Genomic DNA, 115,343 nt, shown 5'->3' with positions numbered 1-115,343 from the left:
ATAAATCGCAAATAAATGCCCTTTCACTACGCTACCATTAACAAACTCCAATAGAATGGTCGTCATCTCGACCGGAGCAACGCGAAGTGGAGAGATCTTTGTACTATTTATTGAAATCAAATTTAAAAGATTTTGCTTCGCAGAGCCTTCGGGTTCTCCAATACGGTTGAAACGATACTTCGAGACCATTCACCTTTTTATCCATCTGTCCATTCATCTTGATTTTTATACAATCCCTCACGGCGACATCTTTTTACGATTTATCCCTTACTTATTTACATTGACCTGGTAGCCTGCCTTGCAAAACTGAAACCCATATAGTTAGCCATAAATGATCTTTTTATGCTGACTTAAAATGGCTAAAACATTTTCCAAAAAATTAATGTTTATCTGCAAATAGTTCCTTTGGAGGAAATGTAATCACTATTATAACGCACAGATTGAAAAAAATAATCAACAAACCTGCAGAAGGAAAGCTTATTTATCGCATTTTGCTGATCCTTGCATTAGGCGTACTGCTTTTGGCCGAAGGCTTTTTCGGTTTCAGGCTGCATGAATTATCGGAAAAACAGGAACAGATTAAACATGATTATTCCAGGGTAAATAACATTACCTATGGGCTGTTTTCTGTACAACAGTGGAAAGATAAGGTAGCAGACATTGTTCACCACCAGGTTTCCGGGCTAAAAATAACCAGCAAACAAAAAAAGATACTACAGAGTGAAGTTGAGCAGGTATTGCTGGCACTTATTGATAAGGCTGAAACCCTGGTAAACAAACCAAAAAAAACCATCAGTGGCAAGATCCAAAAATTTGCCATCAAAAATTTTGTCAATTCTGATAGTATCCGCGCGCAGGTACCTGCCTTTGCCAGAAAAATCATTGCAGAAATAGATAATCCAAAAAATAAAAAGCAACTGGGCCGAATGGCTTTGGGTGAGTTTAATGAAATAGCCAAAGAGGAAAGCCAGGATACGGCATTTGTTGCTAACAATGCCATAATGAAAAAAATTTATCACCGTTATAACGTATCTTCTAATCAACAGCTAAACCAAAAGCTTAGCAGTACATTAAGCAACATTCGACAACAAACCTATTACTATTGTTTTGGCATGTTAAGCTGCGTAATTGTAGTACTTGCATTCTGGTGGCTGCTACGCAAACGCACAGATTTGCACACCACGCTCTTTATTATGTCGTTATTATTCGCTTTCATCCTTTTAGCTGTAGGCCTAACTGCATCTATGATTGAAGTTGATGCCAGGATCCGCTCTTTGGATTTTGTTTTACTAGGAGAACACGTAGTTTTTAGCGACCAGGTACTCTTTTTCCAGAGCAAGAGTATTATGGATGTCGTTCGGGTATTGATCAGCCAATCCGCAATAGATTCCGTTCTGGTTGGTGTATTAATCCTGGCTTTCAGTATCCTGTTCCCGGTAGTTAAACTAACTTCGACAGGTGTGCACCTGCTGGGTGGCAAGAGGTGGGCAGAAAACGGGATCATCCGGTATTTTGCCTTTCAATCAGGAAAATGGAGCATGGCAGATGTAATCGTAATTGCTATTTTAATGGCATATATTGGCCTTAACGGACTGCTTGAAAACCAGCTGCGGGCATTAAACATTAATAATGATTCGCTGACTATCCTTACGACCAATAACACTGCCCTGCAACCGGGCTACATTATTTTTATCTGTTTTGTACTTTATGGATTGATCCTTTCGACAATTCTTAAATCTATTACTCCGCACGACGTGCATTAAATCCGAAAATGAATGAGCGAATTGCAAAAAGATAACACCAGCAGTCATAACCAGGTTAAGCCAGGTCGATCAAGATCAGCATCTTTTATCCTGATTGCAGCGCTTTCGCTGTTATTAGTGGTTGCAGCATACTGCGGATACCGTTTCAGGACACTTGCCTATGAGCAGAAGCACATTAAAGAAGATTATAGTCTTTCGAACAACATCACTTTTGGTATATTTTCGGTTGACCGTTGGGGAGATAAAATATCAGCAGTGGTTGATCGCCGGGTAAAGGGCTTTAACCTCACTAAAAGCCAGAAAGCTGATATGCAGCAGGAGGTTGAAAAACAGTTGCACGGTATGGTTAATAAAGCTGTGGCAGAATTTACCAGGCCTCAGAAAGGGCTTGGAGCGAAACTCAAAAAACTTGCTTTCAATACATTTGTCGATGTAAAAGAGATCCATGCACTGGTTCCATCTTTCTCCCGTACCATCGTTACCAAAGTAACCAGCCCTAAAAGCCTGAAAAAGTTAAAATCTGTAGCGGTGGGTAAACTTGATGAACTGGAAGCACAGACTTACGACTTAAGCGATCAAACCATCTCATCCGTAGAGCATAGCATTTATCAAAAATATAAAGTAAACAATGCAACTGCATTTGACAAAGTTGTAAATTCAAAACTTAAGCAGATTAAAGGGTTAAGCTATCAATATGCAATAGGTATGACCGCTTGCATTGTTATCGCCCTACTGCTCTGGCTGATATTGCGCAAGCGGGTAGATAGTGAGGTTGCCCTTTTTGTTATCTCATTGCTTTTTGCATTTATTTTACTTGCAGTAGGTGTATCTTCCCCTATTATTGAAGTAGATGCCAGAATTAGTACTCTTGAATTTGCATTGCTTGGAGAAAAACTTGTTTTCACCAATCAGGTGCTCTTTTTCCAAAGTCAGAGTATACTGGGTATTATTGGTACATTGGTAGAACAGCCTAAACCAGATGCGGTATTGGTTGGCATACTGCTTATGCTCTTTGTGGTGATATTGCCGCTGTTACGTCTGATTGCCCGCGGGCTGCAGGTATCTTGCACTAAGATACTGGGCGACTCTAAATTCATCCGTTTTCTGGCATTCGACCTTGGCAAATGGGATATGGCAGACGTTATGGTAGTGGGGATAGCAATGACTTACATTGGCCTTAACGGGATATTAAAAAGCCAGTTATCAGGGCTTAATATCGATACTGAGGCCTTAAAAGTGGTTACCGTAAACAACTCAGCACTACAGCTGGGCTTCTTTATCTTTGTTGCTTATGTAGCTTATAATATCATATTATCTTCCATTCTCAAACGCATAGATGAACAAAATGGCCCCTGCAATTAGCAGAGATTTTAAGTTAAAATGGATAGGCATCATTGCTAACTAACCATTCGGAATGCCCTTTATTATTCACTTAAAGTTAAAAAAATCAAGTTAAGGTTTTTAATCTTGTGACTCCGGTAAATTATCAAAATTATTACTTTTGTATTTAAAGGGATATATCAATGCGAACGAGTACCAACACTTCCAGTTTTATAGCACTTGCACCAATACCGATCTTTATCATTGATCCCTATTCACTGAAACTGGAATATGCAAATGCCCGATTTTTAGATTTAGTGAATGGAAGTCTTCAGGAAATTGAGGGACTGATTATTAATGACATCCTTGGTCAGGATTTATCCTTAGCGATCTCTGCCTTCTTTTTGCAGTTGGAAAATGCTTCAAACAATACTTCGATTCCCGTACAGATTCCTGATATAGAGAGCAATATAACGCCATTTTCAAGCTACAGTTATTTTGCTAGTACATTTGAAGAAGCACACGGCACCAAACTGAAGATTGCCGTTTGGTTAATTGCTAAAACTAAAGTTACAACGGAGCCCGATATATCCATCACGAGTGATCAAACCCTTGTAAAACAGGAATCTGGTAAAGAAGTCCTGTCAGATATGAAACCGACAGAAAAACGCCCAAACATTGAATATGTACAAGCGGTTGGGGAAAGCCAGCAAATAGAAACTGACAATTTATTGATTTCTAATGGCGATATTAAAAAAAGTGAATCGGCGGAGGCGCAGCAAGCTTTATCAGAAACCTGGATAGAACTGGAAACCAGCCGGGAATGGTTTAAAAATATGGTTCACTCCTCTCCTGTTGCGATGTTGATTACCAAGGGTGAAGACATGGTTTTTGATGTGATTAATAATGCCATGCTAAATTTGATTGGCAGGGATTCCTCTGTTTTAGGAAAACCCTGGTTTGAGGCTATCCCCGAATTGGTTGGACAACCGGTTGTAGATGAACTTTTTTACGCGTACCGCACGGGGCTCGCCCATCATTTACCAGGTGTTGGCATATCACTAATAAAAAATGGTGAATCTACATTGGGTTATTATGATCTGACTTATACACCTCTGAAAGAAAATGGGAAAGTAATCGGGCTGATGCAGACGGCCACCGACATCACCGAATATGTTACTTCAAAAGATAAACTTCAAAAGGCATACGAACAAATCAGGTTATCTAAAGAGGCAGCGCAATTAGGCACTTTCGATATGGACATGGTTACTGGCCGATTGCAATGGGACGACCGTTGCCGGCTTTTATTCGGGATAAGCCATTCCGATGAAGTAGATTTTGAGCGGGATTTTTTAAATAACCTTCATCCGGAAGATGTAGAAAGGATAAATTCGATTTTAACCCACGTTTTTGACAAACAGGCCAGTAATGGTATTTACGATGTAAAATATCGCACCATTGGATATGAAGATAAACGCCTTAGGTGGATTAGAGCCAAAGGACAGGTTTATTTCGATGCAAACGATAAACCATTGAGGTTTATAGGTTCGGTGCTGGATATTACAGAGCAAAAAGAAGATGAGCAGCGCAAGAATGATTTTATTGGCATGGCGAGCCACGAGCTCAAGACACCGCTTACTTCGATAAACGGTTACCTTCAGTTATTGCAATATCATGCCCGTCTGCAGAGTGAAAACAGGATGCTTTCTACGATTGACAAATCCCTAAACCAGGTTAAGCGGATGACCCGTATGATCGATGGCTTTTTAAATGTATCGAGACTGGAATCAGGAAAGATAGCGATTGATAAGCAACAATTTGAAATTACAAACTTATTGAAGGAAGTTTGCGAGGAAACCATGACTTTGACAAAAGGTCATCGTGTAAACCTGCACCTCAACAATGAGATTATGGTTAATGCAGACCAGAACAAATTAAGCCAGGTGCTTCAAAACCTGATTGGTAACGCCATTAAGTATTCTGATCTGGGAAGCGAGGTCAACATAAAATACGCTATTGATAATGACCATATTATCATCAGTATTATTGATAAAGGCATCGGGATTAAGCCAGAACATCAACAAAAACTTTTTGATCGATATTACAGGGTTGAAAATGACAGCACCATAGCAGGGTTCGGGATAGGGCTGTATTTGTGCGCAGAAATTGTAACCCGTCATCATGGAAAAATATGGGTGGAGAGTGAATTTGGGAAAGGCAGTACGTTTTCTTTCAGTATTCCACTGAGCACTTCGAGCTAAATACCAGAACTCATCTGGTTCAAAAACGACCAACCGGAATGGCAAAATTTTATGATTATCCGGGTAATAGTATTTGATAAAATAGTTATCGAACATATAACTGAGCGCAGATTGATACAAAGAGCAGCATTTATTAAAAATTTTAGAAATGAGCAGTTCAACTCCTGTGGCAGACTACAGTCCTGCTATCTCTTCAAATCCTCGCTGCGCTGTGGGCTTTTCGTTCTATCGGGTTTATGATTAACGGGAGGTACAGCTAAGCACCATGCAAGCCCAAATAGCAGCACAAACCCAACTAACTAAACGGGATTGAAGTGGTAGCTCCCGATTTTTCATCGGGACTATAACGGAAAGCCCGAATAACATTAAAAAAGCTACAAATGCTGCTTTCCAAAAAACAGACAGCAAATATACAGCTGAAAATAGATTGGTACGGAGAGCAGCATCGATTAAAGATTTTGGAAACGAACATTTCTGCTCCAATGTTGGACTTTAATCCCGCTATCTCTTCAAGTCCTCGCTCATTCCTCGTTCCATGAAATGGACAAGTTTTGCAGTTACGGTTATTTCATTCCTTCTTTCATCCCCTTTTCAAGATACTCCATTGCATTTGCCACATATACCAATGGGGCATTCCAATTGATGGCAATTTCATTACTTGCATAAGAGTTGGCATCATCCAGGTATGATAATTCTGGTTCGGGATCATATTTCAATCCATCTTGTTTTTCCCGGTTAGGCCCTCCAACCAGCAACCCTGGAACAGGTTCAGCAATACCATCTGCAAAAGACAGGCGATGATGCGGGTGCATAGGTGATTTATAACCAATACCGGTTACAAATGAATAACCCGTGGCATTTTTACCCAAAACGTAATCCAGATTACTAACCGCAGCATCGAGATAAACATCCTTTTTGGAAAATAAATAACTATTAATCAGTAATATGCTTTGATTCATAGCTGAAGAATTACTTCCCCAGGCAAAGTCGTAAAGCGAGGCGCCGATTACGGTATGATATGGGCCTGTTTTAAAAGCAGCCAAGTAGCGATCAGCAAGTGTGAGTATTTTCTTCTTCAAAATACTGGTTACACTCTTGTAACGCTCAGGTAACTGCCCCTCGCATCTAATCAACGTGTAATATCCCAGTATGCCTACATTACTCCAACTGGGTAGGCTTACCGGATCATTTAAACGGGCAAAAAAAGCATCAAAATACGCTTGCTCTCCGGTTGAGGCCAATAGTTCTGCAGAGGCCCAGGTCCATTCATCTTCTAAGTTCTTATCGCCATAAGTGCCCGTGGTTACTTTAAGGTCTGACGTTTTGTTGAGCAGATCCTGATCGTAAATAACGCTTGGATTATTTAGCGACCAACGCCAGGCATTCCTGGATGCTAACAGGCAACTATCTGCCAGTCCGGGATATTGCTCAGGAAAATGTTTAAAAATACGATAAGCCTGTGCGGCAACAGCGGCTAAATTAAGTGTAGCTGCAGTACCTTTCGCCACTACATAACGTTTTGATAAGGCCTTATCTGGCATCACCATGTCGTCGAAATCCAGGTTGGTACATTTATGATAAACTCCGCCATCAGCAGGGTCCTGCATTTTGAGCATCCATCGCAAATTGTAAACAGCCTCTGTTAAAACATCTGGAACTTTGTTTTTTGCATGCGGAATATGCACCTCCTGATCCAGGAAATATTCAGAAAAATCTTCATAAGCTGAAAGTAAGGTTGAGGTAGAGATCCCACTGTTAACAACATATTTATTGTAATCTCCGGCATCATACCATCCACCAGCAACATTAATTTTACTATCGGCCTTCCGGTTTTTAGAAGCGGCCGATGGATGAATATAGACTGAAGTATCCGGATGCCCGGCAACACGATTCCATTTCCCTGCATAGTTTACATCCAGTGCAGATGAGGCACGCTGATAATAGAATGCTTTTAATGCAGCTACTGCAAGATCGTGGTGCACCCCCTCTGCAATCCTAAAAACAGGAGAGTCAGAAACTCCGGGAATACGGATTATGTATTGGCCAGGTTGATTGAAGGCACTAAAATCTGCTATCCTGGTTTTAATTTTCGAGTAGCCGGTAACCTTTGGTTCAGATAATACACCCGTGTACACTGGTTTTCGGTCTGGCATAGATAACAACTCGAAACCATTAGCTGAAACTGCCTGGAGTACAACCGCACTTTTTTCCAGCTTTGGATAATAACCTGACTGGTCCAGAACAATCTCCGGGGGCTATTTGTTGAGCAGTAGCCGCAGTTGTAACCAGCGATAACAATATTAAAAACCACCTATATACAATGCTATTCATTATAACTACAAATATTTTTCAAACTCAGATTGCGTAATCACTTTCAGACTTACATCATCTATAAACATGGTGCCAGTAACATAACCGAGCGCGAACAACAATTTTATTTGCGTAACACCTGGCGGAATAATATATGCTTTTTCGTATAACTTCCAATCTTCGTCTCCTGTAACTGAAGCAATGTTGATTCCTTCGCCTATTTTAGTACCTTGTTTGTTAAGGGTTTCGAAAAGAAATAATGCCCCATTCCATGATTTTGTTCCGGTACTCACTGCATCTGCTTTAATCTTCGCACTCATGAGTATATACTGGGTATTTTTAGGCAAAAAAACGACCTGATGCATACCGGTCCATTTAGAAGAATCTGAAGAAAATATAGCGCTACTCATTTTCCCGGAGCTATACATGTAAGGCGTTGCCTTTGCTGAATAATCAACCCACCCATCCAACTCATTTTCAAAGCCACCATTAACCACCAGGTTTTTTTGTGCAAATACGGTAGAACTAGTTACCAGCATGACGATGCCAACTAGCATATATTGTATTAATTTCATTGATTAATTATTTAAAATTATAAATCCAAAGGTTGTATCTACTACCATTGATAGATTTCGAATAAAAAGGATCGTCATCCCGATCCGATAGCAATCGGATGTACCGCAGCGAAATGGAGAGATCTTTTGAGACAGATTTCTCGACTGCGTTGCACTACGCTCGAAATGACGATAACTCTAGGAAGCTACCTCATTAAGCTAAAAGATCTCCTTAAACTAGTACACTCCAATATCATCCAGGTAAATGGTTTCCGGTGCGTTGCCACTCAATTCCTGAAACCCGATCCAACTTAGACTTGCAGGTTTGCCCGGATGACTCGCATTCTGGAAACGATCCAAAGGAACTACATAATTAGTCCACTTGCCGGCATGCAGTACAACACTTACATTACGGTTGTCAAAATCATCTAATGCAACCTTTACCACTTTACCTTCAGTACCCGCTGTGCCATAAATAGAAAACTTAACATAGGTTTTGTCACTTAGATCAACAGCGTTATTACTGCCTACTGCATATCCTGCATAACTTCCGGTATAGGTAAGTTTGATTGAATGGGTACCGCGTTTTACCATCTCGGTACTATTTACGTCAGCGTTAGCACCTCCAAAATTGAAATCGTAACCAGCTGTTATTTCATCATCATAAAATAAATGGCTGAATCCAAATGGCAGTAATATTGGAACCACAACACCATCGTAAGATACATACGGACCAGTACCCGTGCCACCTGGAGTAGTAACACTTACTGCACCAAGCGCACCTGTTGGAACAGTTACCTTAAGTTCAGTACTGGTTGAAGAAATTACCCTGGCTTCTGTTGTACCGAATTTAACACTTGATACCTGATCAAAACGCAGGCCGGTAATGGTAATTACATCACCTGGATTACCGGCAAATTGACTCAAATCACTAATCGCCGGAGCAGGTTGTTTAATACTAAAATTAAAGGAAGTAGTACCAGATGAATTGGTCAGTGTTAATTTCCCTGTTTGATTGATCCAGGTGGCGGTTGTTGGGATCATCACCACAATGCTGTTATCACTAAAAAGAGCAGTATTAAGATAGGCTGATGCCCCATTAAATTCGACTTTGTTGGTCGATTTCAAATTTACCCCTTCTATAACATAAGTAACGCCAACATCGCCGGAAGTAACTGTTGAATCCAACGGGGTAAGGTTACTATCTCCTGGCCTTACTAAAGTACGAATCCTAGTAATGCTAGGTGCGCCCTGTCCTTCTTTGTCTTTTTTGCAGGAAGTGGCAAAGATCAGCATGCAAAAGATGCCAATCAGATAAAGGGCTATAGTATTTTTATATAACGTTTTCATAATAGCTTATTTAAAATTGTAAGGCACCGGAGCCAATAGTAATTTAGGATTTAGAATGGTTTCTGTTGTAGGATAAGGCAAACGGAAATTGACATCGGTTGGGGTATACTTTTGTCCCCAGATTACAACAGGTGTAGTGTTGCTGTAAATTCCTCTTTCCTGGTTAGAGATAATGGCAATTGCTTTAGGATGCGAGGTCACATTAAAACCATCTAACCTACCCAGATCAAACCAATAATCAGCCTCGAAAACGAACTCCATGCGACGTTCCTGATAAATATCCTGGATGGTAATCGAAGTTTTAGGGATTAAGCCGGCCCTTCTTCTGATTTTGTTAAAAGGTATCAACGCCGCATCATCAGAAGTACGATCGGCACCAGCAAGCACAGCTTCTGCTTCAATTAACAATACATCGGCATAACGCATTAGATAAGTATTATTACCTGCAGAAAATGCTGCGCCTTTACCGCCATTATCTGCAGGTGTACCCACTACATATTTTTTAATAAATGCCGGCATCCCTTGGGCAACGGCTCCGGCAGGTAAAGTGTAACCACCTTTAGCCTGGTTAATTTCAGGGTAAACATCGCCCTGCATCATCACTGTTGGCTTTCTCCTTAGATCGCCAGGCTCGAAAGCAGTAAGCAAATCTATAGAGGGCGTAACACTTCCGTAACCATCTCCCGTACCCGTAATTTCAGAGTTAAAGGCAAGGAAAGATTGTAAAGCATTACCATGACCATACGAAGATCCACCAAGCCATTGAATAGCCGCAACACTTTCTTCGTTGTTATTATTGGCCGTTTTAAATAAATCAGCATAGGTTTTGCCCGAAATATCTATTCCATACAATTTAAATTCGCCACTATTGATTACCTGCTCGGCTTTTAACCGAGCATTCGAATAATCGCGCATGTACAAATAAACTTTAGCCAATAATGCAGATGCTGATCCACTGGATACTTTACCCTGAGAAACAGAACCCGTTCTGATCATTTTATCACAATTATCTTCCGCAAATTTGAGGTCGTTGATGATAAACTTGTAAACATCAGTTACCGGGTTGGTATTAATCTGGTAATTGTTCACATAATCCAGGCTATTTTCGATAATTGGCACATTTCCCCATGTTCTTACTAAATAAAAATAAGCCATAGCCCGCATAAATCTCGCTTCGCCAATGGCATTATTAACGATTGGTGCAGGCACGCTGGCTGGCACTTTCGCCTTCAGGTTATTAATCAACGCATTAGATTGTGCAATTACACTATATAGCGAATTCCAGGCTGATGCCAATTGGGTATTATCTCCTGTTACAGAAAAATTCCCAAAATTGATCACATCCGGAGAATACGTGTGTGCGTTGCCACTTAGCAATTCTGAAATACACCAGGACGCTTTGGCATTCCAATCGAACCATGGCGAATTATATAAAGCAATTGTACTGGCCTGAACCTGCTCGGTATTTTGGTAAAAATTATCAGCACTGAGCGAATCCTGTGGAGGAATATTAAAAAATTCTTTTTTACAGCCCGCGCTAACAATGGCTATAAAAATAAAGCTGTATATTAAATATGATTTCATTTTGTTCAATAATTGTAGGTCACTAAAATTGTGCATTTATCCCAAAAGTGATGGTCCTGGCAATTGGATATCTTCCCAGGTCGATATTATTTAAAATGGCACTCTGGTTCATCGCCCCGATTTCCGGATCATAACCCTTATATTTTGTAAAGGTGTAAAGGTTTTGTACGCTTGAGTACACTTTTAAATTGGAGAATTTAAATTTCCTGATCCATGAAGCAGGTACCCTGTAACCCAAACTAACATTCTGGATGCGCAAGAAAGATCCACTTTCTACATAACGGTCTGATACAAACAGATTGGGGTTATCAATACCGATTTTAGGTGCAGGAATGTTGGAATCAGGATTTTGTGGTGACCAGAAATTACTATATGCCGCATATTGATTCTGATATACTGCAGCCAGGTTGCCCATGGTATTGTTTAACAGGTTCATAATTTTGGAGCCGTAAGATCCGTTCAGGAACAAGGTAAAATCAAAAGCTTTATAACTAAAAGTATTGGTAATACCATACGTAAATTTAGGATTTGGATTTCCGATTGCTGTACGGTCTTTTTCGTTTATTACCCCATCACCATTAACGTCTTCATATTGCACATCGCCCAACCAGGTACTACTGCTATTGTTGGCAATGCCACGGCCAAACTGAACTGGAGCAGATTGAAGCTGCGCTTGCGTTTTAAATATTCCCTTTACTTTATAACCATAAAATTCACCTACTGATCTGCCTACCACAGTACGGGTAACCGGAGTTTGAAGGTAAGCATTGGTTACTGTGCCAAAAAGTTCGGTTAGGCCGTTACCAAGTTCTTTGACTTCGTTGTTATAATGTGATAGCACAACACTTGTATTCCATTTGAAATCGCCTTTTTCAAAATTGCGCGAGTTAATATTCAAATCAAAACCTACGTTATCAATTTTTCCAAGATTTACATACGGAGGATTAATACCGCCCAAATAATCAGGACCACCCACTAAATAGGCTGGAAGCGTAAGCTGGAATAAGAAGTCTTTTGAAGTTTTTTTGTAAACATCTATACTTGTGCTAATCCTACCGTTTAAAAAGCTCATATCAACACCACCATTGTATTGGATAGAGGTTTGCCATTTTAGTGATTTATTATCGATCCGTCCGGCAAGAAAACCAGTTCCCAAACCCGTTTGTGAAGATCTTAACAAAGAGCTGTATAAATAATTGGGAACATCCTGGTTACCCACCTCTCCGTAACCCAAACGGATCTTAAGCCCGTTTACAACCTTATTGATCCCTTTCATAAATGGTTCTTCAGATAATTTCCAGGAGGCCGCAAATGATGGGAAATAACCAGATTGAGACCCTTCAGCGAACTTAGAAGTCTTGTCTTTTCTGATTGTTGAAGTAAGGCTATATTTAGAATTATAGGTATAAATGGCACGTGCGTAAACCGACTCCTGGCGTTGCGTACCAATATATTCATCATTGGTAGCTGTTACAGCCTGACCTAAATTCAGTGATTGTACATCGTTACTGTAAAATCCCTGGCGTGTTCCTTCAATCCCTCTCCAGTTTGACTGCTGCACCTCGTAACCTAAAATGGCACTAAGGTTATGCTTTTGACCAAAAGTCTGGTTGTAATTAAGATATTCTTTCCAGATTAAAAATGTACTTTGCTGGAATCTTTCCTTTAACGACGCGGTAGGATTGGTAAAACGGCCCCAAGAATAACTCGGCGTAAATACATTATTATCTGAGAAATTAAAATCACCTCCAAGTTCCGATCTTAGCGACAATGGCTTAAGAAACTTAATTTCGTTATAAATATTGGTGTTGATATTCGTCCTGTTCAGCTTATTTTTAATTTGCTGCGCCTGGGCCACCGGATTTAATGCAGCAGCGGCAGCAAGTGGATCAGATAAAGGAGGACCAGTATACGAACCATCAAGGTTAGTTACAGCTAAATCAGGAGCCTGCAATAAAGCATTGTAAATGATCCCGTTATTATCACTGGTCACTACATTTTCTGCAGACCGGCTTCCGGTTAAGGTAATTCCAAGTTTAAACCATTCCTTTACCTGGGCATCAGCATTTACCCGAAGACTATAGCGGCGAAAATCTGAACCGATAACTGTACCATCCTGCCCGAGGTATCCACCAGAAATGTAATAGTTTAGTCCCTCTTTACCCCCGGAAACAGCTACCTGATGACTCTGCTGTGGTGCAGTTGTAAATATTTCCTTTTGCCAGTTGGTACCCTCTCCCAATACTGAAGGATCTGCAAATTCGACCCTTCTTCCGGTACCGTAAATATCACCCAGTGAATTTTGAAGTGCTGCATACTGGCGAAGATTCATTACATCCATATACCTTGCCACACGCTGGAAACCGTAATAACCATCATAATTTATCGAAGAATTACCGCTCCTACCCCTTTTGGTAGTGATGATAATTACCCCATTTGAAGCCCGGTTTCCGTATATTGCTGTTGCAGATGCATCTTTTAGTACATCAATCGACTCAATGTCATTTGGATTGATCAAAGATAACGGACTTACGGTAGTCTGCGAATTGGCATTAGAAGATGAAGCCTGTAAAGGAGATCTTCCGCTGGTACTCTGATTGCCCGCATCGCCTGAAATCGGCACACCATCTATCACATATAAAGGCTCATTACTACCGCTTAAAGAGGTTACGCCACGTACACGTACAGATGTATTGCTACCGGGTGCACCAGAATTTTGCGAAATCGTAAGTCCTGAAGCTCTGCCCTGCAGCATTTGATCGATACTGGTTTGAGGCACATTGGCAATATCGGAAGCTTTTACAGACGAAATAGATCCATTAAGATCTGTACGTTTTTGAGTTCCGTAACCAATCACCACCACATCAGAAAGTGATGTAGTCTGTGCCTTAAGTACCACATTCAGTACGCGATTATTGCCCGGACTAATCTCCTGGGGTTCCATCCCAACAAAAGAAAATACGAGGGTCGTCGATCCGGCAGGCAGCGAAATCTTGTACTTTCCATTGATATCTGTGATGGTTGATTGTTTAGTCCCCTTCACATTAACGGCTACCCCGGGAAGCGTTACCCCTTTTTCATCACTCACCGTACCAGAAATCTCTATATCCCGAACGGAGATAGATGTAAATGGCGAATAGGTATTCTTTTTAAGAATAATTGTTTTTTTGATGATTTTGAAATCGAGATTGGTATTTTTTAAAACCACGCCCATTACCTGCTCAATAGGCATGTCGGTTACGTTAAGGTTTACTTTATATTTATCGTCAATATCAGCACGTCTGAAAAGCAAGTGGTAACCACTCTGTTTTTCTATTTGCTTTAAGATGGAAATAATGTCAGAATTATTCTGTTTAAGCGTTAGATTCTGACTGAAGCTGCTAGCGCTAACCTGCATAAGGGTAAGCGTAAAGAAAAGCACTACGAGTCTCATTGTTAACAGGATTTGATAAGAATCACGGCGCAATACCTGCCTGATCCTAAAAAATAAATTCATATCTTTATGGAGTTTTGGTTAAATTATAATGTTGTCTAAATCGGATTGTAAGTAACCTTTACAATAACCGGATGTGGTGCAAACACTATCCGGTTTTTTCTTAAAAAGCATAGTTACGCCTTCACATTATACAGTATTGTAGTAGTTTCTCATGTTTGAATATTTATTTGGTTAAAATTTATTTTTTACCGATTACGTCTCTTTAATCGATTATAGTTAGCACATGTCCGTTCAATTCATATTTTAATCCTGTAAATTGAAGCATACTTAACAACTCTGAGAGTTCTACATCTTTAGATATTGTTCCTGTATAAGATATTTTAGAAGGCGTTCCTTTAAATACAACCTGAATATCATACCATCGGACTAACTGCCTGGCAATTGCTTTGATCTCCATATCCTTAAAGATGAAAAGGTCGTTTCTCCAGGCCATTACAGTTTCCAAATCGCAATTATTATTCACGTTTATGCCAAACGGATCTACCAGGGCTTGTTGTCCGGGTTTCAATAGCTGTGAAAATTTACCAGATGATAAATGGATACTGCCTTCAATTAACGTTGTTTTCTGCTCGGCCTCATCGTCATAAGCCATTACGTTAAAATGCGTACCCAGTACCCTAATTTCCGTTCCACCCGATTGTACCTTAAAGGGCTGATTAGGATTCTTGGCCACTTCGAAATATACTTCGCCTGTCATCTGCACAACTCTTTCAGCGCCCTTAAAAGCAGTTGGAAACCGCAAGCTTGATTTCGCATTTAACCAGGCTTTACTTCCATCAGGCAAAACAACGCTGTATTTCCCACCAAGCGGCGTGGTAATCTTATTAAAGCTTATTTTTGAAGATGCAGATCCGGTATGCATTTTATAGCTGAGTTCGCCTTCAGCTGTTTTTACAACACTAACGTTTTGCTGGTCGGCCAGTGCACCTATTTTAGCTTCGGTTAATACAACTGCAGATCCATCGTCTAATGTCAAAACCGCCCTGTTACCACCCGGTTTTATATGAATCGATTGATGTAATTTTGTATTTTGATTTTGCAGGTGTAGTTGCGAACTATATCTCCAGGTCAGCACCGCGCCCAGAACCACAACGAGTGATGCTGCTGCCCATAACATGGTACTTATACGTATTGATTTTTTAGGAACTGATATTATCTTTTGCTGACCTTTAGTTTGGATATTGAGCAGAATGCGTTCAAAAATTTTATCTTCCACGAGTTTGCGCTGGTCATCAGAAAGACCGGCAAGATCTTCAGGTACCTCATCCATACTATCAAACCATTGATCTACTTCTTTTATTTCACTAACAGTACAATCCCCGGAAAGATATTTTTTAAGTAGGGAAACGGCTATTGATCTGCCCATGTTGATATGTAGTTATATTTGGTTCGTTAATAGTATAGTCGGATAGCCTGCCACTTCCCCCCAAAAAAAATAAAAAAAATTTAAAATGCATCCCGGATGTGTGGGCGAATTTATTTAACGGAGTAACCAGGCAAAACCAGAAGCAATCAAAATCACCTTATAATGCACCCTAAAGTGCTTTAAGGCATTGGTAATATGGTTTTCAACAGTCTTTTCAGACAGTCCCAGTAATTCGGCAATTTCCTTATTAGATTTGTGCTCTTTCCTGCTGAGTTCAAATACCCTTCTGCATTTGGCGGGTAACTTCGAAATCACTCCGTTGATTCCGTTTTCCAACTCTTTTATAAATATGGTTTCTTCAGTGGTATTTGTAGCCTCCTGATAACTAAATGAAAGCAGTTCGAGGTAATTGTTCCGGGTAGCCTCCTTAGCCAGATAATCAATAATAGAATAGCGGATAGCAGAATGGAGATAAGCCTTTAAAGACCCTGTGATATTTATTTTCTCCCGATTGATCCAGAATGTTGTGAAGAAATTCTGGATAATCTCTTCTGCGGCTTCTTTAGATCTTAATCTTTTATTGGTAATCAGATATAAATCATACCAATACCTGGTATAAATTCCCTTGAAAGCAACCACTTCGTTCTCCCTCAACATTACGATCAGTTCTTCATCAGTATGATTATGTTGGTTGCTCATAGCCAGTAAAATTATAAAAAAATTGAATCCAAAACTACGAACATAATGCCAGACCTGACGATATATTAAAATGCTGATATTTATGGCATTTCGCTTTGATGATTCTAAAAATCTAACCTATAATCCTGATTCAACCACAATAAAATTTCAACTACTTTCTGATGCTGATTTAGCAGTGAGGAAGGTGATTATGCCAACGTTCGCATGTAATTAACAGCGTCGATAGGATAGATATTCTTTTCTAAAAAATGGAGGCTGTGTTTTAAATATAGAATTGTCATCCAGAGAACCATGATTGCTCAGCAAATCTGTCCGGATAGATCTCTCCATTTCGCTACACTACATCCGATCGCTATCGGATCGAGATGACGATCATTCTATTAGACTGGATGGAACTCCAGACTCTGTCAATTATAGCCAGTGTCAGATGTTTCCATCTGACACTGGCTATAATTAAAATTCAGGATCAAAATTAAAGTAGATCGGATTAGATAGCGCCACCATTTTTTCGCTTAACCCGGCAGACTTTGGCACCTGAGGGTAATCAGTATTTTTACCTTCAACCGTAACACGGTAATAGGCGCGGCCCTTTAAATCTGGTGTATCGGTAAACTGAAAAGCAGGAACTTCACCGCTAACCTGAAAACTGTTCAGCTTTGCTCCATTCTTGATTACTGTAACAGTATATTGCTCTTTAGGTAATTTATTGCCAATCAATTGCACCTGAAACTTTATAGGTTTACCCTTTGAAACCGCATTATCACCCATCATCATTTCAAACTTACCATTGCCTCCATAATCAGCATAAAACTCAACTCTTGGCGCGAAAGGATTGGAACTTACAGCAGTTTTTCCATGATCTAAAGCATCTATAATCGCAGTAAGGCTACGTTGTTTGGCAAAAACCCATGTTGTTGGTGTACCTACATAATTAAATTCTGCCTGATATGTATTTGCACTTGGTTTTTCAGCTGCAGTAGGCACACCATGATGGGTATCGCTTCCACCTCTGCCTGTCATCATCCTGCCCGAAGAAAGCATGTCATCCCAAATCATTATTGCGTTGGCATTCTTCGGCCAAACAGCCGAATTCCAGACCTCTATAGACTGAACCAAATCGTACGAAAAGCCAAAATTATCTTTTCCGCTGGGATGATTTGCCGATAAATGGATACCTAAAGATTTTTTAACTTTCCCAATGTTGACGTCACGGGCATCTCTGATATCATAAAGACGTTGATGGTTGTATGGCTTATCAGAAAATACATTTCCATGTCCCCTGGTTGTTGTCCATTCGGCACCATAAAGCAAAAGCAATGAATCAGATTTAAATTCCGGATCCGCCCAGGTATGGTGAGCAACATCGCCATTAACATGATTATCATGGTCGGTTATGGCCAGATAATCCATACCAACTGACTTTGAAAAATTAATAATTTTCGCAATCGAATTATTAGATGATTCTATACTATGTCTTGAGTGTACATGTAAATCACCCTTTAGCCAAATTCCGTATGTATTTATTATTGCCGGAGGATTTACGGTTTCCTGTGCCTGGAGATAGCCAGCATTGAGCATTAAAATAAGGCAAATTAAAAAACGAAAATATTTTGATTGAATAGCCATAATCTGGTTTAAAGATAGAATTAAAAAAGAAGCTGTATCAAAAATCAACTTGTTTTGAGTTTTGTTACGTTGAGCTTAGCCTGTGCTGAGTTTGCCGAAGCATAGAAACGCTTTAAATATTTTTTTAAAGTCCTTCGACAGGCTCAGGATGACATTTTGCATTTATGATACAGCCTCCTGATTATTTGTTTGCTGCGTAATTAAGATTAAACTTTTACTAAAAATGCTTCAGGCATTTCTGCAGCTTTGAGCATGAAATTATGCAGCTCGTAATTTTTAACAAAAGGTTTTAAATTTTCAGATCCCGGACCAAACATCGTTAACTCAACATAATCTCCGGTATGGTTCATACCCGCCCATTGTACATCAGTATATTTACCCAAAATTTTGCCATACTCGTAAAATGGCAGGTTTGATTCATTATAAAGCTGCCCTGGAACAATATCCTTAAAGTGAACCAATAAAGATTTTACATCTTCTGATTTCATTTCAAAACCTTGATTTTCTTTGATCAAATCAATTATTTTCTGTTCGCTAAATGATTGATTAAGCTGAGCCAAAAGCCAGGTATTACTGTGTTTGAAGTTTTGAAGGCTATCGAACTTTTTGTTGGCTTCATCAGCATAAAACAAACCAGGGTTCGAATTACCATGATCTGTAGTGATGATCACTAAGGTTTCTCCATCTTTTTCAGCAAATTCTATTACTTTTCCAACAGCTTCATCAAAAGCAAGCTGATCGAAAATTAAACCGCTCAAATCATTTGAATGCGCAGCCCAATCCACTTTACCACCTTCAACCTGTAATGCAAAACCATCTTTATGATCTTTCATTAGTTCGATTGCTTTCATGGTCATCTCTGCCAGTGTTGGCGTCGATTTGATGAGTTCCTGGTCGTGTAGACGGTCGATCTCGTAAGGCATGCCATCTTCTGCAAACAAACCTAAAACAGGCTTTGATTGATCTAAGGCTAAAATTTCGGCCCTGTTTTCTGCAACTTTATAACCCTGAATTAAATATTTCGGAATGAGATTCCCACCTTCCCTTTTCTCACCGAAATATTTATGCCCGCCACCCATCATCACATCGAATTTCAGACCCAGATACATTTCTGCAATAATATCCTGACCGCCGCGGTTATCAATATTGATGCAAAAACCTGCCGGCGTTGCATGCGTAATGGGCACAGTGGTTACACAACCTACCTTTTTACCTTTTTCTTTAAACTTTTGAAGAATCGGTTGAGGCTTTTCTCCTTTCATGCCAACGTTTAGTGATCCGTTTCTAACGCGCATGCCTCCACCCCAGGATGAACTTGCCGCAGCAGAATCAGTAACCAAAGAACTCGCCGAAGCGGTATCCATCAGCGCTCTTACTGCTTTGTTATCTCTGTAAAGCCCCAACCATTTACTGCTTTTGCCAAATATGCGATTGGAATAGATATCTGCCATATTCAACGTTCCGATACTCATCCCATCACTTACCATCATGATGATGTTTTTCGCCTTTTTACTCCCAACTACTGGAGAAGCGATTACATCTTTCATACCCACAAAAGGCAAACCTAAACCGGCTAAAAAGCCTCCTTTTAATAACGATCTTCTGTTCATATCTAACTTACTTTTTAAATAAAGGGTTCGCTCTAAAGTATTTTCCATCAGCAAAACTGATGGCATAATCTGATTTAAAGTGCGTACTTTTTTTGTAGTAATCTGTTGTAATAATCTGGGCGCCCGATTTACAGGCGGCTTCGAAATCACTCCAGTCGTTATTTCTGGCTTGCTTCGTATCCGCATCGGCCCTGGTCCTGATGATGTAACCTTTCTTCACCAATTCAGGAATTTGCTCATCCTTCGGATTATTTCGAATCATTAAACCTGCTTCAGGCGTTCCCGGGTCTGCATTGGCAAATAGTACGCGACCCTTAAGTGAAGGATGCCCCTGAATATAGGTGGAGCGCTTTCTGTCTTTAGCGTCCAAAACGAAAAGGAATTTACCTTTGGCCTGACTAAGTTTCGGCCAGTTCTTGGCCAGCACAGCCTCTTCCAAAGTTTTATATTTGCCTCTCACCTCATCCGGACTTAAAATATGCTCTTTCCCTAAATTTTGAATAATCACAGCATCCAGTTCATCAAAAGTTTTACTTGTAAAGGGCTCAGGCTGCGTAAATCCTTTACGCTTTATCGAGTCATCTTTAGCTTCTAAAGTGATAAAAACTGGTGTGTGGTCCGGATTAGCATCTGACCATTTCTTTAATTGCTGTAATGCAATCACAAAAGTTAGTGCCGACGACCTGAAATCTAAATCCGGAACATGAAATACCTTGAATCCGGGTTTATTCATTTCACCGTCTTTATCGAATGCAGGTTGCCCCTTTACCTGTTCTAAACCTCTGGGATGGGCATATTTACCACCCTTCTCATCAGCATAAACATCGATTTCGAGATTTCTTAAACCCATATCCAATTGCTCGGGCATCGGAATATGTTCATAATCCAGACTGTTGGCGGCTACCGAATCCTGTGATTTAATAACATTGAACAGCGCAGGATTAATGGCTTGCTTATAACTGTTGTGCGAGCCGATAACCTGTATTTGATTGATTGGCAAATCGTCTTTTTTAGTAATTAAGGCAATTGCAGGTACAACCAGCAATAAACCAAAGCAGGTAATCAGTCTCATATTTTTAATTTTAGTAGCCTGGGTTCTGTTTTAAATTTGCATTCAGTTTCAGCTCATTTGCAGGAATTGGATAAATCCTCCTGGTGATGTCTTTATTCATAAAAAGCACATCATTCGGGAGTGGATATTCAGTTTCAAATTGCCCGAAACGGATTAAATCATTTCTTCTCCAGGCCTCCCAGCTAAATTCACGCGCTCTTTCATCAAGCAAAGTACTCAAAGTAACCGTTGTTGCGCTTTCAGCGCCGGCACGGCTTCTTATTTTATTAACTAAAACCAAAGGCGTTTGTAACTCACTGTTAACGGTTGTTGCTGTTGCACCTCTTAATATGGCTTCGGCTTTCATTAACATGACATCGGCAAGACGTAAAACCGGCATATCGTTTCCGTTTAACCTGGTTGCCTGGATGGCATTTGGATCTGGCCAGTATTTTACTGAGCGGACACCTTTTGCCTGATCAGCAACTGTATTACCTAAATCCATCGGTTTACCTGGTTTTAAAATAAGGTCAGGGGTAATCTCAATTTGAGTTGTTGTTCCTGCAACATAAACAGGTTTGGTTAAATCAGGTTTACGGTTTGCATCCGGCGCATATTGCTTACCAACCAGCCAGAAAGTTGTACGAATATCATTACTTAAGTTGAAACGGTTGAAATATTCAGGCGTGGTACTCATCGAAATACTAAAACCCACGTTTATTCCATAGGCTGGCGCCAGCGCAGGATAAAAGCCAAATCTGGTGATTTGATTTCCTGGAATCTGCTGATCATAAGGAATTGCAAAAATGGTTTCGTTAATCTGCGGACCGTTGTTTACATCGAAAATATCGCTATATTTTGCATCCAGACTATAATTGCTGTTTTTCAAAATGTTATCGGCCATGGTAACGGCGTCTGTATATCTTGGTTTGCCGGTATAAACTTCTGCGTTTAAATACATTTTCTCCAGCAAAGCATAAACCATTGCCTGTGTTGGTCTGCCGTAAACCAAAATCCGGTTGGTGTTATCCTTTACCGGTAATTGAGCAACAATAGCTAAAAGCTCCTTTTCTATAAATTCGAATACTTTTTCGCGGGTTTGATTTCCAGGAGGCGTACTCACCGGAAAGGCATCTATAATGGGTACGTTTCCATACAAATCCATCATAAAGTAATAATACAATGCCCTCATTGCTCTTATTTCAGCTATACTTTTAGCTTTTGAAGCATCAGATGCTACTGATTCAGTTGTAAGATTTATTAAGCGGTTGCAATTGTTAATACCGCCGAAACCCCACTGCCAGATATCTCTAACATTTGGATGATCAATGGTCCAGGTATGGTAATGCAACTGGCGGTACTGGCCACCATCATCAAAATTTCCATCACGGGCGGGCAGGATAGCCGCATCGGTAGAAAGTTCCTGCATTCTCCAGTAAGGCACGCCGTACTGTGATGATAAGTTAGAATACATGGTGCCAAAAAGTGCTGTATAATCTGCAGGGGTATAGGGAAAATTTTCTTTAACGTATTGCGATTCTACATCGACATCTAGCTTGCTGCACGACTCCATTACCATCAAACAGGCAAGAATATTAAACAGGATGATAAACTTTTTCATTTTCTTATTTTTTTAGAATGATGCACTTACACCAAAACTATAGGTTCTTGTTTTTGGATAATAATTGTTATTGTCTATACCTGGCGTTACACCACCCATATTAATCTCAGGATCAATACCGCTGTAGTTTGTAATCACGAAAAGATTATTTGCTGTAACGTAAAGTCTGATCGCTTTAATTGATTGTGCTTTTGGCTTAATGGTGTAACCGATTGTAGCATTGTCTAAGCGCAGGTAAGAACCACTTTCCACAAAACGATCAGAAATCAGGTATGCATTTGTATCGTTGAAAGATTCGCCTAAAGTAAATCTGGGGATATTTTGCAGCTTGGCATCAGCCGGATTGTTTAATGATGCCATTGTTGCATTTAGGATTTTATTACCTAATACCCCACGAACAAGGAAATTCAAATCCCAGTTTTTATAGTTGAAGGTATTTGCCCATCCGTAAATTAATTTTGGTTGTGCATCGCCTGCAATTTTAGCATCAGTGGTTAAGGGTTGTGTAGCGATGGTTTGTCCGGCAGCATTAACATAAGTACTTACGCCAGCCGCATTTTTACCCGCATAGTTCCATAAATTGAAGGTACCCAGGGCATAACCTGGCTGAATTAACTGACTGAAATTTCCTGACTGGCCTTTACCACCCAACTGAGCCGTTTGAATGAATGAGATTTTATAGAAATCATCAGATAAGGTTTCTACAACGTTTTTATTGTGTGCTATGTTTGGAGAGGTTGTCCATTTGAAATTGTCAGTTTTAACTGCAATAGCGTTTAAAGAGAACTCCACACCTTTATTTTTGATTTTACCTACGTTGGCTGTTATGTTTGGCAGGAAAAACTGCGTGGTAGATACTTCATAACGATCGTAAATTAAATCAGAAGTTTTCTTCACATAAAAATCAACTGAACCTGTAATTCTGTCTTTAAATAAGCCAAAATCTAAACCAATGTTGGTGGTTGCCGTACTTTCCCATTTCAAATCCGGATTCGGATTTCTTACCGGCCCAATTGCATTGCTGATATTGCCATTATTTAAAAACTTACTATTTCCGGCAGGCGTACCGTAAATCAGTAGTGCAGAAAAGGCATCAAAACCTAAACTGTTGCCTGAAACACCATAACCTGCACGTAGTTTTAAATCACTCACTACCGGAACAGTTTTCATAAAATCCTCGCCAATAATTCTCCATCCGGCAGATACAGCAGGGAATAAACCCCAACGGTTATTTCTTCCGAAAGCAGATGAACCATCATTTCGTAACGAGGCCTGAAATAAATATTTCTCGTTGTAATTATATTGAACCCTTCCGTAGTAGGAAATTAATCTTAAGGTAGATATCGGGGCGTTATTGAATGCGATTTGCGAAAGCAACGTCGGGTTTGAAAGGAAAAGGTTGTTGTAACCTAAATTATCATTTGAGAAATTCTGTGTGGTAACGCCAAAACCATCATTGGTTCTGTCTTCCTGCCATGAATAACCTGCAAGTAATTTCAAACCGTGTTTCCCGAAAGTTTTATCATAGTTAAAATAACCCTCAAGTACCTGACTTTTATTTAAAACATCAAATTTTTGCGCCTGTCCGTTAACACCCCTTGCTAATCCCGATTGGCTGTTCAGGTAAGTGCTGTAATTATTCTGATCCCTTTGCGAAGAAACACTGGCTGTGAACTTCAGGCCATCAAGGATATTCACCTGCGCCATTCCATTAATCAGTGTTTTATTGTTCAGGTTATTGATGACATTATTATCTACAATTGATAAAGGATTTCTCGTTCCGCTTCCGGTACGGTTATAGTTTTCTTTGTAAGTACCATCAGTGTTGAATGGACTTACCGTTGGTAAATAGAACAGCATATTTGGTAAAGCCTGCGTTTGATAAATATCCGAGCTTTTTGAATTGCTGTTGGTAACCGTTAAGCCAAGTTTTAACCTGTCGTTAAAAAATTTCTGATTGATATATGCCCTTACAATAGTTCTTTTTAAAGAAGTATTTTTTAGTATTCCTTTGTTATCCAGGTAATTTACACTAGCGCCATAATCGGATGCCTGACCAGAACCACCGAAAGAAACATTATGATTCTGTGAAAAACCTGTTCTTTCCAATAACGATTGCCAGTTGGTATCAGAACCATCGTCATCGATCGGGTTTAAAGTCTGTTTATTATCTGCAAGGTACTGCCTTAACTCTGGCGCAGATAGCATATCATATTTCTTGGAAACCTTTTCTACCGCAGCATAACCATTGTATGAAAGGCGTGCCTGTCCATTTTTAGATCTTTTTGTGGTCACCATAATTACCCCATTTGCAGCGCGTGAACCATAAATTGCCGTTGAGGATGCATCCTTTAAGATATCTATACTTTCAATATCGGCAGGGGCCAATAAATCAATTGATGCTCCCGGAACACCATCGATAACATAAAAAGGCTCTTGTGCTGCACCTTCTCTGAATGATGAAGGCCCGCGAAGTGTAATTGATGGCTTAGCATTTGGATCGCCACTTTTGGTTACATTTAAACCGGCAACCTTTCCTTGAAGTAACTGGGCGGGATTTACCATTACACCCTGATTAAATTCTTCAGACTTAATGGAGGTTACTGAACCCGTTACATCTTTTTTATTCGCTGTACCATAACCGATTACCACAACGTCCTTCAATGTCTGATTGTCTGGCATGAGCGTTACATTAATTCGCGTTTGATTACCAACAGGCACTTCCTTTGAGATGCTACTCAGCATGGAAAAAACTAAAACGTTTGATGATTTTACCGATAGGGTGTAGTTTCCATCAGGATTTGTAGAAGTTCCGCCTGTCGAACCTTTTATTCTTATCGTTACGCCAGGAATTGGCTGGTTGGTTTCATCAACAACCTTACCGCTGATGTTCCGGGTATTTTGTGCCATTACATTTATGGAGAAAAGCATTAGCATAATCAATACACCCTGCAGCCTGCGTACCTCAGTAAAGTAAATCAGTTTGTAAATTTTTTTCATGAATGAATAATTTATAGTTTGTTTGCATTAGCCAGAACGGCACCTCATTTGGCCAAAACCCAATGACTAATTTGCTACAAAGATGAGCCCGGTTGGTTAGGAATTTATGATGTAAAAAATACTGAATTGTTAAATTAGGGAAGGAAAAGCATTGGAATGTTAAGAAAACAGCCATTAAACGTCAGGTTAGATTTTTTAATTTAACATGACGTTTAACAATCATTTGCAAATCAAAATATTGAGGTCATTTGAGATTATTCATGGTGTCAGATATTTCCATTTGATTTGTGGATCTCTTTGAGAAATCAGCATTGCGAAAAGGCTATTCGCTGCTATTAAGACCCTGAAATAAATTACCTTCTGTGAGTTCGCTTAAAGCTTGGTTTACTCCATAGCTTTCCGCTTCGCTACAGCTACAATTGACGTTATTTAACAAATCGTTATTAATCAGAATTTTAATTGCTTTCGCATTTCCACCCAGCTAGGCCATAGCACGGTATCCCCGTTCTACTTAAATCCGGCCTAACAAATTTTTCGGGCTGCACTGTTTTAGCCGTACAACTGGCTTCAAAAGAAAAATTTTCAGCCGGCATTTTTTGTTACTTTTTGATGCCAAAAGAAAGAGCCCTTCGGCGGCGGCGAGCCGAGGCAAGACCGCGCCTTAGGGCAAAAGAAATCAATTAAACGTCACTCATATTGATTTTTATAAAATAAGTTACCCCTCAGAACAACGATCGCATTTTAAACCGGTGAGGATAATCAAATGAATTAAATTTAATTCGCTTTTCATATCCTCTTCAGATCACAAGCGTAGTTTTGAATCATAAAATTATTGATAATCAAAAAAAGAGAATATGAAAAGTCAAATCAAAAAAACAGCAATAACTGCTTGTTTCGCGCTGATGAGCATAGTAACACTAGCGCAGGTACGTCCAAATGATAACCCTCCGGCACCACCTATAGGGCCTGGAGAAATGCTTCCTCATCCTGGGCGAAACAGAGGCGGTTTGGAAGGCGGTGCTTTAAAAGTTTTAACGTCACTAAACGGAAAGGTTATTGCCTACCAAACGAATGACAGGTATATTTATAATAGTTTCACCTTGCAAAATGGCAGTCAGGCGATCACAGTCAGGTTTCCGGAACAACTAGGTAAACAATTAATGAGTGCAGCAGCTAAGGGTAAATCGGTAACTGTAAAAGGCTTTACAGATAATGGACCAGATGGTGTAAATGTATTCCAAATGGCGAGTTTGCTGGTTGATGGAACGCAAATAGCAGATAGCCCGCCAACCGTACCTATTGCACCAGTTAATGCACAGTCTGGAACCTTTACAGGAAAAATCAGTGATTTTAAGCGTGACCAGGGAGGTGCAATCCGCGGGCTTAGCCTCGACAATAAGGTACAGATAGATTTGCCTCCACCTGCAATTGAACAGTTACAATCTTTATTAAAAGCTGGTGATAAAGTAAAGGTAACCGGAATTAAAGACACACCACCATCAGGTGTAGCATTGGAAACTGGTGCCCCAACCATCATTCACCCGGAAACCATAGAGATTAATGGACAGACTTATTTGTTGAGATAATCTGGTTAGATCCTTTCGTGTGGACACATCTTTTGGTTTGGGTTTTTTATACGTTTTGCTAGCTTGCTTTAATAAATTTACAGGTTTTACCGAAGAACGCCGTCAATCCCAAGGGCCAGGAGAATCAAAAAAACAGGAGTAGTTCATTACAATTGGCACAAACAAACCTGAAACGCAGTGGTTTTGTGTTCGTAATCACTGAATTAAAGCTCAAAATAGCATTGAACACAAAACAAAGTGCCGCTGTTTTTTTGATGTGCGTGAGATTGTGTAAAGAGCCCATTGCTGGATTGACAAAGCGCTTTGGGTACTTTGGCGCTCCAAAGTACCATGCCACCGCGGCATAGAGCGGAAAAAATCAACATTTATTTCCAAAGTATAGTTTTTAAGATATCAAAGCTTGCTATTAGCAGGAAAGATGCTGAAATAAATTCAGCATGACGATCGACCTAGGCAACGACGCTAAAAAAAATGTAAACTAAAAGGGATGTACGATAGGGTTAGATTGGGAGAGCGAGATAGCTCTCCCAATCTTAAATTAATTGTTGACGCGTATGAACTAATTGGCTGCTTCGCTGTTAACTGATAAAATATACAGATATTTTGCAGATTGTATGAAAATGGAGCAAGATAATGACGTAGAGCCATTAAAGATGAAAAATTACCGCCCCCTGCTGGTCGTGATCATCATTTTACTATTGGTTATTATCTGGTTATTAATAAAACCTCCTGTGCCTTTATTACCGAAAGCACCGGCACACCATAACAGGCCACAGGTTGAACGACCGCATAAACAACGGATAATTACCGGAATCGTTACCAGGTATAAAAACAACCCTCATTTAGATATCAATTCACTGGAACTGAAAACCGAAAAGGCTGGTTCAATCACTATTGATTTTAGGCCACATACTGCATCATGGGTAACCAGGATTGGTGCCATAGGAGAATCGGTTACAGTAACTTATGGTTTAAACCCGAGCGATGAAGTAGTTGGTTACCAATTAATAGCCATTAAGAATAATAGAATGGGCATTAGCCAAACCCTTGATGATTTGCCCCCGCCTCCGGATGTTCCAAACCATCAGACAGAAAATTTTAAACTGGAGAAGCCTGTTTTGATCACAGATCAATACGGCGGTATTGTGGCGTTGAGAAAAAATAACCTTTTATTTCACTTTAAGCCAGGGCTGGTAGATGATATCGCACACCTCATCAAAGAAAGCGACACATTTCATCTTGTAGCGGTGAGGCGTCAGGATGACCAGGGCTTTATTAATATAAATCATGACAAAGTATATATTGTGCTTAGCATTACTATAGATAACAAAACATTCCTGGTAAGATGAAAATATTATTAATAGAAGACGAGATAAAGTTAGCAGGATTTATTGCTGACGGCCTTACGCAGGCGGGTCACATCTGTGATCAGGTTGCCGATGGTAATAAGGGGCTGGAAACGGCTATGGTTGGTAATTATGATCTTATACTATTGGATATGATGTTGCCCACACTTAACGGGTTGGAAGTTTTAAAAAACCTGCGCAGCTTTAACAACCAAACGCAGGTGATTATAATAAGTGCATTGAACGATACAGAACACGTGATAAACGGGCTCGACCATGGTGCTATTGATTACCTTAAAAAGCCATTTGAGCTTGATGAGCTGTTAGCCAGGGTACGTTCTGTACAACGCCGGTCTTTAGCACAGGGTTCACTCAAATTACAGGTTTCGGATCTCAAGGTAGACCTGCTGACAAGAGAAGTTAGCCGGGCCGGTAAGCCAGTAATATTAAGTAATCGTGAATTTGCCTTGCTGGAGTTCCTGCTCGCCAATCAAAACAACGTAGTAACAAAATCACAGATTCTCGAAAAAGTATGGGACATCCACTTCGATCCTGGTAGCAATGTAATAGAAGTACACCTTTACCAGCTTCGGAAAAAAATGGATAGAGGTTATGATGAAGAGTTGATCCACACGGTTGTTGGGCGGGGTTATGTACTGAAAGGCGACGTAAAACAAGGTTAAATGATAACAGGAAAGCGTCAGTTCGGTATCAAGTTAAAAATAACAGCAGCCTTTAGTCTGATCTTTATTTTATTGAGTTTCTCCTTCAACCTCTACTGTTACCGGAAGATCAGGATACTGATGATATCCGATAATGATGCCTATTTAATGGCCAGGGCCCAAACACTTTTGGATAAAACCGAAGTATTACCGGCAATTATTCCTTTGCCTGATAACAATACTTCCATCAGGGTATTATACCATTCAGCAGGAAAGCCCATAACAGTTTTTCAGTCACCCGGGATCATTAAAAATATCTGCACACCTACAAAAACGGGCGTAACCGATACCCTGGGAATGAGGGTTGCCTATGTAATCAGCAGTAATGAAGATAACCCCGCCGAATTGATGCTTGTACGCAGTGCAGACCAATTAAATAATAATTTACGATACTTGCTGCTACTTCTTTTTGCCTGTAGCCTGTTGAGTGTTTTGCTTGCAGGTTTGATTGCCTATATTTTATCGTTTTATTTATTACAGCCGGTGCAGCGTATCATTAAAGCGGCCAAACTCATCAATGCGCATCAACTCAGGGATGTAATTCCGGTTAAGAAAACGAATGATGAATTGCAGGAATTAACGGAAACCATAAATATGATGTTAGTGAGGATCGATGAATCGTTACAACAACAACAAAACTTTTTTGCCTCTGCCTCACATGAATTAAAGACACCGCTAGCCATTATGCGAGCCGAAATAGAAGTCCACCTATCTAAACCGGTATTGGCGCCGGAGTTATCAAACCTGATGGAAAGTCAGCTTGCTGAAATTAACAGGCTGCAACAGGTGGTACAGGAATTTTTGTTGGTAAGTCAGTTAAAAAGTAGCGGCATTACCTTACATAAGCAGCAAATGGATCTTTCATTGGTTATACTTCGGTTATTTCACAGGTTTCAACCGTTCCTGCAACAAAAAGGATTAAAACCGAAGATTAATTTTGATAAAGATGCAGAGACATTTTTAATAATTGCCGATGATGATAAACTGAATATCTTACTGATGAACCTCGTCGAAAATGCAGTTAAATATGCTACTCCAGGCACCACTATCGGCTGTTCTGTCCAGCAATCTACGTTGAAGGATCATATCGCCATACGCTTTAAAAATACGATTAACGAAGAAAGTTTCCCGACTGAAAATCTTCAAAATGCCTTCCATAGAGAGGCTATAGACTCAAATGGCGCTGGCATTGGTCTCTGGCTTGTTAAAGAGATCACGCACTTACATGATGGAAATTTCCGCATGGAAAGCAGCAATTTTTCATTTGAAGCCATTGTAGACTTGCCAATCAGTGCATAGGGCTCAGTACTGATTTAACACGTTATCTCGCGGCACTTATTAATATGAAGAAAAATTAATCCCATCAAACAATAACACAATATTCTGATTTACAGCAAATTAACATCAATCATTCCTATTAAGGGTTTAAACATAATGATGCTCAAGATGTTAAGGAAATCGTATGAGCAAACAAGTAGCAACAATCGTAACAGATAAGAGGGTAATCTGGCCATTACAATCTCTTAATTTTTTTATGGCTGATCTCCAGGCTGGAATCGGGCCATTTTTAGGAATATTCCTTTTAGCGCATGGCTGGAAAGCGGACTGATTGGCTCAGTCATGACCATTGGCGGAGTTGCCGGAATGATTATGACTATCCCAGCGGGTGCATTAATCGATGCCACCAAAAGGAAGCGGTTTTATGTAGTTGTATCAGCGATCTTCACCATATTGGCATCAGCGATAATCTTATTCACCCAGGAGTTTTGGCTGGTTAGCATTTCGCAGGTGGCAACAGCTATTGCCGGATCGGCTATAGGTCCGGCTATAATAGGAATCACGCTTGGAATAGTGAAGCAAAAAGGGTTTAATAAACAAAACGGTTACAACCAGGCATTTAATCATGCAGGCAATGTGGTAGGTTCTGCGCTTTCAGGTTACTTGGGTTATAAATTCGGCATAACAGCAATATTTATTCTGGCTGCTTTTTTTGGTGTACTATCCATTATTTCAGTTTTGTTGATTCCGGCCAATTCCATTGATGATAACGTAGCTAGAGGCATGAAAGAGGGGGATAAAGATGAGAAAGCGAGTGGATTTAAAGTATTATTGCAGTGTAAATCATTATTAGTCCTTGCAGGCGCATTAGCATTTTTTCATTTAGGAAACGGCGCTATGCTGCCACTCTATGGCCTCGCCGCTGCCGCTAATGGCCAGGGTAACGCTTCCATGTTTGTGGCCATGACTATTATTATCGCACAACTGGTTATGATCGGCACATCACTACTAGCCATGAAGATGGCAGACAAAAAAGGCTACTGGCTGGTCTTATTCATTTCTTTCCTTTCGTTGCCAATACGTGGTTTATTTGCCGCCTATATGCACAGTCATATAGGTATTTACCCTGTACAAATTTTAGACGGGATTGGAGCCGGTCTGCAAAGTGTTGCAGTTCCCGGATTGGTTGCTCATATATTGAATGGCACGGGACGCGTAAATATCGGACAAGGTGCAGTAATGACCGTACAGGGGCTGGGTGCTTCATTTAGTCCGGCAATTGGAGGCTGGATAGCGCAGGGAATAGGTTATAATACTACTTTTATGATCCTTGGTGCGTTTGCTATCGGTTCTATCCTATTGTGGATCATATTTGCAAAAACAATTAAGGATGCTTGCTAACCCCTATTAATTCTTATATGATAGCATGGTAGTAAATAAACGCTGTTGTAAGAGGTTAAAAAAATACATCAAACGATAACAAAAGAGAAACAAGATTCTACAGGATCTTTTAAAAACACTTCGCGAATACAAAAAAATAAATCTATGAGTCCAGCCCCACTAGTCTTCGCTCATTTAGGAGATCTGCATATTACTAAAGCCAAAGAACAGAATTACCTAGATCTGCTATCGATTATAGCTCAAATTGAAACAGAACTAAACAACCAGCTTGATTTTGTCCTGTTACCCGGCGACAATGCCGATAACGGTTTGCCTGAACAATATAAGTTAGTGGCTACTGCCCTTAAAATGTTAAGCATACCGGTTTATATCCTGGCGGGTGATCATGATATGGAACAAGGCAGCCTCGATAATATGTATAAAATGCCTCAAACCCAAAAACTACCGCTATCCGTTTTACATAAGAATAACAGGTGCCTGTTTATAGACGTTTGCGGATTTGGAAATGGCGGACCAGATTTTAGATTAGGTATTAAACAATTAGAATGGTTGGAAAAAGAAATGGCTGCGGCTAAGGAAAGAAGAGAAACAATCCTACTGTTTATGCATGTTTTTCCTGCTGATTTGAAAGCACCGGATGAGCGGCAATCCATCAATGAGATGCTGGAAAAATACGATGTAGTGCTGGTGGATATGGGACACACGCATTACAACGAGATCGCCAATAACGGTCAAACCATTTTTGCAGCAACCAGATCGACCGGGCAGATTGAAGAGGGTCCGGTTGGTTATTCAATCATTTCTGTTCATAAATCTGCTGTTACCTGGCGTTTTAAACAACTAGCAGAACCTTTTCCATTTGTAATGACTACCTGGCCGGCTGATTACCATTTATTGAACAGAGACAACCAAAGGGTTGAAGGAGAATATGAAGCTTCTGTTTTAGTATTGGGTCCTCGGAAAATCTCGTCTGTAGTATGCAAATCTGGTTTATCGGATTGGCAAGATATGACCTTTGAAGAGAAAGATCGATTATGGAAGGTCAGAGTCGAAGTTTTGGAACAACCTTTGAATAATCTGACCATCAAAGCCACAGATGTTGCAGGCCGTCCCGGTATCTGGACCATACAGCCTGCTACAGATAAATACATTTCACCTCAAAATATTAAAGATGGCAGCGATGCAGATACTATTGGCACCTGGCCGGAAAACGGGATCATGGGTACACAGCTTGGCCCTAACCGAAATGGAAAACCGATATCTTAGCGCTATAAAAAAATATGAATAACATCCTAATCTGGATCATTTCCTTCCTGGCAATAGCAGGTGTGATCATCAGGCCTTTTAAAGTTACAGAAGCAGTATACGCCATAATTGGGGCTACCTTATTGTTATTATTCCATCTGATTACCGTTTCTGATGCCTTTTCCGGGATAGCAAAAGGTTTAGATGTTTATTTATTCCTCACGGGCATGATGTTACTGGCCGAAACAGCCAGGGAGGAAAAACTGTTCGATTGGCTGGCTGCCCATGCCACTTTAAGGGCCAGGGGATCTTCCGGGAAATTGTTTTTGCTGATCTATCTTGTTGGTGTTATTGTAACCACATTTCTTTCCAATGATGCCACAGCTGTTGTACTAACGCCAGCCGTGGCCGCTGCAGTTAAAGCAGCTAAAGTAGAAAAACCACTGCCATATTTATTGATCTGTGCTTTCATTGCTAATGCAGCTTCTTTTATGCTGCCCATCTCAAACCCTGCAAATCTGGTCATTTATGGCACACACATGCCTTCCTTAATGCATTGGCTAAGCTTGTACCTGATACCCTCTATATGTGCCATTACCGTTACTTATTTTATGCTCCGGTTCTCTCAGCGCGACTGTTTTAAACAGAAAATCAGAACTGACATTAGTTTGCCTGAATTAAGTCCGGGCGGTAAGACAGCTTTAATTGGGATTTGTGGAACTGCTGCTGTTTTACTGGCTGCTTCAGCCTGGAATATTCAACTTGGATTGCCCACGTTAATTACCGGTGTCACCACCAGCGCAATTGTATTGGCCAGGGCAAGAAAAAACCCGGTCAATATTATTAAAGGGATATCCTGGGCAGTACTTCCGTTAGTGGCAGGTTTATTTGTAGTGGTAGAAGCTTTAAATAAAACCGGGATGACACAGCAGTTAAGTAGATGGTTAAATGATGCGATAGCACAATCTGAGACGGGGGCCGTGTGGCTTAGTGGTGCTCTGATCGCAGTAGCCTGCAATTTAATGAATAATTTGCCGGCCGGATTAATAGCAGGAAGTGTGTTGCAAAATACACATACTCCCGAAATGGTTAAAAGCGCGGTGCTTATTGGCGTAGATCTTGGTCCCAACCTCTCTATAACAGGTTCATTGGCTACGATACTATGGCTGGTAGCTTTAAGACGGGAGGGGCAAGAAGTTAGTGCCTGGAAATTTTTAAAATTAGGAAGTGTAATTATGACTGCGGCTTTGATAATTGCAATACTATCCTTATGGATTTGATCTGTTAGGTATCCTGACACTACATGACTTTAATCCAGTTGTCAATTGATAGAACAATAGTAAATGATACAAAAAATGCAGGCGACATCCATCAACCTGCATTCGTCATCATTAACTAATAAAATTTTTACTACTTAGACTTATTTTCATAAATCTCTTTTATTTTAGCTTCCAGTGCAGGGCCGCGAAGTTCTTTGGCAATAATTTTTCCACTTGGATCGATTAAAAAATTCATAGGGATAGCTTTAACATCATATTTAGCCGCCGCCTCGTTTTCCCAGCCTTTTAAATCGCCAACCTGTTTCCAGGTCAATTTATCATCAGCGATGGCTTTAAGCCATTTTGCTTTATCAGCAGCCTTATCAAGAGATACGCCTAAAATTTCAAACCCTTTTGATTTATATTGTTCATAAACCTTAACAAGATTTGGATTTTCTCTCCGGCATGGTGCACACCATGATGCCCAGAAGTCGATCAGCACATATTTTCCTTTGTAATCAGAAAGCTTAACCATTTTACCGTCTACATCTGGCTGGGCAAAATCCTGTGCCTCTACACCTTCCTGTGTTTTTTTGAAGTTAGCAATACGCTCAGCAACCTGTTTTCCGAAAAAGAGTTTCTGAGTTCCGGAGAAATATTTGCAAAGATTTTTTCCATTTCTATGGCATCGAAACCCGGGCCTAAAGTCGAATTAAGTGCCATTAAGGCCATGTATTTCGAAGGATTTTGTTTAACATAATTAATTTTTGCATCAAAAATCTCTTTCTCTATCACCTTTGCTCTTTTTTCCAGGTCCATGATATAGGTTTTATCCTGTTTTTTAGCTTCTGGCTGATCAGCAAATTCTTTTTCCAGCGCTTTCAGTTTTCCATAAACAGGAGCTAAAAGGGCATCAACTTTTTTACTTTCATCGGTTAAAGTAGAACCTTTGATAACAGCTGTCTTAATGGAATCTTTTCCGGTAATGGTGATGTTCTCATTTCCTAAAATGATAGCCATGCCATCAATTTTAATCCGTCGTCCCGGTGTATCGATTGATTTGTCGTGTTTAAGGCGAAGCGTAGCTTCCATTGGTGAAGGTACCGAACCTTTAAATGTGAAAGCCCCGTTAACCAGTTCTGCCGAATCTAATTTTTGGGCCCCTTCTAATTTGATTAAGAGAAAGGCTTTTGCCGGTTTTCCCAATTTGCCAATCTGGCCATTTATTACATATCCTGTTTGTGCAGAGGCAACAAAAGCACTAATCACCAATGTTGCTGCCAATAATGTTTTTTTCATGATTTATAAATTATTTTTTTGTGGTTTTGGATGGAGATGATGTATTCTGTAAAGATTTAGCTTCGAGGAACTGATTATAAATCTTTTGATTATTTAAAATATTAAGCGCCGTACTAAATGCATTACTGGCCTCATTTCGAACGCGAAGTGCATAACCTTTACCTAGATAGAGCATATCGGCCATCTCTGCCTTTAATTCTACCGCAATGGTTTTTCTGGCTACCTTATCCGTTACGGGTGGTAATTTAAGCCCTTGCTTAATTGCGCTGGTCATAATCTGATCAACCATTTGCTCATCTATGTTGAAGGAATGATCAAAAGCATCAAAATCCGTATATTTATCAGTTAAGCTTTTTCGGTTTTGTTGTACATAATTGAAAGCCGCCTGGGTTACCCGCCCACTGTTCATCAATTTATTCAACCATGCGCTGTACAGTGCCGTATCGATTGGTATGAACTTATCAGGCATAATCCCGCCACCACCATAAACCGTTCTTTTATTCAGGAGGGTCGTGTGTTTTAGAGAATCCGGAAAGTTCACATGTCCGCCCTCAGTAAGTTCACCAGAAGCCATACGCCTGTTAAAATCTTCAAAGTAATCTGTTTTGCCTTTAGCATAAGATTTTTGAATCGATCTGCCTGATGGTGTATAATAACGTGCTGCTGTCAATTTGATTACTGAACCATCGCTCAATTCAAGGCCTTTTTGCATAATGCCTTTACCAAAGCTTCTTCTGCCAATTACCACAGCCCTGTCCCAATCCTGTAAAGCACCTGTTAATATTTCGCTTGATGATGCGGTAGATTCATCAATTAAAACCACCAGATCGCCTGTCATAAACTGGCCAAATCCACCAGTCATATAATTATCTTTTACACCGGAGTTGGTTACTGAATAGAAAACCAGTTTATCCTTGGCCAGGAATTCATCTGCTACACCGATAGCAGCTTCAACAAGTCCGCCACCATTAGATTGTAAATCCAGGATTAATTTGGTCATGCCTAAAGCCTTTAATTTCTTTAATGCCGCATCCATTTCCCTTCTGGTTGACTGGCTAAAAATAGCCAGCGAAATGTAGCCTACATTTTTGCTTACCATGTAACTGGTATTGATAGAAAGTTCAGCAATCTGTTCCCTCATCACATTAAATTCGAGCGGTGTGGTTTGCGACTTGCGAATAACGCCTAACTTAACAGCCTTCCCTTTTTCGCCCCGCAGCATCCGCATCACATCCTGGTTTTTAAACCTTTACCGAAAATAGAGGCACCATCAACCATATTAATCCGGTCTCCTACCTGCAAACCTGCCCTTGCTGCCGGGCCCTCAGGATTAATACCAGTTATAAAGGTGCTATCAGCCACCATTGCAAATGAGATACCGATACCGGCAAAACTGCCAGTCATTTGCTCGTTCATGGCTTCTATTTCTTCGCGGCTAATGTAACTGGAATGCGGATCGAGGCTGCTTAACATCGCTTTGATAGCCGCATCAACAACCTGCTCATCATTTACCGGATCTACATAATTATCCTGAATGAGTTTAAGTGCATCCTGCAGCTTAATCTTCGGATTCATCTGTGCCTGAACAGAAAGCCCAATCCAAAAGGAAAAAAAGGCTGTAATTATCGTTTTTCTTATCATTATTTCTCTGCTCTTAAAATCTCAATCGCGGTAGATAATTCATCGCGTAACTGGCTAGGACTACCGGAATATCCTTCTGAACTGTAGCGTACTACACCGTTTTTTACGATGATTTTGCGTGGGATAGAGGACTGTTTAAACAATGGCAAAAGGCTCTTAAATACTTGATCCTGCGACCCTGTTTGACTAATAGCATCATGCAAAAGATTGAAACGAAAGCCCTGACTTTTTACATAATTTACAGATTTGGCTTTATAATCGCCAAACTGCATGGTACCGATCATATATACAGCAACCTTGGGATCTTTTGCGTATTGGTCTATCAGAAGCTGCATACCCGGGAAAGCTTCAATGCATGGTCTGCACCATGTTGCCCAAAAGTCGATGACCACAATCTGGTTTGCCCAATCTTTTGAATTGACCATTTTACCATCGGCATTTTCTAAACTAAATGGAGCGAGCTGGTAGTTGACCATATTTGCCATTACATGTGCCCTCATTTCATTTTTCTTGTCCGATGGCGTTAAACCAACAAGGTATTGCTCATAGCCATCTTCTTTCCCGCCATGCTCGCTTTTATATAGTTCTTTAAGTTTGGTAAACATAACCGGCGTTACTGCATTCGCAGCTACACTGGATTCCAATAAGGCTTTAATGGCTTTGGTATCGTTCAGTTTTTCCAAAACATTAACATGCATTGCATTTAAATCCGCATTTCCGAAAGTCCCTTTTTTTGATAAATATTTGAAGTACTGGTTTGCCCCGGCATAATCACCCTGGGCATTTGCGAGGGCGATGTGGGTAAATAAGCGATCATCCATTTGATTATCTGCATTTTCCTGTGCTTTTTCCGCATCATCGAAATCGCCTGAATAGGATTTGTCCTTTTGTCTTTCCAGCAGATAAGGAATAATTATGCGGCTATCGTTATAAAGTAATTTCTGATCGCTTTTTCCCGCCATTTGATTTCGGCTTATATTCCAGCGGTAGATTTCATTGGCAGTTTTAAAATCAATATCCTTAAAGAGCTCTAAAAATTTATCATTTTGCCCGCCGTCAAAGTATTGTGTTGCCAGGTTTCTGAATATCGTGTAGTAAATATATGCCTGGTTGTCTGGTGATTTCTTCCATTCCAAATATGGAAAAGCCTTAAGAAAATCTTCAGCACCTGTTTCGAAATCCTTTCCGTATTTTCCCTCCGTATATTTTCTGAAGGATAAAAACCTGGCTGTGCTGCTTTTAGGGTAATCTTTAAAAATAAGTGATTCTACTGCTGCTGAACCATTTTTATCTTTTAATCTATCGTAATAGCGTTGTGCCTGTGCTAAAAACTGTTCGTTAAGATTTCCGTTTTTTAGTTCGCTTTTTAAAAGGTTATCAGCCAATACGCTGAATTCAGAAGCGGGCATGGTGAGTTGCTTTAAATCGAGATAATTGAACAGAAGTGACGTTGGTATACGTTTAGAAAGCTTTTTTCCTGTTGGAGCAAAGAGTCAATCATTTTTTTATCCATAGATGGAATAATGAAGCTACTCAGCATCCCATTCCCCGTTGTCCCTGCTTTGAAAGCGGCTTCTGACAGATAGGAACCCGGGATTACCTGCCCCTTTGTATTTTTAACAAGGTGATAATAACCTTTACCATTTTGATTGTCAATTGCTTCAGGTTGCTGAAGGTCACCCTGATAAAATTTTAAGGCGATTAACACCGCGTGTTCCGGAAGTTGATAACTTCCAGTCCATACGTCGTTCTTTTTCTCTAACTGCACCGGGACAGTGTTCCATTTGCTACCGCTGTATACTCCTGCGAGTGCTTTTGGCCCGTCACTAAATTCAAGATCGCCACCTTTCGGTTGGTATTGAAAGCTGATTTTCTGGTTTTGTTTTAGTATTTCGGGCTGCCAGGTTACCGTTTGTGCAGCTAACTGCTGCCCAAAAAATGGGCAAAGCAGTAGCATACATTTTCTAAAAAAATGTTTTTTCATGGATTGATTTTCTATCTAGGGTTTTGTTGCAATTCCGGGTTCAGAAGAATGTATTTATCTCCGATAGGATATAAGTAAAGGTTGCTATTGGGTTGTAAAGTATAATTAACACCCTTGAAACTACGATTTTTTGTTATGGCGAAATCGTTATCAAAAGTCAGACGCTTCTGGTCAAACCAACGCGTACCTGTTCCAAAAAATTCCCTTCTTTTCTCTTCAACAACTATACGAAGTGCTTCACTGGCACTTGCTGCTGTTAACGGAACATAATTGGCCGTTGTAAAGCGTTTGATTCTTAAATTGTTTACGATTTGAATAGCATCGTCAGTTTTTCCAGCCCTGGCTAAACACTCCGCTTTAATCAGCATCATTTCAGGAACAGTTGGACCATTGTTAATTACAAATTCATTAATCAGGTATTTGGTGGATGCCCTTCCGGTGAAGGAAGAGCTAAACTGGCCCCTAAACCGACTCCCCATATCTGTAAAAAGCTTGTAACGTAAGTCTGTTGTTCCCAAAGAAGTAAGTAAATCATTGCTTAGCGAAGTAGCCTGATAGACTACATTTGAAGTCTTCGAAAATATGATTTCAGGATTTAACAATCTTACGGGAATGGTTCCAGGCGTATTTTCGTAGGTTTTCAAGTCGAGTAAGCCACTTTGCAAGGCCAGGGCGCTATCCGCATATAGAGCTGCGTTGCCAAAATCGCGCATATTTAAATACGTTTTAGCAAATATGGCATAGCTTGATACTTTCGCCGGGCGTACATTATACTCCGCAAGCGCAGGCAAACGACTTATTGATGTTCTTAAATCATTTAAGATCTGCTTATATACATCGGCAACAGGGGCTCTGTTGAGTTTAGTAAATAAATTTGGTGTCGTAAGCAGTGGAACGCCCAGGTCAGTTGATGCGGTAGCTGCGTTATACTGTTTGCCATACATATTCACCAATACCAGATAGGTATAAGCCCGGTGTACAAGAGCCTCTGCATAAATCCGCTTCTTTTCCGCTTCCGTTCCACCCTGAGAAGTCAAAACGCCGTCCAACACCTGATTGCATACATAAATGGTTTTATACAGCTTATCCCAATCGGCATCGCTCTGGCTATCGGACGTATATTTCGGCGCCCAGCTGTATACATTACCTAAAATGTCCCCTAGGGAGTTCTGCCTTGTTGCATCTGTAATTTCTATATCATCACCCGAAAGAATCGGATAAGAATAGTTCCCTTCCAGAACACCATTATTGTTCATGGTATTCCTGAAATCGGAAGTATATTTTAGTGTTCTGACTGAAAGCTGATCAATCTCCACATATTTTCTGCAGCTTGCCAAAGTAATTGCTAAGGCAAACAATATAATTGAATATCTATTTTTCATGTTGATTATAGCGTTGCATTAATTCCAAAAACATAACTTGGCGTAGGTGTTACGCTACCAAAATTTCCTGTGTTGATAAATTCAGGATCGATACCATCTTTGTTGGCGCGCCAGACAATTCCAAGGTTTCGCACATTGGCCGATAGCGACAAAGATTTCACAAAGTTGCGGGGCAGGAAGCGCTGTGGAACGATGTAAGCAAGAGAAATCTGTTGTAAACGGATATTATCTGCATTTCGGACTAAAGCATCTGAAAAGCGGTAACGGTTAATGCTGTTAAAGTTCACGTCTGTCAAGCCCGGAATAACATCGGGATTGGCTTCATCACCTGGTTTTCTCCAGCGATTATCCAGTTCTCCCTGACGACCAAGCACGCCTGAATATGTGCCTGCAAAATTTGGATAATTGGTCACGGCATTTTTAAGAAAATATGTCCAAAATAACCTACAAATCTTACTCCTAACTCCAACTGACCATAGCTGAAGTTGTGGTTGAAACCAGCTGTATAAGGCGCATAGCGTCTACCCACATAAACTAAATCATCTTTGGTAAATGCATTAGTCAGGTTGGTTGTGTTATTGATAATTTTGTTGTTGCGATCATAAATCTGCGATTGACCTTTATTATCAAGTCCTGCCCAGCGATAAACGTAGGTAGCCCCTAATGGCATGCCCTCAATTGTCGCCGCTGTCCCTGCGATACTACTGGCGTTATTGGCATATCGCTGATCAGTAACCTTATTGGTGTTATAGCCAAAATTCAATATGGATTTCCAGCTGAATTTTCCAGCCCTGATGATTTCACCGTTTAAAGTAAATTCATAACCATTACCACTTAACGTTCCACTATTAAAATTAAGGTTCGACCATCCGTATGTCGGGTTGAAGGCAAAGTTTCCTAAAATGCCTGTTGTTCTTTTGAAATATACATCAAAGCTTCCATTTAATCTACCCTTAAATAATCCAAAATCAATTCCCAGGTTGGCCATTTTTGTAGTTTCCCAACCCAGATCAGAATTGGCAGGTAAATCGATATTGGCTACTGGCTGGTTAGTTCGTGGATCGGTACCTGTTATCGCTAATATAGGCACATTTGTGCCAGTCAGTGGTGCTACACCTGCCGTTCCTAAAGTTGCACGAACGCTAAGTGCATTCAGCCATTCTGTATTCTGTAAAAATTCTTCTTTGTTCGCATTCCACCTCAAACCAACCGACCAAAATGGCACGGCTCTTTTACGCCTTTCAACTCCCAGCAGGGTGGCATCGTCAAACCGCACACTACCTGTAACAAAATATTTTTCCTGATAACTGTATGATGCATTTCCATAATAGGATAAATACCTCTTACGGTAAGCAATTAGACTACTTAAATTAGAACCTAAAGACTGGCCATAACCATAAATATCTGGATATATTTGCGTAGGATTAACTGTTGCGGTCGTACGTGTATCTGCATTAAATCCGTACCTGGTTTCAGATGTATTATCAGAATTGGTTTCTCTGATTTCGGCACCAGCAATTGCATTGAACTGGTGTTTACCACCTATATTAAAGTCAGAGTTCAGCTGACCTCTTAGCGATGTTTCTGATGATGTGTTCCCATAGGTAGTGTAGCGTCCACCCGCAAAAGATGGTGGAACTGCCCGACCATTAACAAGCGGGGTAAAGTTATTTGTAAGCAATCTGCCTGCATAACTATTTGCATCATCCAGCGTATAAGAGCTACCAAACTGCCGCTGATTAGATATGGAAACATCAGCATTTAGCCATTTCGCAATTTTACCATTTAAACCTGCACTCATTCTGAGTACATTATTTTTAGCGATAGAATTTGAATAATTTAACTCATCTAATGTATTGTAAGTAAATGGCAAATAACCCTGGTTTACCAATTTGTTCGCGTAAGTATCGGTAATGATAATATTTCTGCCGATACTATTACCATTTGCATCCTGCAATAAATCATAAGGACGTAATGCTGTAGTGCTTATTGATAGCGCATTTGTTGCTGCTGCATTGTATTGCGACCTGGAGTATTGATAATTAAATAATGCCCTCAGTGTTACTTTTTTATTAAAAAAATCGGTTGATGTATTCGCGTTTACAAAGGCGTTTTCAGCAAAATTGCTTTTAAAAACCGGTATATCTTTAGTGTAATTTCCGGATATGTAATAGGTACTGCTTTCAGAACCGCCTGAATAAGAAAGGTTATACTGGTGATTTACGGCATTTTGCAATAATTTATCTTCAATCTGTTTCATTCCATCTCTCGATGCAATTTCAGCCAATGCGGCGTCTCGCTGTGCCACTGTCGCAGTACCGCGTTTAACCCTGAACATCCATTCCGTTGCTTCACTGTTGTTGGGCGTATATATGGCATTGCTCGGATCTGTTAAAGCAGCTGCAACCGGGTCTACAAGTATCCCTTTATCCACCATCTCCTGCTCTAAATTGATGTATTGAGCACTGGTCATCCAATGCAAATCGGCAATAGATGGATTTTTTGAAATGCCGAAAATATAACCAACGTTCAAGGAAGGTGCAATTTTTTTCCTTTCTTAGTTTCTATAACAATTACGCCATTTGCGGCTCTTGAGCCCCATATAGAAGTTGCCGAAGCGTCTTTCAGGAAAGTAATCTGCTCAATATCTGCCATATTGATATTACTGATCACTGAATTGCCAAAGGTATTTCCCGCAACCTGTTTGGTGAGGGTTGCTGCGTCACTTGAATTCATTAAAGGAAACCCATCAAGAACAATTAAAGGAATTCCATTGCCTGCTCCATAATTATTTACCCCTCTAATTTGTACGCTATTGCCTTTGATATCAAACTTCACGCCCGCTACCTGTCCTTCCAGGCGTTCCATAATATTTATGGCGGGGTTAGCTGCCAGTTCCTTACCGGTGATAACAGTATAAGCGCCTGCAGCACGCTCCTTGCTTATTTTTTGATATCCGTTTGAAACCACTGACACTTCCTCCAACGCAGCTGAAGACTGCCGGAGTGTGATATAATAAGTGATCGTTTTCCGGTCAACGAAAATCTCCTCACCCCTAAAGCCCAGATAACTGATTTGCAGAACATAACCATTGGCAGGCACATCATTAATCACTAAGTCCCCGTTTTTGTCGGTGGTGTACATCTTATTGATTGTTTTGTTGTAAACATTGGCTCCCGGGAGTGGCCTGCCTGAGGAATCCCTAACCGAAACCTTTACATCAACGGCCTTAATAATATCAACCAGTTTATCCGTCACGCTCTTTTCTTTAATTACAATGGTTTTACCATCCAGCGAAAAAGTAAGGGCCTGGTTATTTAGTGATTTTTGAATAGCCTCGAATACACTAACCTGATTTACATTAATGGAAACAGGTTTAGCATCCAGAATAATATTGAGGTCATAAATAATGTCGTAACCGCTCTGTTTACGTATCTCTTTAAGCACGCGTTCCAGTGATGCATTTTTTTCAACAATGGAAACTTTTTGTGCCATTGTTGATGCACTGATTTGCATAAACGTTAAAAGAAGAATCGCAGCAGTTAGTCGCATAACGAGTAGCAGTTTTCGGAACTGCCGGTTAAGCAATCCGAGTGAAGTAAAATTTTTATACATTTGTTTGTTTGGTTATTGCATTCGGCCCGGGCTTCGAAATCAGGACCTTATGCGATTATTAGTTGATTAATTATTGTCGACTACCAATTATCCAGAGGTGCCGCCAAGCACTTCTGGTTTTTTTGGAATCGTTTTTAATTTATTTAGAAACGATTACCCTCCTTCCTTCAAGTTTAAAATGTACTTTTCCTGTTAACTGAATATGGTTGAGCACTTCTGAAATATTTGTGCCTCTCGACATCCAACCTCCCAGCATTAAATTTTCTGGTGCAGTTTCTTCATAAACTATTTCTACATCATACCATCGGGCTACCTTTCTCATCGCGCTACGTAAATCTTCTCTAAATACAAACGCTCCATTTTTCCAGGCAACTGCCATTTCCGTATCTGCCTCTTGTACCTGTATGTTTTGATTACTCAGCTTTGCCAGCTGACCTGGTTTAAGCAATGTTGTTTTATTATCATTTAAAGCAACACTTACGCTTCCTTTAAGTAAAGTAGTTTTAATAAAAGGCTCATCGGCATAGGCATTGATATTGAAATGCGTTCCCAGTACCTGTACCTTTTCAGACTGGGCATTATTTTTAATCACTGATACGGAGAAAGGCACTCTCCCTTTAGCTCCCGCTATATGCGCAACTTCAAAATATCCTTCACCAGTTAAAAATACATGTCTTCCACTTGCCGCAAAAGCTGTCGGATATTTTAAAGACGACCCTGAATTTAGCCAAACTTTGGACCCATCAGGCAGGATAATAGTATATTGTCCACCAATAGGTGTAGTAATGGTATTAAACCCTACACTTTTACCTTTTGTATTTGATGCCTTATAAACCAAAGTTCCCTCTGAAGATTTTGTAATTTCTATTCCAGCTTCGGTTGCAATTTTTCCAACAGCATCCTTATTCAAATCAATTACTCTACCATCAGATAGAGTTAATATTGCCTTATCAGTACCAGCAGGCAGGTCGTATTTTTTTGCAATGACAAACTGATCATGAGTAGTACTGTTATTCTTAAGCATCAGGTAGCCTATTCCTGCGATCAATAATATGCTTGCAGCAATTCCTATTGAAATTGCTTTTTTATATGAACGGTTTAACTTTTGAACTTTAGATAATTCCGGTGCTGTTTGTGAAACATCGGAAAGAATTTTAGTCCAAATTTTGACTCCCAACTTTTCATATTCTATCGGCGGATCAACTGATTCATTTTCTTCAGCTTTTAACAAATACCAGGTTTCGAGCCGGGCATTTTGTTTTGCAGTAAGTTTATTATCAAGATAGTCTTTGATAAATCCACTTATAGTTTGTTTGTTCATGTTTATTATAGGTAGTATAATAGTATGACAGCCAGCTCAAGGCAATGTTGTATCCAATATTAAAAAAAAGTTACTTTTTTATTAATTTATTGAAAAGAGCACTATAATGAGATGAAAAAGGAAGGCAAATGATTACCAAATTTGGTTCGCAGCGTAGAGATGGCTTTGTTCATCTGCGTTTTAACAGTAAGCTCAGAAATATCCATAATACCCGCAATTTCTCTGTAGGAAAGATTTTGTTTTCGTTTTAGCTCGAAAACCTCACGCATCCTAGGAGGTAGTTTTTCAATTTCCTCTTCAATTAGTTTGCTTAAAATGCGTTCTCTAATGAGATGATCGGTGATTTCCTGTGCCTGATCCAAAAATTGACCAAGATCGGTTAAATAAGCATGATGCACTTGATTTTTACTAAAAAAATTCAAAATTGCATTTCTTGTGGAAACATAAAGATATGCTCCAATTGAAGTATCAGATGGCAATTGAGGTGCTTTCTGCCACAACTTGGTAAATACCTCCTGAACTACATCCTCGCTCTCATCCTCTTCTTTGAGCATCCGTAGCGCGTGTTTGTAGAGCAATGGCCAGTATCTGCTATAAATTTCTGAAAAAGCCCTGTTATCCCGATCTATTAATAGCGAAAGTAACTTGTCGTCATGATATGTAGCATAATCCTGATCCATTGATGAGTAAAAATAGAACTTATTTATTGTAAATAGAAATGGGTAAAAGCACACCATTAACAATATGATAATGATCGGGATATAATCTTGTTTCTTAATTAAATGTTATTCAGAATAAATAACCCCTATTTGCTCAATGTTAAGTATCCGCCTTTATCCGTTGAAATATTTAATATTAGATGAGCGTGGATCTTTTAATCTGGAAATAAATAATGTTATGGAGGAATACAGGAAAGAAATCCTCTTTTCATCCTATGAGTTTAAAGATTTCTTACATTTAGTGCATTTATGCGAACCGGCAATCAATTTTGTTTAGGGTTTATTTGGTAATAGAGAACTGTTATGCAAACATACTATCTATAGGACAGTAAAATAAGAATATAGATATACTATTGATATAAGTAGCTTAACAAATGAAAATTATTGTTAATGTTAAATCATTGTAAAGCCATTCATCATTTAATATTAAAATGTATGATAACCTGCTTTCTATAAATAATAACGACGTTTTTATATCAATTACGTTTCAATTGACGTTAATGGGTTATGAAACTTCAAAAATTTTTACTCGTTACCTTACTCATCATTGGCAGCGAACGCCTGTTTGCACAATCAACTTCTACATCTTATACCATGAATCCATTGGAAAGTAATAGAAAGAAAATAGATTCCTTAGATCAGCAACTCATTGAATTATTAGGGCAGCGCGAACTTGTAGTGAAAGAAATAGGGATTTATAAAGCAAAAGAACCACATTCCACCCCTACAGGCCGCACGTTTTCAGCAGGTGCTGGATAAAAATATAGCAGCGGGTAAAAAGCATAATTTATCGCCGGATTTTGTAACTGAAGTTTTCAATGCCATTCACAAAGAAAGTTTAAGAAAAGAAGAGGAAATAAAATCAGGCCATTCCGCACAATAAGCTCATTCAGCTTCATGATTTTATTGAATATCATAGTTTGGCTCCTGGAACTAAACTTAGCAATGCTCAAAAGAGGCTAATATCCAGATTGTGCCAGTCATCAACTGAATTATAGCGCACATGGCCTTGGCAAAGAAATTCCGAAGATTGATTGAAAATAAAGCAGGAAATGAATTGTCTCCTCTGTTTCGGGCCAACAGGCCACCAATTCGATTACTGGATAATGCGGACCTAAGTTCATTTCCATCGGTAATTTTCATTTCTAATCCATCCAACTGCCGGATTTATCTTCAATTCAGACACTACCGCATAATCGCTTAAAGTTTACAAATAGAAAATTGATGTATCGGAAACCGCTGTGTTAAGGCTTGGCAACACTAACGAAGCACACAATATCCTGGATCGACGAACGGAACTTCTTTCAGACGTTAAGTACATTTACAATAAATCGGACACTTTGGAAAAAAGAGAGTTTATAGATATGGTGTTCGACTCAAATCTCCACTATGAAAATGGTATTTATCAAACACCTACGACACAAGATTTTTTAATCCATTAACCAATTGAAATGAGATGTTTAAATTAAAAAAAGACAAAAAAAGGGAGAATTTTTCAATTCTCCCTTTTAGTGCACATCTGGGGACGCCACTTGAACAAATAATTCCATTACTAACACTGTTTGATAATGTGGAACGTAGGCAAAAATAGCCTATTTATGGTAGCGAGAAGGCTGTTTCTAAATTTCTTCCCTTGAACCTAAAAAATGGAAAGTTATATTTTTAACCAAATAAACACCTAAAAAAACGTCCAAAAAAAACGAAAAAATGCATTTTAGGGATCAGAATCGAACCCCATTTAAACAACAATAAAGCATGTTTTTGAACCACTCTGCAATTCAGTATGCAGATTTTTCAAAAATGTCCAAAATTGGGTGTGGGCCCGTTTTTTCTGAGACTCTAAATAAAACGATGTTGAAAATGCTTCAGAAGATAAACTTCTTACCAATGGAAATAATAATCTCTTGTTGCAATCACCAAAAAATATTTTCCTTATTTTTTATTTTATCTATCTACGCAAATACACTGCGCAGTAACTTTATTTCTTTGTCATTAGCAATTAGTGCCGGTTAAGCTGCTATAAAAATTATAACAATATGGATGCAAACGACTCTTCAAACAACTTTGATTACGACAGCTTTATGACCAGGGAATTCCCATATCCTGAAGGTAAATTTCCCGAAATAACAAGACTGCTTGGACATTTTAATAAAATCACCAAGCTACTTCTGGAATGCGCTATACAAAGCCTCAGGGTTGCTAAAAATCATCAAGGAGAAGCAGCCTTTCGAGCCAACACCCGTTACACAATAGTTTGTAACTTCCGTTTGCGAACTATTAATCTAATCAAAATTTTCAGTGACCTGGTGGATCTAAAAGGTGGGGAGATTTTTGATGAGGGTACAGCTAATATCATTGTACGAAGTTTACTGGAGAGTTATTTGGTATATTTTAGGCTTTACAATGGCTGTAAGGGGGATAAAGAAACCCAAACCCTTTACTTCAATATGTATGATCTTTCTTCTGTATTGCATTTCCTGAAATATGGAAAATCATTACAAAATAAAAGGCCCAGTAAGTTTGAAGAAGGAAATGTCAAAACACGCATCAAGAAGCTCATAAACAAAATCAAAAGCAGCGATAACTTTGGAACATTGCCCCTAAGAATACGCAATGCTATTCTGAAAATCGAAACCGGAGACCTAGATTATCTGAATTTTATCAACTTTAATAAACTGATCAAAGATAGCCCATTGCCAACAGAGTTTGTAACCTCATACTATTCTTACGCTTCCTCTTTCGCACATTCTGAAGGGTTTAGTTCTAACCTATCACAAGTCTATTTCCAATCCAGAAAAAAATGGAGAGAACTAAATGAAATGTTCAAATTTAGATTGATTTACATGTGCCTTGCTGTTTCCTCCCAGTTTTATATATCTTTTATTGAATATGATAAAACACAATTGGGAGATGAAAAAGAGCAGGATGTCTGGGAAACACTTTCCCTTTGCAACTACTACCTCACGGCCATAAAAACTAACAAGTAAGCTCAGTGACCGATATTGCAAACCTCGCTTGTCCCGAAATAGTGGGTAAATGGCCATCTGTCGCCAAAATTTAAACATTAGCTTATTCGATTAGGTACCTGTGCGGTCCTGAATTTACTTCATATCCGTTTTTCATCAAATCAATCAGCTATTTTGTATTTGGCGAATGAGGAAGGATTAGCGCCATATTTTTTCTCAAACTCTTGACTTAAGTATTTTTTGTTATTAAAACCAGTCATGAAAGTGATTTCGTTAATGTTGAAGATGTTTCTGCAAGCAATTGGGCTGCCCTTTTCAATCTCACTTCTTTGATTAAATCTGCTACAGCATAATTGGTGAGCTGTTGTACTTTTTTATAAAGTACAGATCTGCTCATCCCCATTTCGTCCGCCAGGTGTTGTTGTGTATTTCGGTGAAAGTGACCCCTCTGTTTCGGGCCAAACTGGCCACCAAATTGATTACCGGATGATGCACATCTAAGTTCCTTTCCCTCCGAACAAATATACACTTCGGATCCAAATCCATTTTCCTCAGGACTTTTCGGTTTAATCCATCTTACTGCCGGATTTATCCTCAATTCAGACCTTTCTAGCGATCAAAATCCATTCGCAGGTACTGGAACGCGTAAAAAAACGCCATACCCCCTTCAAAACAGCGAAGTGACCGTAGTCATCCCGAATAGTAGATATGCTCCCAGGAGCCTTTATTTTATGCAGAAATTGAAAAATTATTCCCGAAAGCCAGTTGCGAAAAAAGCTGATCGAAAGATCAGAACGGCCAGTTTGCCCCGAAACAGGTGGTCACTTTAAAGCGAAATGGGGTGACAGTTTAAATGCGGAACGGCTGGCCATTTTTGCCGAAATGCCCATACACAAAAAATGACGTTTTTTCACCCAAAATCGTTTATTCATAAACGTTTTCCTCCATCCTTTTTGGCCTGCTTTTGCGCATCGATTCACCGATTGCTTCTATGCGATGAGCATTGTGTACTATCCTATCCAGGATCGCGTCAGCTATTGTTTTGTCACCGATCATTTCAAACCATGCACTCACCGGTAATTGCGAGGTAATTACTATGGAATTTTTTCATGCCTGTCTTCTACGATTTCCATCAGCATCGCCCTCGACTGTGCATCCAGCGGATGAAGCCCAAAGTCATCAAGGATCAGCATTTCCGAACGCTCGATCTTCATCATCTCTTTTACATAACTGTTGTCTGCTTTTGCCTGTTTTAGCCTGGTGAACAATTTAGGAGTGCTCCAGTACAGAACCTTATATTCCAGTGCACAGGCCTGGTAACCCAATGCTGATGCAAGGTAACTCTTACCGATACCCGTTGGCCCTGTTATAAGAACATTTTCATGTTTATCAACAAAACCACATTCGGCGAGCCGCATGATCTGCGTCCGGTCAATACTTCTGTCGCGGTGAAAATTAATCTGTTCAACCGATGCTTTATAACGGAATTTAGCCGCATCTATCAGGCGGTTGATCTTCCGGTTCATCCTATCCTCATGCTCGGCTTCCACAAGCTCTGCCAATAACTGATCAGCGGTAAAGCCATCCGTTTTCCCCATTTCTAGGTTTGTTTTAAAGGCATGGAACATGCCGAAAAGTTTCAATTGTCTTAACTTATCTAAGGTTTCAGAATTATTCATGTTTAACTGTGTATATGCTTATTTATAGTATTTTTCGCCTCTGATATTATCATGGCTTGGGGCAGGCCGCTCATTTGCAAACATATTTTCCCTGTGGCTGTCCATATTCTTCTCCAGTATGGATTGTATCGATTTGAATCTGGTATGTACACCGAAATCCATAGCCCTCCTGCATGCACCTGCCAAACGTTCATGTCCAAACTTTTTCGCAAGGCTTAAAACCCCTTCACAAGATCTTGTAATCTGATCCTCATGCCTCCCGCTCTGCAAAATGGCTTCGATTACCAGCCGTACATTTTCATGGATGTCTGTAGCACGCTGTAGAAAAACTGCAGGTGAACGTTCCGAAGAATAACGGTGCAGGTTATTGAGGTGACCGGAATTCGTAGTATAGGCATGGCGTGCCCGATCACGTTTGTGCACCGCAATACGCTCGGCCTTATGGAAAATTTCAACGGTAGATGCGGAAAAAAGAATTTTGACCCTGCAGTTCAAAAACGGACAGGCACACTGTAATAGTGTTTATCCGGTCCGAGGCAAACATGGCCATCAGAAATCCTTTTCATGACAAGCAACCTCGCCAAGACTACCAATAAAATTGACGGACAGCAGTCGGGACTGAGAAATATTAAAGCCAGGCTGGAACATGCCTACCCAAAAAACTATGAATTTAATTATGGCCTGAACGAAAATCATTTTCAGGCGCAGCTTAAGATTACCTATATCTGATCGTGACGAACATTGTTCACCATCCGTGCTCAGTAACCTATCCAAAGCAGGCTCAAAATAAAGACATAAAGAATTAAAAGAAAATTAATGTGACAGGCAATTCAAATACTATAGTTATAAAATCAGGTAATATTCCTAAATTACCATACAAATACCAATAATGAGCGAACCGGTTAGCCAACATATCGTGCCCAAATGTTACCTGCAAAATTTTGCTTTGGAAAAACGTAAAGACGGGTTTTACGTAGATGTGTTATTCAACCAGAATGATGATCGCAAAATCCACAGGCTAAATGTAAAAAACATCTGTAAGATTAGAGATTATTATACTTTCGACGATCTGCCTGAAAATGAAAAACGGTGGCTGGAAAGATATTATTCTAAACATATTGAAAGTATATACCATGATATTTACCAAGCGTTGACCGATCCTGATACCGAGGTTATCGCCCACGAATTGAAGATAAAAATATTGGTTTATATTATAGCACAGGAACTCCGAACACCTAAACTTGCAGAGGCATTAAACTCACTTTCCAATAAAACAATTGAATATGCGTTTTTAGCTCACGAGCAGTTGGGTACGGAAAAGAAAATTTACTCAAAAGACGATAACGAAATATTAAACCTTGAGGGTAAAACGCTGGAAGAAGCTATAAAGGAAAGTAACAATTCAAATAGACAGTCAGCCAACCTGGAAAGTGTCCGAAGGCTTAAACGTCTAGCCGAACTAAAGATGGATTATCACATTGTGGTAACCAGGTACAAAGGGGATTTAGGTTTGATCTCCAGCGACAGGCCGGTACACACTGAGTGGCCGCTCTATTCCCCGGACTGTAAATTTAACCTTCCAATCGACCGAATGCACATGATCAGTCTTTATCCATTTGACAGAGAACTTGCCCCAAATCCTTTGCAAATTTTAAGGTTAAATCATGATCCAATACAATCAGCTTTTTTTGTATCGGTTTATAACATGCACCAAGTTGAAAAAGCAGACCGTTATTTATACGGAGAAAATAGTGATATTCTAAAAGCACTAGATCAGTATGACGAATTAAAAGCTCGAAATAGCATAGAATAAACTATTTTTGGACTGGTAATTAAAAAATCAGGCATACTTGCCAAATATGGATTACTTTCCACGGGACAGCTCTAAAAAATAAGAGCAAATAAAATTCCTTATTCGGCTTGACTATATTCTCTGATATCCTTGAGGTCTGGCATTACCTGAAAGATAGTATTATTAGTTACTCCTTTTGATCATTCCGTTTCTTTCCAATCTTTTGTGAAAATTTCGTTTAATTTATCTCGATATCCAGGTTCCTCTCTGAGCAATTTGTCCATGTTGTGATTAAGCTTCACAATCACCTCAGCAAAATATTTCAAAGGAGGCATCAACACAGTGGTTTCATCATTTACCGTCGTCCATGCAAGCGCGTTAAGGCTGATCTGGTTTTCATGAATGACACCTCCAAAGTCTTCAAACTTATGTTTTAAATGGTGATTGTGTACATGATAATTTTCCCTCTCTGTTTTATGTTTGCATACAGAATTTATAAAGCTCGAAAGTTGCTCCAGTTCTCCAGCCTCGAAAACATTTTGTTCCAAATCCCTACCCATAGAAGTCTTCTTTTTAATGTCTTTTACCTTCCCATGCAGATAAACAAAATCCTCTAGAATTTCGGATGCAATCAACATGATTTTTGTATAGAACCGAAATAGCACTTCAGAGTCCGTTTCATTGAGTGCATCATATCTATTATCATCAAGAAGGTCTGAGAAATTATCCAGCCAGTCAGCAATACTGCACAGAAAACTACAATGCAATCCTTGTCCCGTCAGTTCGTTTTGCCATTTACACACGTAGCTTTCACTATAATTATCTGAAAGCTCCCCTTCGGCACGGGTTCGATTCAGTTCTTCTAACCAATATCTAAAAACTTCAGTTCTGACCGCTTCAAATTTTTTGTTTTCCATGGTTCATTTTTTTTCATCCACTACAATTCGAAAATTTTACTAGCAAAACTCTCAAAGAGTATAATTTTTTCGAACTTCTTCGAAGTCTCTATTTCCTTCAACTCCAACAGATCGAATCCAGAAAAACTGCTCACCCCATCAATAACCACCAATAACCAGCATGACGCAAAATCCGCCGCCGAAATGTATTTATCAAATTTGGCTTCTTTGGACTGAATACGCTTGACCAATAATTCAAGAAAACCCTCCTTGGCGATATATTCTTCAGCCAAAATCAGATCAATTCTCGCATCGTAGCTTGATGTAACCACAACGTTTTCGAGGAATGCCGGCTTTTCTCTGGATTCGCCTGCTAACAAACCCTCAATATAGTCAGCAATCGTTATTGAAATCTTCTTTTTTCCTGGCGGTTAAAGTTCCTGGTATAAAAAGTGGCACCATTCAGGATTGGCCTGGAAAAATTAATAAAGATATTTACCGTGCATTTGAAGTCAAGATTTCTGTTTTTTAAATCAATTTCCGCATCCGTAATCACCTGTTTGGCACTGTTAAATGCTGCTTTAAGCTTTGGATTGATCAACCGTGTATGTTCAATACCTATCGTTCGCCCATCCTGCCGAACGGTAAAATCAGGATATGCGAGTTGTGTTTCTGGTACAATCAGCTCTAATTCTTCTGTAGAGTCTACAATGAAACGTCCAATATCGTTCAATTCTTCAAATTTATCCTGGCTGGTATGTGCCAGCCCCTTTAAATAAAGTTCATAAGGCTGGGTTAATTCAGAAACCTTCATCCAATGGTTTCTATTTCTTTCGGACTCAGCTTTAATATTAATTGGCGGAACTTGATTCAATGGAACTCCATATACGTCTGCTATTCTTTGTCTAATTTCTTCATCAGTACCCTGGTTTGATATTTTAAAGGTTTTCCTGGTTAACAGCGTTTCAGTAGGTTCCCCTCTTACAGATTTCAATAAATTGCCGATTAGTGTCTCTCTGTCCTCGGGTGAGAGTTTTTCGAATAAAGTCATGAAGTCTAAATCCATTGAACGTTATTGTTTTTAAGCATTAAAGCGGGGAAGTTTTTAGCGTTAATTTCTTCTGAAAAGATAAACCGAACCTACTTAAAGTAGAATTCGGTTTTTTAACGCTCTCAAGTGCAATCTAATGAAAAATATTTTGCCAAGAATGGACATGCCATGAAACTTTTCAACAAATGAAACCTCCACCCGATTTTTTATAATTAATCATGCACCAATACTAAGTACCAAGCCCATCAAAACAAATAAAAAGGCACAAAAAATGGTATAAATTATGCCCGCTACAAATACGAATCAAAAACCTAACATCAAAGTGATACCAATTGCTCCTGATCACCATCCGCTGCGTCTTCTCCTGTACCGACTTTTTTACCTTCACCATTTCGACTACTCGCATCTGCTCCGGCAGCCTGGCTTTGAGGTTTGGTATTTGCCCTTGCCAATATCTTTTCGCACTCCTCCCTGACCAACCCCTCTACCTGCACCTTGATCAGCACATAATTCGCCGCAATCTCATCCTGCCTCACTTCCTTGGATCTGGGTATCTGTTTATAGTGTTTTTCTTCCTCCCCAATCGCCAGATGGTCGTTCTGAATCTCACAATGAAACATCTTCAGTTTAATTTTCTCCTCCGGGTTATCTGCCACAATACCCACAAATTCCCCCGATGATAAAGAGGCAATCTTTGAAGCCGGCACTGCATAATCCATTTGCGTAGACCGTGAAATAGAAATATCCGAACTGTTAATACTTTTGCTCTCCTTATCCTGCACAATCTTCCCGAAATTCTCTGACAGCTTTTTTGCCGTATCCCCACTCACCTGCCCGCTGATAATATTGCCGACAATATTGGTGATTACATCCGCCTGCTCTTGCCCATAATCCTTTCTTAACTGCGAAAAATCCTGCAAACCCAAAGTCGTAGCACATTTATATCCCCTGGCCACCGCGATATGACTGTCCATGCCCCCAACAAAAATCGAAGAATATTCATCGAAAACAATACTGCTTTTCAGCATGCCCTTTTTGTTTACCAGTTTTAACATCCGGTTCACATAAAGTGAAAGCACTGCCCCATAGGTCTGCACCTTCTGCGGATTATTGCCCATACAGACAATCTTAGGCTCCAACGGATTATTGATATCCAAAGAGAAATCATTACCGCTCAAAACATAGTATAACTGTGGTGAAGACAGCCTTGCCAGGCCAATCTTGGCAGAGGCGATCTGCCCTTCCAGTTGCGGCATCGCCTTGCGCTGCAGCGCCGAAATAAAAGGATTGATCAGCACCCTGATCTCCGGTTCTTCCTGCAAAACCGCAAATAACCTGTCATATTCCGCCTGGATCAGCTCGATCGCATGCGGTAAAGTACAATAACGGCCATTCTTATATTTCCTTAAAAACCAGATCACCGCCGTTACAAAGTTGATCGCACTCTCCACAAAAAAATCGCCCTGCTTTTTGATCCAGTCCCTATTTAAACCCAGCATTACTGTCCTGCTCGCCTCAGTGGCATCGGTAATATCTTCCATGCTCTGGGGATCCAGCGGATTACAGCGGTGATAAATCCTGTCAAAATCAATTACCCAAAACGTGGGTTTTACCGCATAATTACCCTGATATTTTAACAGTGCATTATAGGCAATGATCGAAAGATCGTCGAACTTGAAATCATATAAAAACATTGAAAAACCCTTGCGGATATGCTGGGTGATCACATGACGGATCACAAAATAACTTTTCCCGGATACCTGGATCCGGGGGTGCCTGTAACCAGCAGCCCCCGGAAAGGATTAATGATATTGATGAAAGAATTCCTGATTTTTCCTTTTAAATTGTACGTGGCTGGCAGGTTTACCGAATATTCATTCTCCAATAAGCGCTCCTCCTGTGGAAAGGTTTCATTCTCGCTGTTAAAGACATCGGTATTTAAAGATGTTTTGATTAGTCTGGAAAGCATTGCACCTCCGGAAAGCATCAAAAGATAACCGGTAGAGGTTATTAGGATATAAATCCCAGCAGTAAGCTGAGCCCCAAATCCTAACCTAAAAACGAAATAGGCCACAAAATATAGCAGTATCCCTGCTATCAGATAAATAACAATTTCTTTTCTTTTGATCTTTTCATCTTTTCTGCCTTTCACTCCCAGCAAGGAAATCGCTAAACACAATAATGCCGCAAGTTTTGGTATCATGAACCCGTCAAAAAACTCGGTCTTTGAAATATTTAAAATTAATCTATCGGTAATCCCTGCCGAGAAGCCCCAGATCTTAAAAGCTAAATAACAGCTGATATAAAAATGGATGCTTAAAATAAAAAGGCTGATCAACCTGGTAAAATCTGTAATCTTTCGCAGGCCCTGTGTATCCTCTCCTGTATTCATGTTTTCTGTTTAAAATTTGAGTTCCTGTTGTTGCCCTTTTCTCTTTTTCCGTTTTTTGTTCCGCAGGGCTGGAGCAAGGGGATCAAATTCTGGCCGGGCCAAAAGCAGATCCATTAAAGTATCCGAAGGTTCGGCCAATAGCTGTGGCGAAACGTTCGGGTTCTGTTTCTGAGCTGACGGCGATTGTACCATCTGCTGCTTATTTTTTTGTTCGGCCATCTTCATTCGCTCTGCAAGAGTTCCTTTGCTTTGGGTATTGGCATATTTAAAACTTTCGCTTATTGGTCTCTCGAAGCCAAACATTTCATCGAATACCTTTTCTCCTGAGGCTTTAAAAGCTATCCGGTCAAATTGCCCGATCTTTTTGGAATGCTCAGGGTTTCTTCCCCTGGAATTGTTCATCGGGCTCAATTTGATAGAATTGGTAATATCCTTACGGCTTACGATAACCTGGATGTGCATCTGCTCCCCAGGTTTTGGTTCTCCTCTTTTGCCCATCCCATTTTTTACCTCTTTGTCCTTCGCTGAATAATAACGGTGGTTTTCCAGTTTGCCGAACCATAACAAATCTTCGTTGACATTGATACCTTTGCGATGAAAGTTGCGGGCGTATTCATCCATAACCTTAATAGCAAATGCTTTTAACTCTTTCTTAGCATTTCTTTCATCGAGCATTTTTAAATGTGCTATCTCTCTCTGGCTCGGAGAGATATTGACCAGGAAAAATTTCGCTTCATGCCCAGAGAGTTTAGCTATATTCCGATCAATTGATCTTTTTACCACATAGGAATCGATCTGGTTATCGCTGCCATTGAACCAATGCTCTGTCTCTTGATGAGGGAATAATCTATTTTCCTTATCCAGGTAATGCACCAACTGCACGCTGCTACCTTTATTGTTTCCTGTTTCGCTTGCCGAAATATTGATGAACATGGTTTATAGATTTTCAATCTGTTTACGTGTCAGTTCAGCCAGCTCTTCCTTTTCTCTGGTCTTAAAAGTGCCCAGTTCTTCTCGTGCTTTGATATAGCTGTTCAATATCTGTAGCACTTTAAGTTTTAGGTTTTCCTTGGATTCCGTTTTCTGTGCAATGAGCTTTATAGCCTTATCATTATCCTGAGCGATTTTGATCAGCAACTCCTGGTTTTTAATTAAGTTTTTATTCGCACCATGTACCTGCTCATTGAAGAATTTAACGATATCCCTCTGATTGGTGATCATTTTATCCACACCCTGCTTGATCGGAACTAACAGCAGATCTTCCTGTGACCGGATAAAAGCCATATAACTTTTATGTCCCTTTGCTAAGGAGATTTTTAATAGTTCATCGTTCAGATCGGTTGGATCCTTTTTATTCCGATAGAAATAATCCACCATCTGCGCGAAAACCGTCCGCTTGGAACGGCCCAGGGCAAGGCTGATCTTTTGCAGTTTATCATCCGTTACCTTGGTATATTTTATCGCGTTCAGATTTTCCATTACCATGTTGTTCGTTGAAAGGGAATTCTTTAGGGATATCCTTTATTGGCCATGGCTGCACTTCTAGTCTACCAAAGAATTCCCGGAGAATTCTCTAGATGCGCTTGTAGCCTGCTACAAAGGCATAAAGTGAGGCCCAGCCCAACTTCCGCTTGCTCCTTTTCCTTTAGGGGAAAAGGACAACCGGCGAAGAAACCGAGCCGTGCTTTTAAACTGAATTAACCCGTGTTATGATTGTGGCTTTTTAATAAGCATAGCGGCTAAAATGGGTTTCCCCAATTCATTGGCTTCTACTGTTAATACCAGTAAAGTTCCAAAAGGCAGATAACGCACTTCGAACTCTCCAGCCAGATACTTGCCTTGATTTGCAGCTTTCCGGTAGACTGGTAAACTAATCTTTTTTCCTAAATCAGGTAAAGTAAAAAAACAGTTAATGGTGAGCCCGCTTTTTGACCACAGCATAAAGTCTAGTTTAGCTTGATAGCTCCCCAGCGGCACATCCTCCCTGGTATAAGGATAATTTTTAGGTTCTAATTCGATCTCCAGTTCAGGGGTTAATTCGAGCACAGTTGTTTCCATGTTTTCCAAAATTGATTGCCCAAAATTGCTAAGGAAAAAACTAGCGGTAACCAATATTGGATAGATTGGATTAACCTAAGATCGTAATATTACCTGCAAGTCAGATCTCAACCGAAAATAACCCATCAAAAAAAAATGGACTTGATAATTCAACCAGATAAATCGTTTTTATGATCCCCAACGCGCTGCCATATCAACTAATTTTGTGTAATTGAGGAAATATTATTGGACATACCATATATTTTATCGAGATTTAATATACCGAATAAACCTCTTATTTCCAATAACATAGATTATGAAAATCAAAACTAATTGGATCTTACCCTCACTGTTCCTTACGGTGACCTGGACAGCACTTTCAGCACAGGATCTCGCTGATAAAAGGCTGGCGGAAAAACCCGTGGACACCTCGATTGTATTTTTCAACCCGAAAAAATCCCGCCAGAACAGCTTAAAACTATTTATCAAGCGCTGGCAGAACTATCAATTAAAAAAGAGGCAGTCACCTCACAGACCATTGCGAAAGGCGACAACCTCAACCTTATTCTGGACCAAAAATATAACCTCAAATCCAATGGCCATAAAACCCTGACTGATTTTATGACCAAATTCCTAAAGGCAACCAATGGTATCGGTAACGACAATAAGATCATTGCCGGAAAAGAGCTTGTGCTCCCCAAGATTCCAATACAGGATACTGGAAGCTATACCGGTGCCTTTACACAATACTTTGATCTTTATAATAATAAAAGTTACTTTTCCTCCACAGCATCACTCGCTGCCGCAATTCCTACGGACCCAAAATCAAGGGATGGGAAAGCTTTTAATGAGGCTAAATATTTTGCCTATAAACTTTCTGGAAATGATTTGGATGCACTGATCAGTAAAATCTCAAAACCGCTTTTTGACAAACTTTATGGGCATGCGATAACTGAAGTAAAAGACAATAAAATCCTTGAAATTGATGATATAGGAGCCGAAACCGACACCTTGAGAACCCTGGAAACAAACCAGGTCAAAGATTCCTCGATTGTAGCCATCGTGAGCAAAATACCCGCTGATTATTTTGAAGGATACTATGTACTTGACTATTTTCCTGGCAGTACCAACCATGGGAAAAAAGTACTGGATGTGATCAGTGAAAGATTTGCACAATATGGCCTGGATACCATAGGAAAACGGATTGTCCCCGTACCGATCAATTATTTTCAAAACCAACCCTCAGGCCTGGCTTTGCTTAAACTCTACTACCAGATCAATAGCTCAAGCTACACAGATCCTGACTTCGAAAACATTCCCGGCATGGGGCTTGTCTTAGCATTAGAGCAACTTAAAGAATCGAAGTACGTTGACTGCGAGAAATGTATACCGCAAGGCTATTTGAACGTTATCTTCAAGCATTATTATAGGCTTAACCCTGACCTGATATCCTCCTCATTTTATGTTACCTTGGAAGAAGACGTTTCCCCAATTTATACCCAACGGGCGAAAACAAACCTTCTTACTGCGGTGCTAAATGATCCGGGAGAAATTGAAAATATATTAAACGCCAGCCAGGATACCTCCCGAAGATCGACAGCCAAGCAACCATTGTACAATTATGTCCAAAAATATCCCAATGCGCCAGTGATAATGGTCGGTAACCGGACCGGCCCGGGCCAATTTAAAGGCTGGCACTCCAAATACGGAAACAATGTAACCGTTTTAGGGCAGGGAACCGGATGGGGCACCAGCACCAGCACTATACAGCCCAAAGAAACAGGAACGAGTTTCGCCACACCGGATATAGGTGCACAGCTTTACATTGCCAAAGCCTATTGGAAACAGCAGGGAGTTCCGCAGAACCCCTATGAATCCCGCATCCGTCTGCTGCTTGCCACAGATATAGAACCTGCATTTGTAGGAAAATTTGCATCTGGAGGAGCAGTCAATATTAAGAAGTTATTACAGACGGGCTCTGGATATATCGAAAAAAATTCAGGTGAAATTGTACCGATAACCTACGATATGGGTCTGATCGGTTTTGATGATGGTACTTCAAAAAGACTTGGACGTAGTTTTCGGGTCGGCGACGCGCTCACAGATGCCAGTTGCGGTATTGCCCGGTCCGGAAATGATTTTTACCTCTTTAGCGAAAATGCACTATTGTGGCATCCTATCAAAATGGCCTCCATTAAGATCAAGATATCTACAGGCACAGACACGATTGAAATCAACAACAAAGAGCTATTCATTGAAAATTTCAAACAATTAGTTTTACTTAAAAAATAAATAACATGTCTAGATTACTTTTGCTATCACTAATGGTGCTATTGGGCAGCGTGACTGCCAATGCCCAGAACTACAACAAATTAATGGGAAAGGCCATTAAAAAAGCTATTGGAAACGACCTTAAAGGCTATGAAACCTTTAGCTATCCCACGGATAATTATGGGCTCATTACCTCTTTTGACAACAAGTCGACCAAAGCAAAGAATTTCCTATGTGATATGTGGAACTGCATCGGACAGGAAAGGCCTGCAACATCTTCTCCAGACTGGCTTAGCATGAAAGGCTTCGCAGCAGTTGGGGCGGGAGGCTCAGTTGACCTAACTGATGAAGAAAAAAGACCTTTGCACTCAAAATCCTGCTTCCCAAAATTTATGATGTGGTAGGCCTTACCTCCAATATTGAAAATGAAAAAACAGCAAAAGTGACGCTGGCCATCGGCAAAGCCTATATCAGGATGTTACGCAAAAAACCAATACTTGACTATATCAAAACCTTGGATTCTTCTATCCCTTTGAAAGAGGCATTTGATGAAGGACGTCTGGCCATTATAGTAGCAGACTGCGTAATCGATGGTTTATCTGTCACTGTAGAAGTAGATCAAAAAAAGGCTGCTGAATTCGATAGCAAGATTAATTTCCCTACCAATACTGTTGCCGGGAAGATCTTAAGTGATGGAGAACTGTCCTTATCGGTAACCAAGGATAATGTGGGAACCTATACCTTCAAGGTTTCACATCCGGTAATCTATGCCCGGCTTGCAAAAAAACAACCTAGCTCAGGTGAACTCAGTGCCGATGATGACAAAGCCCTATTTGATGACTGGGGACCTGTGGATTCCGGTGAATTTGCAGAGCGCATAACCGTTAAAAAGTAACAAGGGCATTAAAGGCATATTAACTTAACCGTTAATATGCCTTTTTCCAACCAGACATCGTAAGCACTTCGCTCAACAAGCCTTTGTAAAATCAGCTATGATTGGCTCAATTTAAATTTATACTTTAGATTTCGATTTGTCAGATTTATTAATGAAACATAAAGTCTTTATCAGCAAAGGTACTGCTACCACACCGGAACAAACAGCTTTTGTAACCTCCATCTTGGACACCCTTGAGCTGAGCGGACTGGATTCCAGGATTATGAATGGGAATGAATGGTCGCACGAACAACCTTTAAAGGCGATAAAAAAAGTCATATCCGAATGTGAAGGGCTTGTTATCATCGCATTTACCAGAAGCCATTTTGATAGCGGTTATGAATACCAGCGTGGAGTGGCCCAAACACTTAACGACATTTCCCTTCCCACCACCTGGAACCATATAGAAGGCGCTTTGGCCTATTCTTTAGGTATGCCAATTTTAGTTATTGCGGAAGATGGGCTAAAATCCGAGGGATTAATCGAACAAGGTTACGATTGGAGGGTATACTGGACCAGCCTGGATCCCGACATTTCTAAAGCACAGAGTTTTCGTGGTGTTGTAGAAAGCTGGAAATCCGCAATTCAGCAGTATAGCGAATCCAAAAAGAGAAAAGAAATAATAGATTTGGAAAAGCTAACGCCTAAGATGTTATTCCATTCCCTAACTATTGCGCAAATAGCAGCGGTACTCGGCACAATCATTTCCATTCTGGTTGCTGTTTCGGCGTTCAGCTATAAATATGGCAGTGGAAAATTCCCATGGGATAGTTAAACCCAATATTAAATATCTTCGACTTTTACGAGCTTATTTTTGATGGCAAAGAGCACTAAGCCCTGTCTATTTTTTATATTGAACTTTGTAAATAAAGCTGCGCGGTACCCATCGACAGTTTTTGGACTCAAAAACATTTTCTCTGCAATTTCATCATATTTCATCTCCGAGCAGGCAAGTTTCAAAAACTTGAGTTCATTCTCACTGATCTGGTTCCAGATCAATTGCTCAGCAACCTCTCCCCGCTCGACCTCATCGTTCTGAAGCGCATCTATGAGTTTCCCGGTCAAAAAATCCGTATAATAATAGCCTTTGTTTGATATGGCCTGCAAAGCTTTATGTATATCTTCCTCCTCAATATCTTTCGAAAGATATCCCTTAACACCTAGACGAAGCATTCTTGTTATCGCCTCATCAGTCTCAACCATAGAGACAACAAGTACCGCGATACCTGGATGGTTTGCCTTTAGCCAAGCCATCGTTTCATAACCGTCCATATCAGGCATATCAATATCGAGCAAAAGAATATCGGGGAGTGCCTTTTTATCCAGTTTCCTGATCATATCCTTTCCCCTTCTGCTTCCAAGACAATCAGATAATTTGTGTTTTCTGCGGGATTGATCAGTTTTATGAGGCCTTTTCTGAAAAGGTTATGATCATCAACGATTCCTATTTTGATGGGGTTTCTTCTATATGTCATTTACTGGCAAACTGTGAAATATTGAAAGGGATAGTGATTTCTGCAATTGTTCCTTTGCCGGGTTCAGTCTTGAGCTCAAATTCTCCATTAATTAGCTTTGCCCTCCCAGCCATGTTAAGCAGGCCTGTACTCTCTAGTTCCACAGCGTGTTCAAAAACCTGCTGTTTATCAAACCCTATACCATCATCTTCAATACTCAAATATAACCTATCCGGCTGATAGTCCAACAATACCGATATTTTTTTTGCCTGCGCATGTTTTACAATATTGTTCAAAACTTCCTGGCAAAGTCGGTAAAGTACGATTTCCTGACCTGAAGGCATCCGTACAGGAACACCGTTCTGTAGATAAAATACTTCATATTTCTTTGTTTTCTCTAGGCGGGAAAGTTCATTTTCAAAGGCCTTGATAAAACCTGCCTTCATTATGAAATCAGAGTTCAGTGATACACTAAGCGTCTTTACTTCCTGCATCAATTCCTTCGCCAGCAGTTTGGTCTCGCTAATCTGTTCGCGTACCTCCCCTGAGCTCTGTGAAATTATAACTGAAAGGTTTATGTTGATAAGCGATACCAAATGGCTAAAGTTGGCATGTAGTTCTTTGGCGATATGGTCCAGTGTTCTTTCCTGTATCTCCAATTTAGACTGCAATATGGTCTGATTAAAAGATTCACGAAGTTCCAAGACTTCCCGCTGATGCAAAAATCTCTTTTTTGCTGCTGAAAGAAAAAATAACCGGCAAGAAGTACAAATCCGAGCAAGAGCAATGTAGATATTAAAACCGTTAAGATAATTTCTTCGGAATAGGCTTGTGACATAAAAAAGCAATTAGATAAAATGAATACATCAAAATATTCAATACCAATAAGATATTAAATAGGGCAATAGCTAAAGGCAGGTTTGTCCGGCTCAGATAGTTCATAAATATAAAATTAGGCAGGCTTACCGAATGAAACACCAATACTCCAGTGGCTATCCAGAACAATGGCTGTTTATGTACCAACTGAGGATTTTTTCTGTTCAGCTCCTGAAGAAAGTAAGCCGATGATAGCACAACCGTTATCAGTCCCCCAAAAATAATGGTATAGGTATTGAGTTTGGCAAGGCCCTGAACGAAACCGACATTGATCACTGCAAAGAGAAAATATAGTAGTCCGAAAGGCCACATCGCCTTTTTGATCTTTTGACTTTCCAGCATTTTACAGAAAAAGACAAGATAGAACAGATATTCTGGGATGATGTAAAGATTGTAGATCCATAAATTGGATTTTGGGAAATCCCAATATGGTCCCTGATGGAAAAACAGCTTCCAACCAACAGCAAGCCATTCAACAACCATAGTGGCCAGGAGAAAAACAGAAAACCATTTAAAAGGAATTGCCCATTCCCTTATCAAAGCTTTGATACTTATTATCGCACTGACTGTCAGCGGAAGGAGGTAAAGGAAATGGGCAAATCTTGGCATGGCTTAAGATACGTCTTCTTTCGGAAATTCCATACCTTCCTCATCACAGATGGGCGGACATGGCGAGCCCACATTGAAATCCTTAGGTTTCAGTCCCTCCATCGAGCGGGACTGAAAATCAGGAGCGTCTTCGATAGTGATATCCCTGTGGGCATTTCCCTCTGCACGCGTCATAACCATAAGCAGGCACAACTGCCCACTATATGCATCATTTTCCCCATAAGTTCCAAAATAAACCCTTAATCCATCTGCATCCGCTTTGTTCATTTCTTCCAACAGGTGGGAAATATGTTCTCTAGTATACCATACTGCCTGGGTTTCTGACCTGCCCATTGCATTAGAAAGCAGATTGTGTTTTGTTTTTTTGAACCGTAAAATGCGTTCGTTAGTGATTGTTTTTCCGACAAAGAAAAACGGGAGTGACTTAGCACCATCTTGTTGTAACATAATTTTAAATTTATTTTGTGAAATAATCAGTTGCAATTATACTTCAGCAAAGAAGCCAGATCAATAGTAGGTCCCTCAGCGATAGCCCTTGACACCGCTTTTAGCCTGTTTTCAGCACTTTTACAGGACAAACCCTGGTCTATTTCAGGATAAACCCTCCCCCGCATCCTAAAAAATCACCAAGTATGTATTTCTTTTCAGTAAAGAGCGGGCGGTTAAAACTGTACTGGATCAGCCGGTAGGATGTATTAATGCATAAAAGGGGTTTTTCCTGAGCGAATCAGGTTTTTACCCAAAGCCATTACCAATAGTTTTGCTGGCATAAATCACAAAAATATGGCACTATACACCGGCAATTATTTAAAAAATCTCACCCGAACAAAAACAGCAACAGAAAGAGTAAAACTGATGACCGAATCACAGGTTACGCACCACACTTTCGATATTTTCCTTTGCCACAGCTACCTGGATAAAGAGATTGTCGAAGGTTTATATTTGGAACTTACTAAGATGGGTTTTAAAGTTTACGTCGACTGGATCATTGATCCTCAACTGAACCGCAGTGATGTTACAAAAGATGCAGCAGAACTAATCCGTAGACGGCTGAGATCATCAAAAAGCTTGCTGCTTGCCCTATCGGCCAATGCAGGGCTTTCGAAATGGGTTCCTTGGGAGCTTGGTTATGTAGATGGGAATACCCAGCAATGCGCACTTTTACCTGTATCTACAGATGATCTGTCCAGGAGTTCATTTCACAGGACAGAATACCTTAAACTATACCCATATGTTGAAAAGCCAAATGACCTTTCACGCTTCAGGGACAAACTATGGGCAGTAGAGGGTGCATACACCTATGTAGATTTTCAGGAATGGATCAAGGGGAAAAAACCTTCCTATTCTTCAACCAGCTTTTTTTAATCCAATCATTATAAACATTTAAATTTAACTACAATGCCACATCCAAGAGTATTTATCAGTTTCGACTTTGATAATAACAAAACCGACAGAGATTTCCTTGTAGGCCAGGCCTACAATACCAAAACACCATTCGACATGCAGGATTGGTCAAGCAAAGAGGCACTTCCCCAAAGAGAATGGGAAGCCCTGATCAATGCAAAAATCAATAAATGCAACATGGTCATCGTATTGATCGGAAAAAAACCAGTACCGCGATCGGCGTAATCAAGGAGATTGCATTTGCAAAAGCCAATAACATTCCCACATTCGGGATTTTTGTCGGAGGTGCTGATTCCTCATGTCGCCTTCCCCAGGGTTTGCCGCTAAACCGGATTATAAAATGGAACTGGGAAAGTATTCTTAGCGCAATGAAACAATGTATGAACGAAGGCAAAAACAAAATAAAGGTATAAGTTATGACCAGTAGAAAAGCAGTTATGGTTGGGATAAATGATTATCCCAACAAGCCATTGGAAGCTTGTGTTCCCGATGCCAACAGGATGTTCAATATCCTATCCAAAAATCACGATGAGTCCCCTAACTTTTCTTGCAAAAAATACATTTCCACAGAAACTAAAATTACAAAGGCAGCTTTAAAAGATATAATTGTAGAACTTTTTGATACCGATTGTGAAGTTGCTCTCTTTTATTTTTCAGGTCATGGCTTTGAAGGAAACAAAAAAATCAAAGCTTCACTGGTTACCCAACACGCAGACCAAAGTGATATGGGGGTTGAACTCGAGTTTTTAATGGAAAAAGCTAATGAATCCAAGGCCAAACAGATCGTTATTATTCTTGACTGCTGCTTTAGCGGAGCGGCCGGAAACCTTAAATTTCTGGACAATCTTTCGGTCTTAAGAAAAGGGGTATCAATTCTGACCTCCAGCCATGAATCTCAGGTTTCATTCGAAAGTCCCACAGGCGGAATCCTCACCGATATTGTCGTTGAAGCCCTTGAAGAAGGTGCCGCGGATACCTTAGGGTTTGTCACTGTAGCGGGAATATATGAATTTGCAGACAAACTCCTTGGCCCTTGGGATCAGCGCCCACTGTTTAAGGCAAATATAGAAAGGATGCTTCCCCTGCGAAAAAGCAAACCTAAAATCGACATGGAGGCGCTAAGAAAACTACCAACATTATTTCCAAAAGCGGATTACATCTTTCCTCTTGATCCAAGCTATGAACCTGAAGCGGAACCTAAAGGACATGATAATGAAGGTATTTTTTCACAACTTCAAAAATATAACCGAAACGGTTTGCTCCTACCCATTGGGGAGGAACACATGTATTTCGCAGCGATTAATAATAAATCATGTGAACTTACGCCGCTGGGAAGGTACTATTGGAAATTAGTTAAAGAGAATAAGATATGAACATAGGAATTACCGGACATCAGGATATCGGCGGCAAAAAACTTGTCAATTGGGTAAGAAAAGAACTTATGCAGGAAATAACCCGAAATAAAGAGATTAAAACAGCCAGAAGTTCCTTAGCAATCGGCGCAGATCAGCTATTTGCGCAGGTGGTGCTCAAAATGAAGATCGACCTTGTTTCGGTTATACCATCTGCAGGTTATGAAGAAACCTTCGAAATCAAGGATCAGTCGGAATACTTCAGGTTAAAATCTCTGTCCAGCAGTATTGAAATCCTTAATTTCTCTAGTCCAAGCGAAGAAGCATTTTTGTATGCAGGCAAATATATTACCGATCATTCCGATCTGATATTCGCAGTATGGGACGGATTGCCTGCAAAGGGACTGGGTGGCACTGGTGATATTGTCAGGTATGCCTTGTCTTTGGGAAAACATGTGATCCATCTGAATACAGTTGATAAAAACAAACTGGTTTATAATGGGTAATGTAGGATTGGTCTTCTTAGAACTGGCAATTGATTTACTGCCAGTTCTGAGAATTAAATAGGCATGTTTCCAAAAAAGATCAAAAGATAGTGCGAGAGAACTAGCATATTGGGATAATTTTGTGATTACTTTCGTTTAGCGATCTTTGCCCCGAGATGGAACATTGTTTTTGCCCTGTATTGAGCCTTCAGTTTTTTTATCATCTTCTCAATGGCACTCAAGCTGCAGGGTACCATTTCCAGTTCCGATAATCTTTCTGAAATTTCTTTTTGGTTCATGCCCTGGAGCAGGCAACTGATAACAACATTTTCCATATACAAATATAAATATTCACCACATGTGTTAAATTAATAGCAAAAAAACAAGACCACCGCCTCTTTTCATATATTAATCTATTTTACTGGTGGATCCCTATGAACTTAAAGCAAGTATACCACCACCTTCAATCTTGTGTCAATTCTTACATCATCCCTTCATCCAAAAAGCTATAAAACCCATACCTGGAAACAATCAAATGGTCATTCACACTAATTTCCAGGATTTCACCACCGGATTTTAATTTCCTGGTTAACGAGATATCTGCATCGCTTGGAGACAATTCCCCACTTGGATGATTATGCGCCAGGATCATTCCACTTGCACAGGCTTTCAGTGCCACTGCAAAAATTACTTTGGGATCAGCAAGCGTTCCAGAGAGACCACCCTGCGAAATGTTCACTACCCCCAATACCCTAGCCCTCCTGTTGAGCAAAATCACCTTAAACTCTTCCAAAAGCTCAAGCCTACCTTTGTCCCACCTTTCCATTAATACCCCGTAAGCTTCCTGTGCAGATGTAACCTGTGGCAACTCCGCCAATTTAAACGCCGGATGATAACTGATCTCAATCTCTGCTACTTTAAAACTTAAATTTTCCATAATTTTTCTGATTTAATTATGGAGCCCGGCCAAGGTTCAGCTTCTGCCAAAGCAAAAGGAGGAACGGAATAAATGGGTAGCGGGCAAAGGCCACAGGAGCGTTTATGCCGGAAATTCCTTTGCGTGCCAGAACTGAACCTTAAATTTGCATCAGAATTGAATAAGATATACCCCATCCAGCTAAAGAAGCCTAATCCTAACATACGTCCATCCTTACAACAGAGTGGTAGCAGTGGCCTCGACACCTTCTATATCAATCGAAGTTAAAATGTATCTAAATGCGGTGGCTTAAAAAATCCAACCTCTCCAACGTTGGGCAGAACGCAAGCGAAATAGCAGACTTTTGAACTAAAAACCTTGATCCTTATGGAAACCACACTTAGAAAACCAAAAAGGAAAGCGATTAGAAAGGGCAGCAAAGTTACCAGGAACCTACTTGCAACACCCAAAAAAGATCACGAAAAACCGTTACCGCCAAAATTCCTGGAAGCAACAACAGTAAAAAATCAACAGGTATGGACCAGAAAGGTCTCGTTTCTTCAATAACAGAGGCTAAAAGTATAGAAAATTCCGATAACGATATCAGTAGGATCGCCGACCAAAAAGAGGAAAATTTGGTAAATTTAATCGTCAAAGTGCTGGTCAGGTCCACACTGGAAGAACTATATGGAAAAGAGAGCAATTAGATATTTAAGGTTTAGCGACAAAAAGCAGAGTGAAAACTCAATTGAGCGTCAACGGGTGGTTACTGACCACTATATAGAATTTCACAAAATCAACCTCGTAGACACGTTCATAGACAGGGGAAAAAGTGCAAAAACCTTCGATAGACCTGATTTCATCAAGCTACAAGAGTTTATCGGGTTATACCATAAAAATGTAGATTACCTATTGGTTGACCAGATGGACAGGTTTAGCCGGGACGCGGGCGAGGCCATGAGCATGGTGAAAACATTGCAGTCCAAATATGGCATCCAGATCATCAGTGTCTCAGAAGGTATAGAATTTGACTACAATACCCCAGGTAGCTTCTTCAGGGCAGGCTTACAATTGCTGTTAGCAGAGGAAGATAACATCAACCGCAGTATTAAAATCAGGTCCGGGCTGTATTCTAAGAAAACCAAGGAAGGAAAGTTTGTTTTTGGGATCAGTCCTTTTGGCTATAAAAAAATAGGAGAACCCAGAGACCGACGATTAATCATCGATGAAAGAGAAGCAAAAATCGTACGTTTTATTTATGAAGCTTATCTAAAAAACGTACCGCTTTACCTGATCAAACAAAAAGCGGCCGAAATGGGCCTAGACCGTAAAGGCAACATGATCGTGGAACGGATCCTCACCAATGCCGTTTACGCGGGACTGATTAAAGCCGAGCCCTATAAAGAACATCCCGGAGGGCTATTCCCTGGCATTCACGAACCTATTATCGACATGATCTCATGGAAAATGGTGCAGAGTAAATTTACCAGGCCCGCCAAAACCCGAACAATCGTAAACGACGAACTCCCCTTGAGAGCCATTTTAAAATGCCATTGCGGAAATGTAGTGACCGGCGCAGCCTCACGTGGCAAATCCGGCCAATATTTCTACTACTATAAATGCAGATTCTCTAAACACAACAACATTAGCGCAAAGAAAGCACACATCCAATTTGATACCGCACTGGAATTAATGAGCCTGCCAAAAAAATCAGTAAAAAAATCAGAGACCGCGCGAATCAAGAGATCGAAAAAGAAGTCGAAAATAACAGAAAGGGTCTGGCCAACAAAAAAGCAGAACTGGCAGGTGAACAGGAAATGCTCTATGCTGTCGAAGAAAAGTGGATTAGAAATGAAATCGACCAAGAGACTTACCGAAGGTGGTATTTAAAGTATAAGACCAATATCGACGACCTGGAAATCGCTATCGCCAGGTTAGGCACTAACCACGGTGAAGCCTATAAAATACTCAACAACCGCCTGGATACATTTACGGACATAAAATCCGTTTACCATGAATTTGATACCCTGGAAAAGCGTGAATTTATTGAACTGGTGTTCGACTCTAATCTCTACTATGAAAACGGCATGTATCGAACACCTACGATGATGAATTTACTATCCATTAATTACCTGAAAATGAGAGAATTAGGAGTTCTGGATGTAGACAAAAAAAGGGAGGATTTTACAATCCTCCCTTCAAGTGCACTTGTAGGGATTCGAACCCCAAACCTTCTCATCCGTAGTGAGATGCTCTATCCAATTGAGCTACAAATGCGTTTCCGTATCGTTAACGGACTGCAAAGGTATAATTTGATATTTTAATTTCCAATTAAATTTAAAAAAAATCTCAAAATAATTCTTTACAGAATTTGCTTTATGCGCCTAACACATCATTAATTGCTTTAAAATCAGGCAAATCCTTTGCATTTTCCAAAACTTCAGCATAAGCAATTTTTCCTTCTTCATCGATCACAAATGCTGCTCTTTTAGAAACACCTTTTAATCCAAAGGCAAATTCATCATAAAAAGCACCATAAGCTGCAGATACTTCTTTGTTAAAATCAGATAATAATGGGAATTGATAATTCTGCTCTTCTTTAAACTTAGCCAAAGAAAAAGGAGAATCAACTGATATGCCAATTACCTGTGCATCTATTCCTTCGTAATAACTGAAATTATCACGCATGGTACATAACTGCTCGGTACACGTTCCGGTAAATGCCATTGGAAAAAGTGAATAATTACTTTTTTGCCTTTAAAGCCGGAAAGAGAAATTTCTGTTAAATCAGAACTGTATAATTTAAAATCAGGGGCGGTATCGCCAACTTGTAATGCCATTGGATTTTTTTATTTATATATTGTTAAATATTTTAATTGCTTAGTTATTTGAGGCTCCAGAATCGCGACTCAGAACTATCCTTTCATTTGCTGTTCCAAAATTAATAATCCTTCCTCAAAAGAATGCGGATTATATCCTAAATCTTTAATGGCCTTATCCAGCACAAATCCCGTTTTTATAGGTCGTTTAGCCGTTTGGTTTAAACTTGCCGAACTTATTTCATTAATAAAACGAATGATCCAGTTTCCAATATTCGGCAACTTTCCGAACTAAATCGGCAATGCTCATATAATCTTTACCCGATATGTGATAAATTCCCTGCGCATCTTGTTCAACAGCCAACAGACAGGCCTCGGCCAGATCTTCAGCAAGAGTTGGCATGCGCCATTGGTCGTTCACCACATTTATGGGTGACGCTTTTTCTAAGGCTCCTTTAGCCCAAAGCACAATATTGCTCCGGCTCATATCATTGCTAATTCCATATACTAATATTGTTCTTAAAATAGCGTAATTTGCATTTGAATTTTTGATCAGTTCTTCAGCCAGCACCTTCGATTTACCATAATAACTAACTGGATTTACAGCATCTGCCTCTTTATAAGGCCCGTTCAGTCCATCAAAAACAAAATCGGTACTCAAATGGATTAACTGTATATTTTTTCCTCACAGATAGATAATAAGGTTCCAACCGCATCAACATTTAACCGATGGCAAAGCTCCTTATCTGCCTCACAGGTATCTACATTCGTCATTGCAGCGGTGTGGATAACCGCGTCAGGACGATATTTTTCAACAACCGCTTTTACCTGTTCAGGGTTTAAGATATCCATTTCTGCATACTCATATCCTTCTTTAACAGGATAACGATTTACCCCTGCCGATGTGGCAACCAGATTTACCCGTCCCTCGACTAATACTTTTTCTGTTATTTTCTGTCCCAAAAGACCATTGCTACCGGTTGTTAAAATGGTTTTCATATCCCTTATTTATGCCGCTAAATTATCTATTAAAATCATGTGAAAAAACTTTGTCTAATCGAATTCTCTACTCACCAAACAATCTAAGTACTTTTTTAAATGATGTATGCAAAAAAAGTCATGACAATCAGAAATAATATATTTTTTTACATTCATTTCAAACATTTGTAAATACAAGATTATTCCGGGTATCTTCGGCGCAAATTATCTTATTTTATAATTAAAAATATTTAAACCATCTTATATGGAAAACAAAAATCTAAAAAAACGCTTCAAAAAGCCTTTGTTAACTTTCATTACAATTGCTTTGTTATCTTCAAACGCAACCGTTAAGGCCCAAAATCAGGAGCATGTACAACCAAGTGTCGAAAAGTCTGTTTTTGGTGCTCAGGCTGGCCTTTTGGGTATTTGGGTTAATAATGAAGCCAAATTAACTAATGCCATCGCCTTAAGGAGTGAGATCGGTTTTGATGGCGGTTTCTGGGGCGGTAGCTTTTATCCAAAAAACGGCTATGTGTTTACGCCGATCATCGCAGCAGAACCTCGCTTTTATTATAATCTTAGTAAAAGAACCAGGAAAAATAAAAGCATCAAAAATAACTCAGCGAATTTTATTTCACTAAGAACCAGTTTTCATCCTGATTGGTTTACCATTTCCAATTATGAAAAGGTCAGTATCGTTAGCGATTTATCCATTATTCCAACCTGGGGCATCAGACGCCACATCGGAAACCATTTCAATTATGAGGCCGGATTAGGAGTTGGCTATCGCTATTATTTCGCAAAAAGTGCTGGTTATCTAAAAAATGAAAGTGATGTCGCTGTAAACCTTCATTTAAGGATAGGTTACACTTTTTAGTATTACAATCCCCACTTCAATTCCCTAAAAAAGCTAGATTTTTAGGGGATTTTTTCATTAAAAACCAGCAACATTTTAGATGTTAAAAAATTTTGTAATATATATTTAAAATTCAGCAAGAATAACTTAACTTTGCCAACCGAATTGGAGCCCCTATAAACAGCTTTAATTCATTGACTGTAATAAATTTACTCACAACAGATATGCCTAACTTAGGAAAAATAGCACAAATTATCGGCCCTGTGGTTGACGTTAGCTTTGCTGATGATGCCCATCTACCTAAAATTTTTGATGCGTTAGAGATAACGAAAGAAAATGGACAAAAAATCGTTTTAGAAGTTCAACAGCACTTAGGTGAAGACCGCGTACGTGCAATTTCGATGGATTCTACAGATGGTTTGGTTCGTGGTATGCAAGTAGTTGATACTGGCGCTGCGATTAAAATGCCAGTTGGCGACCAGATTAAAGGTCGTTTATTTAATGTAGTTGGAGAAGCGATTGACGGTATCAACACAGTTGATAAAACAGACGGTCGTCCTATTCATGCAACCCCTCCTAAGTTCGAAGATTTATCTACTGAAACTGAGGTGCTTTTTACAGGTATTAAAGTAATCGATTTATTAGAGCCTTATGCTAAAGGTGGTAAAATCGGTTTATTCGGTGGTGCTGGTGTAGGTAAAACAGTATTGATCATGGAGCTGGTAAACAACATCGCTAAAGCTTATGCTGGTTTATCAGTATTCGCAGGTGTTGGTGAGCGTACACGTGAGGGTAACGATTTACTTCGTGAGTTTATCGAATCAGGCGTAATCAACTATGGTGACGAATTCTTACACTCAATGGAAAAAGGTGGATGGGATTTGAAAGCTGTTGATACTGAAAAATTAAAAGAATCTAAAGCAACATTGGTTTTCGGACAAATGAACGAGCCTCCTGGTGCACGTGCACGTGTAGCATTATCAGGATTAACAGTTGCGGAATATTTCCGTGATGGTGATGGCGAAGGCGCAGGAAAAGATATCCTTTTCTTCGTTGATAACATCTTCCGTTTTACACAGGCAGGTTCTGAGGTATCGGCTTTATTAGGTCGTATGCCATCAGCGGTAGGTTACCAACCAACCTTAGCTACAGAGATGGGTTTAATGCAAGAGCGTATTACTTCAACAAAACGTGGATCAATTACATCAGTACAAGCGGTATATGTACCTGCGGATGATTTAACTGACCCTGCTCCGGCAACAACTTTTGCCCACTTAGATGCTACTACGGTACTTTCGCGTAAAATTGCAGAGTTAGGTATTTATCCTGCGGTAGATCCATTGGATTCTACTTCACGTATCCTTTCTCCTGCTGTTTTAGGTGATGAGCACTATAACACTGCACAACGTGTTAAAGAAACTTTACAACGTTATAAAGAATTACAGGATATCATCGCAATCTTAGGTATGGACGAATTATCTGAAGAAGATAAATTAGTGGTATCAAGAGCACGTCGTGTTCAGCGCTTCTTATCTCAACCTTTCCACGTAGCTGAACAGTTTACAGGCTTAAAAGGTGTATTGGTTGACATTAAAGACACTATCAAAGGATTTAACATGATCATGGATGGTGAAGTTGATGAGTACCCTGAAGCTGCATTTAACTTAGTTGGTAGCATTGAAGATGCAATCGAAAAAGGTAAAAAATTATTAGCAGAAGCGAACTAGTATTGAGATTTGAGCATCAAGTATTAAGATTGCAAACACAGTCTTGATACTTGGTCCTACTTACTTGATACTCAAATCCAAAAACATGAATTTAGAAATATTAACTCCAGATAAAAAAGTTTTCGAAGGTGAAGTAACAGCAGTTACGGTTCCTGGTACTTTAGGTTCTTTTCAGATTTTAAAAGACCATGCTGCCATCATCTCTACTTTAGAAGATGGAGAAGTTATTATAAAAGCAAATAAAGCTGATGAACAACGCTTTTTTATTAAAGGCGGTGTAGTTGAAGCTATCCACAACAAAATTGTGGTTTTAGCTGAAGGTATCGCTTAAGCAAATAATTAACTCATTTAAGAAGCCTCCCGATTTAAAAAATACGGGAGGCTTTTTGTTTAATTTGCTATTTCAAAACAATTATAACCAGAATTAGGCTTTAAAAAATATTTAGAGATTGTTTAAAATCGATCCTTCACCCTGAACTGTAGCGAAGCGGAAAGCTACGAAGTAACTTTATTTCAGTGTCTATATTAAAACACTAGTTTTCTCTATATTTCATCACCAAAATAACATATAAATTTTCAATTTTCGGAGCACCCTGAGGCATTTTAGGCAGAAAAACAGAAAATTTATAATGCAAGCATAACAAACAGACCATATACCGTTTTGATATCTGGTCTACAGCTATCGGCATTAAATAACTAATTCAACTCTATTTAAGAATATTATTCTGGTTACAACACAAATACAAGAATAAAATTCTTATTTAACTTTTTTCTGATTTCTCTTGCATATTAATGAACCAAAAACTAAATTGGTTTTTATAAACAATAAGATAATAATGACAATTCAGAACAACTCATTTACTAGACAAATTACTGCGAAAGCGGCAGGTAATGTAGTGCTGTTACCTGTCATTTTACTTAACCTCCTACTCCTAAACATTTTATGGAGTAAGAAAATGGGCAGCTTTTAAATAGATTTTAAAAAACTAAATATACCTAAAGCGTCCCGATACAAACGGGACGCTTTTTTTAAATAACAAAAGACAGTATTATGAACCGTCCATAATAAATAGTCAAAATAAAATATGGAATGCTTATTTATCATGCTAGGCTTCCATCTGACGGTTAAAAAACAATAAGAATAAACAGATGAAATACTATAATTCTAATACGATTATTTACCTTGACGGACAGTTTGAAAAGGCTGTAAACAGCAGTACTGATCTTTACGGACAGTCGCTACACTACGGTTATGCTGCTTTCGAGGGTATTAGAGCCTATAAAACGCATAATGGCAACCGCATTTTCAAAGCTGCCGCCCATTTCGATCGCTTAGAGCGTTCTTGCCAGTTAGCAAACATTCCTTTTCCATGGGATAAACAAGAATTAATTGCTGCAACCTATAAATTACTTCAGTTGAACAAACTGAAAGATGCCTATATCCGCCCGCTGGTTTTTTGCCATCCAAACATGAAATTGAATGAGCCTAGCGGCGTTTCCATATTGATCTGTGCCTGGGAATGGGATGCTTACTCGGGCAATAAGCTGTTAAATTTAACCATTTCTGATTACGAGAGGCCAAATCCAAAATCGACTCCAATGGAAGCGAAATTGAGTGGCAACTATGTTAATTCTATTTTGGCAACTACAGCAGCAAACATTAAAGGTTACGATGAAGCTTTACTTTTAGATATGCATGGCTTTGTTGCCGAAGCATCAGGAGCAAATATCTTCCTTGAAAAGGACGGAAAATTGTACACCCCATCTTTAGGGAACATTTTACCAGGCATTACCCGTGCAACTGTAAAAGAGCTTTGCACTGTTTTGGATATAGAGTGTATTGAGAAAAAATTAACGGTAGAAGACCTTAAAAATGCCGATGGCGCTTTCTTATGCGGAACAGCCACCGAGATAGCTGGCATTGCCTCCATCGATGATATTGTTTATCGCCCACTATGGCGGGAATCTATTGGTTATACCATACAACGTGCCTATAAAAACCTGGTGCTAGAAAAAGTGAATTACGAGGTGATTATATAGATTGGTTTGATAATTCATAGTCAAATGGTTAATGGTCAGTTTGACTATGAACTATCAACCAAAAAACAATTGACCAAAAACAAAAAGTTAACCAATAGAAGACCATTCAGGTAGAGAACAGATGACTGAAGAAATCAATCAAAATTATCAAGAAGCTTACCAACAAATAAATACGGCTACCAAGGCTTCGGGTTTTGATATGGCATCAGACGTATTAACCTGCTCTTTGCTTAAAACCCTTGCTGCAACCAAACCTTCAGGTAAATTTCTGGAACTTGGAACCGGAACAGGTTTGTCTACTTCATGGATTTTAGATGGCTTAGATCAGGAAAGCACACTTACTTCGATAGATAACGACGCTAAATGTTTAGCCATTGCCAAAACATTTCTCGGTAGTGACGATCGTTTAACATTAGTTGATACCGATGGCGCGGAGTGGATTGAAAAGAATAGAGACAAAAAATTCGATTACATATTTGCCGATACCTGGCATGGAAAATATTTGCTTTTAGACGAGGTACTATCCATGCTTAACACCGGCGGACTTTACATCATTGATGATATGCTGCCTCAATCGAATTGGCCTGAAGGTCATCAGGATAAAGCGATTAAATTGGTTAAAGATTTAGAATCTCGTGATGATTTGCATTTAACCAAGCAGGTTTGGGCTACAGGAATTGTAATCGGAGTAAAAAAATAGAGAAATACATTAAAATAGTTCTTTGCATTTATAATAAGTTAGTATGTTTGTGATTCATGAATTTAAACACAAACATTATTAGCAACCTAATTATTGTCATTTCTCAACAGAGAGGTGGAAATCGTTGCGTATAATACAAAATATACCCTATCGAAACCGCCTCCAAAACGAGGCGGTTTTTTTTTGCCTCAAAATATTTACAACTAACAGAACCAGAATATACATTTTAAACAATGAGCGAATTAAACAAGTACAGTAAAACATTTACACAAGATCCAACACAACCTGCTGCACAAGCAATGCTTTATGGAATCGGTTTAACCGATGCTGATATGGCTAAAGCTCAGGTTGGTATTGCAAGTATGGGCTACGATGGCAACACCTGCAACATGCACTTAAACGACCTTGCAAAAGACGTCAAAGCTGGGGTCTGGAAAAATGATTTAGTCGGCTTGGTTTTTAATACAATTGGGGTAAGTGATGGGATGAGCAACGGTACAGATGGGATGCGTTACTCATTGGTTAGCCGTGATGTAATTGCTGATAGTATCGAAACCATTTGCGGCGGGCAATATTATGATGGCATTATATCCATCCCTGGCTGTGATAAAAATATGCCAGGTGCCATCATGGCTATGGCACGTTTAGACCGTCCTTCAATTATGGTTTATGGCGGTACAATTGCCCCAGGCCATTATAAAGGAGAAGAATTGAATATTGTTTCGGCATTCGAGGCATTAGGACAAAAAATCTGCGGTAATCTTTCAGAAGAAGATTATCAGGGCATTATTAAACACACTTGTCCAGGTGCCGGGGCATGCGGAGGTATGTATACCGCAAATACCATGGCATCAGCAATTGAGGCCTTGGGTATGAGTTTACCTTATTCATCTTCAAATCCAGCCATAAGCCCGGAGAAAAAACAAGAATGTTTAGATGCCGGTAAATACATCAAGGTTTTACTGGAGAAAGATATTAAACCATCAGATATCATGACGCGAAAAGCATTTGAAAATGCAATCCGTTCGATCATTGTATTAGGTGGTAGTACCAATGCTGTTTTGCATTTTATCGCTATGGGTAAAGCCATTGGCGTAGAAATTACACAGGATGATTTTCAGAAAATGAGCGATGTAACTCCGGTACTTGCCGATTTCAAACCTAGTGGAAAATATTTAATGCAGGATTTACACCAATATGGCGGTATCCCTGCTGTACTAAAATATTTATTAAATGAAGGCTTGTTGCATGGCGATTGCTTAACCGTAACCGGAAAAACTATGGCTGAGAATTTAGCCGATGTGAAATCGGTTATGGATTACGATCAGAAAATCGTTCAAAAATTAAGCGAACCGATAAAAGCAACTGGTCACTTACAGATTCTTTACGGAAACCTTGCCGAAAAGGGTTCTGTAGCCAAAATCAGCGGTAAAGAAGGTGAAAAATTTGAAGGTCCGGCACGCGTATTTGATGGTGAGCATGATTTGATCGCAGGTATTTCCAGCGGCCGTGTTCAACCTGGCGATGTCATCGTAATTAAAAACTCAGGTCCGGTAGGTGCACCAGGTATGCCAGAGATGTTAAAACCAACCTCAGCAATTATTGGTGCAGGTTTAGGTAAATCAGTTGCTTTAATCACTGATGGACGTTTTTCAGGTGGTACACACGGTTTTGTAGTTGGTCACATCACACCTGAATCTTACAAAGGTGGTTTAATCGGTTTGGTTGAAGATGAAGATCGAATCTTAATTGATGCCGTAAACAACATTATCAGTTTACAGGTGAGCGAAGAAGTGATTGCCGAGCGGAGAAAAAACTACGTTCAGCCAGCATTAAAAGTAACAAAAGGTGTTTTATATAAATATGCTAAAACAGTTTCAGACGCAGCTAGTGGTTGCGTAACTGACGAATACTAAAATCAAAAAATCATCCCTGGATTAGTTGATTATTAAAAAACAGATGATGCAAATAATTAAAAGTATTCAGAATAGGATTTATGAAATCCAGGGAGAAAGAGTAATGCTCGATTTTGATCTGGCAGCACTTTATGAGGTTGAAACGAAAGCGCTAAATCAGGCAGTAAAACGTAACATAAAGCGTTTTCCAGATGATTTTATGTTCCGGCTCACGCCAGTTGAATGGGAAAGTATCCGGTCACAAATTGTGACCGCATCTTCAGAAAAGACTGATGCGTCCTCAAAAATTGTGATGATAAGTCAAAATAAAAGAAATGTGGGTGTAACACCTTATGCCTTTACAGAACAAGGTGTAGCCATGTTAAGTGGTGTTGTAAATAGCGATAAAGCCATTAACATGAACATTGCCATTATGAGAGCCTTTGTTGATGTTCGCAAAATATTGCTGAAACAAAGCAATCTTAATGAACAATTAACAGAAATTAAAGAACGGATTGGCGAACATGACGTTCAGCTTAACGAACTTTATGATGCCATGGAAAACTTAATTGACGAGAAAATTGCTCAAATAAAGTGGAAAGACAGAGAAAGAATTGGGTTTAAAATTAAAGAATAACAGAACCGCAAAAACATAATTATGGAAACTGCACAAGATACAATACAACAAACCGGGGCGAAGGCAGAAAGCTCAAAAACCTTATTCAAGGGTACAGGCTCTCAGGTTTTGTTGAATGGATTAATTGAAGAAGGTGTAACCACCATTTTCGGTTATCCGGGAGGAGCTATCATGCCTATTTATGATGCTCTTTATGATTATGCCGACAAATTAGAACATATTTTAGTCCGCCATGAGCAAGGTGGTATCCATGCGGCTCAAGGTTTTGCCAGAACAAGTGGCAAAGTTGGTGTTTGTTTTGCAACCAGTGGACCGGGCGCAACCAACCTGGTTACTGGTTTAGCAGATGCCCAGATAGACAGTACACCATTGGTTTGTATCACCGGACAAGTTTTCGCTCACTTATTGGGAACAGATGCTTTCCAGGAAACCGATGTGATCAATATTACCACTCCGGTTACCAAATGGAATTATCAGGTTACTGATGCCAAAGAAATTCAGGAAGTATTGGCCAAAGCTTTTTACATTGCTCAAAGCGGTAGGCCGGGTCCTGTTTTAATTGACATTACTAAAAATGCGCAGTTACAATTGGAGGAATTTCCTGAATATGTAAAATGCAACCACATCCGCAGTTATCGCCCGAAACCAAAAGTTAGGGTTGAATATATCGAACAAGCGGCCGAATTAATCGATTCAGCAAAAAAACCTTTCATTCTATTTGGACAAGGTGTTATTTTGGGTAAGGCCGAAGAAGAATTTAAGGCTTTTATCAACAAAACAGGTATTCCTGCTGCATGGACAATCATGGGCGAAGGCGCTATTCCAACTTCACACCCACTAAACGTAGGGATGTTGGGCATGCACGGCAATTACGGACCAAACGTGTTAACGAACGAATGTGATGTACTAATTGCCATTGGTATGCGTTTCGACGACCGCGTGACTGGCCGCCTGGATAAATATGCCAAACAAGCTAAAGTTGTGCATTTAGATATCGACCCGGCAGAAATTGATAAAAATGTTAAAGCTGAAGTTGGTGTTTGGGGCGACTGTAAAGAAACTTTACCCCTGTTAACCAATTTGGTGAACGAAAATAAACACGAAGATTGGTTGGCCAAGTTCAGACAATACAACCAGGAAGAAATAGATCAGGTTATTACTCCAGAGCTTTATCCAACTGGTGATGAAATGACCATGGGAGAAGTGTTGCGTAACATCAACGAAATTTGTGGTGGTGACGCCGTAATCGTTACCGATGTTGGTCAGCACCAAATGGTAGCTTGTCGTTATGCTAAATTCAACAATACCCGCAGCAACATTACTTCTGGGGGCTTAGGTACCATGGGTTTTGGTTTACCGGCTGCAATTGGCGCTAAATACGGTGCGCCTGATAAAACTGTAATCGCTATTATTGGTGATGGGGGCTTCCAGATGACGCCTCAGGAACTGGGGACCATTATGCAGTTTGGTGCAGCTGTAAAAATCCTGATTCTGAACAACCGCTTTTTGGGTATGGTTCGTCAATGGCAACAGTTATTTCATGATAAACGTTATTCATTTGTGAACATTACCAGTCCTGATTTTGTGGCTTTAGCTAAATCTTATTACATCGAAGCAAGCAAAGTTGATGAGCGCGCAAACTTAAGACAAGCACTGGAAACGATGATCAACCACGAAGGCTCTTATTTATTAGAGGTGATGGTTGGAAGAGAAAACAACGTTTTCCCAATGGTTCCGCAAGGAATGAGTGTAAGCGAAATCAGATTGAAGTAAGTTGAAAGACTAAAGCGAAAAATAGCATAAACAAAACCTTTGTGGCCTTTGTGCCTTAGTGGTAAAAATTTTGGACATGAGTACTGAAAATACATTAGAACATAAAATAGATAAAGCCGATTTAGAAGGTAAACAGGAATACACCATTACTGTTTATGCCGAAAACCGCATCGGTTTATTAAACAGGATTGCGATTATTTTCTCTAAAAGAAAAATCAATATCGAGAGTTTAAACACTTCTCCATCAGAAATTGAAGGGATACATCGTTTCAACATCGTCATCCACGAAGGTTACGAAGTCGTGAGAAAGCTGGCCCGTCAGATTGAAAAGCAGATCGAGGTATTAAAAGTTTATTTCAACACAAATGAAGAAATTATCTGGCAGGAACTGGCGCTTTACAAAGTTTCTACAGATGAAATTGCCGAAAAAGTAACTGTTGAGCGTTTATTAAGACAATATGGAGCAAGCGCAGTAGTGATCCGTAAAGATTATACCGTTTTTGCAGTAACCGGTCACAGAGAAGAAACTGATGCTTTGGTGAAAGCCCTGGAACCTTACGAGCTAATTGAATTTGTGAGATCTGCAAGAGTAGCCATTATTAAAGACAGCGCTGGTTTCCACGAAAAATTAAAGGAATTCGAAGCTTTTGAGCCAGGAGAAGAATTGGTAGAAAATGAATTTTTAGAAAAAGGAGAGAAAATCTTTACGATGTAATACAAAGGTAAAAGGTAGAAAGGCATAAGGTGAAAGGTAAACAACACGATGCTTAGCGATCTTTGCGAAAAATCTTTGCGCCCTTTGCGGTTAAAAATTAAAGAAATATGAAATGCAATAAAACCATACCAATTTTAAGAATATTCGATTACGATAAAGCAATCGAGTTTTATGTAAACTGGCTTGGATTTAAAATAGACTGGGAATACCCCCTGGAAAAGAATTCCCCGGTTTATATCCAGGTTTCATTGAACGGTCTTGAACTTCATTTAAGCGAACACCATGGAGACAGCGCCCCTGGTGCACATGTTTACATTGATTGTGTAGGTTTAAAGGAATTCCATAAAGAAATAACAGCAAAGAATTACAAATATAACAGACCAGGCTTAGAGAAGACTTTTCATGGAACCTGGGCAGTAACCGTAAACGACCCGTTCTTTAACCAGATTACTTTTAACGAAGAGCGAAACGAAGCTGAAAATACAGAGATTAAAGAAAAAATATGAACGAAGTATTTGATTTTATAATAAACTCGCGCAAGGCATTTATCCGGTTAATTGATGGCTTAACCATCGAAGAATTGAATAAAATCCCTGATGGTTACAATAACAACATTATCTGGAACTTTGGCCATATTGTAGTGAGTACACAAACGCTTTGTTATGTTCGTACAGGTGTATTGCAAGATGCAACCTCTGTAAAATTTAACGAGTATTATAAAAAAGATACAAAGCCATCTTATACCGTAACTGAAGAAGAGGTAGCAGAATTGAAAGCCTTTGCATTAGAGAGTATTGAAAAAATAAAGGAAGATTATGCAAATGGAAAATTTTCGAGCATCACTCCTTTTACAACAGCAACCTATGGCGTACAGATGAACAGTATTGAAGAAATTCTGATCACAACCATTGGCCACGATAATGTACACCAAGGTTATGCCTGGGCTTTGAAAAAGCATGTTTAAACAAAATGGATGAGGGTTTTGGAAAACAGCCCCAAGTAAAATAAACCCGATAGCAGTTAAATTAGGGTATCATGCTGAGCGTAGTCGAAGCGCAGCCTAATTTAACGAATAGCGGGACTGAAGGAACCGAAAAGCACAGGAATCTGCTTTTCAAATAAAAATCGGTAAAAATCACCTCATCTGTGTGATCAATCAGAAGGAAAAATAGAAGATATGTAAAATGGAAGATGTGAGATGGAAAATGGATAAAAATCGGTGAAATCACCATATCTGTGTAATCAAACCGAAGGCAAAAACGATTCGTAAAGACACGAACCACAACAAAAAAGAATATATAACAATAATTAAATAGAAATTAACCAATAATAACAATGGCAAATTATTTTAACACATTACCTCTTAGAGAAAAATTAAACCAATTAGGTGTTTGCGACTTCATGGACAGTTCTGAATTTTTAGACGGCGTTAGCGCATTAAAAGGCAAAAAACTGGTAATTGTAGGTTGCGGTGCCCAAGGCCTAAACCAGGGTTTAAATTTGAGAGATAGTGGTTTAGATGTAAGCTACACTTTACGTAAGGAAGCAATTGAAGGCAAACGCGATTCTTGGAAAAATGCAACTGAAAACAATTTCACTGTTGGCACTTACGAAGAACTGATTCCAAATGCAGATGTAGTAATTAACCTTACTCCGGATAAACAACATACTGCTGTTGTAAATGCAATTATGCCTTTAATGAAAGAAGGTGCTACTTTATTATATTCTCACGGTTTCAATATCGTGGAAGAAGGTATGCAGATCCGTAAAGATTTAACCGTGATCATGGTTGCACCTAAATGCCCTGGCAGCGAGGTTAGAGCAGAGTATGTTCGTGGTTTTGGTGTACCTACCCTAATTGCAGTACACCCTGAGAATGATCCTCAAGGTAAAGGTTTGGCACAGGCTAAAGCCTATTGCGTTGGTACAGGCGGTCACAGAGCAGGTGTATTAAAATCATCTTTCGTAGCTGAGGTAAAATCAGATTTAATGGGCGAGCAAACCATCCTTTGTGGTTTATTGCAAACTGGCTCTATCCTATCTTTCGATAAGATGGTAGAAAAAGGGATCGATGCAGGTTACGCTTCTAAATTGGTTCAATATGGTGTTGAAGTAATTACAGAAGCCTTGAAACAAGGTGGTATTACTGCGATGATGGACAGATTAAGCAATGTTGCTAAAATCAAAGCTTTTGAAATTTCGGAAGAATTGAAAGACATTATGCGTCCATTATTCCAAAAACACCAGGACGACATTATGAGTGGCGAGTTTAGCCGTACCATGATGGAAGATTGGGCAAATGGTGATAAAAATCTATTAAAATGGAGAGCTGAAACCGGTGAAACTGCTTTTGAAAAAACACCAGCTGGTGATGTTAAAATCGGCGAGCAAGAATATTTTGATAACTATACTTTAATGGTTGCTTTTGTTCGTGCAGGTGTTGAATTGGCTTTCGAAACTATGGTACAGGCTGGTATCAAACCAGAATCGGCTTATTACGAATCGTTACACGAAACACCACTTATTGCCAATACCATTGCACGTAAAAAATTATTCGAAATGAACCGCGTAATTTCTGATACTGCAGAATATGGCTGCTATTTGTTCGATCAGGCTTGTAAACCACTTTTAGGCGATTTCATGAAAAAAGTAGATACCGATTTAGTTGGTAAAAGCTTTAACGAAGGTAAAGATGGCGCGGTTGACAACAGAAAATTAATTGATGTTAACGAAGCTATCCGTTCACACGAAGTAGAGCAGATTGGAGCAACGTTGCGTAAAGCAATGACGGCAATGAAGGCGATTAAAACTGCATAGTAAACTTACAAACCTCGCAGGTTTGCGAAACCTGCGAGGTTTAAATAATTACATAAAAAGATGTCAAAAACATTAGTAGAAAAAATTTGGGATGCTCACGTTGTAAAAAGTGAAGAAGGATTTCCTGATATTTTATACATTGATACACACTTAATACACGAGGTAACCTCTCCACAGGCATTTGATGGCTTGCGCAAAAGAGGTTTACCTGTTTTACGTCCAAAGCAGACGGTAGCAACTGCCGATCATAACGTACCAACCTTAAACCAGTTGTTGCCGATTAAAGAAGAGCTTTCGCGTTATCAGGTAGATATGCTCACGAAAAACTGTGCAGAATTCGGCGTAGAATTATATGGTTTGGGTCATCCTTTTCAAGGTATTGTACACGTTATCGGTCCTGAACTGGGTATAACCCTACCAGGTAAAACGATGGTTTGCGGTGATAGCCATACCTCTACGCATGGTGCTTTTGGCGCTATTGCATTTGGTATCGGCACTTCGCAGGTAGAGCAGGTTTTTGCAACGCAATGTTTATTGCAGTCGAAACCTAAAACCATGAAAATTGAGGTAAACGGCGAACTAGGAAAAGGCGTTGGAGCAAAAGATATTATCTTATACATTATTGCCAAAATTTCTGCAGCTGGCGGTACTGGTTATTTTATAGAATATGCAGGTTCGGCAATCGAAGCTTTAAGTATGGAAGCCCGTATGACGATCTGTAACATGAGTATCGAAATGGGTGCACGCGGTGGATTAATTGCACCAGATCAAACCACTTTCGATTACATTAAAGGAAGAGAGTTTGCTCCTGCTGGCGAAGAGTGGGATAAAGCCTTAGCATACTGGAAAACGTTATATAGCGATGCTGATGCAAAATTCGATAGTGTATTAACTTTCGATGCTGCAGATATCGCTCCAATGATTACTTACGGTACTAATCCTGGAATGGGAATGGGTATTCAGGAACATATTCCGGCAACTGGCGCACAACCGGAAAAAGAAAAACTTTCGTACCAGAAAGCATTAGATTATATGGGTTTTGATGATGATTCGTCGTTGATCGGAAAACCAGTTGATTATGTGTTCATCGGAAGCTGTACCAACTCACGCATTGAAGATTTACGTGAAGTGGCTGATTTTGTAAAGGACAAACGCAAAGCAGATAACGTAACGGTTTGGATTGTACCAGGATCAAAACAGGTAGAGCAACAGGCTAAAAACGAAGGTTTGGATAAAATTTTCGAAGCTGCTGGTTTCCAGTTACGCGAACCTGGCTGTAGCGCTTGTTTAGGGATGAACGAAGATAAAATCCCTGCGGGTAAATACTGTGTATCCACATCGAACCGAAACTTTGAAGGTAGACAGGGACAAAATGCACGTACTTTATTGGCCAGTCCACTTACCGCAGCAGCAGCAGCTGTAACCGGCAAAATTACCGATGTAAGGGATTTGTTAGAAAAAATTTAAGATCACTGTCATGCTGACGAAGGAAGCATCTGCAACCTAAAAAACAGATTCTTCGTAACTCAGAATGACAACTTTCGAAAATATATGATACTGGAAGTTGCCATATTAAATGTAAAAGCCGGATTATCGGCTGATTTTGAAAAAGCTTTTAGCGAAGCGCAAAAATCATTTCCTCAATGGAAGGTTACATTTCGCATCAGCTTCAGAAATGTGTAGAAGTAGAAAATAAATATATCCTGCTGGTAAACTGGAAAACGCTGGAGGCACACACCGAAGGTTTCAGAGGATCGGCAGCATACCAGGATTGGAAAAAGTTATTGCACCACTTTTATGATCCTTTTCCGGTAGTTGAGCACTTTAACAGGGTGTAAGGTAGTAAGGCTTAAGGCGGAGGGTAAAACATGAAGTATAAAATTACCACCATTCAAGCAAAAGGCCTGAGATAAAAGATAAAAAAGTGGATTATAAGTTTTGATACTTATTATTACTTACTTGATACTAATTGACATGAAAAAATTCACAAAATTAACATCGGCAGTAGTGCCTTTAAACATAGAGAACATTGATACCGACCAGATTATCCCTGCGAGGTTTCTAAAAGCGACTACGCGCGAAGGTTTCGGTGAGAACCTGTTCCGCGATTGGCGTTATAATGGCGATAATACACCAAAACCAGAATTTATAATGAATAACCCTACCTACAGCGGTCAGGTTTTAGTTGCAGGAAAAAACTTTGGTTGTGGCAGTAGTCGCGAGCATGCGGCCTGGGCCATTCAGGATGCAGGTTTTGATGCGGTAATCAGCAGTTTCTTTGCCGATATTTTTAAAGGCAATGCGTTAAACAATGGTTTATTACCTATCCAGGTAAGCGATGAGTTCTTAGCGCAGGTTTTCAAAGCGGTTGACAGCAATCCAAAATCAGCTTTAGAAGTTGATCTTGAAAATCAAACTGTAACGATTGTAGAAACCGGAGCTCAGGAATCATTCGAGATCAATCCTTACAAAAAATCATGCCTGATTAACGGTTATGATGATATCGATTTCATCTTAAACCAAAAACAATTAATTGAAGAATTCGAGCAAGCAAGATAATGTTTAAACCATTCGTTCACATACAGAATTTAAATCTGAGTTACCACAACAAAGTGGTGCTAAAGGATTTGTATTGGGAAATGAATGTTTGCGAAAATTATGTAATTGGTGGTAAAAGCGGAACAGGAAAAACTTCGTTAGCAAAAGCAATTGCAGGTTTAGTTCCAGCTCAGGGAAGTATTGAGATTGATTTTGATGTATTGAGCACACTACCAAAAGAAGTACTTTATGTAGAAAGCTGGTACCAGTTTAAAAACTTAGAAGGTGTTGCCAATTTTTATTACCAGCAACGTTATACCAGTCAGCAGGCTAAAGAAACTTTAACCGTTCATGCAGAGTTGGTCAGTTATGGTAAAGAAAAAGGGCTTCATTTTGATCAGGTTGAACCGGTTTTAGAGGCTTTGGGCTTTGTAACATTTGCCAGTTCACAATTAATAGAATTATCCAGCGGCGAACACAAAAAATTACAACTGGTTAAAGCACTTTGGTTAAAACCACAGTTATTAATTATCGACCAACCATACACAGGTTTAGATGCGGCTTCTCGCAAAAACCTGAACATTTTACTGGATCAGGTGGCTGAAGAAGGAGTTCAATTGATTTTGATCTGTAATGAAAGTGAATTACCAGCCTGTATCAATTCTTTTGCCGAAATAAGAGATGGACAATTAGCTCAAGTAGACGCTTTAGAACCTTCTGTCAGTACCGAAATCCATTTAAGGGAAATTCCGGATTTCTTAAAAGAATCGCCTGTTTATAGTTCACAGGATATTGTAAAAATGGTTAATGTAAACATTAGCTATGGCGAAAAACAGGTACTGAAAAATATCAACTGGGAAGTTAGAGCGGGAGAAAAATGGCTTTTGCAAGGGCATAATGGTTCTGGAAAATCGACTTTGTTAAGCTTGGTAAACGGCGATCACCCACAATCTTATGCCAACGAACTTTATTTATTCGGCAATAGGCGTGGAAGCGGCGAAAGTATATGGGACATTAAACAGCATATCGGATTAATCTCTCCTGAGTTTCACTGGTATTTCGATCCAAACGCTACTGTTTGGCAAAGCATCGCCTCTGGCTTTTATGATACCGTAGGTTTATTTCAGCAGCTGCCTTATACCAAAAGTACACAGGTGGATGAACTGATAGCTTATTTTGGCCTGACTGAAAACAAAAATGAATTATTAACCGCGCTTCCACTCGGTAAACAACGATTGGTATTGTTAGCGCGAACGATTATAAAAAACCCGGAACTGTTAATTCTGGATGAACCCTGCCAGGGTTTAGACCGCCAGCAAACACAGCACTTTAACCAATTGGTTGACGAACTGTGCAGCAACGGAATGACATTAATTTATGTTGGCCATTTTGAATCGCAGCTGCCAACCTGCATAGAAAAAAGAATATTGTTAGAAAAAGGCGAGGTAAAAGTCGTCGAAAGTTTAAACACAGAAATATTAGGCTAATGCAAAATTAACCACGACTTGTCCCGATTTAACGGGAGATAAAAGGATAAATACAGATAAAATCTAATGGTTTGTAAAGATACAAACCGAGTCAGAAATCAATCTGTGTTTATTTGTGGTAAAAACTGCAACGGCAAAAGAGGAGTCAACAATGAAGAAGAACATTTTAGTAATACCTGGAGACGGTATCGGACCCGAAGTAACCACTTGGGGAAAAACAGCATTAGAAAAAATTGCCGAAATTTTTGGCCACGAATTTGTATTTGACGAAGCTTTAATGGGCCATGCAGCTATTGAAGTTACTGGTGAGCCTTTACCAGATGAAACTTTAGATAAAGCAAGAAAAAGCGATGCCATCCTTTTTGGAGCCATTGGTCACGCCAAATACGATAACGACCCAAGTTTAAAAGTTAGACCTGAACAAGGCCTCTTAAAAATCCGTAAAGAATTGGGTTTATTTGCCAATCTCCGCCCGATATTACTATTTGATGAACTTCTGGAAGCCTCAAGCATTAAACCGGAAATTTTAAGGGGAACCGATATTTTGTTCTTCCGCGAATTAACAGGAGATGTTTATTTCGGAGAAAAAACACGATCTGAAGATAGAAATACTGCTTCTGATTTGATGATTTACCACCGTTACGAAGTAGAACGCATTGCACATAAAGCTTACCAGGCTGCACAACAACGCAACAAAAGATTATGCTCGGTAGATAAAGCAAATGTTTTGGAAAGCTCACGCCTATGGCGCGAAACTGTTCAGGAAATTGCAAAACAATACCCTGATGTAGAAACTGAGCACATGTTTATCGACAATGCAGCCATGCAGTTAATCAAAAATCCTAAAAAATTCGACGTGGTTTTAACGGCTAATTTATTTGGGGATATTTTAACCGATGAAGCTTCGCAGATTGCAGGTTCAATGGGAATGCTGGCTTCGGCATCTGTTGGCGAAAGCACAGGTTTCTTTGAGCCGATCCACGGTTCGGCACACGATATTGCCGGTAAAGATTTAGCCAATCCTTTGGCCTCTATCCTATCGGCTGCTTTAATGCTGGAAATTGGTTTCGGACTTAAGGAAGAAGCCAAGCTATTGGTTGATACCATCGATCAGGTACTAAAAGAAGGCTTCAGAACCCATGATATTGCCGATCAAAACACAAACCGTTTCAAAGTTTTAGGCACCGCCGAAATGGGCAAATTGGTAATTAAATTCTTATCACAAAAATTAATCACTTCCTAAACTTAAGATTATGATTCACGACCCGAACAAAGTTTATATTTTCGACACGACATTGCGTGACGGCGAGCAGGTTCCAGGCTGCCAGTTAGATACAAACCAAAAAGTAGAAATCGCAAAATCACTTGAGCTTTTAGGTGTTGATGTGATTGAAGCTGGTTTCCCGGTATCAAGTCCGGGCGATTTTAATAGCGTAATAGAATTATCGAAAGCGGTTACCAACCCGATTATCTGTGCCTTAACCCGTGCAAATAAAAATGATATTGATGTTGCTGCAGATGCTTTGCGTTATGCTAAAAGACCGCGGATCCACACCGGAATTGGCTCATCTGATTTCCACATTAAACATAAATTTAACAGTACCCGCGAAGAAATTTTAGAACGTGCTGTAGAAGCTGTGAGGTATTCGAAAAAATTTGTAGAAGATGTTGAGTTCTACGCAGAAGATGCCGGCCGTGCTGATATCGAATTTTTAGCCAAAATGGTTGAAGCAGTGATTGCTGCCGGGGCCACCGTGGTAAATATTCCGGATACCAATGGTTATTGCCTGCCAGACCAATACGGTTCTAAAATTCTTTATTTAAAAGAAAACGTAAAAAATATTGATAAAGCCATTATCTCCGTGCATTGCCACAACGATTTAGGCCTGGCTACAGCGAATTCTATTGCAGGCTTGCAAAATGGCGCCCGCCAGGTAGAGTGTACCATTAACGGTATTGGAGAGCGCGCAGGCAATACTTCTATGGAAGAAGTCGTCATGATTTTGAAAACACACAAAATTTTGGGTTTAAATACCCAGATTGATACTACCCGTTTTTACGAAATGAGCCACATGGTGAGAAACCAGATGAACATGCCCGTGCAACCGAACAAAGCAATTGTTGGTGGAAATGCATTTTCGCACAGTTCGGGTATCCACCAGGATGGTTTCTTGAAAAACCGTGAGAACTACGAAATTATTAAACCGGAAGATGTTGGTTTCCCTGATGCAACCATCGTATTAACGGCAAGAAGCGGTCGCCATGCTTTAAAACACCACTTAGACCGTTTAGGCCATAAACTAGAAAAAGACCATTTAGATATTGTTTACAAACAGTTTTTAGTTTTGGCTGATAGCAAACAGGGCATTAATGACCAGGATTTAAACCAATTGGTGGCGCTGCACTTGGCCTAAATGCTCAGGGTTTGGCGTTGAGCGGTAAGCGTTTTAATTTAACGCATTGAAGTAAGCTTGCTAAACCTGATAGCAGTGGAAATACTTTTTAATTGCAGCAACCTTGGATACAATGCCATGCTGAGGCACGAAGCATCTGCAACCGATGAAACACACTCTTCGTTCCTCAGCATTACAGTGGTTTTAAAAAGATTGGAACGAATAGCAGGACTGCAATAACCGAAAAGTACCAAACCCTGCTTTACAAAAAACATAAGAGAATATCGGTCTTGATACTTGATTCTCTCTATACCTGATACTACAACAATGAATACTACAACACCGAATACACTGGATTTTCAATCTGCATCCCAACGATTAAAAGGCGTGGTAAAACGTACGCCTTTAGAGTTTAACGCCGGACTTTCTGCTCATTACAACGCCAATATTTATTTGAAAAGAGAAGACCTTCAGATTGTACGCTCCTATAAATTACGCGGTGCCTACAACAAAATTAGCACCTTGCCACAGGATGCTTTGATTAACGGCGTAGTTTGTGCAAGTGCAGGCAACCATGCACAGGGCGTGGCCTATTCATGTAAAAAACTCGGTATCAAAGGCGTTATTTTTATGCCGGAAATTACCCCTAAACAAAAAGTTAAACAAACTTATATGTTTGGTGGCGACAGTGTGGAAGTGGTTTTGGTTGGCGATACTTTCGACGATTGCCTGAAAGAGGCGCTGGCCTACAGTGCCGAAAAATCGGCCACTTTTATTCCACCTTTTGATGATGAAAAAGTAATTGAAGGACAAGCAACAGTTGGTGTAGAAATTTATGAAGACCTGCCTGATTTAGACATTTTGGTAATGCCTGTTGGTGGTGGTGGTTTGGCCTCGGGTGTGAGTGCTTATATGAAAACGGTTAAACCCGATGTAAAACTGGTTGGTGTTGAGCCGCTGGGTGCACCATCGATGGTTACGGCTATGGAACACGGCGGCCCTTACACTTTAGAAGAAATAGACCGCTTTGTGGATGGTGCCGCTGTAAAAAGGATTGGCCACATTACTTACGAATATTGCAAGGAACTTCTTGATCAGATGCATTTAATCCCTGAAGGAAAAATCTGCACCACCATTTTAAAGCTGTATAACGAAGATGCCATTGTTGTAGAACCGGCTGGCGCACTATCTATAGCCGCATTAGATCAACTGAGAGATCAGATCACCGGTAAAACGGTAGTTTGTATAGTTAGCGGTGGAAACAATGACATAGAGCGCATGCAGGAGATTAAAGAGAAATCTTTACTTTTCGAAGGGCTGAAACATTATTTCATTGTACGTTTCCCACAGCGACCAGGGGCTTTAAAATTATTTGTAAACGAGGTTTTGGGTCCACAGGATGATATTACCCGTTTCGAGTTTATTAAAAAACAAACAAAGAAAACGGACCTGCATTGGTGGGCATTGAACTTTCGAACAAAAATGATTATGCCAGCTTGTTGCAGCGTATGAAAGATTTTAAATTTGAAATTATCGAACTAAACCAGGATCAGACTTTGTTTGAGTATTTGGTTTAAGGTTTTACCGTATAGATATTTCCGTCGTTTCGAGCGGAGTGCAACGAAGTCGAGAATCCGAAAGCTCTGCGAAGCAAAATCTATCGAGCATAGATCTCTCCATTCCACTGCGTTCCAGTCGAGATGACGATTTTTTTTAGCGCAAAAAATATAAAAATGAATTTCAAAGACTTAAGCAACAAAGCATTAATTACGGATAGCGATATCGACTGGGAAGATTTAGGTGCGGGCGTTAAACGCAAAATCATGGCTTATGATGACAACCTGATGTTGGTTAAAGTAGAATTTGAAAAAGATGCCATTGGCACCATTCACAATCACCCTCACTTACAGATGAGTTACGTTGCCAAAGGAAGTTTTGAAGTAAGCATGGGCGATGATAAGAAGATCTTAAACGAAGGGGATGTTTTCTTTGCCCCATCAAACGTTTTTCATGGTGTGGTTTGCCTGGAAGCCGGGTTATTAGTTGATATTTTTAATCCACATCGGGAAGATTTTTTAAAGTAAGGAAATAAGACCGGGGTCAGGAGTCGGAAAGTTGGAGGTTTATGTGCATATTAAGTACGTCATTTCGATCGGAGTGCAAAGAAGTTGAGAACCACGAGGTGCTCAGCGAAGCTAAATCTACCTCGAGATAGATCTCTCCACTCCACTGTGTTCCGGTCGAGATGACGACATTAAAGTGTAAAGATCGCCAGGAACCTTATACCTTCAACCTTCTACCTTCAGCCTTACACCTTTACTCAAAAGTAAACCGTACATTCTTATAACCCAATCCTTCAATAATTGGCTTAAGGACGGTTGTCGCATTGGTTTTCGTCTGTGCTAAAATGCTCGATTTTTTAACTTCTGCGGTAATTTGTCTTTCAGCTGCTTTATAAGCTTCGTCTACTAAACTGGCCTCACGGAAGAAAGCCATCTTCGTATCATAAACACGTGAGTTTTTATGGTCGATTTTTACATAACAGATTTCGGGCTGTGGTAAATTTACTACAGCAGTGTCCGCATGAATGCTAATATCTTCACGGGTAATTTTGGTCAGGTCAATACAGCCTACCGCCTCGGCTTTAACAATTAATAAAACACTCGCTTCAGGTAAAAAATCTGTTTTATTTTTATGTTCCAAAACATCACTAATCTGATATCTCACCAGTTCCAATTTACCAATAGCCTCAATTTTCTCGACCAGAAGCTGATGTTTGCTTTCAACAGTAGTATTGATACTAAACTTTTTGGAAATAAATAAGTACCCTGCAACGACTAAAATTAACCAAGGTAAAAGTCGGAAAAAGAGCTTCATATTTTAAAAATATTGGATAATAACATTGGTGTATTTAAGCTGTTGCACAATAATTAATCCATTATTAACAACAATTATTTTTTTGGCAAAAGATTTGTAATACCAATATCACACACGCAAATAAACAAAATCAAAATGAAAAAATTTACCATCTTAATGCTTTGCATCGCCACACTAGGTCTGGCCTCTTGCAAAAAAGAAACTGTTTATCAAGAACTAAGAGCTAAAACGTATAATTTTACAATCAATTCGAATGAATGGTTACGTAACAGCAACGGAAGTTACTCTGTAAGTAAGGCCTTATCCGCAATTGATGGCGTAACATTGGATGATGAAGGCGTACTAGTCTATTTTGAACACCCTAGTGATCCAAATGGTGATATCCAGTTGCCTTATACATTCAATTACAATGCTTTTAGCTATAAAGTTTCTAATGGAGGTTTAAGGTTTGATGTTCAAGATACCAATAATTTAACAGCTACTGTACCACCTAACTACAATACTTTAGTAAAAGTTGTTATTATTCCGTCTGATTACGCTGGAAATTAAAAACATTTAAAACGCTAAAAAACGACTAATGTTCAATTGAATGTGGTCGTTTTTTTATGCTCTAATTTTCCCACATTAAAATGTCACGGATGTAAACGGCTTGTATTCTTCTCAGTGTATTAAAAAGTTATAATTATAATTATAACTTTTATAAAAAATCACCAAATATATAATTACATTTAAAACTCTAAATACCGAGTGATATTCAATTGAACGTGGTCATTTTTTTATGCTCTCCCCTGTTCAACTGTAAGGCCCGAACGCTAACGCCATTTCTTTCTAAGAGCAATTCGTCGTAAAAACCTTTATAGTAAACATCTTTTACTTCAAAACGTCTGCTGCTCCAATTATTACTAATTTCGGCCCATTCGGGATAGAAAACCACATTTCCTGCAAATGTTTTTAAGCCTAGTTTTTCTGCATCCCCACGAGACAAAACAACTGCATTACCTAAAATTTGAGCAGTATAAATGTGTTTTGGATTTTGATAAATATCGATAGGCTTACCGGTTTGCAAAAGTTCGCCGTTTCGCAAAATCAGTAATTGGTCGGCAAGAAATAAACCATCAGCAGGGTCGTGAGAGACAAGAATAACAGTTACCCCGGTTTCTGCTGCAACACGTTTTATATCAGCCCTTAGCTGGTTTTTAAGCAAAGCATCAACCTGGCTAAAGGGTTCGTCTAATAGTAAAACCTGTGTATCGGCAACCATGGCTTTAGCTATGGCCACACGCTGCTGTTCCCCACCACTTAACTCAATAATTTTTTTATGCTGCAGTGGTAAAATCCGAAGGTGCTCCATGATCTGAAGTGTTTTTTCGGCCTTAGTTTTCAGATCGGTATTTGATAGCTGTGAGGCAATGTTATCGTACACTTTCGCATAAATATTCAGCGAAAAATCCTGCGTCACCATTTTCATCTGCTTATGGCCGGGGATCAGTTGTTCGTCAGGCCCTTTAACCCTTTGATCTTCGAAAAAGATTTCACCCTCATCGGTTTTCAGCAATCCGTAAATGGATTTCAGTAAGGTCGATTTTCCGCTACCACTCTCGCCTATAATGGCCACCACATCGCCTCTTTTAATGTCGAAACTTACATTTTTAATTCCACCGGCCTGCTCTGCCTGATATTGCTTGGTTAAATTTTTAACGCTGATTAGGGTATTGCTCACGTGGTAAAGATAAGAAAAAGGTGGAGGGTTTTGAGGCAGAGGGTAAGGTTACAACTTGTATAATTGTTAATATTTTGTTTAGAAATTCACAAAAACGGTATTTATCTTTAAATCAACTAAATACAAAGACATGAAAGCTAAAATCACACTAATTCTTGATGATGCTGTTATAGAGCAGGCTAAAATTTATGCGAAAGAGCAAGGAATAAGTTTAGATGAATTTATGGAGAATTGCTTTAAGTCTTTGATCGGTGAGAATAAGCCTGCTGAAACGTTATAACAAAAAATCCTGTCTCGCCTAACCGAAACAGGATCTGTTCATTTGTGTGTTAACCTCTCTGTCCTTCGGACATCTCTCCCAAAGGAGAGACTTAATCAGTCTATATAAATTGATATGGCTTAGTTTAATCCAAAGGTAACCCCGAAACTCATGTTCTTTAAGCCAGCTTGTTGTGAGGTAGTAAACATATCGTTAAAGTAATATTTGGTAAACAATCCTATACCTCCGTAACCAAATCTAACTGTACCCCCGTAACGAACCGATTGAAAGTGGTAGCTATCATATTGTTTTTCTTTACCACGTTCTTCGCTTATCTGTTTAATTTTTCCATTTAGCAAAAAGCTAACCTCCGGACCTAACACCAGGTAAAATCTTTTGCCGTTTTTGTTTTCGCTGGTACGGAATTCGAAGTTTAATGGAATATGTACATAACTGCTGGAGAAACGGTTTTTAGAGAAATGTACCGGTGATTGATCGGTATAAACAAACTCGTTAGCGTTTTTAGCAATCGTAATATCTTTTCTTAAACGGATTAAGGTCCAATCAAATCCTCCTGCTACATAAACTTTAAAGTTAGAATTAAAGCGATAGCCAAACTGTAAAACATCAAAAGAAAATGTACTGGTTTTTCCACCTTTGTAATCTAAGAAATCATTATTAGGTGATAAATTAAAACTTCCATTGTCTATCAGCCTGGAGAATCCCCAATCTACTCTGGTAAAAGTAATTCCACCTACAAAACGACCTTTTTTTGCTGAATCTGCTGATTTTGTATTAATCATAATACCATGACCTTCACTATAATCCATTTTCTTTTTAGTACTATCTTGTTGTGCAAAAGCACCTGGAGCCATAACACCGGCAAGCCCGCTTACCAAAAGTGTTGTAAATATTAGACGTTTCATATCTGTGTGTATTATTTTGTTAAATGTTGTAAGGTTTTAATAAATGTCGACACTGTTAACTAAAAACTGCCAACTGAAAACTATTATTTCTTCTTTTTACCAAATTTAAAAGGCCCGATATTGATTGATGACAAAGAAGAGTCGTCATCATCAGTACGGAACTGGATCAGCTTATCTTTTCTTTTATCCATTTTGTTAACAATCAGGTTTACTACATCGCCAACGTTGCGGATACCTTTAATGCCTTGTTCGTTATCGTTAATAGGATCATCCGTTTTAATGGCTGTAGGGTTAGCAACTATTACAGTTTCCTCTTTGGGTTGCAGAATCGCCTCTTCGATTTTCGTTCTAATATCTTTTTTAGGCTCTTCAACTTTAGCTACAGTGGTTTCATGCTTTTGCATTTCAGGGGCCGTAATTATCCGCGGTTGCGCTAAAGCAGGTTTATCTTGTTTCACCTTTGTTTTGGCAATAGCCCTTGCTGGTTTAGCCTCAACCGGTAAAATTGGTGCAACATCTTTAACCGGTTCAACTACTACAGGTGACTGATCTTTTACAACTGGTGTTTCCACTACTTGCTTAGGCTTTTCAATTGTATTATTGGCTAATTGTTTACCCTCATTAGTATTATTCTGCTGTTGATAAAGCAAAATCCCAATTGTGGCAATAAGTAAAACCGCTGCAGCCGATAACCAATAAATTGGTATAATTCTTTTTTCTTCGGCGTTATTCCACTTTCTATATTGCTCCATAAATCCCTCGAAGGTGTTACTTCCGCGTCAGCAAAAGCATCTTTAAATAACTGATCAAAATCTTTATCCAGTATAGGTTGCATAACCAAATCCCTCCATTTTTATAATTTCTTCTTTTAATATTGCCCTTGCTCTCGATAATTGCGATTTACTCGCCCCTTCTGAGATGCCTAGCGTTTCTCCAATTTCCTTATGCGAATAGCCTTCTATTACGTACATGTTAAAAACCATGCGGTAACCATCTGCCAGTTTTTGTATCACTTTCATCAAATCCTGCATGCCTAGTGTGCCAAAATCAAATCCGATTGATGGTTGCTCGTAAGCTTCATCTATTTCTACTACGTTTAAGCTGCGTAAATTTTTACGGTAACTCTCAATCGCAGTATTCACCATTACTCTCCTAATCCAGCCTTCAAAAGAACCCTCGCCCCTATACTCTTTTATTTTTTGAAAAATCTTGATGTATCCCATCTGCAGCACATCTTCTGCCTCCATCCTATCTTTGGCGTAGCGCATACAAACGGCCAACATCTTAGATGCAGTTTGCTTGTAGAGCAGCTCCTGCATCTTCCGGTCACCAGCTTTGCAGCCTTCCATCAAATCGTTTATTGTATAGCTTCGCGTCAATTTCATTGTGTGTTTGTATATAGAAGATGGCAGATTACAAACAATGGTTGCATGAGGTGAGAAAAAAGTTAAATAAAGTTAAAATTAGAATTATACCAATTGATTATCAGACAGATATAATTAAAATAATTTTCAAGAAAGATATAGATTTTTTATTTGAAAATGAACATGCAGCATTTCATAGGGAGCAGCAGTCCCGCTATTCGCTTCAAAGCCTCGGTTCGTTCCTCACCTTCGTGTTTTTCGCTGCTATCGGGTTTAGTTGGCAGGAACTTCCGAAGTTTCACAGGGAGTTAGGCGCAGGGGGAACTTCGGAAGTCTATCAACAATAAACCCCACAGGTTTATGTACCTATGGGGTTTGTAATGGATTAGTTAAATTACCCTCAACCTTTCTACCTTCTACCTTTCATCCTTTTTCACCTTAAACAACTTGAAATCCTGTTTATAGGTCAAAAAGAAGGAGTGGTTAAACTGAAGTTGTTTATCTGTATGATCAAGATCGATATGCGGTTCGAAACGCACATCAAGATATAAATGTGGGATTAACTCTTTTTGGTAAGCATAACGCAATAAAACAATGTTTCTTGAACTTTGCCTCAAGCCCGGACTATACAAATTATCGGAAACAGATTCATAAAGTGGCATACCTTTAATCGAAATAAAGTTATTGCCCTTCCAGTAAGAGGCCACTAAACTTCCCCATTTACTTTCTACACCAGCATTTAACCATAAACCAAAACCACCCTGGTAGGCCCTTCTTTTATCCGGAGAGAAATCTTTGTAAACCGCAATATAGTTATCGGTATACACCTGTTTAATATTGGCATCAATGTCTTTATGCAGCTTTATACCTGTGGCGCCATTAAACATGGTGGTGATCGGGATTTCTTTTAACACATCAATCTGTCCGCCCTGATGGAAAGCCAAAAACTGTGCAGGAATACTTAATTCCCAGTCATCATTTTTGATTAAAAAACTTTCGGTTGATAAACCACCAATAATTTCTTCTTTAGCCGGATCACCTTTGTAGATCATTTTTTGCCAGGCAATCCAGGCATCTAAGGTAAATTTCTTACGCTCAACCAATAACTGCGTACCGTATTCTATTGGTGTAGTTATTGTTCTTTCGAAATCGTATAAAGGCTCAATATATTTATGCTGAATGTTTCCTTCCAGACTACCAAAAATTAAGGTGAGGTTACGCTTATGATATTTTACGCTGAATAAAGGTTTAGCATCAGAAATCCCGTTCCTGCCAAAATCCTTTCTGATGAAAGCACCTGCAGTAATGGCGAGGTTTGGATGTGCGTAATAAACGATTTGCGGCTGCAATTGCGTTCCGTACAAAGTATAACCATCATGAAAATCATTAGTGTACTCGTAATTGCGGACGTAGTTTAAATTGTAAAAATTGAAGTGAACCTCGTTAGTTAAGCTGCTATCGGGGCGGATTCTGTTTTCGAAAGCCGATTGATTAAACTGTGCAGAAGCAAAATAAGAACTGAAAAGAAAAGCTATTAAGATTAAGGCCCTTTTCAGACCTGTGTTTGTAAACATGAGCTTGGATTTTATCGCCCAAATTTAGAATAGTTTTTGGTTTATTTAACCGCAAAGTACGCGAAGTTTACGCAAAGGAAACAAAGTTAATATGGATCGACCACCAAGGCACAAAGAACACAAAGTTTTATTGACACCTTTAATTACAAACAATATTCTTTGTGCCTTGGTGACTTTGTGGTTAAAAGATTATTCACCACTTTTTTACGATAATTCTTATACAGCTTAACTGCAATCATGATGGCCATTGCTACGCCCATGATACCAATTAAACCATAAATCCAATTGATGGCACTTTTTAAGATCACGACAAATACAATAGCAATCATAAAAATGGTAGCCAGCTCACGCCATAACCTCAACTGAAAGCTGGTTAGCTTATATTGATTGTTTTTAAGCTGTTTAACGAGATTTTGACAGATAAAGTGATAAATGAGCAGGCCAACAACAAAACCTAGCTTTACCCACATCCAATCAGCTTGAAGCAGGCCCGGATTTAAAGTGAGCATAGATGCGCCCGCCAAAACAGAAATAACCATGGCCGGAGTAGCTATAATTTTCCATAAAGTAGCTTCCATTTTAACAAACTGTTTTTGGAGGATACTTTTTTCAGGTTCAGGTTTATCGTTTGCTTCCGTGTGATAAATAAAAAGACTTAAAATATAAAATAAACCGGCCATCCAGCTAATTACAAATACAATGTGTACTGCAAGAAAATAGTGGTAATATGGCAATAAGGTTTCTATCATGGAATGTTTGTAGGATAAAGCCTTTTATTTAAAATAGATCAGAATGTGTTCCGACTCTTAATAGAATTATTTCCTTTTCTTCGGTTATCTCAAACCATATCATCAATAAATCGGGCTTAATATGGGCTTCCCAATTGTCCTTATAGTTTCCAACTAATTTATGCGGGCGATGCTTCTTATCAATTCCACTGGCACCATCAATCTCTAATCTAAACAAAAAATCCTTAATGAGATTTATGTTCTTTGCAGAACGTTTCTTCATTAGCTTAATATCTTTATCAAATTGATTGGTAGGCTTTAGAACAAACATCTACAAGGAATTGATATATGAATTTATATCTTTAATCGGTTCGCCTATCCCAATACCCTTGTGTGCATCATCGATAGTTTTTTGCGTAACCGAATTGGGTACAGATTTACTTGCACTCTCCTTTTTAAAAGTAACACCAAGCTCCCTTAAAAGCTGTTTTACCAGTTCGCTTTTTTTCAGGAATATTTATAATAAGTGTTTCCATATCCAAATATAACGATTTACAGCAACCGTTCAAAGTCTCCTTTAGGGAATTCAGGGGTTAATACCTAAACTCCTTCACCACATCAATTGCATACTTCACATTATCGAAAGGAATATCAGGCATAATACCGTGACCTAAATTGAAGATAAATCCTTCAGTACCACGCATGCGTTCGAATAACTTATGGATTTGTGCCTTAATTACAGCTTTATCCGCATATAAAATATGTGGGTCTAAATTTCCTTGTACAGCAATACCTTTTGGCAAAGCATTTTTAATATTCAATAAATCAGCATTCCAGTCAACCGAAATTACATCTGGTTTAGCTTCTGCCATAATCGGAGCAAAAACCGAACTTCCCTTACAGAACGAAATCACCGGAATATCTTTTCTGTTTAGATTGGCAATAATTTCCTGAATATAACGGTGCGAAAACTCCTGGTAATCATTCCATGCTAAGGCAAGTGCCCAACTATCGAAAATTTGAACTGCATTTACGCCAGCAGCAATCTGAAGGTTCAGATAATCTGCGGTTACTTTTGCAATTTTAGCCAAAAGCTTGTGTGCCAGTTCTGGTTGGTTATGTATAAAGAGTTTAGTTAACTTGAAATCTTTAGAAGATCCACCTTCAATTAAATAACTCATTACCGTAAACGGTGCACCAGCAAAACCGATCAAAGGGATATTCCCATTTAACCTTTGCTGAATCACTTTAATCGCATCAGCCACATATTGTAACTCATCCAAACAATCAACATTTAGATTTTCAATATCCTGGGCTGTACGTACCGGATTTGAAAATTTAGGACCAACACCTTGAGTGAAGCTTAAATCACCACCCATAGCCTCACCGGTTACCAGAATATCACAGAATAAAATCGCGGCATCTATATCCAGCAGATCAACAGGCAACATCGTTACATCAGCTGCAATCTCAGGAGTTTTACACATCTCTAAAAAAGAGTATTTGTTTTTTATCTCCCAATATTGTGGCATAAAACGGCCTGCCTGACGCATCATCCACACGGGTGGGCGTTCTGTTTGTTTTGAAAATGCTGCGTCTAAAAATAAGTTATTCTTCATGATCTGTATTTGGTATCGCTTTATCGTCATCCTGCCACACTTAACATATAAATAAAGTAAGAGATGCTGAAACAAATTCAGCATGACGAATCGGCTGCAAAGGTATAAATAAAAAAAAAACGAAGTACCTTTTTATCAAAAACCGGTGCTTCGTTTATTCAAAATGACAATAGTCCTATTATATTTTGCTTATTTCTTTTTCAATTTTAACGATAATATCCTTTGATCGTTGTGTTTCGGCAAGTTCCTTTGCCAGTTTGGTATAAGCTTCTGCCCTTTCCTTGTCTTTTTTCCGCAAAGCGAGGTTAGCCAAATGGATCAGCACATACGATTTTTCATTTTTACCCCCTACCGGAAAACGGCTGGCCAATTGAAAATGATATTCAGCTTTATCATAATCCTGTTCTTTCAAAGCCATATTGCCTTGCATAAATTCGTAATAACCCCTGCGGCTTTTGGCCAAACGTTCCGGTTTTGCTACCTCGGCCAACAATGCTCTGGTTTTACCAAATTCGTTATTTTTGAAATGTTTCGATGCCATTAACACCGAGCTATGCTTAAAATGGCTCCAAATAACAAAGGCAAATAAAACACCAGAAACAGCAGCCAACTGATATTGATAGTAAAAAATACAAACCAATGCAGCCAGCGCAAAAACTGCCATTAAAGCATACCTGCCTTTATTATTGTACATTAATGACTATCTGTAAATTTATAGCCTACACCACGGATAGAGTGAAAATAAACCGGATTTTTTTGATCAGGTTCGAAATACTTACGGAACGTTAAAATAAAGTTATCGATCGTTCTGGTTGACGGATAAACATCATAATTCCAAACCGTTTCTAAAATCTGTTCTCTTGAAACGGCATCATTTTTACGCTCAATTAACAGTTTCAGCAACATCGTTTCCTTTTTGGTTAACGGTGTGATGGTGCCATCATCATGTTTTAATTCGAAAGAGTTAAAGTAGATTGTTTTATCCCCGATTTTGTAAGAATTCAATTCTTTTAAATCATCAGATTTTAAACTGCGTTTCACCAAAATCCCCACACGAAGAATGAGTTCTTCCAGGTTGAATGGTTTAACCAGATAATCGTCAGCTCCTTTTTCAAACCTAAAACACGGTCTTCAGAAGTGTTTTTAGCTGTTAAAAACATAATCGGAACTTCTGCATTCTCTAAACGGATTGTTTCGCAAACCTGGAAACCATCCATTTCAGGCAACATTACATCTAAAATGATTAGATTAAAGCGTTCTTCTTTAAAAATTTTAAGAGCGGTTTTACCGTCTTTAACGGCGTGAACTTTATAACCCTCAAGTTCGAGGTTTAATTTGATAGCATCTAACAAGTGATCCTCGTCTTCTACCAATAGAATTCTTAATTTTTGTGACATAATTGAGATTAACTAAATGTTACTTCAAAAATACTTCCCTGAGGCAAATTGTCTTTTACTGTAATATCTGCATCATGGTATTGTAAAACCTCTTTCACAATAAACAAGCCTAAACCTGTTCCTTTCGCTTTTCTGACATTCTCGTTACCAACGCGGTAAAACTTATCAAATATCAACATTTTTTCGGCATCTGAAATACCCGGACCTTTATCAATCACGCTTAACTGAATATGTCCGTCAACTTTGTTTAAATGCACATTTATCTCATCACATGGGCTCGAATACTTAACGGCATTCTCTATCAAATTGGTCACTACTGACGATAAGGCAAATTTGTCACCCATTAACTGCAAATTTGGCTGAATTTGGGCACTTATCAATTGTTCGTTGCCACAAGAGTGAACCTGCAACCGATCAGTAATTTTATACACCAGTTCTGAAAAATTAAATTCCTCTTTCGGAAAAGTGTAAGAACGGTTTTCAATCTTGGTAGCTAAAAGCATATTTTCAACCAAATCGTCTAACCGCTCAATATCTTTTAATGAATTGTTGAGCAACGATACCTGGCGGGTCTTATCCAAATCCCGTTTAACAATGGTTTGGATAGAAAGTTTTATTGCGGCCAATGGAGATTTTAACTCATGCGTGATCGACATTAAAAAGTTCTGCTGCTGTTCCCTCAGTTTATCTTCACGTTTTAAAGATTGATGGAGAAAATAACCACCAATACAAAGCAGAAATAAAAATACCGAGCCTTCGCCCATAATCATCGTCATGCGGCTGGGTTGCAAACGCACCACTAAAGTACCCCACGAAATGAGCTGAATCAGCGCGTAAAGCAATAAGGCGTAAAATATAATTATAGATTTCTTCATTCCCTTAGGGTTGATTACACCGATGATTTGATTACACCGATTATTTTTATACATGGTTCGTGTCTCCACGAACCATCGCACAGTATCATATAATGAGTAATAAACTATTTCTTAAACACCAAATCTAATGCTTCAAAAATAGCTCTCTTTGCTTTCTCCAACTCGATCTTCGTATGAGCTGAAGATACAAAACCAACTTCATATCCCGATGGACCTAAATAAATTCCTCTGTTTAATAATTCGCGGTGCATCACTTTAAATTTCTCCATGCTGCTGGCATCAATATCATCAGCAGATTGGATTTTATCTTTATCGGTAAAGGCAAACCAGAAAATAGAGCCAATGGTGAATACTTTAAATTTATAGTTACGTGCCGTTGCAAAACGTTGAATGCTCGCTACAAATTCCTGTGCCTTATTATTCAAATCTTTATAAAAGCCGGATTTATTCAATTCGGTTAATGTTGCGATGCCCGCTGCCATGGCTACCGGATTTCCTGATAAGGTTCCGGCCTGATAAACGCCACCATCGGGAGAAATATGTTCCATAATTTCAGCTCGCGCACCATACATTCCCACAGGTAAACCACCACCGATGATTTTTCCATAAGTAACAATATCAGGTATAATGCCATAATGTGCAGCAGCACCTTCAAAACCAATCCTGAATCCTGTAATTACTTCATCAAAAATTAAAAGGGAACCATTATCGGTACAGATTTTACGCAAGAAATGAATATATTCTTCATCCTGCATAATTAAACCGTTGTTTGCAGGAATCCCTTCGATAATTACCGCGGCAATCTGATCTTTAAACTGGGCAAAAGCCTGTTCAATGGCTGTTTTATCATTTAAAGGTACCACGATGGTTTCTTCGGCAAAAGATTTTGGCACACCTGCAGAAGAAGTTTCACCAAAAGTAACCAAACCCGAACCTGCTTTTACCAAAAGTGAATCGCTGTGGCCATGGTAACAACCTTCGAATTTTAAAATCTTATCCCGGCCGGTAAACCCTCTTGCCAAACGAATAGCCGACATTACGGCTTCGGTACCCGAACTGGTGAAACGTATTTTTTCTACAAAACGGTTGTTTTTGATAATCAGCTCTGCCAATTCATTTTCCAATGCAGTTGGTGCACCAAAGCTCATGCCGTTCTGCATTACTTCGGTCACTTTTTCGCGAATTTTAGGATTATTATGTCCTAAAATTAATGGTCCCCAACTACCACAGAAATCGATAAACTGATTACCATCGGCATCCCAGATGTAACAGCCATCACCTTTTTCGATAAAAAGCGGTGTACCATAAACCGATTTAAAAGCCCTTACCGGAGAGTTTACTCCGCCAGGGAAATACGTTTTTGATTTTTCGTAAAGCTCGGCAGATTTTACCCTCGAAATATCAGGTTTACTACCTGTATTTACCGGAATATCGGCTTCGTTGCCTGAAAACATTTTCTTTAATGAATCTAACATCTTTTTTAAGGTTGAAGGCTGAAAGGTAGAAGGCGGAAGGCTTTGGGTACATACCCCACAAGCGATAAACCATCAACTTTTCTCCTAATATTTTGTAGATTTTATTACTGAATAGCTTGGGATTAGATTACGGATATAAACCTTAAACCTTCTGCCACCCACCTCTAAAGCCAGTTGTTATTTAAAATATCTTTAATGTGGTAAGTGGTAATAATGCTTGCACCTGCTCTGGCAAAGGCATGCATGGTTTCCATCACTACTTTTTGTTCGTCTATCCAACCGCGTTCGGCAGCCGCTTTTACCATGGAGTATTCGCCGGATACATTGTAAACCGCTATAGGTAGATTGGTATCTTGTTTTAACCGTTGGATAATATCCAGGTAAGCTAATCCCGGTTTCACCATTAACACATCAGCACCTTCCTGTTCATCTAAAGCAGCTTCACGTAAGGCTTCTAATGGATTTCTGAAGTCCATTTGATAGGCTTTTCTATCACCTTTACCCGGTGCGCAATCTGCAGCCTCTCTAAAAGGGCCGTAATATGCAGAAGCAAATTTTGTAGCATGGCTCATAATGGCCGCATTTACAAAGCCGTTTTCATCTAAAAGATTACGCATGGCTTCAATCCTCCCATCCATCATATCCGATGGTGCAAACATATCAGCACCAGCTTCTGCATGTGTTAAAGCCATTTTAGCGATTACCTCAACCGTTTTATCATTTTGTACGTAATCGTTTTCTAAAATACCGCAATGACCATGGGTGGTATATGAACAAACGCAAACATCGGTAATTACATATAAATCGTCGGAGAACTGTTTTTTCAACTCACGCACCGCCGTTGGCACTAAAGAATGATCGTGGTAAGCAGATTTTGCATCTTCCGATTTTTCATCGCCAACACCAAAAAGCATGATTTTGTTGAGTCCTTTTTTCAATCCGGCTTCCACATCTTTTACCAAAGTATCAACTGAGTAATGGTTTACCCCAGGCATGGCATCAATGGCATGGGTAACATTAGTGCCCGGCACGACGAAATAAGGGTACACAAACATATCTTTCGATAACCGTGTTTCGGCTATCATCTCTCTCACTAACGGATTTTTCCGTAATCTACGCGGACGATTTAACATTTTTTAGTATCAAGTATTTCGTATCAAGATTTGAAGTATCGAGATTTTAGTATCGAGTATCAAGACTTGAATATCTTTTATTTTTCCTTCGGGGGTGATTGCACAGTATTGAGTATCAAGATTGTAGTATCGAGTATCAAGATTACGGTATCAAGACTCGTAAACCTTCCTATCCTTACCTTACACCCTAAACCTTCTACCTTACTACCTTCTTACCTCATCTCTATTCCAAACACTGCTTCGGCCAATCCAATTTCATCTGGCGAATATGGCAAAGCGTATTTCACACCCATTTCATCAAATTTCTTTCCTGTGGAGTTTCCAATGGCAATTACTTGTTGCTCGGGTTCTAATAAATTATCTGCGAAATAGGCGTCAACATTTGATGGACTGGTAAAAATGAGTACATCAGCATAACTCTGGTCAATATCTTCTTCGATTACCGTTTCATAAATCGGAAGATCGATTATTTTAGCATCATCCGGTAACGATTTTTGAATAGACTGTAAAGAATCCTGCGCCCTTGGAAACAATATTTGCTGACCACCAACCAATTTCGCAAAATCTTCTGCAACTTCTGTAATATCGCCACTTTCACCAACAAAATCGGCGATATAACCAAATTTACGCAAAGCATCCTCCGATCCTCTTCCCACGACACCAAATTTGGTTTTCTTGGGCAATACCGGTTTCAGATTGAAAAAATATTCGACACTGTTGCGGCTACTGAAGAAAACCCAGTCTACATGCTTCAGTATAAACTGATCTAAAACAGTTACAATCGGAAACGTACGTATTAGCGAACGTCCTTCTATTTCAATATTATTATTTTCTAATGCCCTACGAAAATAACTGTGTTCACCTATTTCTCGCGAAATAAAAACCTTTGCAGGTTTCTTTCTGTCTGTACTAAACTTGGCTACAATTTTTTCGGCTAACCCTTCGGTAGTGTCTGCACGTAAAAACAAACGTTCTGGAAAATCATCAGCAGTTTCAGCTTTTGAAGTCCATATTTCAAATTTTCCGTTTTCCTTTTTGCAATAACAGCCTAAAGGCATGTGGCAACCACCTTCAAAAAGGTTTAAAACCTTACGTTCTACGGTTACTGTTTCCGCTGTCTCCGGATCATGCAGTTTTTGCAGTGCATCAAAAAGCTCGGTATCATTTGCCCGGATCTGAATAGCCAATGCGCCTTGCGCAGGAGCTGGGATAAATTCAGTGGTTTCCAATTCTTCTACATGTAAATCGGTTACATCAAGATTTAAGCGCTTAACACCTGCTTTCGCAATCAAAATGGCATCGTAATCTTCATCACGGAGCTTTTGGATACGGGTAGGTACATTTCCACGTAAATCTTCAATCTCTAAATCGGGGCGTAAACCCAATAATTGGGCTTTGCGACGGTTAGATGAAGTACCCACCATTGCACCTTTTTTTAACGATAGCTTCTGCGAAACATCTACACAATCTTTTAAAATCAATAAATATTCGCTTGCTTCCTCTCGCGGGGGTAAAGCAGCAATAATTAATCCTTCTGGATGTGTAGTAGGTAAATCTTTGAGGCAATGTACAGCCAGATCAATTGTTCCACCCAAAAGCTCTTCTTCCAGTTCTTTGGTAAAAAAGCCTTTGCCTTCCAGTTTGTCCAATCTTAAATTCAGGATTTTATCACCCTGTGTTTTAATGATTTTTATTTCTGCTTCAATTCCAATGGCCGCCAATTCATCTTTTATATGATTTGCTTGCCACAAAGCCAGGTCGCTACCGCGTGTTCCGATGGTTAATTTCTTCACTATAAAGGTTAAATGAGTTGCAAATTTAATTTAATTAGTGGTTTATACCATGAATTGTTTAAAAATGAGACAGTGAGGTTACAGAAGGGATAATTTAAAGGATTTCTGTGACATTACGCGATTGACACCATAAGGTTTTGTCAATCTCGGTTTAAGGTTATGGAATAAAATCAATATGAATGACAGAGAAGTTAATTTATATAACTCCCCACGTTACCGTCATTTCGAGCGGAGTGCAACGCAGTCGAGAAATCTATCTCGAGAGTACTTTTGATTTAGATCTCTCCATTTCGCTGCGCTTCAGTCGAGATGACGACTCTTTTTATTAAAAAGAATGATAAAAATGAAAAACTAAACTTAGCGCTCTTTGCGGTTAAATTAAGATTGATTAACCAAGATTTCTTTGGCCATTACCATCGGAACGCTGATATATTTTTTCTCCATGTAGTTCATTACACGTTCTAAAACTTCGCGTGAGGCTTCATCCATCTGACTAATTTCATCGGCAAACACGCCATTTATGGCTGTATTTTTGATTTCTTTAATCTTTCTTGGCACTTCCTGCATCGCCAATTCGATACGGCGTTGTTTTAAAACAGAGAAAAATTCGGTAATGTTATTGCTGATAATTTCTTCGGCATGTACCAGTTCGTTATAACGTTCCTGGATATTTTTGCGTGCCACCTCTTTCAGCGATTCGACCTCAATATAATGTACAGGATTGTTATGGATTACTGCAGGTGTAACATCATTCGGGATGGCCAAATCTACAATCACCTTTTTGCCCTGATCACCATTTAAAAGCTTAGCGTACAACGCTTCATTAATAATCGCCTCAGTAGAACCCGTACAGGTAATGATCACATCAAATCCTTCATTAAAATCTTCAAGTGCTGCTAATGGATAAGCTTTACCACCTAACTCTCCTGCCAAAGATTCGGCCTTAGAGAACGTACGGTTGAAAATTGAGAAATTTGAATATTTATGTTTGTTAAGATATTTTGCAATATTCTGATTGGTTTCGCCAGCACCTATAATTAAGATCCGCGAGTTGCCACACATATTTAACTCTTTTAGCTTGCGGTAGGCCAATGAAACAACAGAAACCGGATTTTTAGAAATATTGGTGTGCGTATAAACTTCTTTTGCGGTTTTAACCACACGATCCATAATCATACGCATGTAATCGCCCGTAAAACCAGCATCGCGGCAGTTTTCGTAAGCCTTACGGATCTGGGCAAGAATTTCTTTTTCACCAACCACCAAACTTTCTAAAGAGCATGATGTTCTGAGCAAATGGTTAAAAGCTTCTTCGTTTTCGTATACGGTAACATTATCCAGAAAACGCTCCATAAATTCAGGAGGCAGACCCATGTCTAAAACAGTAAGAAATCTGGTTACAAATTCCTTGTCTGTTTTCTCTTTGGTAAGGAAGACGAACTCCACACGGTTACACGTCCCGACATAGAAAATTTCGCTAACGGGAAGCTCAGCCTGAACATTCTTCAACCTGCTATCTAAACTCTGATCACAAATAACTAATTTCCCTAAAGATTTCAGGTCGATGTGGTGATGCGTAAAAGCTATTACTTTTAAATATTCCAAGTGCTTCCGTTATTAACTATTATCGGGATACAAAAGTAACATGGTGAAGGCATGTGACTGTCATTAACCTGTAATTTACATCAATTTAGAACGGTTTTAAATAGCAACCTTCTAAAAATTAAACCATCTATTAATCATGATAAACAGACCAGTCCATAAAATTTTTCTCTGGGTTTATGCCCTTTTCTACGTTCTGGCCGGATGTAACCACTTTTTATCCATTGCAGTATATTACGTAATTATGCCAAAATGGTTGCCTGCACCTGGCTTTTTGATTTATTTTTCTGGAATATTAGAAATTATTTTAGGGTTTTTATTGTTGTTTAACAAGACCAGAAAGCTTGCTTCGGTACTAATTATACTAATGCTGATTGCTTTTTTGCCTGCGCACATTTACATGATCCGGAAAGCACCCTTTATGTTGGGCCAAATAATGATTACGCCACTAATTGCGTGGCTGAGGTTGCCTTTTCAGTTAGTTTTTATTGGCTGGGCATCGTATTATTACACTAAAGAATAATATATTATTAAGCTGTTTAATTTTTATAGCAAATATTACATAGCCTTTTGCCTTCACGATGAGCGTAATGGATTGATTGTATTAATGTGTTAAAATGGTCTTCGACTACGCTCAGACTGACATACGAATTAATTTTATTTAATTTTTAAACAGGCCCTATTAAAATAATATGCTTTTTTTGAAGCGCAATACCTGTGCAATTAGGAAAGGTACTGTCCTGCTGTACATTGCAATCCTTTTGGATAAAATCTTTAAACAACAATTCATCGGTTCCAAAAGGGATTTCCATTTCCATCAGGGCTATTATACTAAATGTTGTAATCAGTTTCTTACTATCCCAAATACAACAAAATTAGATTTTTTAGGTTTATATTTTATACCAATTCCTAAACTATGATTATACAAAGCAATTTTAGCCTTAGCGGTGCTGACGGAAAATTAATTATCGGCGACATCACTTTTGATGAAAAAAATCCCAATACACCCCTTATACTTTTTGTACATGGCTTTAAAGGTTTTAAAGATTGGGGCGCACATAATTTAGTCGCCCGGTATTTTGCCGGCAATGGTTACCGTTACATCAAGTTCAATTTATCACATAGCGGTGTGCCGGTTGATGACCCGAAAGATGTGACGGATATGGAAGCTTTTGCCAGCAATACCGTATCGAAAGAGCTTTTTGATGTAAACGCGGTACTCGATTTTATTGAAAAAGCTTACGGCGCAAACACAAAAGTAAATTTGATTGGCCATAGTCGTGGCGGTGGATTATCCATCATAGAGGCTGCAAACGATTTGAGGATTAACAAACTGATTACCTGGAGTGCCATTGCCGATTTTAATAGTCTCTGGAAAAAAGAACAGGAGGCAGAGTGGAAGAAAAACAGTAAAATATTCGTCACCAATGCCCGTACCAAAGAACAAATGCCTTTAAATGTTACTTTATTGGAAGATCTGGAAGAAAATGCCGCAACATTGAATATTACAGATGCGGCAAAACGTGTAAATATCCCCTGGTTAATTATCCATGGTGATGATGATGTTAATGTTCCTTTTGAAACTGCTCAGACCTTGACAGAAGCCAACCCGGGCAGCAGGTTGGTTAAAATTGAAGGCGCCAACCACGTGTATGGGGCAACACAACCTTACACTAGTGAAACTTTACCACCACTTTTGTTTAAGGTTTGCGAAAAGGTTTTATTATTTTTGGGTGAAGAATAATTGAATTTTATGACTGCTTTAACTTCAGAACAAATTAAAGAAATAGCAGACACTATTGATTGCGGTTTAGTGTGCCATTGGAATATTAAGAATAATAAACTGATCTTTCTACCAAGCGATCAACTAATGCAATATAACGACTCGGATGCATGGGATGAGGATATTAAAGAAGTAGAGCATAATTTTAACGATTATAGGAAAATTGAAAAACCGGATTCCACTGAGTCTTTTAGGTTTATGGAAGATTTTACAGATGAGCTACCCGACAATACACGGATAAAAGTTACATTAATCGAAGCACTTAATAAAAGAAAACCTTTCAGAGAATTCAAATATGAGATAGATAATTCAGGCGAATACAGGCAGCTATGGTTTGATTTTAAAAATCAAAAATTAATTGACTACGTGCTAGAGAGGATTGGAGATATTATTGTGCTAGAGAACCCCCGGCGATGATTAATCATCGCCTCTCCTTACAAAATTACGCATATCGCTTCCACTAGGGCTTTGGAAAATCTCCAAATCAAAATAGGGAACCGCAGCCAACAAATGGTCAAAAATATCTGCAGCCACTTCTTCAAAACGTTTTAAACCTTTTTCTTTCGAGAATACATAAATTTCAATCGGTAATCCGTTTTCTGTAGCCTGTAACTGACGTACCATAAAGGTGAGTTCCTTATTGATATGAGGATTGCTTTCGAGGTATTTTTCGGCATAAACCCTAAAAGTACCAATATTGGTCATGTGGCGGCCGTTAACCAGGTTGTTGGGATTCACCGTATTTTCCGCATTATAACGCTCAATAAAGGCTTGGGTTTCTTTGAGATAATCTTTTAAATAATCGATGCTCTGTAACCTCCCGATCAGTTCTTCATCACAGAATTTAATACTCGAAATTTTGATGTTGATGTGGCGTTTAATCCTTCTGCCCTCACTTTCTTCCATGGCACGCCAATTTTTGAACGACTCACTTACAATGGCATAACTAGGTACAATGGTTACCGTTTTATCCCAGTTACGTACTTTAATGGTCGTCAAATTAATCTCGGTTACCTCGCCATCAGCACCATATTTTTCTACCGTAATCCAATCGCCGACCCTCACCAGATCGATGGCACTCATCTGTACCGAAGCTACAAAACCTAAAATAGGATCCCGGAAAACCAGGATAAAAACAGCAGTAACCGCACCGAAACCACCAAAGACATATAAGGGTGATTCACCTAAAATAATTGATAGAATCAACACGAAGCCAACAATATAAAATACAATTTTGGCTACCTGTTTGTAACTCCTTATGGGTTTATCGGCATATTTCTTTGATGATTCCATGATGGACACCAAAGCATTCAGAAA

The 115,343-nt window shown here is 39.3% G+C and carries 108 protein-coding genes, 1 tRNA gene and 4 pseudogenes (1 of these 113 cut by a window edge); 52 read left to right on the top strand and 61 right to left on the bottom strand.

The annotated features are described in order from the left end of the window. Nucleotides 1–440 precede the first annotated feature (440 nt). The 3 genes from ACQ86H_RS06290 (at nt 441) to ACQ86H_RS06280 (ending at nt 5,344) form a co-directional block, all read left to right on the top strand. Nucleotides 441–1,763, top strand: a complete 1,323-nt coding sequence (locus ACQ86H_RS06290) for a paraquat-inducible protein A (protein WP_431294188.1) — start codon at nt 441–443, stop codon at nt 1,761–1,763. A 12-nt stretch (nt 1,764–1,775) separates the two neighbouring features. Beyond that, nucleotides 1,776–3,125 (top strand): paraquat-inducible protein A, encoded by a 1,350-nt coding sequence (locus ACQ86H_RS06285; protein WP_431294187.1) that lies wholly within the window; start codon nt 1,776–1,778, stop codon nt 3,123–3,125. Between the two features lie 161 nt (nt 3,126–3,286). Continuing rightward, nucleotides 3,287–5,344 carry a PAS domain-containing sensor histidine kinase gene (locus ACQ86H_RS06280; protein ID WP_431294186.1) on the top strand — a complete coding sequence of 686 codons (2,058 nt, stop codon included), beginning with the start codon at nt 3,287–3,289 and terminating at the stop codon, nt 5,342–5,344. Between the two features lie 563 nt (nt 5,345–5,907). Here the strand turns inward: ACQ86H_RS06280 and ACQ86H_RS06275 are convergent. The 12 genes from ACQ86H_RS06275 to ACQ86H_RS06220 form a co-directional block, all read right to left on the bottom strand. Then, the gene (locus ACQ86H_RS06275) at nt 5,908–7,557 is read right to left on the bottom strand and encodes a glycoside hydrolase family 9 protein (protein ID WP_431295346.1); all 1,650 of its coding nucleotides are present in this window, start codon (nt 7,555–7,557) and stop codon (nt 5,908–5,910) included. Between the two features lie 123 nt (nt 7,558–7,680). Beyond that, nucleotides 7,681–8,229: a carbohydrate binding domain-containing protein gene (locus ACQ86H_RS06270; RefSeq protein ID WP_138818223.1), complete on the bottom strand. Its 549-nt coding sequence runs from the start codon at nt 8,227–8,229 to the stop codon at nt 7,681–7,683. Between the two features lie 216 nt (nt 8,230–8,445). Beyond that, nucleotides 8,446–9,558: an IPT/TIG domain-containing protein gene (locus tag ACQ86H_RS06265; RefSeq protein ID WP_431294185.1), complete on the bottom strand. Its 1,113-nt coding sequence runs from the start codon at nt 9,556–9,558 to the stop codon at nt 8,446–8,448. 6 nt (nt 9,559–9,564) lie between these two features. Further along, nucleotides 9,565–11,142 (bottom strand): RagB/SusD family nutrient uptake outer membrane protein, encoded by a 1,578-nt coding sequence (locus ACQ86H_RS06260; RefSeq protein ID WP_431294184.1) that lies wholly within the window; start codon nt 11,140–11,142, stop codon nt 9,565–9,567. Nucleotides 11,143–11,164: 22 nt separating this feature from the next. Further along, on the bottom strand, nt 11,165–14,638 hold the full coding sequence (locus tag ACQ86H_RS06255) for a SusC/RagA family TonB-linked outer membrane protein (protein ID WP_431294183.1): 3,474 nt from the start codon (nt 14,636–14,638) through the stop codon (nt 11,165–11,167). 202 nt (nt 14,639–14,840) lie between these two features. Beyond that, on the bottom strand, nt 14,841–16,004 hold the full coding sequence (locus ACQ86H_RS06250) for a FecR family protein (RefSeq protein WP_431294182.1): 1,164 nt from the start codon (nt 16,002–16,004) through the stop codon (nt 14,841–14,843). A 114-nt stretch (nt 16,005–16,118) separates the two neighbouring features. After that, a complete protein-coding gene (locus tag ACQ86H_RS06245) occupies nt 16,119–16,703 on the bottom strand; it encodes an RNA polymerase sigma-70 factor (RefSeq protein ID WP_431294181.1) in 585 nt (194 codons plus the stop codon). A 453-nt stretch (nt 16,704–17,156) separates the two neighbouring features. Continuing rightward, nucleotides 17,157–18,329 (bottom strand): CehA/McbA family metallohydrolase, encoded by a 1,173-nt coding sequence (locus ACQ86H_RS06240; protein WP_138818228.1) that lies wholly within the window; start codon nt 18,327–18,329, stop codon nt 17,157–17,159. A 206-nt stretch (nt 18,330–18,535) separates the two neighbouring features. Next, nucleotides 18,536–19,939: an alkaline phosphatase gene (locus ACQ86H_RS06235; protein ID WP_431294180.1), complete on the bottom strand. Its 1,404-nt coding sequence runs from the start codon at nt 19,937–19,939 to the stop codon at nt 18,536–18,538. Between the two features lie 7 nt (nt 19,940–19,946). Continuing rightward, complete coding sequence (locus ACQ86H_RS06230) at nt 19,947–21,011, bottom strand: phosphatidylinositol-specific phospholipase C1-like protein (protein WP_138818230.1); 1,065 nt, start codon at nt 21,009–21,011, stop codon at nt 19,947–19,949. 10 nt (nt 21,012–21,021) lie between these two features. Beyond that, nucleotides 21,022–22,611 (bottom strand): RagB/SusD family nutrient uptake outer membrane protein, encoded by a 1,590-nt coding sequence (locus ACQ86H_RS06225; RefSeq protein WP_138818231.1) that lies wholly within the window; start codon nt 22,609–22,611, stop codon nt 21,022–21,024. A 12-nt stretch (nt 22,612–22,623) separates the two neighbouring features. Beyond that, nucleotides 22,624–25,611, bottom strand: a complete 2,988-nt coding sequence (locus ACQ86H_RS06220; RefSeq protein WP_431294179.1) for a SusC/RagA family TonB-linked outer membrane protein — start codon at nt 25,609–25,611, stop codon at nt 22,624–22,626. 854 nt (nt 25,612–26,465) lie between these two features. Between ACQ86H_RS06220 and ACQ86H_RS06215 the strand changes: the two genes are divergently transcribed. The 7 genes from ACQ86H_RS06215 to ACQ86H_RS06185 all read left to right on the top strand — a co-directional run bounded on the left by ACQ86H_RS06215 (nt 26,466) and on the right by ACQ86H_RS06185 (nt 34,469). Next, on the top strand, nt 26,466–27,197 hold the full coding sequence (locus tag ACQ86H_RS06215; protein WP_431294178.1) for an OB-fold nucleic acid binding domain-containing protein: 732 nt from the start codon (nt 26,466–26,468) through the stop codon (nt 27,195–27,197). 614 nt (nt 27,198–27,811) lie between these two features. Further along, entirely contained in the window at nt 27,812–28,546 is a 735-nt protein-coding gene (locus ACQ86H_RS06210; protein WP_138818234.1) for a hypothetical protein, read from the top strand. After that, the gene (locus ACQ86H_RS06205) at nt 28,543–29,226 is read left to right on the top strand and encodes a response regulator transcription factor (protein ID WP_431294177.1); all 684 of its coding nucleotides are present in this window, start codon (nt 28,543–28,545) and stop codon (nt 29,224–29,226) included. Before ACQ86H_RS06210 ends, ACQ86H_RS06205 begins: the two co-directional genes overlap by 4 nt. Further along, complete coding sequence (locus ACQ86H_RS06200; protein WP_431294176.1) at nt 29,227–30,564, top strand: sensor histidine kinase; 1,338 nt, start codon at nt 29,227–29,229, stop codon at nt 30,562–30,564. 321 nt (nt 30,565–30,885) lie between these two features. After that, nucleotides 30,886–31,944, top strand: a complete 1,059-nt coding sequence (locus ACQ86H_RS06195; RefSeq protein ID WP_431294175.1) for an MFS transporter — start codon at nt 30,886–30,888, stop codon at nt 31,942–31,944. A gap of 144 nt (nt 31,945–32,088) precedes the next feature. Continuing rightward, nucleotides 32,089–33,210 (top strand): metallophosphoesterase family protein, encoded by a 1,122-nt coding sequence (locus ACQ86H_RS06190; protein ID WP_431294174.1) that lies wholly within the window; start codon nt 32,089–32,091, stop codon nt 33,208–33,210. A gap of 14 nt (nt 33,211–33,224) precedes the next feature. After that, nucleotides 33,225–34,469: an arsenic transporter gene (locus tag ACQ86H_RS06185; protein ID WP_431294173.1), complete on the top strand. Its 1,245-nt coding sequence runs from the start codon at nt 33,225–33,227 to the stop codon at nt 34,467–34,469. 130 nt (nt 34,470–34,599) lie between these two features. On the opposite strand, the gene ACQ86H_RS06180 is transcribed toward ACQ86H_RS06185, so the two are convergent. From ACQ86H_RS06180 to ACQ86H_RS06125, 12 genes are all read right to left on the bottom strand, one after another. Next, nucleotides 34,600–34,983: a peroxiredoxin family protein gene (locus tag ACQ86H_RS06180; RefSeq protein ID WP_431294172.1), complete on the bottom strand. Its 384-nt coding sequence runs from the start codon at nt 34,981–34,983 to the stop codon at nt 34,600–34,602. 38 nt (nt 34,984–35,021) lie between these two features. Beyond that, complete coding sequence (locus ACQ86H_RS06175; protein WP_431294171.1) at nt 35,022–35,747, bottom strand: DUF4369 domain-containing protein; 726 nt, start codon at nt 35,745–35,747, stop codon at nt 35,022–35,024. 10 nt (nt 35,748–35,757) lie between these two features. Next, nucleotides 35,758–36,975: a S41 family peptidase gene (locus ACQ86H_RS06170; RefSeq protein ID WP_431295345.1), complete on the bottom strand. Its 1,218-nt coding sequence runs from the start codon at nt 36,973–36,975 to the stop codon at nt 35,758–35,760. Further along, on the bottom strand, nt 36,975–37,388 hold the full coding sequence (locus ACQ86H_RS06165; protein WP_431294170.1) for a S41 family peptidase: 414 nt from the start codon (nt 37,386–37,388) through the stop codon (nt 36,975–36,977). Before ACQ86H_RS06165 ends, ACQ86H_RS06170 begins: the two co-directional genes overlap by 1 nt. After that, complete coding sequence (locus tag ACQ86H_RS06160) at nt 37,388–38,797, bottom strand: TlpA family protein disulfide reductase (RefSeq protein WP_431294169.1); 1,410 nt, start codon at nt 38,795–38,797, stop codon at nt 37,388–37,390. Before ACQ86H_RS06160 ends, ACQ86H_RS06165 begins: the two co-directional genes overlap by 1 nt. An 11-nt stretch (nt 38,798–38,808) precedes the next feature. Continuing rightward, nucleotides 38,809–39,372 (bottom strand): hypothetical protein, encoded by a 564-nt coding sequence (locus ACQ86H_RS06155; protein WP_431294168.1) that lies wholly within the window; start codon nt 39,370–39,372, stop codon nt 38,809–38,811. An 11-nt stretch (nt 39,373–39,383) separates the two neighbouring features. Then, nucleotides 39,384–40,754, bottom strand: coding sequence for a RagB/SusD family nutrient uptake outer membrane protein (locus ACQ86H_RS06150; protein ID WP_138818243.1), 1,371 nt, complete (start codon nt 40,752–40,754; stop codon nt 39,384–39,386). A 5-nt stretch (nt 40,755–40,759) separates the two neighbouring features. Next, nucleotides 40,760–41,167 carry a hypothetical protein gene (locus tag ACQ86H_RS06145; protein ID WP_431294167.1) on the bottom strand — a complete coding sequence of 136 codons (408 nt, stop codon included), beginning with the start codon at nt 41,165–41,167 and terminating at the stop codon, nt 40,760–40,762. Then, nucleotides 41,164–43,287, bottom strand: coding sequence for a hypothetical protein (locus tag ACQ86H_RS06140; protein ID WP_431294166.1), 2,124 nt, complete (start codon nt 43,285–43,287; stop codon nt 41,164–41,166). Before ACQ86H_RS06140 ends, ACQ86H_RS06145 begins: the two co-directional genes overlap by 4 nt. Further along, nucleotides 43,284–44,270, bottom strand: a complete 987-nt coding sequence (locus ACQ86H_RS06135) for a TonB-dependent receptor plug domain-containing protein (protein ID WP_431294165.1) — start codon at nt 44,268–44,270, stop codon at nt 43,284–43,286. Before ACQ86H_RS06135 ends, ACQ86H_RS06140 begins: the two co-directional genes overlap by 4 nt. A 238-nt stretch (nt 44,271–44,508) precedes the next feature. Continuing rightward, a complete protein-coding gene (locus ACQ86H_RS06130; RefSeq protein ID WP_431294164.1) occupies nt 44,509–45,690 on the bottom strand; it encodes a FecR family protein in 1,182 nt (393 codons plus the stop codon). 101 nt (nt 45,691–45,791) lie between these two features. After that, nucleotides 45,792–46,370 carry an RNA polymerase sigma factor gene (locus ACQ86H_RS06125; protein ID WP_431294163.1) on the bottom strand — a complete coding sequence of 193 codons (579 nt, stop codon included), beginning with the start codon at nt 46,368–46,370 and terminating at the stop codon, nt 45,792–45,794. A gap of 546 nt (nt 46,371–46,916) precedes the next feature. Between ACQ86H_RS06125 and ACQ86H_RS06120 the strand changes: the two genes are divergently transcribed. The 3 genes from ACQ86H_RS06120 to ACQ86H_RS06110 all read left to right on the top strand — a co-directional run bounded on the left by ACQ86H_RS06120 (nt 46,917) and on the right by ACQ86H_RS06110 (nt 49,396). Further along, the gene (locus ACQ86H_RS06120) at nt 46,917–47,168 is read left to right on the top strand and encodes a chorismate mutase (protein ID WP_431294162.1); all 252 of its coding nucleotides are present in this window, start codon (nt 46,917–46,919) and stop codon (nt 47,166–47,168) included. Continuing rightward, entirely contained in the window at nt 47,158–47,292 is a 135-nt protein-coding gene (locus ACQ86H_RS06115) for a hypothetical protein (protein WP_431294161.1), read from the top strand. Before ACQ86H_RS06120 ends, ACQ86H_RS06115 begins: the two co-directional genes overlap by 11 nt. Nucleotides 47,293–48,445: 1,153 nt before the next feature. After that, nucleotides 48,446–49,396, top strand: coding sequence for a DUF5677 domain-containing protein (locus ACQ86H_RS06110; protein WP_431294160.1), 951 nt, complete (start codon nt 48,446–48,448; stop codon nt 49,394–49,396). Between the two features lie 235 nt (nt 49,397–49,631). On the opposite strand, the gene ACQ86H_RS06105 is transcribed toward ACQ86H_RS06110, so the two are convergent. From ACQ86H_RS06105 to ACQ86H_RS06095, 3 genes and pseudogenes are all read right to left on the bottom strand, one after another. After that, nucleotides 49,632–49,973, bottom strand: coding sequence for a helix-turn-helix domain-containing protein (locus ACQ86H_RS06105; protein ID WP_431294159.1), 342 nt, complete (start codon nt 49,971–49,973; stop codon nt 49,632–49,634). A gap of 326 nt (nt 49,974–50,299) precedes the next feature. Continuing rightward, nucleotides 50,300–50,973: pseudogene (gene istB / locus ACQ86H_RS06100) on the bottom strand (IS21-like element helper ATPase IstB). Between the two features lie 99 nt (nt 50,974–51,072). Then, nucleotides 51,073–51,477 carry a hypothetical protein gene (locus ACQ86H_RS06095; protein ID WP_431294158.1) on the bottom strand — a complete coding sequence of 135 codons (405 nt, stop codon included), beginning with the start codon at nt 51,475–51,477 and terminating at the stop codon, nt 51,073–51,075. A gap of 141 nt (nt 51,478–51,618) precedes the next feature. Between ACQ86H_RS06095 and ACQ86H_RS06090 the strand changes: the two genes are divergently transcribed. After that, nucleotides 51,619–51,783 (top strand): hypothetical protein, encoded by a 165-nt coding sequence (locus ACQ86H_RS06090; protein ID WP_431294157.1) that lies wholly within the window; start codon nt 51,619–51,621, stop codon nt 51,781–51,783. A gap of 160 nt (nt 51,784–51,943) precedes the next feature. Then, nucleotides 51,944–52,867, top strand: a complete 924-nt coding sequence (locus tag ACQ86H_RS06085) for a DUF4238 domain-containing protein (protein WP_431294156.1) — start codon at nt 51,944–51,946, stop codon at nt 52,865–52,867. 179 nt (nt 52,868–53,046) lie between these two features. On the opposite strand, the gene ACQ86H_RS06080 is transcribed toward ACQ86H_RS06085, so the two are convergent. From ACQ86H_RS06080 to ACQ86H_RS06045, 8 genes are all read right to left on the bottom strand, one after another. Continuing rightward, nucleotides 53,047–53,763: a hypothetical protein gene (locus tag ACQ86H_RS06080; protein WP_431294155.1), complete on the bottom strand. Its 717-nt coding sequence runs from the start codon at nt 53,761–53,763 to the stop codon at nt 53,047–53,049. Between the two features lie 20 nt (nt 53,764–53,783). Further along, nucleotides 53,784–54,122, bottom strand: coding sequence for a hypothetical protein (locus ACQ86H_RS06075; RefSeq protein ID WP_431294154.1), 339 nt, complete (start codon nt 54,120–54,122; stop codon nt 53,784–53,786). 23 nt (nt 54,123–54,145) lie between these two features. After that, nucleotides 54,146–54,808: a hypothetical protein gene (locus tag ACQ86H_RS06070; protein ID WP_431294153.1), complete on the bottom strand. Its 663-nt coding sequence runs from the start codon at nt 54,806–54,808 to the stop codon at nt 54,146–54,148. A gap of 302 nt (nt 54,809–55,110) precedes the next feature. Beyond that, nucleotides 55,111–56,532 carry a type IV secretory system conjugative DNA transfer family protein gene (locus ACQ86H_RS06065; protein WP_431294152.1) on the bottom strand — a complete coding sequence of 474 codons (1,422 nt, stop codon included), beginning with the start codon at nt 56,530–56,532 and terminating at the stop codon, nt 55,111–55,113. Beyond that, nucleotides 56,529–57,185 (bottom strand): YWFCY domain-containing protein, encoded by a 657-nt coding sequence (locus ACQ86H_RS06060; RefSeq protein WP_431294151.1) that lies wholly within the window; start codon nt 57,183–57,185, stop codon nt 56,529–56,531. Before ACQ86H_RS06060 ends, ACQ86H_RS06065 begins: the two co-directional genes overlap by 4 nt. 9 nt (nt 57,186–57,194) lie before the next feature. Next, nucleotides 57,195–58,118, bottom strand: coding sequence for a DUF5712 family protein (locus ACQ86H_RS06055; protein WP_431294150.1), 924 nt, complete (start codon nt 58,116–58,118; stop codon nt 57,195–57,197). Between the two features lie 3 nt (nt 58,119–58,121). Further along, nucleotides 58,122–58,664 (bottom strand): BfmA/BtgA family mobilization protein, encoded by a 543-nt coding sequence (locus ACQ86H_RS06050; protein ID WP_431294149.1) that lies wholly within the window; start codon nt 58,662–58,664, stop codon nt 58,122–58,124. Between the two features lie 228 nt (nt 58,665–58,892). Then, entirely contained in the window at nt 58,893–59,243 is a 351-nt protein-coding gene (locus ACQ86H_RS06045) for a hypothetical protein (RefSeq protein ID WP_431294148.1), read from the bottom strand. A gap of 295 nt (nt 59,244–59,538) precedes the next feature. On the opposite strand from ACQ86H_RS06045, the gene ACQ86H_RS06040 reads away from it, so the two are divergent. From ACQ86H_RS06040 to ACQ86H_RS06020, 5 genes are all read left to right on the top strand, one after another. Next, entirely contained in the window at nt 59,539–59,835 is a 297-nt protein-coding gene (locus ACQ86H_RS06040; protein WP_431294147.1) for a hypothetical protein, read from the top strand. An 8-nt stretch (nt 59,836–59,843) separates the two neighbouring features. Next, complete coding sequence (locus ACQ86H_RS06035; RefSeq protein WP_431294146.1) at nt 59,844–61,514, top strand: hypothetical protein; 1,671 nt, start codon at nt 59,844–59,846, stop codon at nt 61,512–61,514. A gap of 5 nt (nt 61,515–61,519) precedes the next feature. Next, nucleotides 61,520–61,897, top strand: coding sequence for a hypothetical protein (locus ACQ86H_RS06030; RefSeq protein WP_431294145.1), 378 nt, complete (start codon nt 61,520–61,522; stop codon nt 61,895–61,897). Next, complete coding sequence (locus tag ACQ86H_RS06025) at nt 61,891–62,388, top strand: hypothetical protein (RefSeq protein ID WP_431294144.1); 498 nt, start codon at nt 61,891–61,893, stop codon at nt 62,386–62,388. The genes ACQ86H_RS06030 and ACQ86H_RS06025 overlap by 7 nt, the downstream gene beginning before the upstream one ends. Before the next feature lie 151 nt (nt 62,389–62,539). After that, nucleotides 62,540–63,202: a hypothetical protein gene (locus ACQ86H_RS06020; RefSeq protein ID WP_431294143.1), complete on the top strand. Its 663-nt coding sequence runs from the start codon at nt 62,540–62,542 to the stop codon at nt 63,200–63,202. Between the two features lie 8 nt (nt 63,203–63,210). On the opposite strand, the gene ACQ86H_RS06015 is transcribed toward ACQ86H_RS06020, so the two are convergent. The 4 genes from ACQ86H_RS06015 to ACQ86H_RS06000 form a co-directional block, all read right to left on the bottom strand. Continuing rightward, complete coding sequence (locus ACQ86H_RS06015) at nt 63,211–63,765, bottom strand: response regulator (RefSeq protein ID WP_431294142.1); 555 nt, start codon at nt 63,763–63,765, stop codon at nt 63,211–63,213. Between the two features lie 133 nt (nt 63,766–63,898). Beyond that, the gene (locus ACQ86H_RS06010; RefSeq protein WP_431294141.1) at nt 63,899–64,729 is read right to left on the bottom strand and encodes a sensor histidine kinase; all 831 of its coding nucleotides are present in this window, start codon (nt 64,727–64,729) and stop codon (nt 63,899–63,901) included. Beyond that, a complete protein-coding gene (locus ACQ86H_RS06005; RefSeq protein WP_431294140.1) occupies nt 64,686–65,366 on the bottom strand; it encodes a hypothetical protein in 681 nt (226 codons plus the stop codon). The genes ACQ86H_RS06010 and ACQ86H_RS06005 overlap by 44 nt, the downstream gene beginning before the upstream one ends. Nucleotides 65,367–65,369: 3 nt before the next feature. Beyond that, on the bottom strand, nt 65,370–65,813 hold the full coding sequence (locus tag ACQ86H_RS06000) for a hypothetical protein (protein ID WP_205056278.1): 444 nt from the start codon (nt 65,811–65,813) through the stop codon (nt 65,370–65,372). Between the two features lie 336 nt (nt 65,814–66,149). On the opposite strand from ACQ86H_RS06000, the gene ACQ86H_RS05995 reads away from it, so the two are divergent. The 4 genes from ACQ86H_RS05995 to ACQ86H_RS05980 all read left to right on the top strand — a co-directional run bounded on the left by ACQ86H_RS05995 (nt 66,150) and on the right by ACQ86H_RS05980 (nt 68,628). Then, entirely contained in the window at nt 66,150–66,731 is a 582-nt protein-coding gene (locus ACQ86H_RS05995) for a TIR domain-containing protein (RefSeq protein ID WP_205056277.1), read from the top strand. Nucleotides 66,732–66,764: 33 nt separating this feature from the next. Continuing rightward, entirely contained in the window at nt 66,765–66,995 is a 231-nt protein-coding gene (locus ACQ86H_RS05990; RefSeq protein WP_431294139.1) for a hypothetical protein, read from the top strand. A gap of 191 nt (nt 66,996–67,186) precedes the next feature. Next, nucleotides 67,187–68,143 carry a caspase family protein gene (locus ACQ86H_RS05985; RefSeq protein WP_205056275.1) on the top strand — a complete coding sequence of 319 codons (957 nt, stop codon included), beginning with the start codon at nt 67,187–67,189 and terminating at the stop codon, nt 68,141–68,143. Beyond that, nucleotides 68,140–68,628 (top strand): hypothetical protein, encoded by a 489-nt coding sequence (locus ACQ86H_RS05980; protein WP_205056274.1) that lies wholly within the window; start codon nt 68,140–68,142, stop codon nt 68,626–68,628. The genes ACQ86H_RS05985 and ACQ86H_RS05980 overlap by 4 nt, the downstream gene beginning before the upstream one ends. A 460-nt stretch (nt 68,629–69,088) precedes the next feature. Here ACQ86H_RS05980 and ACQ86H_RS05975 read toward each other — a convergent pair whose 3' ends face one another. Beyond that, nucleotides 69,089–69,544, bottom strand: a complete 456-nt coding sequence (locus ACQ86H_RS05975; RefSeq protein ID WP_431294138.1) for a JAB domain-containing protein — start codon at nt 69,542–69,544, stop codon at nt 69,089–69,091. A gap of 515 nt (nt 69,545–70,059) precedes the next feature. On the opposite strand from ACQ86H_RS05975, the gene ACQ86H_RS05970 reads away from it, so the two are divergent. Together ACQ86H_RS05970 and ACQ86H_RS05965 are read left to right on the top strand one after the other, a co-directional pair. Continuing rightward, complete coding sequence (locus tag ACQ86H_RS05970) at nt 70,060–70,230, top strand: hypothetical protein (RefSeq protein WP_431294137.1); 171 nt, start codon at nt 70,060–70,062, stop codon at nt 70,228–70,230. Beyond that, nucleotides 70,211–71,413, top strand: a complete 1,203-nt coding sequence (locus ACQ86H_RS05965) for a recombinase family protein (protein WP_431294136.1) — start codon at nt 70,211–70,213, stop codon at nt 71,411–71,413. Before ACQ86H_RS05970 ends, ACQ86H_RS05965 begins: the two co-directional genes overlap by 20 nt. A gap of 313 nt (nt 71,414–71,726) precedes the next feature. On the opposite strand, the gene ACQ86H_RS05960 is transcribed toward ACQ86H_RS05965, so the two are convergent. The 4 genes and pseudogenes from ACQ86H_RS05960 to ACQ86H_RS05945 form a co-directional block, all read right to left on the bottom strand. After that, nucleotides 71,727–71,800, bottom strand: a tRNA-Arg gene (locus ACQ86H_RS05960). A 99-nt stretch (nt 71,801–71,899) separates the two neighbouring features. Continuing rightward, nucleotides 71,900–72,363: pseudogene (locus tag ACQ86H_RS05955) on the bottom strand (redoxin domain-containing protein). Between the two features lie 223 nt (nt 72,364–72,586). Continuing rightward, nucleotides 72,587–73,003, bottom strand: coding sequence for an SDR family oxidoreductase (locus ACQ86H_RS05950; RefSeq protein WP_431294135.1), 417 nt, complete (start codon nt 73,001–73,003; stop codon nt 72,587–72,589). A 5-nt stretch (nt 73,004–73,008) separates the two neighbouring features. After that, the gene (locus ACQ86H_RS05945; RefSeq protein WP_431294134.1) at nt 73,009–73,341 is read right to left on the bottom strand and encodes a sugar nucleotide-binding protein; all 333 of its coding nucleotides are present in this window, start codon (nt 73,339–73,341) and stop codon (nt 73,009–73,011) included. A 244-nt stretch (nt 73,342–73,585) separates the two neighbouring features. On the opposite strand from ACQ86H_RS05945, the gene ACQ86H_RS05940 reads away from it, so the two are divergent. The 20 genes and pseudogenes from ACQ86H_RS05940 (at nt 73,586) to ACQ86H_RS05845 (ending at nt 94,985) form a co-directional block, all read left to right on the top strand. Then, nucleotides 73,586–74,200, top strand: a complete 615-nt coding sequence (locus ACQ86H_RS05940) for a hypothetical protein (protein WP_431294133.1) — start codon at nt 73,586–73,588, stop codon at nt 74,198–74,200. Between the two features lie 203 nt (nt 74,201–74,403). Beyond that, nucleotides 74,404–75,906, top strand: a complete 1,503-nt coding sequence (atpD, locus tag ACQ86H_RS05935; protein WP_090498722.1) for a F0F1 ATP synthase subunit beta — start codon at nt 74,404–74,406, stop codon at nt 75,904–75,906. Between the two features lie 85 nt (nt 75,907–75,991). Beyond that, on the top strand, nt 75,992–76,237 hold the full coding sequence (gene atpC, locus ACQ86H_RS05930; protein ID WP_025145830.1) for an ATP synthase F1 subunit epsilon: 246 nt from the start codon (nt 75,992–75,994) through the stop codon (nt 76,235–76,237). Between the two features lie 818 nt (nt 76,238–77,055). Next, nucleotides 77,056–77,946, top strand: a complete 891-nt coding sequence (gene ilvE / locus ACQ86H_RS05925; protein ID WP_138818251.1) for a branched-chain-amino-acid transaminase — start codon at nt 77,056–77,058, stop codon at nt 77,944–77,946. A gap of 121 nt (nt 77,947–78,067) precedes the next feature. Then, the gene (locus ACQ86H_RS05920; protein WP_431294132.1) at nt 78,068–78,646 is read left to right on the top strand and encodes an O-methyltransferase; all 579 of its coding nucleotides are present in this window, start codon (nt 78,068–78,070) and stop codon (nt 78,644–78,646) included. 233 nt (nt 78,647–78,879) lie between these two features. Further along, nucleotides 78,880–80,562: a dihydroxy-acid dehydratase gene (ilvD, locus tag ACQ86H_RS05915; RefSeq protein WP_138818253.1), complete on the top strand. Its 1,683-nt coding sequence runs from the start codon at nt 78,880–78,882 to the stop codon at nt 80,560–80,562. Nucleotides 80,563–80,605: 43 nt separating this feature from the next. Then, nucleotides 80,606–81,178 carry an ORF6N domain-containing protein gene (locus ACQ86H_RS05910; protein ID WP_246862634.1) on the top strand — a complete coding sequence of 191 codons (573 nt, stop codon included), beginning with the start codon at nt 80,606–80,608 and terminating at the stop codon, nt 81,176–81,178. 21 nt (nt 81,179–81,199) lie between these two features. Continuing rightward, nucleotides 81,200–82,951, top strand: a complete 1,752-nt coding sequence (gene ilvB, locus ACQ86H_RS05905) for a biosynthetic-type acetolactate synthase large subunit (RefSeq protein ID WP_431294131.1) — start codon at nt 81,200–81,202, stop codon at nt 82,949–82,951. Between the two features lie 76 nt (nt 82,952–83,027). Then, on the top strand, nt 83,028–83,666 hold the full coding sequence (ilvN, locus tag ACQ86H_RS05900) for an acetolactate synthase small subunit (protein ID WP_138818255.1): 639 nt from the start codon (nt 83,028–83,030) through the stop codon (nt 83,664–83,666). A gap of 107 nt (nt 83,667–83,773) precedes the next feature. Beyond that, nucleotides 83,774–84,172, top strand: coding sequence for a glyoxalase superfamily protein (locus tag ACQ86H_RS05895; RefSeq protein WP_431294130.1), 399 nt, complete (start codon nt 83,774–83,776; stop codon nt 84,170–84,172). Next, nucleotides 84,169–84,630 carry a DinB family protein gene (locus ACQ86H_RS05890; protein ID WP_138818257.1) on the top strand — a complete coding sequence of 154 codons (462 nt, stop codon included), beginning with the start codon at nt 84,169–84,171 and terminating at the stop codon, nt 84,628–84,630. The genes ACQ86H_RS05895 and ACQ86H_RS05890 overlap by 4 nt, the downstream gene beginning before the upstream one ends. A 371-nt stretch (nt 84,631–85,001) precedes the next feature. Next, entirely contained in the window at nt 85,002–86,483 is a 1,482-nt protein-coding gene (ilvC, locus tag ACQ86H_RS05885; RefSeq protein WP_431294129.1) for a ketol-acid reductoisomerase, read from the top strand. A 60-nt stretch (nt 86,484–86,543) separates the two neighbouring features. Continuing rightward, a complete protein-coding gene (gene leuC, locus ACQ86H_RS05880) occupies nt 86,544–87,950 on the top strand; it encodes a 3-isopropylmalate dehydratase large subunit (protein WP_431294128.1) in 1,407 nt (468 codons plus the stop codon). Nucleotides 87,951–88,126: 176 nt separating this feature from the next. Next, nucleotides 88,127–88,321, top strand: coding sequence for an antibiotic biosynthesis monooxygenase family protein (locus ACQ86H_RS05875; RefSeq protein ID WP_431294127.1), 195 nt, complete (start codon nt 88,127–88,129; stop codon nt 88,319–88,321). Between the two features lie 136 nt (nt 88,322–88,457). Beyond that, complete coding sequence (leuD, locus tag ACQ86H_RS05870) at nt 88,458–89,042, top strand: 3-isopropylmalate dehydratase small subunit (protein WP_431294126.1); 585 nt, start codon at nt 88,458–88,460, stop codon at nt 89,040–89,042. Then, entirely contained in the window at nt 89,042–90,508 is a 1,467-nt protein-coding gene (locus tag ACQ86H_RS05865; protein ID WP_431294125.1) for an ATP-binding cassette domain-containing protein, read from the top strand. Before leuD ends, ACQ86H_RS05865 begins: the two co-directional genes overlap by 1 nt. Before the next feature lie 151 nt (nt 90,509–90,659). Further along, a complete protein-coding gene (leuB, locus tag ACQ86H_RS05860; RefSeq protein WP_431294124.1) occupies nt 90,660–91,751 on the top strand; it encodes a 3-isopropylmalate dehydrogenase in 1,092 nt (363 codons plus the stop codon). A 10-nt stretch (nt 91,752–91,761) separates the two neighbouring features. Continuing rightward, nucleotides 91,762–92,922 carry a 2-isopropylmalate synthase gene (locus ACQ86H_RS05855; protein ID WP_431294123.1) on the top strand — a complete coding sequence of 387 codons (1,161 nt, stop codon included), beginning with the start codon at nt 91,762–91,764 and terminating at the stop codon, nt 92,920–92,922. 306 nt (nt 92,923–93,228) lie between these two features. Continuing rightward, nucleotides 93,229–94,478: pseudogene (gene ilvA / locus ACQ86H_RS05850) on the top strand (threonine ammonia-lyase IlvA). A gap of 156 nt (nt 94,479–94,634) precedes the next feature. Then, nucleotides 94,635–94,985: a cupin domain-containing protein gene (locus ACQ86H_RS05845; RefSeq protein WP_431294122.1), complete on the top strand. Its 351-nt coding sequence runs from the start codon at nt 94,635–94,637 to the stop codon at nt 94,983–94,985. A 232-nt stretch (nt 94,986–95,217) separates the two neighbouring features. Here the strand turns inward: ACQ86H_RS05845 and ACQ86H_RS05840 are convergent, their stop codons facing one another. Beyond that, nucleotides 95,218–95,778 (bottom strand): DUF4230 domain-containing protein, encoded by a 561-nt coding sequence (locus ACQ86H_RS05840; protein WP_431294121.1) that lies wholly within the window; start codon nt 95,776–95,778, stop codon nt 95,218–95,220. Nucleotides 95,779–95,913: 135 nt separating this feature from the next. Here ACQ86H_RS05840 and ACQ86H_RS05835 point away from each other — a divergent pair, with 135 nt between their 5' ends. Beyond that, nucleotides 95,914–96,327 carry a hypothetical protein gene (locus ACQ86H_RS05835; protein WP_193420524.1) on the top strand — a complete coding sequence of 138 codons (414 nt, stop codon included), beginning with the start codon at nt 95,914–95,916 and terminating at the stop codon, nt 96,325–96,327. Between the two features lie 205 nt (nt 96,328–96,532). Here ACQ86H_RS05835 and ACQ86H_RS05830 read toward each other — a convergent pair whose 3' ends face one another. Then, entirely contained in the window at nt 96,533–97,498 is a 966-nt protein-coding gene (locus ACQ86H_RS05830) for an ABC transporter ATP-binding protein (protein WP_431294120.1), read from the bottom strand. Nucleotides 97,499–97,628: 130 nt separating this feature from the next. Here ACQ86H_RS05830 and ACQ86H_RS05825 point away from each other — a divergent pair, with 130 nt between their 5' ends. Continuing rightward, nucleotides 97,629–97,778, top strand: a complete 150-nt coding sequence (locus tag ACQ86H_RS05825) for a DUF6364 family protein (RefSeq protein ID WP_431294119.1) — start codon at nt 97,629–97,631, stop codon at nt 97,776–97,778. A gap of 119 nt (nt 97,779–97,897) precedes the next feature. Here the strand turns inward: ACQ86H_RS05825 and ACQ86H_RS05820 are convergent, their stop codons facing one another. From ACQ86H_RS05820 to ACQ86H_RS05810, 3 genes are all read right to left on the bottom strand, one after another. Beyond that, nucleotides 97,898–98,683, bottom strand: coding sequence for an outer membrane beta-barrel protein (locus tag ACQ86H_RS05820; protein WP_138818270.1), 786 nt, complete (start codon nt 98,681–98,683; stop codon nt 97,898–97,900). An 83-nt stretch (nt 98,684–98,766) separates the two neighbouring features. Beyond that, nucleotides 98,767–99,435, bottom strand: coding sequence for a hypothetical protein (locus tag ACQ86H_RS05815; RefSeq protein WP_431294118.1), 669 nt, complete (start codon nt 99,433–99,435; stop codon nt 98,767–98,769). 63 nt (nt 99,436–99,498) lie between these two features. Continuing rightward, the gene (locus ACQ86H_RS05810; protein ID WP_431294117.1) at nt 99,499–100,032 is read right to left on the bottom strand and encodes an RNA polymerase sigma factor; all 534 of its coding nucleotides are present in this window, start codon (nt 100,030–100,032) and stop codon (nt 99,499–99,501) included. 56 nt (nt 100,033–100,088) lie between these two features. Here ACQ86H_RS05810 and ACQ86H_RS05805 point away from each other — a divergent pair, with 56 nt between their 5' ends. After that, complete coding sequence (locus ACQ86H_RS05805; RefSeq protein ID WP_431294116.1) at nt 100,089–100,394, top strand: hypothetical protein; 306 nt, start codon at nt 100,089–100,091, stop codon at nt 100,392–100,394. A 69-nt stretch (nt 100,395–100,463) separates the two neighbouring features. Here the strand turns inward: ACQ86H_RS05805 and ACQ86H_RS05800 are convergent, their stop codons facing one another. The 11 genes and pseudogenes from ACQ86H_RS05800 to hemA all read right to left on the bottom strand — a co-directional run bounded on the left by ACQ86H_RS05800 (nt 100,464) and on the right by hemA (nt 112,246). After that, the gene (locus tag ACQ86H_RS05800) at nt 100,464–101,621 is read right to left on the bottom strand and encodes a hypothetical protein (protein ID WP_431294115.1); all 1,158 of its coding nucleotides are present in this window, start codon (nt 101,619–101,621) and stop codon (nt 100,464–100,466) included. A gap of 143 nt (nt 101,622–101,764) precedes the next feature. Next, the gene (locus ACQ86H_RS05795) at nt 101,765–102,370 is read right to left on the bottom strand and encodes a CopD family protein (protein ID WP_431294114.1); all 606 of its coding nucleotides are present in this window, start codon (nt 102,368–102,370) and stop codon (nt 101,765–101,767) included. Between the two features lie 28 nt (nt 102,371–102,398). Further along, nucleotides 102,399–102,632: a type II toxin-antitoxin system YafQ family toxin gene (locus tag ACQ86H_RS05790; RefSeq protein ID WP_210419385.1), complete on the bottom strand. Its 234-nt coding sequence runs from the start codon at nt 102,630–102,632 to the stop codon at nt 102,399–102,401. Between the two features lie 310 nt (nt 102,633–102,942). After that, a complete protein-coding gene (hemE, locus tag ACQ86H_RS05785) occupies nt 102,943–103,968 on the bottom strand; it encodes a uroporphyrinogen decarboxylase (protein ID WP_138818277.1) in 1,026 nt (341 codons plus the stop codon). A 178-nt stretch (nt 103,969–104,146) separates the two neighbouring features. After that, nucleotides 104,147–104,662, bottom strand: a complete 516-nt coding sequence (locus ACQ86H_RS05780) for a hypothetical protein (RefSeq protein WP_138818278.1) — start codon at nt 104,660–104,662, stop codon at nt 104,147–104,149. Continuing rightward, nucleotides 104,662–105,365, bottom strand: a pseudogene (locus tag ACQ86H_RS05775) (response regulator transcription factor). The gene ACQ86H_RS05780 and the pseudogene ACQ86H_RS05775 overlap by 1 nt, the downstream one beginning before the upstream one ends. An 8-nt stretch (nt 105,366–105,373) precedes the next feature. Then, a complete protein-coding gene (locus ACQ86H_RS05770; RefSeq protein WP_138818279.1) occupies nt 105,374–106,240 on the bottom strand; it encodes a sensor histidine kinase in 867 nt (288 codons plus the stop codon). A gap of 104 nt (nt 106,241–106,344) precedes the next feature. Further along, a complete protein-coding gene (gene hemL / locus ACQ86H_RS05765) occupies nt 106,345–107,715 on the bottom strand; it encodes a glutamate-1-semialdehyde 2,1-aminomutase (protein WP_138818280.1) in 1,371 nt (456 codons plus the stop codon). A gap of 164 nt (nt 107,716–107,879) precedes the next feature. Next, nucleotides 107,880–108,800 carry a porphobilinogen synthase gene (hemB, locus tag ACQ86H_RS05760; RefSeq protein WP_246862635.1) on the bottom strand — a complete coding sequence of 307 codons (921 nt, stop codon included), beginning with the start codon at nt 108,798–108,800 and terminating at the stop codon, nt 107,880–107,882. Between the two features lie 260 nt (nt 108,801–109,060). Then, nucleotides 109,061–110,641 (bottom strand): hydroxymethylbilane synthase, encoded by a 1,581-nt coding sequence (gene hemC / locus ACQ86H_RS05755; protein ID WP_210419386.1) that lies wholly within the window; start codon nt 110,639–110,641, stop codon nt 109,061–109,063. Nucleotides 110,642–111,019: 378 nt separating this feature from the next. After that, entirely contained in the window at nt 111,020–112,246 is a 1,227-nt protein-coding gene (gene hemA / locus ACQ86H_RS05750; protein WP_138818283.1) for a glutamyl-tRNA reductase, read from the bottom strand. 136 nt (nt 112,247–112,382) lie between these two features. Between hemA and ACQ86H_RS05745 the strand changes: the two genes are divergently transcribed. From ACQ86H_RS05745 to ACQ86H_RS05735, 3 genes are all read left to right on the top strand, one after another. Next, nucleotides 112,383–112,766 carry a DoxX family protein gene (locus ACQ86H_RS05745; RefSeq protein WP_431294113.1) on the top strand — a complete coding sequence of 128 codons (384 nt, stop codon included), beginning with the start codon at nt 112,383–112,385 and terminating at the stop codon, nt 112,764–112,766. A 393-nt stretch (nt 112,767–113,159) separates the two neighbouring features. Continuing rightward, entirely contained in the window at nt 113,160–113,987 is an 828-nt protein-coding gene (locus tag ACQ86H_RS05740) for an alpha/beta hydrolase family protein (RefSeq protein ID WP_431294112.1), read from the top strand. Nucleotides 113,988–113,996: 9 nt separating this feature from the next. Further along, a complete protein-coding gene (locus ACQ86H_RS05735; protein ID WP_138818286.1) occupies nt 113,997–114,443 on the top strand; it encodes a UPF0158 family protein in 447 nt (148 codons plus the stop codon). Here the strand turns inward: ACQ86H_RS05735 and ACQ86H_RS05730 are convergent, their stop codons facing one another. Then, nucleotides 114,444–115,343 carry the 3' portion of a mechanosensitive ion channel family protein gene (locus ACQ86H_RS05730; RefSeq protein WP_138818287.1) on the bottom strand. It continues 375 nt past the right edge of the window, so only the last 900 of its 1,275 coding nucleotides appear in the window; its start codon lies beyond the right edge, outside the window; the stop codon is at nt 114,444–114,446.

This window comes from Pedobacter sp. P26, assembly GCF_050632135.1.
Lineage (GTDB): Bacteria > Bacteroidota > Bacteroidia > Sphingobacteriales > Sphingobacteriaceae > Pedobacter.
Note: the sequence above shows the minus strand (reverse complement) of the source record. Positions and strands in the feature narration are given on the sequence as shown.

What these genes read in the sequence shown, in the direction of transcription:
- hemB (WP_246862635.1), bottom strand. Translation starts at nt 108,800, where the DNA reads ATGATAGCCGAAACACGGTTATCGAAAGATATGTTTGTGTACCCTTAT.
- ACQ86H_RS06280 (WP_431294186.1), top strand. Translation starts at nt 3,287, where the DNA reads ATGCGAACGAGTACCAACACTTCCAGTTTTATAGCACTTGCACCAATA.
- ACQ86H_RS05985 (WP_205056275.1), top strand. Translation starts at nt 67,187, where the DNA reads ATGACCAGTAGAAAAGCAGTTATGGTTGGGATAAATGATTATCCCAAC.
- ACQ86H_RS05865 (WP_431294125.1), top strand. Translation starts at nt 89,042, where the DNA reads ATGTTTAAACCATTCGTTCACATACAGAATTTAAATCTGAGTTACCAC.
- ACQ86H_RS06060 (WP_431294151.1), bottom strand. Translation starts at nt 57,185, where the DNA reads ATGAATACAGGAGAGGATACACAGGGCCTGCGAAAGATTACAGATTTT.
- ACQ86H_RS05845 (WP_431294122.1), top strand. Translation starts at nt 94,635, where the DNA reads ATGAATTTCAAAGACTTAAGCAACAAAGCATTAATTACGGATAGCGAT.
- ACQ86H_RS06050 (WP_431294149.1), bottom strand. Translation starts at nt 58,664, where the DNA reads ATGGAAAATCTGAACGCGATAAAATATACCAAGGTAACGGATGATAAA.
- ACQ86H_RS06155 (WP_431294168.1), bottom strand. Translation starts at nt 39,372, where the DNA reads ATGAAAAAACATTTTTTTAGAAAATGTATGCTACTGCTTTGCCCATTT.
- ACQ86H_RS05890 (WP_138818257.1), top strand. Translation starts at nt 84,169, where the DNA reads ATGAACGAAGTATTTGATTTTATAATAAACTCGCGCAAGGCATTTATC.
- ACQ86H_RS05945 (WP_431294134.1), bottom strand. Translation starts at nt 73,341, where the DNA reads ATGAAAACCATTTTAACAACCGGTAGCAATGGTCTTTTGGGACAGAAA.
- ACQ86H_RS06185 (WP_431294173.1), top strand. Translation starts at nt 33,225, where the DNA reads ATGAATAACATCCTAATCTGGATCATTTCCTTCCTGGCAATAGCAGGT.
- ACQ86H_RS06090 (WP_431294157.1), top strand. Translation starts at nt 51,619, where the DNA reads ATGACAAGCAACCTCGCCAAGACTACCAATAAAATTGACGGACAGCAG.
- ACQ86H_RS06030 (WP_431294145.1), top strand. Translation starts at nt 61,520, where the DNA reads ATGTCTAGATTACTTTTGCTATCACTAATGGTGCTATTGGGCAGCGTG.
- ACQ86H_RS05735 (WP_138818286.1), top strand. Translation starts at nt 113,997, where the DNA reads ATGACTGCTTTAACTTCAGAACAAATTAAAGAAATAGCAGACACTATT.
- ACQ86H_RS05740 (WP_431294112.1), top strand. Translation starts at nt 113,160, where the DNA reads ATGATTATACAAAGCAATTTTAGCCTTAGCGGTGCTGACGGAAAATTA.
- ACQ86H_RS06110 (WP_431294160.1), top strand. Translation starts at nt 48,446, where the DNA reads ATGGATGCAAACGACTCTTCAAACAACTTTGATTACGACAGCTTTATG.
- ACQ86H_RS06040 (WP_431294147.1), top strand. Translation starts at nt 59,539, where the DNA reads ATGAAAATCAAAACTAATTGGATCTTACCCTCACTGTTCCTTACGGTG.
- ACQ86H_RS06265 (WP_431294185.1), bottom strand. Translation starts at nt 9,558, where the DNA reads ATGAAAACGTTATATAAAAATACTATAGCCCTTTATCTGATTGGCATC.
- ACQ86H_RS06250 (WP_431294182.1), bottom strand. Translation starts at nt 16,004, where the DNA reads ATGGGCAGATCAATAGCCGTTTCCCTACTTAAAAAATATCTTTCCGGG.
- ACQ86H_RS06165 (WP_431294170.1), bottom strand. Translation starts at nt 37,388, where the DNA reads ATGATAAGAAAAACGATAATTACAGCCTTTTTTTCCTTTTGGATTGGG.
- ACQ86H_RS05910 (WP_246862634.1), top strand. Translation starts at nt 80,606, where the DNA reads ATGATGCAAATAATTAAAAGTATTCAGAATAGGATTTATGAAATCCAG.
- ACQ86H_RS06020 (WP_431294143.1), top strand. Translation starts at nt 62,540, where the DNA reads ATGAAACATAAAGTCTTTATCAGCAAAGGTACTGCTACCACACCGGAA.
- ACQ86H_RS06255 (WP_431294183.1), bottom strand. Translation starts at nt 14,638, where the DNA reads ATGAATTTATTTTTTAGGATCAGGCAGGTATTGCGCCGTGATTCTTAT.
- ilvN (WP_138818255.1), top strand. Translation starts at nt 83,028, where the DNA reads ATGAGTACTGAAAATACATTAGAACATAAAATAGATAAAGCCGATTTA.
- ACQ86H_RS06205 (WP_431294177.1), top strand. Translation starts at nt 28,543, where the DNA reads ATGAAAATATTATTAATAGAAGACGAGATAAAGTTAGCAGGATTTATT.
- ACQ86H_RS05875 (WP_431294127.1), top strand. Translation starts at nt 88,127, where the DNA reads ATGGAAGGTTACATTTCGCATCAGCTTCAGAAATGTGTAGAAGTAGAA.
- ACQ86H_RS06170 (WP_431295345.1), bottom strand. Translation starts at nt 36,975, where the DNA reads ATGCGGATGCTGCGGGGCGAAAAAGGGAAGGCTGTTAAGTTAGGCGTT.
- ACQ86H_RS06220 (WP_431294179.1), bottom strand. Translation starts at nt 25,611, where the DNA reads ATGAAAAAAATTTACAAACTGATTTACTTTACTGAGGTACGCAGGCTG.
- ACQ86H_RS06045 (WP_431294148.1), bottom strand. Translation starts at nt 59,243, where the DNA reads ATGGAAACAACTGTGCTCGAATTAACCCCTGAACTGGAGATCGAATTA.
- ACQ86H_RS05805 (WP_431294116.1), top strand. Translation starts at nt 100,089, where the DNA reads ATGGCAGATTACAAACAATGGTTGCATGAGGTGAGAAAAAAGTTAAAT.
- ACQ86H_RS06225 (WP_138818231.1), bottom strand. Translation starts at nt 22,611, where the DNA reads ATGAAAAAGTTTATCATCCTGTTTAATATTCTTGCCTGTTTGATGGTA.
- ACQ86H_RS06150 (WP_138818243.1), bottom strand. Translation starts at nt 40,754, where the DNA reads ATGAAAAATAGATATTCAATTATATTGTTTGCCTTAGCAATTACTTTG.
- hemE (WP_138818277.1), bottom strand. Translation starts at nt 103,968, where the DNA reads ATGAAGAATAACTTATTTTTAGACGCAGCATTTTCAAAACAAACAGAA.
- ACQ86H_RS06000 (WP_205056278.1), bottom strand. Translation starts at nt 65,813, where the DNA reads ATGTTACAACAAGATGGTGCTAAGTCACTCCCGTTTTTCTTTGTCGGA.
- ACQ86H_RS05770 (WP_138818279.1), bottom strand. Translation starts at nt 106,240, where the DNA reads ATGAAGAAATCTATAATTATATTTTACGCCTTATTGCTTTACGCGCTG.
- ACQ86H_RS06130 (WP_431294164.1), bottom strand. Translation starts at nt 45,690, where the DNA reads ATGAACAAACAAACTATAAGTGGATTTATCAAAGACTATCTTGATAAT.
- ACQ86H_RS05920 (WP_431294132.1), top strand. Translation starts at nt 78,068, where the DNA reads ATGACTGAAGAAATCAATCAAAATTATCAAGAAGCTTACCAACAAATA.
- ACQ86H_RS05990 (WP_431294139.1), top strand. Translation starts at nt 66,765, where the DNA reads ATGCCACATCCAAGAGTATTTATCAGTTTCGACTTTGATAATAACAAA.
- ACQ86H_RS06200 (WP_431294176.1), top strand. Translation starts at nt 29,227, where the DNA reads ATGATAACAGGAAAGCGTCAGTTCGGTATCAAGTTAAAAATAACAGCA.
- ACQ86H_RS06230 (WP_138818230.1), bottom strand. Translation starts at nt 21,011, where the DNA reads ATGAGACTGATTACCTGCTTTGGTTTATTGCTGGTTGTACCTGCAATT.
- leuD (WP_431294126.1), top strand. Translation starts at nt 88,458, where the DNA reads ATGAAAAAATTCACAAAATTAACATCGGCAGTAGTGCCTTTAAACATA.
- ACQ86H_RS06240 (WP_138818228.1), bottom strand. Translation starts at nt 18,329, where the DNA reads ATGGCTATTCAATCAAAATATTTTCGTTTTTTAATTTGCCTTATTTTA.
- ACQ86H_RS06210 (WP_138818234.1), top strand. Translation starts at nt 27,812, where the DNA reads ATGAAAATGGAGCAAGATAATGACGTAGAGCCATTAAAGATGAAAAAT.
- leuC (WP_431294128.1), top strand. Translation starts at nt 86,544, where the DNA reads ATGTCAAAAACATTAGTAGAAAAAATTTGGGATGCTCACGTTGTAAAA.
- ACQ86H_RS06160 (WP_431294169.1), bottom strand. Translation starts at nt 38,797, where the DNA reads ATGCCCGCTTCTGAATTCAGCGTATTGGCTGATAACCTTTTAAAAAGC.
- ACQ86H_RS05840 (WP_431294121.1), bottom strand. Translation starts at nt 95,778, where the DNA reads ATGAAGCTCTTTTTCCGACTTTTACCTTGGTTAATTTTAGTCGTTGCA.
- ACQ86H_RS06260 (WP_431294184.1), bottom strand. Translation starts at nt 11,142, where the DNA reads ATGAAATCATATTTAATATACAGCTTTATTTTTATAGCCATTGTTAGC.
- ACQ86H_RS05980 (WP_205056274.1), top strand. Translation starts at nt 68,140, where the DNA reads ATGAACATAGGAATTACCGGACATCAGGATATCGGCGGCAAAAAACTT.
- atpC (WP_025145830.1), top strand. Translation starts at nt 75,992, where the DNA reads ATGAATTTAGAAATATTAACTCCAGATAAAAAAGTTTTCGAAGGTGAA.
- ACQ86H_RS05825 (WP_431294119.1), top strand. Translation starts at nt 97,629, where the DNA reads ATGAAAGCTAAAATCACACTAATTCTTGATGATGCTGTTATAGAGCAG.
- ACQ86H_RS05970 (WP_431294137.1), top strand. Translation starts at nt 70,060, where the DNA reads ATGGACCAGAAAGGTCTCGTTTCTTCAATAACAGAGGCTAAAAGTATA.
- ACQ86H_RS06125 (WP_431294163.1), bottom strand. Translation starts at nt 46,370, where the DNA reads ATGGATCAGGATTATGCTACATATCATGACGACAAGTTACTTTCGCTA.
- ACQ86H_RS05795 (WP_431294114.1), bottom strand. Translation starts at nt 102,370, where the DNA reads ATGATAGAAACCTTATTGCCATATTACCACTATTTTCTTGCAGTACAC.
- ACQ86H_RS05820 (WP_138818270.1), bottom strand. Translation starts at nt 98,683, where the DNA reads ATGAAACGTCTAATATTTACAACACTTTTGGTAAGCGGGCTTGCCGGT.
- ACQ86H_RS06270 (WP_138818223.1), bottom strand. Translation starts at nt 8,229, where the DNA reads ATGAAATTAATACAATATATGCTAGTTGGCATCGTCATGCTGGTAACT.
- ACQ86H_RS06005 (WP_431294140.1), bottom strand. Translation starts at nt 65,366, where the DNA reads ATGCCAAGATTTGCCCATTTCCTTTACCTCCTTCCGCTGACAGTCAGT.
- hemL (WP_138818280.1), bottom strand. Translation starts at nt 107,715, where the DNA reads ATGTTAGATTCATTAAAGAAAATGTTTTCAGGCAACGAAGCCGATATT.
- ACQ86H_RS06285 (WP_431294187.1), top strand. Translation starts at nt 1,776, where the DNA reads ATGAGCGAATTGCAAAAAGATAACACCAGCAGTCATAACCAGGTTAAG.
- ACQ86H_RS05815 (WP_431294118.1), bottom strand. Translation starts at nt 99,435, where the DNA reads ATGGAGCAATATAGAAAGTGGAATAACGCCGAAGAAAAAAGAATTATA.
- ACQ86H_RS05810 (WP_431294117.1), bottom strand. Translation starts at nt 100,032, where the DNA reads ATGGAAGGCTGCAAAGCTGGTGACCGGAAGATGCAGGAGCTGCTCTAC.
- ACQ86H_RS05995 (WP_205056277.1), top strand. Translation starts at nt 66,150, where the DNA reads ATGGCACTATACACCGGCAATTATTTAAAAAATCTCACCCGAACAAAA.
- ACQ86H_RS05855 (WP_431294123.1), top strand. Translation starts at nt 91,762, where the DNA reads ATGATTCACGACCCGAACAAAGTTTATATTTTCGACACGACATTGCGT.
- ACQ86H_RS05965 (WP_431294136.1), top strand. Translation starts at nt 70,211, where the DNA reads ATGGAAAAGAGAGCAATTAGATATTTAAGGTTTAGCGACAAAAAGCAG.
- ACQ86H_RS06135 (WP_431294165.1), bottom strand. Translation starts at nt 44,270, where the DNA reads ATGCAAATCAGTGCATCAACAATGGCACAAAAAGTTTCCATTGTTGAA.
- ACQ86H_RS06085 (WP_431294156.1), top strand. Translation starts at nt 51,944, where the DNA reads ATGAGCGAACCGGTTAGCCAACATATCGTGCCCAAATGTTACCTGCAA.
- ACQ86H_RS05940 (WP_431294133.1), top strand. Translation starts at nt 73,586, where the DNA reads ATGGAAAACAAAAATCTAAAAAAACGCTTCAAAAAGCCTTTGTTAACT.
- ACQ86H_RS06175 (WP_431294171.1), bottom strand. Translation starts at nt 35,747, where the DNA reads ATGAAAAAAACATTATTGGCAGCAACATTGGTGATTAGTGCTTTTGTT.
- ACQ86H_RS05895 (WP_431294130.1), top strand. Translation starts at nt 83,774, where the DNA reads ATGAAATGCAATAAAACCATACCAATTTTAAGAATATTCGATTACGAT.
- atpD (WP_090498722.1), top strand. Translation starts at nt 74,404, where the DNA reads ATGCCTAACTTAGGAAAAATAGCACAAATTATCGGCCCTGTGGTTGAC.
- ACQ86H_RS06195 (WP_431294175.1), top strand. Translation starts at nt 30,886, where the DNA reads ATGACCATTGGCGGAGTTGCCGGAATGATTATGACTATCCCAGCGGGT.
- ACQ86H_RS06035 (WP_431294146.1), top strand. Translation starts at nt 59,844, where the DNA reads ATGACCAAATTCCTAAAGGCAACCAATGGTATCGGTAACGACAATAAG.
- ACQ86H_RS05835 (WP_193420524.1), top strand. Translation starts at nt 95,914, where the DNA reads ATGAAAAAATTTACCATCTTAATGCTTTGCATCGCCACACTAGGTCTG.
- ACQ86H_RS05800 (WP_431294115.1), bottom strand. Translation starts at nt 101,621, where the DNA reads ATGTTTACAAACACAGGTCTGAAAAGGGCCTTAATCTTAATAGCTTTT.
- ilvD (WP_138818253.1), top strand. Translation starts at nt 78,880, where the DNA reads ATGAGCGAATTAAACAAGTACAGTAAAACATTTACACAAGATCCAACA.
- ilvB (WP_431294131.1), top strand. Translation starts at nt 81,200, where the DNA reads ATGGAAACTGCACAAGATACAATACAACAAACCGGGGCGAAGGCAGAA.
- ACQ86H_RS06245 (WP_431294181.1), bottom strand. Translation starts at nt 16,703, where the DNA reads ATGAGCAACCAACATAATCATACTGATGAAGAACTGATCGTAATGTTG.
- ACQ86H_RS06235 (WP_431294180.1), bottom strand. Translation starts at nt 19,939, where the DNA reads ATGAACAGAAGATCGTTATTAAAAGGAGGCTTTTTAGCCGGTTTAGGT.
- ACQ86H_RS05780 (WP_138818278.1), bottom strand. Translation starts at nt 104,662, where the DNA reads ATGTACAATAATAAAGGCAGGTATGCTTTAATGGCAGTTTTTGCGCTG.
- ACQ86H_RS06120 (WP_431294162.1), top strand. Translation starts at nt 46,917, where the DNA reads ATGAAACTTCAAAAATTTTTACTCGTTACCTTACTCATCATTGGCAGC.
- ilvC (WP_431294129.1), top strand. Translation starts at nt 85,002, where the DNA reads ATGGCAAATTATTTTAACACATTACCTCTTAGAGAAAAATTAAACCAA.
- ilvE (WP_138818251.1), top strand. Translation starts at nt 77,056, where the DNA reads ATGAAATACTATAATTCTAATACGATTATTTACCTTGACGGACAGTTT.
- ACQ86H_RS05975 (WP_431294138.1), bottom strand. Translation starts at nt 69,544, where the DNA reads ATGGAAAATTTAAGTTTTAAAGTAGCAGAGATTGAGATCAGTTATCAT.
- ACQ86H_RS06070 (WP_431294153.1), bottom strand. Translation starts at nt 54,808, where the DNA reads ATGGATTTAGACTTCATGACTTTATTCGAAAAACTCTCACCCGAGGAC.
- ACQ86H_RS06180 (WP_431294172.1), bottom strand. Translation starts at nt 34,983, where the DNA reads ATGGTTAAGCTTTCTGATTACAAAGGAAAATATGTGCTGATCGACTTC.
- leuB (WP_431294124.1), top strand. Translation starts at nt 90,660, where the DNA reads ATGAAGAAGAACATTTTAGTAATACCTGGAGACGGTATCGGACCCGAA.
- ACQ86H_RS06015 (WP_431294142.1), bottom strand. Translation starts at nt 63,765, where the DNA reads ATGATCAGGAAACTGGATAAAAAGGCACTCCCCGATATTCTTTTGCTC.
- ACQ86H_RS05790 (WP_210419385.1), bottom strand. Translation starts at nt 102,632, where the DNA reads ATGAAGAAACGTTCTGCAAAGAACATAAATCTCATTAAGGATTTTTTG.
- ACQ86H_RS06080 (WP_431294155.1), bottom strand. Translation starts at nt 53,763, where the DNA reads ATGGAAAACAAAAAATTTGAAGCGGTCAGAACTGAAGTTTTTAGATAT.
- ACQ86H_RS06055 (WP_431294150.1), bottom strand. Translation starts at nt 58,118, where the DNA reads ATGTTCATCAATATTTCGGCAAGCGAAACAGGAAACAATAAAGGTAGC.
- ACQ86H_RS06215 (WP_431294178.1), top strand. Translation starts at nt 26,466, where the DNA reads ATGAAAAGTCAAATCAAAAAAACAGCAATAACTGCTTGTTTCGCGCTG.
- ACQ86H_RS05745 (WP_431294113.1), top strand. Translation starts at nt 112,383, where the DNA reads ATGATAAACAGACCAGTCCATAAAATTTTTCTCTGGGTTTATGCCCTT.
- ACQ86H_RS06190 (WP_431294174.1), top strand. Translation starts at nt 32,089, where the DNA reads ATGAGTCCAGCCCCACTAGTCTTCGCTCATTTAGGAGATCTGCATATT.